We start from the raw sequence: 115343 nt of genomic DNA on the forward strand, positions 1-115343 counted from the left end.
CGTTTCTAAAAGATAGAGAACTGAAAGCATATGACTTCTGATCAAACGCTCAGCAGAATGTTGAGCATGGAGTAATTTTGCAGATTCTTCGATTAAGTCTTTTTAGTCAGAGTATGACCATCGCTTGGTGCGATGGTCATACTGAAATCTGCTTTATTTTTTCCTTTAGTAATATCCATAATAACTCTTCCCATTATTTATTCTTATTAATATTAACTTAGATAGCGCCGGATCAGTTCTTCTCCATCGGCATCATTACTAAATTAATAGAATCACCAATATGGAAATAGAGGAATAAACCCTGGTAAATGGAAATTGTTGATGAACCGCTTTTTTATGAAATCAAAAACATTAATGTCAATTGTCTTCCTATTTGCTGGGATATGGGGTGGTTGCGATCAGCATAAGAACCTTATAGCTGATCAGCGAGAAAAAGAAGTTAGTGGTTTAATAAGATATTACGTCAATCATGAATTAAAAAGGGACTCAATTTTTCTATTTGATAAATCGACTAACTTATTAACCGAGATATGTATTGATAATATCTTGGCTGAAAATAAAGATATAAACCTCAAAAAAGAGGATATTTTGAATATGTCTCAAAAAGATACGCTAACATGGTCTAATAAACTTGTTCCTATTGCAAGGATAATTAGTAATAACGCTCTTCCAATAATAAATAGTTTACCGGATAAGATACGCGATAAAGAAGGTCAGCTTTTTTATCTGGCAAATCCGATTTTCTCAAAAGATTTCAGCTATGCAATATTACAGTCAAGCTTTGTTTGTGGCTCCAGGTGTGGGGAAAGATCTATATTGCTGTTTAAAAAAGAAAAAGACAGCTGGACTCTGCTTAAAACTTACTGCAAAATTGAATATTAAAGTGTAACCTAGGTGGAGGCTGACCTCCTCCAACTAGGAAGAAGCGGTGCTGACACAGATCACTTTACACTCCCGAATGATTCGTTGATTCTGTAAATTTTCACTTTTCTTTGCCGTATAAACTCCACCAGACTCAATATTTCGACGATCAGATTTTGCAGGTATTTTCCACAGCACTTCCATCTCATCCTCCAAATAAATAAATGACACCATACCGCGATCAGATATAGTTGCAGGGATCAACCAAAATTTACAGATATTTAAATCAAGATTAATACAAATAATCTGGGCTCCTACTTGATTAAAACAAAATTGTGGCCCTTTTCCACGATCCAGATCGTATTTTGAAACATAATCTAATAACTGTTTCCATTCATAACGGTTTATTCTTTTAAGTATACAATGCTTATTATCTCTAACAATTTCCAAATCACCAATTTCCAGAAAATCTAGAAACAGCCTATATTGTTTATCATATTCAGATAGGAAATCTTCAAAAGCTGCTCTAAGTTGTAAAAATGCCTTCGTGGAAAGATGTATCGAGGAATTATATATAGTAACAAAGAATTTATCATCCATAGATGGGATTTCTGGCAATAAATATTCGATCCCTCTTTTCCTAAAATCAGACACCATCTCCATTATGTTTTTATGATTAATAGTAGTCATAACCGATTCATTTCTAAGTTCTATCAAACAACTACCAAACTCCTGATAACAACACGTAGAAAAGCATTAAATCTTAACTCCGTATTGGACATAAAATAATGATTTGGATCATGGGGATATTCGCTTATAGTAAGATTACGGTATACTTCAAATTCCTCTTCAAATCTAAAATCATTTCCACTTTTAGTTTCAATTAGCCATTTACGTTTTTGCAGTTGTTGCGCTTTTATTTTAGCTAAATTAGCCTTAACCCGCTCCACTTTTCGACTAACAATTTCCAGATAATAAGTTTCTCTGTGGAGAGGAAATGGCTCTTTCCCTTTTTTTGCGTTAGCTAACCTTGTACTGGGTGCTAAATTCGTCAGTGAGGTTTTAACGTTAAAATCACTACCTAAGTTATGTATGCGTATTTTTTCTGCCAAAATATCAGCTGGAGTAGATTCTGGAATAATATGATCAATTTCCAGTGCCTTGAAATCTTCTAAATACTCACCTGTATATAAACATCTACGATCATGTGCCTGCCAAATAGCATATCTTAAATTATCATCCATCTTTTTAACTTAAATAATTACCCAAGTTTCGCACATTAATTTTAGCAATCATAAGGAACTTGAGTTAATAAAAAAGGTGTAAGGTAAAAGGTTAAAAAACCTGATTCCTTACACCTTTAAAATTTATATAAGCTGGTATTTTATTTCTCGTTAATTATTGATTTTTTAAACAGTCTTTCCCAACCTGATTTTCCAATAATCAGTGATTTGTAAGCGTGAGTATCACCGTCTATATAAAAATCAAATGCTAAATTTTTTGTACCCAATATTTTGCCCATTTTTAATGGAACGATACGTGTTTTCCCTATCGAAAATTCATTATTTTTGAAATCATCAAAAAGCCCTAGTACATAATTATAAAAATCTTTTTCATCCTTAACAGAAGCAAATGCTACTTTGCGGGTTCCATTTATATCATCAGTAAATGTCAAAATTTCAGCTGTCTTTCCTAAGCGATATAACTGAAATGTTGGTGTTATAACATTGTTCGATCCAATTAATTGGGGCGTTATGTTTTTTTTGTCGTCATTAATTTGTTCTTTAGTTCTTCCCACTTTTAGCTGGGCAGAAACATCATTTCCTAGACAAACTAAGGATAAAAGGCAAATTGAGATTAATAGTTTTTTCATACTGATAGTTACTAAGTTTATACACTGTAATGCAAATTAAACAATAATGCAATTTAAAATATTATTAATTAGAAATTTATTAAAACCTATTGATTGCAATTTCAAGAATACAAAATCACCGCTTCGCTAATACTTGCGCTGAATATCCCCCTTCAAACTTAACATCCCCGTAACACTAGACCCGTACCTTTGCCTCGCGATGAAAACCCATAACTACAACGTTTTTTCGGACGAAGAACTCCTTGCCTTGCTCCACCAGGACGACACTCTCTCCTTGCAAACTATCTTTTCCCGTTACTACACCCCATTAACCCAGTTCTCCACCATATTCACTAAAGACATCACCAGCAGTGAAGTCCTGATCTCAGACCTGTTCATTAACCTTTGGGACAACCGCAAGCAACTGCAAATCCGCTTACTAAAACCCTACCTGTTCCAAGCCGCTAAAAACCTATCCTTAAACCATCTAAAAAAACACAAACCCTTGCTCGAACCCCTTGAAAACCATGAAACACTCCTTTCCGAGCACCTTACCCCATTTGAAATCCTGACCAACCGCGAATCGCAACAACGCATCCTGTCCCTCATTAACCTGCTCCCTGAAAGACAGCGTGAAGTTCTTTTAATGAGCCGTATCGAGCAAATCGATAAAACCAATATTGCCCCGCTCCTGGGTATTACTGTCCGCACCGTAGAAACTACCCTTTACCAGGCCATAAAATCACTACGCACCCTGCTGTCCACTTCAGAAAAGAAAAAATAGTTAACACACTCATAACATAAGCTTAACCTTTTCCGCTACGTAAACTACCCTGTCAATCTTGTCTTACAGATAAGAACGAAATGGAAGAACTATACTATCAGCTGATTACTGAATACTATCATCAAACGATCACAGAAAGAGATCTGACTATCCTGCAAGAATGGGTAGCGAGCAATCCTGCACACGAAACAGAGTTCAGAGAAGTTATCCTGATCCTGGATGCTTCAAAACTGTATTACAAAATTCCAGTCAATCAGGAAAATAACTGGGCTAAAATCACCGCTTACATCAACCAGAACAAACAACCGGTCAAGCGTAAATTTCCATTCGCCAAACTGGCTATGGCAGCCTCGCTGATACTCATCATTGGTTTTGGACTCAATCACTACAAAACCCATAAATCCAACCCTCAAAACCAGCTTACCGAAATTACCAACCCATACGGCCAGCAAAGCAGTTTCATCCTGCCTGACAGCTCTATCGTCTACCTTAACGCAGGCAGTAAATTGAAATACCCGAAACACTTTGCTGCGCACAAAAGACTGGTAATCCTGGAAGGAGAAGCCTTTTTCGATGTTAAACACAAAACTACCCAGCCTTTCATTATCCAAACTGGAAAAGTAAGTACAACTGTTCTTGGCACATCCTTCAATGTCAAAGCCTTCCCTAAAGAAAGCCACATAGCAGTAACCGTAAAAACAGGAAAAGTAGGTGTCGTATTCAAAGAAAAGAACCACGCTGCTGTTACCAGCTTCCTTTTGCCCGATCAGCAACTCCAGATAGATACCAAAACAGGGAAAACAAATAAAAACGAGATCAATGCAGAAGCTATTTGCGATTGGAGAAACTACAGAATGGTTTTCTACAATGCCTCACTCAAAGAAATTACCTCTACCATAGCAAGAACTTATAAACTTGACATAGAACTGGAAGACCCTGCAATGGCGGCCATCAAAGTAACTACGTCATTCAATAAAACACCCATAGATCAGATGCTCAAAACACTGGCTATCCTAACCGGGTCACATTACACCAAATCAAACAACACCATTATATTTTATAAATGAGAAAGGAAAACACGATGAACTAAAATTTACGCTCCCATAAAAAACAAAGAAGCCGGAAAACGCTGTAACGTTCCCGGCCCTTAAATGATGTTTTAAACTCCCGATTAAAAAAGTACAAAACTTAGTAAAGATATGAATAATACTATTCGATGGCTCGGCTGTATAGCAATTTTATTGTGGTTAAGCCTGTTTATCAGTACAGCAAACGCACAAACAAGCCAGATGATTACCTTTGGCGCAACGGGTATCACCTTTAAAAAAGCCTTTAACGAGCTCGAAAAGCTGAGTGGCATGACCATCAGCTATAACAACAGCCAGTTAGACGATCAGCAAAAGGTCAACCTGCCAAAAGCGGAAAGAACAGTAGCAGAAACATTGCGCCTGTTACTTCGCAACCAATCCTTAACCATTAAACAAACAGATGCTAAAAACATCCTGCTCGTCAACAGTGTAAAAGGGAAACTGACAGGAAAAGTAACCGATCAAAATGCTGAACCAGTTCCCGGTGTATCCATCAAAATACTCGAAACTGCACAAACTATCCAGTCCAATAATGACGGAAACTACAGTATTAACCTTGATCCGGGAACTTATACCATCATCACCAAATACATCTCTTTTGAGGATACCCGTACCGAAAAGGTAAAGGTCACAGCTAACCATAACACCTTATTAAACCTTCATTTGCAGGAATCTACCAACGCCTTAAATGAAGTCGTAGTCACAGCGCTCGGCATCAAAAGAGAAGAAAAAGCGCTTGGTTATTCCACCAAAGTCTTAAAAACCGAACAGCTGACCGATGCCATGTCCAACAACTGGACAGACGCGTTGTCCGGTAAAGTTGCCGGTTTAAACCTGATCAGGTCAAACGGTGGCCCTGCGGGCTCAAACAAGATCATCCTGCGTGGAGAAAGTAACCTGACCGGAGAAAACGATGCCTTAATTGTAGTGGACGGTGTGGTGATCAACCATGGCAGCGGCAGGACTACAGGAAGTGGCAGCTCTGCCTATTTACAGGGCGAGTCCCCTATTGACTTTGGCAGTGGTTTAAACGATATCAACCCAGACGATATAGAAAATGTAACCGTATTAAAAGGTCCGGGAGCCGCTGCTTTATACGGACAGCGCGGTGCAAATGGTGCGATCATCATTACCACTAAATCTGGTAAAAAAAGAAACGGGATCGGGGTAACAGTCAACTCGAATACCGCTATGGAAACTATTTCCCGCTGGCCAGATTATCAGTACGAATACGGACAGGGAAACGATGGCGCCAACTTTTACTCCTTCGGTGCAACAGAAGATGGCCCAAGTACCAGAAGTACAAGTTCTGCCTGGGGGCCTAAGTTTAACGGACAATCCTTTTTCCAGTATGACCCGATCACTAAAACTGCAGGAAAAGAGAGAACGCCATGGCTTCCCTATAAAAATTCAAGAAAAGATTTCTTTCAGAGCGGCCGTACTTTCACGAACAGCGTAACCCTGGATGGTGGAAATGACCAGACCACTTTTCGCCTTTCGCTAACCAATGTAGACAACAAATGGATCATTCCCAATACAGGTTACGGCCGAAACACCGTCGCCCTGTCTGCTACCCATAAAGTAAACGAGAAACTTCAGGTCGCAACCAAAGTTAACTATACGAACAAGTTTAGCGATAACCTCCCTTCTACTGGTTACAACAATCAGTCTATCATGTACTGGAACATGTTCTGGTTACCTAGCGCAGATGCCGGATGGTTAAAAGATTATTGGGCTCCCGGAAAAGAAAATGTAGCACAGAGCTATCCTTTTAGCAGTTATCCTGACAATCCTTATCTGATTGCCCATGAAATGCTCAACAAATCTAACCGGAATGCACTAACCGGAAATGTACAGGCCACTTATAATTTCTCTAAGAATTTAAGCCTGATGATTCGCAGTGCGATGGATTTCTCTTATGATGCCCGTTCTCAGCAACGTCCATTTGATACCGAGAAGTTCAAAAAAGGAATGTTCAGGACACAAAACATCTTCTCTCAGGAGATTTCCAATGACTTTTTAATCCACTACAACAAAGACCTGAACAAGGATCTTAAGATCTCGGTTTCTGCCGGGGGCAGCATGTTAAAAAACACTTATAACAAAGACGAACTGCGTGCAGATTCGCTTACCTATCCCGGTATTTATAGCCTGGCGAACAGTGCAGGTGTGTTAACGCCAAAACCTTACCGTGGTAAATATGGGATCAACAGTTTTTATGGCGTCGCAACAGCAAGTTATAAAGATTACCTATTTATAGATGTTACAGGCCGTAATGACTGGAACAGTGTACTGGCAACGGCAAAATCTACGGATAATGTTTCCTTTTTCTATCCTTCGGTAAACCTGAGTGGCATCTTGTCTGAAATATTTAAACTGCCAAAATTCATCTCCTATGCTAAATTAAGGGCTTCGGTAGCAGGTGTGGGCAGTGGCCAGCAAACCCCTTATATCACTTCTTTCACTTATGATGTAGCCGATAATTTTCCCGGTGGACTCCAAAATCCAACCGTATTAACCAATACCAATCTGAAACCTTTATATACCACAAGTTACGAAGTAGGTACTGATTTGAGGTTCTTAAACAACCGCCTGGGCATCAACATTGCCTTGTATAAAAGTGACACCAAGGATCAGATTCTGAAAACCACTGTAGACCGTTCTTCGGGCGTAAGCTATGCTTATGTAAACGCCGGAAAAGTGCGTAACAAAGGGATAGAAGTTGAATTGAATGGTACACCGATAGATCAGAAAGATGGGTTCAAATGGACAGTCTTCGGAACTTTTACCGCTAACAGAAACAAGATTATCGCTTTAACTGATAGTCTGGATAACTTGATTTTACAATCCGGGCCAGCCAGCCGCGGTGCAATTGTAGCTAAAATTGGCGGCAGCATGGGTGATTTGTATGGCCGTGGTTACAAACGGTCGCCAGATGGGCAGATTGTCTATAACAATGGTTACCCGGTCATCCCTGATGATCAGCTTTATATTGGCAATACCAACCCTAAATGGAAAGCGAGTTTAGGCAACCAGTTCCGTTATAAGAATTTCGGAATGAGTTTCCTGGTGGATGCACAATATGGTGCAGTAGGTTATTCACTCACCGCAGCCGTTTTAGCTGAACAAGGAAAGACAACAAATACGCTTCCGGGACGATACAACGGAATTATTGGTAAAGGTGTAGTGCAAAATCCAGATGGCAGTTATAGCCCGAACACGGTAATCGCACAAGATATGACTACTTATTATACTACGCATTATGGTCGGGATAATATTGAGGGAGCTACCTATTCTACTGATTTTATCAAACTCCGCGAAGCCAGATTTGACTACACTTTTAAACCAAAAACACTGAGAAGATTCGGTTTACAAAGGGCTACAATTGGTATTTATGGCCGTGATTTGATGACCATCACGAAATGGCCGGGCTTTGATCCTGAGTTTGGGACACTAAACGACGGTACCATTAACCAGGGTTTTGAGCTGGGTCAGTTCCCTGCTACCCGAACTTTTGGAATCAATTTAAACATAGGTATTTAATGAATATGAGACTCAAAAATTATACAATCTGTTTGATTTTATGTTTAGCGGTGACTTCTTGTAAAAAAGGTTTTCAGGAGCTGAATGTGAATCCTAATACGAGTGAAAAGGCTTTACCGCAGGCTTTGCTTGCCCCTGCTATTACAAGTATTGTACAAGCAAATATGAGCCGCAGCCAAAGGCTCACTAACGAACTGATGCAGGTAACGGTAGATATGGGTGATACAGACGGGAAAGTTTTCCGTTACGACATCCGTAAATCTGAGGGTGATTATCTTTGGAACAGCTGGTATCTGGAACTTTCCAATTTCAATGATATCTACAAAGGTGGCGAACAGTTGGGCAGCAATAGTTTCAAAGGGATCTCGCTGATCTGCCAGACTTATGTGTTTTCATTACTGACTGATACTTATGGTGACATCCCCTATTTCAATGCGACTAAAGCTAAGGAAGGTGTTTTTATGCCTGAGTTTGATCGTCAGGAAGTCATCTATCCGGAGCTTTTTAAAAAGCTGGAAATGGCTAATGAGCTGTTAAAAACGGGTACCAATATTCCTTCTGCAAGTGATCCGCTATATGCAGGAAATGCAGCTAACTGGCGCAAGTTTGGCAATACGCTTTATTTGAGATTGTTGATGCGGGTTTCGGCTAAATCACCAGCTTTAGCAGTAGCAAAAATTAAGGACATTGTAGATGTCAACAGTGCTAATTACCCGATTATAAGCAGTAATGCAGAGTCGGCAGCTTTGAGATGGTCAGGTACTGCGCCTTATGTTTCGCCTTTTGCCACCTGGCGGCCTGCCGATTGGTATACGCCCAAATTAGCTGATTTTTTTGTCAACAATTTAAAGGAATGGGGCGATCCGCGAATTGCGAAATGGGCTACGATTTACAATGGAAAATATGAAGGCATTCCAAGTGGCTATCCGGTAGGGCAAGCTCCCGAAGGGAAATCTACTTTACCCGTTGCCTTACAGTCTGAGCCTTTGCTGGGTAATATCCTGAACTACGCGGAGCTTCAGTTCCTGTTGGCCGAAGCGGCTTCAAAAGGCTGGATTACTACCGGAACGGCTAAAGGTTATTATGAAAACGGGGTAACCAGCGGGATTACTTACTGGGGCTATGCGGTTCCTGAAAACTACTTGCAGGGTGCAGATGTGAAGTGGACTGACAATTTAGCTTTGGAGGATAAACTCGAGCTGATCCATTTGCAGAAATATTATAGCCTGTTTATGACTGATCTGGAGCAATGGTTTGAATATCGCCGCACAGGTCATCCTCAGTTACCAAAAGGTGCTGGGTTGCCAAATGGTGGCCAGATGCCTTCCCGCTTAAATTATCCTGTCTATCTGCAATCTACCAATAGTGCAAATTATTCTGCGGCTATAGCCATACAGGGTGCAGATGATTTATACACTAAAGTATGGTGGCAAAAACCTTAATCGCTCAATAATCATGAACAAATATATATTTCAATTTTTTAGTTGCTGGTTGCTGTTAACCGGCTTAGCAGGATGTAAAAAGCATGATGCTGCTTTGGGCGATCCAAGTCCGATTATCGCCATAGAAGATTTGCGCGCAATTTATCAGGGTACAGCGGTAAGCTTGAATACAGGTAATTTAGCTGGTGCACACCAGCTTATCGGAATCGTGGTTTCTGATGTCCAGTCTGGGAATATGCCTGCCGGAACTGTAGCCATGCAGAATAACAGAAGGAATAAAACCAGGGGAATTTTACTGGCGGTAGAAAACGCGGCAGCTTTGAAAACGGGAGATTCTATTGTCGTAGACCTGAACGGTACAACGCTTACAAAAGTGAATGGAAGTTTACAGGTGACCGGTTTAAATGCAGCTTCAGTGAACAAGGTTTCGAGTGGAAATACAAGAAACCCGATTACCGTAACTACGGCTTTATTTAAGGCTAAACCAGATGATTATGAAGGTTGTCTGGTCAGATTATTTTCTGGAAGCATCACTCCTGTTCCTGTTGCCGGTGAGTTATATGCGGGCGATAAAAGTTTAGCAGACAATGGCGGAACAATGGTTTTGCATACCGAAAAGGGTGCTTCTTTTGCGGGTAAGGGTTTACCAGCGAGCGCTACTTTTACAGGTATTCCACTAATGTATCAGGTTGAAGGGAAAGGTGATGCTGTACCTAGTTTATGGCCACGCAATTTACTCGATATGCTGGATGCAAGCGGACCTGTTTATACGGGTTTCCCTGAAACTTTTGAGTTCCCGGATCAGAGTTTAAAGGCTTCTTATGCAGCGGCAGTTGTTGGTTTAAAAACAGGAAAATGGTTGTTGGATCAAGCGATTTTAGCGAATACTTCTGGTCGTGACCGTTTTAATCCAACTGGTTTACAGTGTATCCGGATGCAGCAAAATCTGGCTGTTCCAGGTTATGTGCAAATGAACTTTAATGTGCCTGACGGGGCATCAAAAGTATCTTTCTTGTATGGTGCTTACTACAATGATGCGACCAGTTCTTTTGTACTGGAATATTCTAAGGATGACGGTTTAACATGGCTCCAAACCGGAAAGGTGATTAATAATGCATCGGCTGTTGCCAAAACAGCAACTTTCCCGTTGGACATTACCGGGCCTGTACGGTTCAGAGTTAAAAAATTAGGCTTGGGAACAACCAATAATACAACTATTAATAACGGAAGGCTGAGTATTGAAGACTTTGCTATTTACGCGAACTAAGCGTTTTTGCCATTTACATGAACTAAGCTCTCCGGTTCATGAGCTAAAGGTTTACGATTTAAAAATTAAAATTCACCACACAAAACATTTAAGCGGGTTAAAAACCCGCTCTATAAAATAATATACTCATGTTAAACAGAAGACATTTTTTAAGAAACTTAGGATTATCAGGTACGCTGATTGTGGCCCCTACAGCTTTGATTGAGGCGGCAACGTTGCCACTCCCGGTAAAACCAACTGACCTGACTACGGTTACTTTAAAAGGGAATATCAGCGCTGGCGGCAACCCGATTGCAGGTGTTGCGGTAACGGATGGAATTAATATCACCCTGACTGATAAACGTGGTAATTACGAACTGCTGAGTAACCACACTGCCGACTATGTTTATATCAGTTCTCCGGCTGGTTACCAGTTTAATCAAAAGAGAGGAATTGCCTCTTTTTATAAGGCTATCCCAAAAGACAGTACTAGTTTCAAAGCTGATTTTGTATTGGAAAAACTGAATGTATCTGATCAGAAACATAATTTTTTAGTCTGGGCCGATCCGCAGATTATCTCTAAAAAGGACGCAGCTTTGCTAAAAGCCCAGACTGTTCCTGATGTTCAGGAGTTAGTAAAATCTTACCCTCAGGGAACGTTGTTTCATGGAATTGGCTGTGGTGATTTAGTTTGGGATCATTTTGAACTGATTGCAGATTATAAAGATGCAGTAGCAGAAACGGGTATCCCTTTTTTCAATCTGCCGGGTAACCATGATATGGATTTGGATGCAAGATCTGATGAATTGTCAACCCGTACTTTTAAAGATGAATTTGGCCCTACTTATTATTCTTATAACCGGGGTGAGATTCATTATATATCATTAGATAATGTGTTCTTTTTGGGAGTTGCTAAAAAGTATATCGGTTATTTAACAGAAACTCAGTTACAATGGGTTGAACAAGATTTAAAGACGGTAAAACCAGGAAGCACAGTGGTAGTTTCTGTACATATCCCGACCAATACAGGTAATTCCAGAAGGAATAATCTGAAAGATGATGAACTGGGTGGCGTATTATCAAACAGAGAGCGTTTATACAAATTACTGGAAGGTTATCAGGTTCATATCCTATCGGGACACACGCATATGAACGAGAAGTGGGAAGACCGCAACATGATTGAACATGTGCATGGTACGGTATGTGGCGCATGGTGGACTGGCCCGGTTTGTAGTGATGGCTGCCCTAATGGTTACGGAGTTTACGAAGTAAACGGCAGTGAAATTAAATGGTATTACAAGGCTACCGGAAAAGCCAAAGATCATCAGCTCAGGATTTATCCTAAGGGTTCTTTCTCAGAAATCGCTTCAATGACTCCTTCTGGTAATCTACAAGAAACCATCCCAGCCACGTCACCAGAAATCGGTGTAAACATCTGGAACTGGGATCCAAAATGGAAAGTAGAGTACTTTGAAGACGGCGTAAATAAAGGAGCAATGAAACAGCGAACAGCAATGGACCCGATCGCTTACAAACTATATGGTGGGCCTTTAGTTCCTAAAAAACATAAATGGGTGGAACCGACCTTAACAGATCATCTGTTTTTCGCTACCCCTGCTCCGGGAACCCGTCAGTTTAAAGTTGTAGCTACTGACCGTTTCGGCTCAATTTACACGAAAGAGATTACAATTTCATAATTAAAAATATAGGGCTAAGAACTAGAGTAATGTCAGAGATACTAAATATACCAGTTGCAGAATAAAGGGTAGCCTGGTAAATTTGGCTATCAGCTCCAAAATGACATTAAGCAAATCAATACTAGTGTTTAAACACTAGTATTGATTTGCTCCTGGTAAAATTATTTATGTATATTATAAAACTGCTACAGAAATAATACCTATAAAATAATAATAATATTAAATATCAGAAAGATTCATAATCAATATCTGGATAGAATTCTGACAACTTTACTCCAGGGAAAATCATGTCATCAGGAATGTTTTTTATGAGATGATACTCAGAAACAAGATGATTTTCTTTTTCTATTGAATTCCCAGTTTTCTTATCTTCCACTTCCCAAATGCGCCCTAACTGAGAAATACTATTTAAAAAAAATAATATTTGCTCATAACTAGAAAACTGCCCTCTTATCAGTTTTATGTAATCATACTTCTCGTCCTTATTCAAACCGCTTTGCTTATGAATAAAATTAACAGATTGATATAAGTGACGAAAATAGTGGCCCAATCTAAATTGATGCCCGCCGTAGTATTTTACATATTTATTTCCATGATCAGGATTTAGCGTATACAGCTTATTAGAATTTACAATGAATTTGCTATCACTTGCAATTGAAGTAACGAGAAGATGCCTCTGTTTTCGAGTTTGCATAAATGCTTTCTTTTTTTTGGCAATTGATGCGTGATAAGTTAACCATTCATCAGCTTCAACTTTTGGCTTAAAAGCTGAATAATATAAAATATCAGCAACAAATTCAGCTTTGTATCTATCATTAGTAATATTTTTAATTGTCGCGAATCCTTCTGTGCTTACACCAAAAAAAATAACAAGATAAATCAGATCAATCTGAGCATAAATTATTAAATTAATATTCCGATCTTGAATGGTTTTATTAATTTTAACCTTTTTTAAATATTCATCGGTATAAATAGAATTTTCTGACGCATCTTCAAAAATAAAATCTAACTCACTCCATGCCTCTTTAAATTGATTGACTATTGTTTTGAATACTTTTCGATGACGAGCAGTCTGCATTATAGCTTTATTCATTAATCCATCCTTATTGTCATTTCTAAAATAAGAACTGAATGATAACTCATTAACATTATCACGATGCAGTGTTATTAATACAAATAGTCTGCTTTCAATTTTATCATATTGGAAATTTTTAATTTGAGTATTATGTGATTCTGCCTGCTTATTAAATGAGAGATAAAGTAATAGAAATCCAGCTAAAGAAAATAAAGAGCCGGTAACACCTCCAGTCCAATCCCCCATTGTCCCATGACGAGTCCAATAAGATGTACTATCCTCTACTTCCTTTGCATTGGAATTTTCTTCTCTATTATTCTCAATTTTATGGGTTGGAGCAGCAACATAGCCATAAATACCAAGAGAAATACCTACAAAAACAAATACAATAGCTGAGATCCTCTGAAACCATTCCCAAAATTCAGATGTTCCATTCAATTTTTTTCTATTCATAATGTTTATAAAAAAAATAATCAATTTGACATTAATTAATACAAAAAGACATATCATACTAAAAATTCTATAAGAGACTGCATTAAACAACAGCGTATTACAATGATAATCTTACAACCTGATCCTATGATAAATCTCTCCAGTATCAGAAGCATGTCTTCTCTTCTGAAAAATCAATTCACTTAAACTAATTCTGCCTTCCAACACCAACATTAAATCCTGGCCATCCATTAATATCATTGATTTAAGAATAGGACTTCCAGTATCTGTACAATCTTTCGCAAAACCATCCAGAGAAATAAATAATCCCAGCGTATTTTTCAGCCTACCCGAAATCTTACCTCCAAAAACATACAGATCCGCAGCATTGACCAGTTTTTTCTGCCATTTAGCCTCCAAAATAAAATCCTGGCTTTCAAAAGTAAAGGAACCGTCAATCTGCTCACCCAGTGTCTTAAAAGGGCCCTTTGCTTTTAATTCGAATAAATTAAACAACTCATTCAGAATCTTTTCAAAATCATACCCTCTTTTCTGTGGATTTTGTTCTATAGCGATTTCAAAAAACTTCTTTCTCAACCCTTCCAGTTTTTCAGAAAAATCAGTCGTTTTCTTCAATTTCTCCAGGTTATTGAGTCTGTTTTCCTCCCCTTTTGCTAAGTCCTCCAATGCCTCAAAATAACCTTTTGTTTGATTACGGAGTTTAGCAACAGCTTCTACTGCCCTTTTTGTGAGATCACCACTTTCATCCCAATACTTAAGATGACTGAAATCATTAAAATCTGATGTTTCTTTTAATAATTTCAATAAATCAGTCAGATATATATCTTTTCTGGCCACCATCCTGTCTATCAATTCTGAGACGCTCTCAGCCTTTTGATTATCCTTCCAGTTTATCGTTGAGACAATACTTGAATTGGCGATAGTCAGCTCTATAAACTGCTTTAATTCTGTTTTTTTCCAATAGACTTTAGATAATGCATCTTTTAAAGCAATAAGGGCTTGGGAGGATATATTTTGAGTTTTCATAATCTCGGTATACTTCTTTTTATAATCAGATTCCAATTAAGAGAACATGATATTTATTGACTACTTGAATCTTGTCTTTTATCATTAACACGTAAGGTATCTACGATCCTTAAACCTTCAATTGAATTTGGACGTTTCAGAAGAACAAGACTATCATGATCACTTTCTTTGGCCTGATCGGCTTCAGGGATATTTTGATCAGCGGGAATGTTCTGATCAACTGCGTGTTTTTTACGTTTCTTTCTACTCTTTTTATGCTTTTTTACTTTAACTACACTGTGCTCAGCGACTATCTTTTCTGGTTTCTCTGGAGTCCTGGAAATCACCAGAAATATTAAACCGAATAATAATATAACAACAAAAACCAATGTACTTCTTACCTTATTCCAGAAGCGAACGCGGTTATTTATTTCAAAAGATTTTCTTTGTCTTTCCCAATTTTGTGCATTTTCCTGGGCCCTTTTCTCCTCATAATATTTAGCCCTCTTCCTGTCAGAGTAGTCATCAAATTTCACCTTTGTATATTCAGGTTCTTCTTCTTGATATCCATATTCGTTTCCCCCCCAACCCTTACCTTTCTTTTTCCCCTGAGATTTGGATTCCTTTTTCTTAACTGGAATAATATTGGGAAGTGACAAATCGTATTCAGCACGCTTAACTGCATCACCTAATATTTCATAAGCATTATTAATCTCTTTAAACTTTTCAGTATAAAAATCATTACCCCCATTTTTATCCGGATGAAATTCAAGACAAAGCTTTTTATATGCTTTTCTAATCTCTTCAGACGTCGCATTTCGGGAGACACCTAATGTATCATAGTGATTACTCATAGTATACCTATTAAAATAAGACTTAAAAAGAGGGCTATAAGGAAGAGAACCCAGCAACTGGATTTCGTTTTTCTGATTTTAATATTTGCATCGCATTGTTCGCACAACAACTTCGTTGCATAATAGGTCCTGGTATTAGTTCCTGAAGAATGCCTGCTGCGCCAGTTGTCCTTAGAAGTGCCCGTAACAACCTCCCTGGGATATATTGCATCTGGTTGTCCACAATAAAAACATGAAGCCATTGAATCAATGATAAGATTAAAAATAGTAAAAAATACAGATAAGATTACAAATACTAAAGCAGTATATTTATTTTAGATTAAAAACAGTCACAATTAATCATTAAAAATACACATTTTTACATATTTATAATCAATAATGATAAAAAATGATTTTAATCGTTTTAGTAGCATGTATTCGCATGATTTCAGTTAAATAAGAACCTTAAAATAGCTATGTAATCTTCCCTAAAAACAGCTACAGAAATAAGTGTAGTATTTTATAAATTTAGGGTAATGAAAAAAAGCAATTTTAGTGATCCACAAATCATCAAGATTTTGTCTTCACAGGAATCAGGAAAATCAGTTTCAGATATCTGCAGAGAGCATGGTATCAGCCAAGGGACTTTTTATAAATGGAAAAGCAAATATTCCGGGATGGAGGTTTCCCAGGTCAAACAGTTGAAAGATCTGGAAAAGGAGCTGGTACAGTACAAAAAGATAGTTGCAGAGCTGACTCTTCAAAATGTTGTGTTAAAAGATGTGATTGAAAAAAAGCTTTAGGGCCTGTCGAAAAGCGTGAGCTTGTTGGATATGCCCGAGAGACATTCCAGATGAGCCTTCGGCAGGCCTGCATACTTTTTTGTATCAGCACCTCAGTTTTTTATTATCATGCCAAGCGAAAAGATGATCAGGAGATCATTGATCAGTTATCCGCTCTTGCGGAATCCCATCGTACCTGGGGTTTCTGGATGATGTATCACCGCCTGCGTAAACTTCAGCATATTTGGAACCATAAACGTGTTTACCGCGTTTACACTTTGATGCGGCTGAATCTACGCAACAAAAGAAAGAAACGTCTTCCTGCACGCGTAAAAGAGCCGCTGTTGCGTCCAATCTATCCAAATGTAACCTGGAGTTTGGATTTTATGCATGATACTTTAGCCAGTGGTAAGACAATCAGAACGTTAAATGTAATTGATGATTTTAATCGTGAAGTGCTTTCTATAACTGTCGACACTAGTTTGCCCTCACAGCGGGTTATAAGGGAGTTGGAAACATTGCTCGACTGGAGAGGAAAACCTGATGCAATTCGATCTGACAACGGTCCTGAATTTATAGCTGCAGCCCTGTCAGATTGGTGCGAAATCAATGGTATAAGCTGGATTCAGATACAACCTGGCAAGCCCACACAGAACAGTCTGATCGAGCGTTTGTAAGCTAACACTACGGTGCATATTGACATGAGCTTCCGCGGATTATAAATTTGGCTTCATAAAAATATTATTATGGAGCAACAAAAAATCAAAACCCGCAGAGCGATATGCATTCGCGGTAAGCAGCTGATTATTCAATTGCTGGAAAAATACGAATCCTCAAAAGCACAGATCAGTCTGGTTCAATTTTGTAAAGATCATGATGTACCGACAGGTACATTCTATACCTGGCTCAGGTATCAGCGTGAGGGTAAATATAAAGTCAATGGTAGATTTATCGCCCTATCTCCTGAACCCGTATCATTACCGGAACCAGCGATGTCACTTCCTGTATTTGCCAGTATAAATTCAGGAGAGTTAACTGTCCAGCTGCATCAATATGTTGCGCCAGAATATATTCAATCGCTACTGGACAAACGCAGAGGGTTATGATACCGACCAATAAAAATTATTTTGTATACCCCGATTGTATTGATGGCCGCAAAAGTTTTAACGGGCTTACAGGGATTATCCGTAGCGAACTGCAACGCGATCCTGCAGGTGGCGATGTGTATATTTTTGTGAGCCGCTCGCGGCAAAGCATCAAATTATTATTCTGGGAACATGGCGGCTTTGTGATTTACTATAAGAAGATGGACAATGGGAGTTTTGAAGTTCCGCCACTTCGTGCTGATGGCCAAGGCCGGCATATCAGCGAAATCCAGTTGCTGCAGGTAATCCGGGGTATTGAATTTCAGAAAGAAAAGCAGCGAGGCAACGTGCGGAAAACTACACTAGCTTTGGAGCAATAATTGCAAGGAATATTCATCAAAAATTTGCAGAAAAAAGTATGATTGCTTATTTTTATGACTATCAAATAGCCCTTAATGCAGTCATCAGACACGATTGATTATAAAGAATTGTATGAATATTCCCGGAAGGAAAACATCCTTCTACGGGAAGAATTCAAGCAATTGCGTTTGGTAAATGAGCAACTACTTCACCGTTTGGAACAATTGCTCAAACTGAGCTTTGGCAGCAAAAGTGAACGCTATGTGGGCAAGGAACAAAGTCCTGGTCAGCTTCGTTTGGGGCTGACCGAAGAAGTTACCGTTGAAGTAAGCGTACCTGCATCTGTTGCAACTGAAAAAGCAAAACAGGTGCAGCCAGCACAGGAAAAGAAGAAGCACTTCGTGATTCCTGAAAGTATCGTGGACGAGATCCAGGAGATCCATCCTGATGTGATTCCTGAAGGCAGCAAATGCACCGGAAGTGAAATCTCTTATCGCCTAAAATGCAGTCCTGCCCGTTTGACAGCCAAAAAGATCATCCGTTATAAATACCTGTTACCTACACCTGCCGGTGATCCGGGCCTGACCAGCAAGATTATTATTGCACCTCTTCCTGATGAAGTGATCAGAAACTGTATGGCTGATGCCTCGCTGCTGGCGACGCTGATCATTGAAAAGTATTGCGACCACCTACCGGTGTACCGCCAGATGACCCGTTTTGATCGTACAGGAATCAAACTTGCACATTCTACACTGCTGGACTGGATTGCAAAGACCTGCACACTGTTAAATCCATTGTATGAAAAACTTAAACAGGAAGTCCTGCAAAGTAACTACCTGATGATGGATGAAACCACGATGAGGGTGATGGATAAAAGTAAAAAAGGAACTACCCACCGGGGGTATTTCTGGGCAGCACAGGCTCCGCCAGCTCAACTGGTATTCTTTGAATATCAGCCTGGGCGCAATCAGGAAGTGCCACAGGCACTGCTATCCGATTACAAAGGCTACCTCCAAAGTGACGGGTACAGCTGTTATGAGACTCTTGCAGTAAACAAGGATATCAAATTGTTATGTTGCATGGCGCATGCCAGGCGCTATTTCCTGGAATCAGAGAAAAATGACCCAAAAAGGGCTGCATATGCACTGAATGTCTTTGGGCAGCTTTATGATATTGAACGTGAAATCAAGGATAAAACTACCAGTGAGCGCAAGGAAGCCAGACAGGAACTTTCCAAACCTTTATGGATTCTCTTTGGGCAATGGCTTGAAGAAAATGCAGGAATGCTGAACGAGAAAAGTGCTATTCACAAAGCCTTTGCCTATACCATGAAACGATATAAACGGCTATCGGTATATATGGAAAACGGCACCTTAAACATCGATAACAACCCAATTGAGGGTAGTATAAGAGGGATTGCGCTCGGAAGAAAGAACTTTCTGTTCTGCGGTTCCCATGATGGAGCGCAAAGAAGTGCCATGTTATATTCTTTCATGGGAACATGCAAATTACAAGGCATTAATCCCATAGTCTGGATGGTAGATGTATTGAAAAAAATCAATATACAACCCGCTGACCAAATCCAAAATCTTTTACCGCACCGATGGAAAGAGCTGAAGGAAATCGAGCCTGTGCTGTAGTGTTAGCTTACGAGCGTTTTAACAGAACTTTCAGACAGGACGTGCTGGATAGTTATATGTTCGATAATCTGGCTGAGTTAAGAAAATATGCACTGGCCTGGGCATGGATGTACAACAATGAAAGACCGCATGCAGCGCTGGGCTATAGAACCCCAGTAGAGTTCTTATTGAAATATGGAAAACTTTCAGCGCTGAAACAGCGCCAGTTTCCCACATTACAACAAGATAATAATAGCAATAGTAATTGGAATTCTTTAGTTTTGAACGTAGCTAGTTAGGGGAAGATTACAATAATGCATACTAGTCTGACGACTTCCGTCTCTCCCCATATTTTTTGTAGCCAGAGATGTTGTAAATATTGTATCTTTATATAACTCATCACTAGGGACAATACTATGAGTATAGTGAGGAATATCTAAATTTATCTCCTTACTATCAGTCATATAATCAACAATGTATTTATCTGCATTATTTTTGTTTATAAAAAAATAGTTATACCCAATTAATAGTAATGGTAATAGTATTACAGCTCCAATAATATAGCCAAGAAATCCACCCATATTTTTAAACCAACTCACTTCCCTTTCTCAAATCGTTTTTTAAATTCCTCTTTAGACATTACGTATGTAAGATACATCTGAACATTGTATTTATATTGTTCAATAGGAGTATTATAATTTAAACTACATCTGATAGTATCTAAAGCTGGTAAGGGAGCATCTACTCCTCTGACGCTTAAAACTTGGATAGGCTGTTCTTTCGTTCCGTAAGATGGATCATCAATATCTTTTTTATTTATTGTTATTAAAACATCTTTATTGCTAATAGAGTAAAAGAAACCCCAACTAGGACATTCAACCCCCTGTCCAACATATTGAATATCAAACATTGTTATCTGATAATATCTTTTGCTTTTCTGATCAAAAAATATCCTGTACTGCATCTCACTCCGATCACTTCCGTCTCTACCCATATTTTTTGATTTGACAGATCGGGTAATTCTTTTTATCTCATTTAACTTATTATGAGGAGGTTCTTCTTTATGATAATCGGGCACAAAAATTTTCATCTCGATAGAGCTCTCAATATAATTATTCATAAACCTCTGCCCGTCATTTTTGTTAATTAAAAAATGATTATATGCTAGTAATAATAACGGCAAAATAAATACAGCCCCAATAATGTAACCTATGTACCCACCCATGTTCTTTAACAAACTCATATTAACCTTTTAATGCTGTTATATCAATTCCATTTTTTTGCAAAGTATTCGAAATGGAAATATCTCTTAGATTTCCTCTTACATTATCAAAGCTTTCATCTTCAGCCTTATTCGCACTATATTCTATTGCGAAATTCCCAACTGCCCCCGCAATACCGATACCGAATCCAACAAAAAAACTTTTATTAAATAAAGTTGGAGGAGAGCGTCTGGCTACACTTGCTGCAAACCTGGAATTAGCTGCCCTGCGAGCAACATTAGCAGCTTGCTCATCAGCTCCGTTAGCGGCTAACCTGGCAGCTCTCGCTTCTTGTTCCGCCGCCTGCCGTTCAAAATGAGCAGCTTGCCTTAACTGGCTTTGAGAGGTAGCACTACTGCGCTGAATTTTAACTTTTGTCGCCTCAGCTCCAAAGCCTGTTGCTTGATTAATAGCTTCTTGTTTTCCTGAAGAAGCCAGATCTCCACCCAATGTTCTTGGCTCTGTAACCTCGTCATTGAGCATTTTGCGCTGATTATCCTGAGAATCATTTTCTCCAAGAGCATAAAAAGTTGTACCCAAGCTCATCCCAATAATAGCCCCAAGCGGATTTCCCAAAAAAGTAAATCCGGTAATTAAACCTTGAAACAATTGTGACTGAACATGCCTGTTAACCTCCTTATTATTATTTTCAGCATAATTTGTCGCATACTGTTGTGCCAATACAGGATCAGGAACAATGGAAACGATCCCCCCCTGGCTACACGATAATACTGAGGTTTGTAATAAAGCTTTTTGCTTATCAATATAAACAGTCTCATGTACCAATTTCCAGGTACCAGATTTAGTCACATCACAATTATGTGATTTAACTTCACCTGCAATTACGCATCCTACCCCTCCAACAAATGCTGCACTTGCCAATATTGCTATTGGACCTAAAGCCAGACCTCCTGTACCAACTACAAGTGCCACAGCTAAAGCACCAACTAAAATACCAATTGCTACCCCGACCAACATCATACCAAGTCCTTTCCAGAACTTCGCAGGGTTCTTACAGACAAACGTGTCAGTTATTTTTCGGTCGTTAATATTTAATAATTGTCTTTCTTCACTTTTATAAAACGTCGTACTCCCATGTTCATGCGCTAACTTAAGTGGTTTTGCTACCGTCATGTTAGTACAAACTACACAGGTATCCTTGGGTATAAATGACTTACTCATAGGTCTACTAATTTTAGCTCATAATTAACAGTGATCTGTACATTATTTTTAACCTCTTCAATGATAACGACATTAGCATTCTGTAATACATTTCCAGCAGTATTCAAGGTATAGCTATTACTATATTTGTAATCATACTCAGTGTAGCTATAACCAATATAGGGTTTAAATTTATCGTTATACATTTCAATAAGATTATCCTTATTGATATCTTTTTTATTTAAAGTGCCTTGCTGATTTATTGTGATAGATTCGGGAGATTCCTGAACTACAGATTGGTTTATATCTAATAATAACAGTTTGTGATCAAATAAATTAGATAAGTAGTACTTAGTAAAAGGTTCAAAATCTTCTTTCGAAACCAGGTACTTATCGAATATAAGATCAAAAAACATCTTGGCTTCATAATCAGCAAGCAACAAATTATCAGTGTGAATCTGCTCCTCTACCATATCCATAAAAGTATTGATGTTATTCCACTCCTCATCAGATTTTAAAAAACTGAACTTATTCACCACATCCTTCTTATATTGCTCCCAAGCTACGATTACTCTGCTTTTATCCTCAATTCTGCTCATTTTCCCACTCTGCAAATTCGGAGTAATGGAAACATTACATTTCACTTTATCAACGTCACACAGTAAATCAATTGCAGTTTCTAATTGTGGTGGTTCAAACCTCACAACATTTTCGATCAACTCTAAACCAATATTATTTATAAGACCATTCATTGAATTTTTAGTCACTAAATACTCTTGCTTCGTGTTACCATGACTAATAATTTGTCCATTAAATTTTGTAATGATAATTTGTTCTACCCTATACCTGTATTTTTCTGATGAAATATCCTGACGATCCGCCGGTTGTTCAATTATTTCAGGTTGAGATGCTACAATATTTGTATTTTTCTCTTCTTCAAAAAAAGTAAATCTGCTCATGTTTAATTTATATTTACGGGTCCACCTTCTATTTTTTGTTCACCTTTCGCACTGCTGGTAATTTTACCGCTTGCCTTCGTTTCTTTGCTACTCGCATTAATAGCTATAGTAGTATTTTCTAAAGATCCAATATTTACCTTAGCCCCTTTCAACGGATCAGCATTCGCATTAATAGCATCCTTACCCTGAATATTGATAACCTTACCGATTAAATCAATTGTACCATTAGAATTGAGAGTAATACTACTTTCCCCAGATCTTATAATAACCTTTGTTCCAGCCACTAATTCAACAGTATCATTCCCATTAGTAATATTAATAAAATTACATTCATCAGTTCCCAAATGAAGCGCATGATTCAAATCGTCAAAAGTCAACCTGCTCCCCATCCTCGAACTCAACCCTTTCACATTACTATTCTTGAACCCTTTACTATCGCCATTTTTGCCATGATAAACACTTCCTAACACTACTGGCCTCGCAATATTCCCTTCCTCAAAAGCAATCATTACCTGATCACCTTTTTCAGGAATTACATGAAAACCACGATTCGACCCCGTATCTCCACTCCCTGCATTTGGACTCATCACCCTTAACCATTCACTCGGATCATTAGTCTGGCAGGCCCACTTAAACTTCACCTTCACTCTACCTTGTCCTTGCGGATCATCATTATCCAAAACATCAGCAAGCTGCATATCCGGATCAGGTCTTTTATAATTTTTAACCACCAAACGCTCTGTGGTAGAAACTAATCCTTCGAAAGTATTCACATAATGTCCTCTATCATCAATCGTATGACTTACTGAGGTGATTAGAAATTTACCCAGACTTTCTGTTATAAAGGACAGTTCTTGCCTGAGACTCATGGTGATATCTACAATTGACCCTAACGCAACCTCTGGATTATCACCACTGGCGCTTATCTTCAACAGCTGGCTGATATTCGCTTTTTCCTCATTATCCACCAGATTTTTAATATCGCTGCCATTATCTACACGAATTAAAGAAGGCTGATTAAAAGTCTTGCTATAAGTCGTATTTGAAGCATTTATCGCATGAACCAGATCCAGCCTGCCCTCAGCTTTACCAGAACTTTCGCTTTGCAGCATCTCGTCCTGCTTTGGATTATACGCAAACCTTTTATTCTTTATCGGAGCAACTTCCATTGCATATTGTAAGCTATTCACATCCCTCCCATAAAACAAACTCACTTCCTTCTGCGTATCTGGTTTACCGAAATTAAGGCTCATACCATCGTAGAAAAACCACTCATGATACTCGCCACTCAGCCGGTTCAAAAACTCAAAATCGCTCTCACGATATTGAATCACATAATCTATAGGGGTTTTTCTGGTCGCATTGGTAACTATCCGCAAATCATTAGCAGGAGTATCATGTGTAGCCAGTTTTACAATGGTGCCTAAATCCTTATCCAGATAGGAACCCAAATCAGGCCCCCTGTCAATCAGTATGGTCGGGCTATACCCGCTCACAACCAATACACCATGATATCCATTACTTTGTGTCAGCTCAACTTTGGTGACTAAACCAGCAAAAATCTGCTGTTTGCCAAGCACATAGCCAAATGATGCGCTTAATGTTTTACCTACAAAGTCACGGCTATTGTCCAGATTGATTAACCCTGGTGCGCCCATTTCATCATGATTAAACCTAAGTTCAAAATAATGGTGCGCATTAAAATGTTGTTGAAGAGTGAAAGAGCTAAAATGAGAAATAGTCTTATCCCCTATACTGATCTCCTTGATTAAATTATTTTCCATGTTTTGAGCGTTGCCTCTCAGCAGATTAAAATATTTGGTAATCTACACGAACCAAATACCGTTCCAAAACAGAAATAAATTACAATATTAATTAACCATTCATTAATACATGATTAAAACAATTGATATGAAAATCAATAAAAAAATTACAACGAAGGCCGCAACGTCAAATAAAACGGAGCTTCCTGATCCTGCCTGTTCTGACTCTTAATAATCTCTGCAGCAATAGTTCCCATCATTTTAAAATCGGTGGAAATTGTTGTAATTCCATTCAATAGAAACTTCTTCAGCGGGGTTTCATTGTAAGAAATTACCCCTACATCTTTTCCCATCTGCAAATCCATGGATAAGATCCTTTCAATTAAAACCACCAGATCATCCTCCATCAAATTGATATAAGCTTCACCAGCTTGAATAACCTCATTTTCCACATCACTAACAACCAAATGATTAAAAGCATACTGCTGACAGAACCTTCTGAACCCGTCTATAATTTCATTCGGAAAATAACTCTTTTGAGGAAAGATTAACTTTAAAGTGTGGTACTTCTCTAGCTGTTCCTTAGCCTGGATCAGAGCCCTGTAAATATCCTTTTCAAAATTTTCATAAACCGCAGAATAATTACCAACCACACCTGGCACTTTTTTATCCAGAAGAATCAACTTTTCAGTAGGGATCGTATTGATAATCTGATGGGCATCTTCCCCTCCCTCTACAAAATGCGGAATGATTACATAATGAGAATATTCAGTTCTCTTATTCAGGATCAGCTTTTTAAAGATCGAAAAATCATTGTTATAAATATAAAAATCAATCAAAGCATCATCACCAAGTGCGGCTACAAAAGAATCATAAATAATCTTTTTATGCACAGACAGCTTATTAAACAATAAGAATATTTTTATCTTTTTCTTGAACTCCGTATTGTCAATATAAAAGCCCTTTCCAGGAACAGATAAGATCACTCCCTGTTTCTTCAAATACTTATATCCTTTCTCTGCGGTATCCCGTGATATCTCCAGTACGCTACTTAGCTCATTGATAGAAGGAAGGATATCATTTTTATTCAAAATACCATCCTCTATCGCTTCAATAATAGAATCACTAAGCTGTAAATACTTAGGCGTTGCAGAATACTCATCTACATGTATAAACTTAAAAAAATCGGCTGTCTTCATGGTTGCAATGAATAAATATAAAACCTTTTAGTAGAGTTAGTACAAAATAATTCCCAGCCCTGTAAAGACTGGGAATTATTTCTATAAAACTACTTTACCGCGTATTCAAATTGATAAGTCCCTGAACCTGCATTGAACTCCAGGTCATTTCCCTGGTTAGAAACCTTAACAATCCCCTTTACATCTTTCAACGCAGTCCCGCTTTCCGTAACTGCAGCATCAGCAGCCCCCGGCAACCTGATCAAAGCAGTCGTATTTGGCGGAATAACTACCTTTAATTTGAATTGTCCACCTTCTATTTTCCAATCACTCACTGTCAAACCGTACAAAGTCTCCAGCTTTGCAGCTGCCTGCGTGATCTTTCCACCAGGTTGCGGAGCGATAATTATCTTTTTATAACCAGGCTCAGATTCGTCGGTATCCAAACCAGCCATTACTCTGTACATCCAATCTCCAATGGCACCATAAGCATAATGGTTAAATGAATTCATCCCTGTAGTTTGAAAACTACCGTCAGGTTTAATTCCATCCCAACGCTCCCAGATGGTAGTTGCCCCCATTTTTACCGGATATAACCAGGAAGGGTAAGTTTCTTGCAAAAGCAGCTTGTAAGCCACATCTGTACGACCAAAGCGTGTCAATACATGGCAAAGGTAAGGCGTTCCTAAAAACCCTGTTGTTAAGTGATTACCATAACTCTCAATATTTTTCACCAGAAAATCTACTGCTTGCTGCCTTAAATTATCCGGCAGCATATCAAAATTTAAAGCAAGTACATAAGCCGTCTGAGATCCGGAAACTAACCGGCCACTTGGCGTAATATATTCTTTAACAAATGCCTTTTTGATACGGTCCAGTAACTCCGTATATTTCTCTTCTTCATCTTTCTTACCCAACACTTTTGCCGTATTGACCAGCAATTGTGTAGAATGTGCATAAAAAGCCTGTGCAATTAAATATTTATCAGTAATCGCAGAACGGCCATCATTGTCATCTTCCGGGCGATAAAATAACCAGTCGCCAAAGTGAGACCCTGTGTTCCAAAGGTCGTTTTTACTCTTGTTTGTCATAAAATCTACCCATGCTTTCATACTTGGGTACTGCGTTGCTAAAACCTGTTTATCACCATAAGCGACATACATATTCCATGGTATAATCGTAGCCACATCACCCCAGCCTGTTGAACCGGCATCATTTTGAGTTAACACATTAGGCACCACGTAAGGGATACTTCCATTAGCCAGCTGATCTGAAGCCACATCTTTCATCCATTTCGTGAAAAATCCAGCTACATCCATGTTAAAAGCCGCTGTACGGAAAAATACCTGCGCATCTCCCGTCCAGCCTAAACGCTCATCACGTTGTGGGCAATCCGTAGGCACATCCATAAAATTACCTTTCTGCCCCCACTGTATATTATGCTGCAATTGATTTAAAAGCGGATTTGAACTTGTAAAAGTCCCTGTAGGATCCATATCCGAATAAACAGCTATCGCTTTAAAAGCGGAAGGATCAATATGTGCCGTATTTCCTGTTAATTTCACATAGCGGAAACCTTGATAGGTAAAATGAGGCTCGTAACTCTCCACACCGTTGCCTTTAAAAATATACTTCACGTGCTGTTTAGCCCTCCTTAAATTAGCATCATAAAAATTGCCTGCTTTATCCAATACTTCTCCATGTTCAAGTTTGATAAATGACCCTGCTTTTCCGCTCAATTTAAAAGAAACCCAACCCACTACATTCTGGCCAAAGTCAAGTACAGTTTCACCCTTTGGTGTTTTAATCACTTTAACTACACTAAACTGCTCATGTTTACTTGCAAGTGGACTAATACTACTTTCTAACACCTCTTTACCAGGCGCAATAATTTGCGCATTTTTCCAGCCTGTATCCTTATAATTCACAGTTGCCCATCCGGGTTTTTCAAACTTGGCGTCATAAATCTCGCCATTATACAAATCAGAAAAACGAACAGGCCCGGTGCTGTATTTCCAGCTGCCATCACTGTTGATGACTTTTTTCGTGCCATCAGTATACTCCACTACCAGCTGTACTAAGCCGCTTAAATGTTTGCCATAAAACGAACGCTTACCATCAAAAGCAAGATACCCGCGGTACCAACCATCTCCTAATGTAAAACCAATTGCGTTCTGCCCATCCTTCAGCAAATTCGTCACTTCATAACTTTGATATAACAAACGCTTATGATAGCTTGTCCAGCCAGGCGCCAGATGATCCTGACTCACCCGTTTCCCATTGATTTGTGCCTCATATAAACCATGCGCAGAAATATAAAGTATAGCTGATTTTACCTTGCCAGCTGTAGCAAATACTTTTCTGAAGATAGGACTTGGCCCTTCAACTGTATCCGCAAGCGAACTGGTGATCCACTGTGCAGACCAGTCATCCGGATTCAGCAAACCTGTATGCCAGGAGCTAATGGCGCTCCATCCCGATTCATTGCCCTGGTTATCCTTAATTTTAACCTGCCAATAATAACGCGTGTCAGATTTTAACTGTTTCCCCGCATACCGCAAAAACACAGAAGCATCACTTTTTTGAGTTCCACTATCCCATACCGAGGATTGACCAGTTAATAAGCCAGCAGAATCTGTCCCTACTCTAATTTGATAAGCACTCTGCATCACATTGCGCTGTGCAGAATTCATTTTCCAGCTTAAACGCGGTGCTGCCGCTTCAATTCCCATTGGATTTTTCAGATATTCCGTTCTTAAATCGGTCACACCTAATTTTTGGGCAGCTGCCGGTAAATCAAGCAGACAGCAACCTATTGCAATTCCTATATAATAATTTTTCATAGCTGATTATTGAGGGTTTTGGGTTAGATTATCCAGATTCACCTCTCTTTGAGGGATCGGTAACAAGAGTTTATTCGCATTTAAAATATAAGAGCCTGAAGGGATATTAGGTTTATGCGCAATTTCATACTGCCCATGCGCTGCCATTACTTCCACTGCTTTTCCCGAACGTACCAGGTCATACCACCGCTGATTCTCAAAAGCCAGTTCGACTCTTCTTTCTTGTAGAATAGCAGTTCTGAAAGCCTGCTGACTATCCACGCTTAAAGCCGCAATAGCATTTCCAGTAGTCTTTGCGGGCAATCCAGCCCTGGTACGGATTTGATTTAATAAAGTAAACTGTTCTCCACCCGCCGCAAATCCTTGTTCATTTAAACATTCGGCAATCATCAGCAATACATCTGCATACCTGATTACCGGGAAATTATCATTCGTACGTCCCCTGTCAATAATCCCATGATTGTATTTTTTAACGTAAGGAATATTCACAAACTTTCCTCCTGCATCTGTAAAACCTACTGCTAAAGAAGCATCCTTGCGTAAATCACCAGTTTCATAGGCATCGATCATATCCTGGGTTGGAATATTCCAGCCACTACTCCCATTCAATGAAGTCGCCGGATCTCCGGTAATCACACTGCCAGAATTCCAGGGTGCAAACTGATACATAAAATCACTCGACAACCCTGGCTGTGCGCCAAGATACTGAATCTCAAAAACAGATTCACTGTTGTTTTTATTTGCAGGCAGAAAAATATCCTTGTACACAGGGACAAGACTATAGCCCAATTGCTGTACTTTTCTCAAAGGGACCAATGCCTCTGCAAATTTCTTTTGGGTCATGTATAATTTGGCCAATAAAGCTAGAGCTGCGCCCTGTGTGGCTCTTCCAGCCTCAATGCTTGTATATTTAACGGGCAACTTACCAGCCGCAGCAGTCAAATCCGTAACAATTTGTGTATACACCTCCTCAATAGCAGCCCGCCCTTTAGAACGTGCATCTGCCGGAGACTGACTAGGTACCAGCCTTAAAGGCACTCCACCAAACTGTCTCACCAAATTGAAATAATGGAAAGCTCTTAAAAACAAAGCCTCTCCGGTAAATTGATTCTTTATTTCTGCAGACATCGTTACCCCGTCTATTCTGGCCAGGATTTCATTGCAACGTAAAATACCTGTATAATTTTGCTGCCAGTAAACTTGCAAAGGTTCAGCCGTTGCCCCGATCAGAAACTGATCCATAAATTCACGCTGTTCAGAACCCCGGTCTGCCGGATTATATTGATAAGTTGTATTATCAGATCTCATTTCACCAAACAGCCAATAATTTACTCTTCCCATATCACTTATAGAAGAATAAGCTCCACTAACGGCCTGTTTAAAATCTGCCTCTGTTTTGTAAAAATTAACGCCCGGTAAAGAAGCTTCCGGCGTTTGATCCAAAAAAGCCTTTTTACAACCCGATACCGATAAACTGATCAGCAGCACCCCGGCTATGATATATTTTGTATAATTTCTCATGATTGACAAAAGATTAAAATGTTAAGTTCAGCCCCAGTGTGAAAGTCCTTGGTAGCGGATAATTCGTAAAATCCTCTCCCGGAACCAATGCACTGCTCACCGCATTTCCTGAAATCGTGTTCCGGCTAACTTCTGGGTTCGCACCGCTATACTTGGTGAAAGTTGCCAGATTCTGAATGCTTGAATAAATTCTTGCGGCTTTAATGACCTTTGAAGCACGCAGCAACCTTTCACCAAAACGATAACCGAAAGTTATATTCTGAATACGCATATAACTCGCGCTCTCTACCCACGAAGAATTCACATCGCGATAAATCACCCTTGATCCATTTGTAGTTGGCGTAATTCCATCACCCGGATTTTCTGGTGAACGATACCTGTTCAACACTTTTCTGTCTACATTGAAAATACCGTCAATATTCAGCAAATACTGATTCGCTGTTTTTAAAATCTGTCCCCCTTGAGAACCTACTAATAAAATATTCAAGTCAAAACCTTTGTAACCAAATGTATTGGTCAAACCCCAGGTAAAATTAGGTTGAGGTGATCCGATCACTGCGAAATCTTTCACAGGCTCAATAATTCCATTGCCATCTACATCTTTATATTTTACAGCGCCCACTACAGAAGTCACATGTTTAGGTGAGTTGTTTAAATCTGCCTGATCTTTGTAAATGCCTTCCAGGATATATCCGTAAAATTCACCTACAGGATGCCCTACCTGCGTAATATGCTGGTAAGAACCTTCCCCACTTCTGCCGCTGTAAATCGGGTCATTATTTTCATTTAAGGCCAATACCTTATTTCTGTTAAATGCGATGTTAGCACTGGTACTCCAGGTGAATGTACCTTCCAGGTTTTTAGAAGTTAATCCAAATTCAAATCCTTGATTCTGAATTTTACCAGAATTAATAATCGCATTTGAATAACCAGATGATAAAGGGATCTCACTGTTATATAACATCCCTTTAGTTATCCTTTTATAGTAATCCAGGTTAAATGATAAACGGTTTTTTAAGATCCCTAAATCAATACCCGCATCCAGCTGTGAAGACTCTTCCCAGGTCAGGTTTGGATTATTTAAAGAGGTAGGAACACGACCACTGGAAAGCTGACCACCAAACACGTAGTTCGATGAACCTATATTCGTGATGTAAGTATAATTTCCAATGTTGTAATTACCAGACAAACCATAAGTTGCTCTCAATTTCAAATCGCTGATCCAAGTTGATTTCTTCAGGAATTCCTCTTCTGATGCTCTCCATGCAAAAGCAGCCGAAGGGAATGTTCCATATCTCTTATTGCTGCCAAAACGTGACGAGCCATCTGTACGCACTGTAGCCGTAAACAGGTACTTATCTTTATAAGAATAATTAGCACGCGCCAGATAAGAAATGATAGACCACTTTTGTATATCAGCATTATAGCTGCTGATCATAGAAGCCGCATTGATTGTCTGTATTTTATCATCCGGATAGTTATCAGCGAACAAATACAAACTTTCTGCACGCTCTTTTTGCGCACTATAACCGACCACGACATTCAGGCGATGATCCTTACCGAAGGATTTATCATAAGTCAATACTGCTTCAGATAACCAGTTAAAACTTGTTGATTTATTGGTCGAAGAATTTGGCACTGTTGGTGGTGGAGAATTTACGCCACCACCAAAAGAAGGGTTAAAAACAAAGGAAGAGCTATTTGTATAATCTACGTTAAAACTATATCTCAATTTCAGACCATCCAGAATTTGATATTCAGCGAATGCAGTTCCAAGCCCCCTGAAATCTTTCGATCTCGTGCCTCCATATTCCAAACTATTCAATGGATTAGGGCCAGCGTACATACCCGGAGAGCTCACATAAGGTGTCCGGTTACCATTCGCATCTGTTAAAGGAACCAATGGGCTTAACCACAGACTTCTGCTTAACACATCTACAAATTCATTTTCAAAATTATTCAGGTCCCGCACACTATTAGTGGGTGCCAGGTTAAGTCCTATTTTTAATTTCTTACCCAACTTAGTTTCTGTATTTAACCGGATTGCATAGCGTTGAAATCCAGTATAACGTATCGTTCCTTCCTGATTCAGATAACCTAGAGAGAAGTTATATTTTGTGTTTTCAGAACCTCCGCTAATACTTGCATCCAGATTGTGCATTGGCGCATTATGGATAATTTCATTGTACCAGTTTGTACCGGCACCGTACTGTGAAGGATTACGAAAAGCTTCAGGAATATCTGCATCTGTAGCGACCAAACCTCTGGAGGCGAAATCATCTACAATTATATCTTTTCTGAATTGGGCAAATTCAGTTCCGTTCAGCATTTGCGGCCTCCCTTTCTGAGGAACTTGCTGAATACCCGTATAAGCGCTTATATTGACGACCGGGGTTCCTTTTAAACCTTGTTTAGTCGTAATCACAATTACCCCATTAGAGCCCCTTGATCCATAAATAGCAGTGGAAGAAGCATCTTTCAATACAGTAATTGATTCAATATCATTCGGATTAATCACATTCAAAGGGTTAGAAACCTGTCCGGAAGTATTTGAAATCGGATAACCGTCTACTACAAACAAAGGGTTATCTCCCGCACCGATAGAACCCGATCCCCTGATTTTAATAGACGTACCTCCTCCTGGAGTTCCCGTGGTTGTACTGATCTGTACTCCGGGAATCTGCCCTTTCAATTTCTGATCTACAGAACTTACAGGCAAATCTTTAATTTGTGCTGCCGAAACTGTAGCTACAGCACCGGTAGCATCTTTTTTAGTCGTTGTTCCATAGCCAATCACCACTACTTCATCTAATTTCTGATTGTTAGAAACAAGCTGTGCATTCAGGTTTGGATTACCTGTAAAAGTTAGCCTGGCTTCTGTATAACCTATATAGCTAAAAACAAGTACTGCATTTTCCGCAGCTTTTAAAGCATATTCTCCATTTGAATTGGTAGTGGTTCCGGCAGCCGAACCTAACACCTTGATCGTTACTCCCGGCAACGGGCTGCCATCACTTTGATCGGTGACTTTACCGGTCACAGTTTTCTGCTGAGAAAAGACTTTTGTACTATTGTAAAGCGTAAACAACAGTACACAAATCAGCGCAGAAAAGAACTTTTGTAAATTTCTCTCCATTGTCATATGTGTTTTATATTTGGTTGTTCTAAAGTAAATCAACCCCTGCTGATCGGCAACCTGCTCTATCCTGTAAATCGGCTTTTATTTACATTTAAAAGGTTTTAATTAAAAAGGGGGAAGCCAATTTAATGACTTCCCCCTTTTACTGATTTTGAAATTATTGAATGAGTTCTGAATCTGCTAAACCGGATTCAGAACTTGGGTTACCGGATTTCGAACTGATATTTACCAGATCCGGTTTCATAAACTTGGCTGATCTTTTTGCCATTATAATAAACAGCCTTATTTCCTGCTATTGGAAAAGAAATCGTTGAAGTGCTATTTGCAGGAATGGTCACGTCATATATAACTGCTTCCCCTTTTCTTTTCCACGAAGAAATGATTTTCCCATACGGTCCATCATGGCTCGCTTCAAAATGCGTTAACCCTGTAACAAAATTTGGCGCCAGAATTACATTTTTAAATCCAGGCTGTTTCTCATCAACTTTAATTCCTCCCAATCCTTTGAAAAACCAGCCACCGATCTCTCCAAACATCATATGGTTCAAAGAAATATCACGTTCTGCTTTAATATTCCAATTCTCATAAAGTGTCGTTGCCCCATTTACAATCCACCAACCCCAGGAAGGATAAGTATCCTGAGCCGCCAGTTTATAAGCAGTTTCTGCCTGCCCATGATCACTTAATGCATTCAAAATTGCTTTAGCTCCTAAGACCCCAACATCCAGGTGCATCCCATCTGCTGCTACTCTTTTTGCCAGATTGGAAGCCACTTTATCCTGAAGCGCTGCAGGAACGATGCCCCACTGTAATGCAACACTTAATTCTGTTTGCAAACCACTACCATAAATCCCAGTCGATTGGTTCAGATATTTGTCATTGATTGCTTTCTTAATTTTATCAGCCAGCGCACTATAAAACTGAGCATCCTCGGTTTTGCCAAACAACTTTGCTGTTTTAGCCAGAATAGTCGCATCTACATAATAATAAACTGAAGAAGTATATTCTAGTGGCGAAGAAGACTTGACAGGAACCCAGTCCCCTCTGCCATAACTCGTTAATCCAGAAGGACTGATCTGAGTAACATAATTTACATAGCTCTTGATATTGTCATAACAAGCTGCTAATAATTTAGAATCTCCGTAAAACTGGTAAATATCCCACGGAATAATAGCAATTGTACTCGTCCAGTCCGTTCCGTTTGCAGTACCATAACCCCAGCCACCAGTAGGAATGATATCAGGCAATACCCCATTGGGCTGCTGCTCATCCCGGTGGTCAGCAAGCCATTTTTCATAAACAGTGATCCCGTCAAAATTATACAAACCTGTTTCTACAGCGAAATGTCCATCCCCGGTCCAGCCATTCTTTTCCCGCTGCGGACAATCCGTAGGGTAACCATATAAATTTGATAAGTATGAATTATTTGTTGCCCACCATAATTTATCAATCAAAGGATTAGAAGAACTGATCTGACCAGCTACCGGAACATCACTATGCATAAAATATCCGGTAATACTTTCTTTAGTTAACGTTACAGGCTTACTGCTCACGACCTCCACGTATTGAAATCCTTTGTAGTTAAACCTGGCCATAAACTCCTCCTCCCCTTTTCCATTCAATATCAAAATATCTGTTTGAAAAGGATCTTTTTTATCTGCCGGGCGATGATAAACATCAATATTGGAGAGATCAAGGCGACCATCCGGATACAGTCTTTCCCCATGTTTGATTTGTATGACTGTCCCGCTTTGCCCTTTTACTTTAATCTTGCTGACCCCTGCAATATTTCTGCCCAGGTCAAAAACATAAGTTGTATCGTTAAATTTCTTTACCGATATCGCCGGAATAGTTTCAATACTGCGGATAGGGTGCATAGCCTGGCTGACTATATTCTTTGATGGTGCTGCACGCAAGGTAACCTCTCCCCATTTACTGGCGTCAAAATCTACCTTATTCCATCCGGGTTGTTCCAGACGCGCATCATAATGTTCAGCAGTATAAATGCTGTTAAAAACCAGCGGCCCGCTATGTGTTTTCCAGCTGCCATCAGAAGTAACCGTTTCTTCAGACCCATCCTGATAAGTAATCCGTAAATCCAGGCAAAATGCTGGCCTTGCCCGCCAAGGTGCTTTATCAAAATTCCACACCGCTAAAGACTGGTGATTATACCATCCATTTCCAAGTAAAACACCAATTGCATTTTTACCGGCCTGCAAATTGGCGGTTACATCGTAACTTACATATAAATTCCTTCTGTCAAAACGGGTATACATTGGGTCAAGACGATGATTACCAACTTTTTTACCGTTCAGATAAAGTTCATATAAACCCGCTGCTGCGATATAAGCTCTGGCAGATTTTATCTTTTTCGGGCTTTCAAATACCTTTCTGAAATATGGCGCAGGTAAGGTATTCACCTCATTCCGGTCACTGATCCAGGTACCTTTCCAATTGGACATTTTTACCATTCCAGTTTCAAAACTGGCAATCCTGGCGGTTCCTGGTTTTCCATCTTTATCCCAAACTTCTACCTGCCAGAAATATTTGGTAAATGGTTTTAACACATCCCCATTATAAAGAAGTAAAGCGGCAGAAGAATTAACCTTTCCTGTGTTCCATACAATCTTTTTCTGCTGAAGTAAAGCCGATGAATCTGTCCCGACCATAACCCGGTAAGCAGTTTGCCTGGCTCCCTGGCACGTATCAGAAAGCAACCAGGAAAGCCTTGGTTTTGGTGCATCAATGCCCATCGGATTTACCAAATGTTCACATTGTAAGCCACCGGGCGATACAATTTCAGGAGTAAAAGGAGCCACAAAACTACCTGCAATGAATTTGGCACTTCCAAAAGCAAGAGGACTAAAACCAAAAATCAAAAACAGGGAAGAGCTAATACTTATTTTCTGGTAAAACTTCATAATTCGTGGTTCGTATGTGTTGTATAATATTTTAATTCAATTAAATCATTCGGAATCGGTTTTCTATTCCAGCATTGATGTACCGCCAGCGCTGTTCCAATGGCTGTAGCCTGTGCCATAGAGGCAGCGAAAACTTCTACATCAGGAAACAATAGCGCTAACATATTCATATAGATTGTATTCTTGCTAAAACCACCATCAACAAAAATCCTTCTTACTTTTTTCGCATCCATCACTAAGCTGGAGGATGCCCTTTGTTGCAAAGCAAGATCCAGAATAAACTGGTGGTAAGCAACGGTATCAGTTGGGAAAGAAGAGAGGTCACGTGTAGAAAACGCAGACTCTTTGCTTAGCGGAACTTCCAGCTCTTTCCTTTCTTTCATCCCCTTCAGCAACTGATCAGTAATATTTGCCTCATATTTCATATGCCGGTAACGGCCAATATTTTGTTTAAAATGGGCCGCAATCCGTTTCACCTGCTGTTCATGCTCATAACCTGCAAAAATTCGGGAAGCTTTGACAGGTTTACCTTTATATTGCAAATAACAAAGACAATCCTGTGCCAGCTCTGCAGGTTTAAGTACCGAGTCGTTAAATGGATTCATTGTAATACACCAGGTTCCGGTAGAAATCAGGACAAACGGTTCATGAAAATTAATCAGATAGGGAATTAATGCCGCAGAACTATCATGCAACCCAATTCCTACCTGATATTGGTTACCTGGAAATTCTGAAGGAAATACTTGGTCAGCCGAAACTACAGGCGCCAGTTTCTGATCCAGCCCCTCTTTCTTCACCCAATCATGGTAGTCATTCCGTTTAAAATCCCAAAGCAGTGTGTGACAGCCGATACTCGTCAGGTCTGAATATTCAACACCAGAAACCAAATAACTCAGGTATTGAGGAAGATGTAGCGCATACCTGATTTGCTGATATAGTTCTGGCTTTTCTTTTTTAATACGATAGAACTGCATTCCTGAATTAAGACTTCCTAAAACAGGGGATGCAGTAGCTGCAGAAACAGTTTCCTGCCCACCATAAGTCTCATAAAAACCAGCTTCCAATTCTTTAGGATAAGCTTTCAGATAATTATACAATGGGGCAAGCGGTTTTCCATAGGCATCAATATATACAAAACTGGCTCCATAAGTAGAAAAGTTAATTGCCTTAATTTCAAATTCCTTGCGCTTTAATATTTCACGCAAAGAATCAAAAACAGAAAGTCTTAAACTTTCCAGGTTTTCACACGGATCACCATCCTCATCATACGTTTCTATAAAACGGGCCGAACGTTCAAATACTATTTTATAGTCTTCATCAAAGAGGAAAATCTTTTTATTAGTCTTTCCAACATCAAAAACGACAATGACCGGAATTGCACTCATTATAAACCTGTAGCTATGGTTTTCGCTCCCCTTGCTGCAATCAGCTTTTCTCTGACTTTTAAGGTGCGGTATAAGGCTAAAGGTTTAGCAGCGCCTCCGCTTCTTAACCTTGCTTCCTGTACAATCGCCCTGGCATCTGTCCGGAAAGCATATTGCAGAATTTCCTGGCACTTCACTGTATCATTTTCCTGCTGCGCAACAGCCAGTGCTTCCTTATCCACTAATAAAGCTTGTGTATAGGCCAGCATAATTGCTTCTACAGATTGCAGCAAATCTTCCAAAGGATCTTTCACATTGTGCGAAGCATCAATCATCCAGCCTAAGCCTGTTGCGTGATCTATTCCTTTTGCATCCATACCTTCTATCAGTTCATTAAAAATAAGAAATAGCTGGTAAGGTTTCATACTTCCGGCAGTTAAATCATCATCTCCATACTTTGAATCATTGAAATGAAAACCACCCAGTTTGCCTTCCATGAGTAAAAGAGAGACAATCTGTTCAATATTCGCATTCGGCAAGTGATGTCCCAAGTCGACTAGCGTATAAGCCTTAGGGCCTAATTTATTAGCGAATAAAAGAGACTGTCCCCAATCTCCAACTGTAGTCGAATAAAAGTTGGGTTCAAAAGCTTTATATTCTACAAATAACTTCCATTTTTCTGGTAAAGCCGCATAAATTTCTTCCAGGCTTTCCAGGGTATTCTGAAAGGCTTTTCTGAAATTCAACTGTCCGGGAAAACAAGAACCATCTGCCAGCCAGACCGTTAATGCATCCGACCCAAAGGCAACCCCTTGACGGATCACTTCAATATTGTGTGCAATAGCCTGTTTGCGTACTGCTTTATTGACATGTTGTAAGGAACCGAATTTATAACTATGTGCCTGTCCGGGCTGATCTTGAAAAGTATTAGAGTTCATGGCATCAAAACGAAGCCCGTGGTGGTTAGCCAATCTCTTAACTCCTTCGTAATCCTCTGTTTTATCCCATGGGATATGCAATGAAACTGCGCCACTTGATTGATTCAATTGATGAATCAGCCCGATATCTTCTATTTTCTCTTCCAGACTACGCGGTTCTCCACCACCAGAGAAGCGGCCAAAACGTGTTCCGCCAGTACCGAGTGCCCAGCTTGGAATCCCAATCTGGAATTGAATCAACTTAGAAATTATATTTTCAACTTGCGGATTTTCTGCTGCCGCAAAATCGAATCTGCGCTGATGTTCAGTTTCCAGCTCCTGGTTGTGCGCATCTATCTGATATTTTTCTATTTCCATTTTCTTCAATTTATCTGACGAAAGCCATAGCTACGCCACCATCTACATTTAATACATTCCCGGTAGATTTATTTAAAAGTCCACCTACAAAAACTAAACAGGCATTTGCAATATCTTCTGGAAGGATAATCTTATCCAGCAATGTTCTTTTTGCATAAAAAGCAGGCAGTTCTTCTACTTTAATACCATAGGCTTTCGCCCGGCCTGCAGCCCAGTCCCCTTCCCATATTTTACTGTCTGAAATTACCGCATCCGGATTCACTACGTTCACTCTGATTTGATCTTTTCCTAATTCCGCAGCGTTTAATCTGCTCAGGTGAAGTTGTGCGGCTTTAGCCGATCCATATCCCGCATTGTTAGGCCCGGAAACTAACGCATTTTTGCTGACAATATTTAAGATATCACCACCAATTGCCTGTTTGCGCATCATTATTACAGCTGTTTGTGTGATTTTGAACTGCCCTTTAACTAATACATCATATAACAAATCCCAATCTTTTTCGGTATGCTCTTCGATGGGTTTGGAAATAGATAACCCCGCACAATTAACTACAATATCTACTCCGCCAAAAGCCAGCGCTGCCGTATCAAATGCTTGTTGAATAGCTTCATTTTTAGTGACATCCAGCAATGCGGTGGTATAAGCATCTTTCCCGAATAAATGACTAAATTCCTGAGCTGCTTGCGCTAAACGGCTGCTATCATTGTCATTGATAATCACGACAGCCCCTTCTTCCACGAACTTTCTTGAAATTGCTTTGCCAATTCCTCCTGCACTGCCTGTAACCAGGGCAATTTTACCTGTTAATGCTTTGGGCTTTGGCATTCTTTGCAGCTTTGCTTCTTCAAGCAGCCAGTATTCGATATTAAATGCCTCCTGACGTGGCAATGAAGTATAAGCGGAAATTGCTTCCGCTCCTTTCATCACGTTAATCGCATTGATGTAAAACTCTGCTGCAACGCGTGCAGTCTGTTTATCTTTGGAGAAAGAGAACAATCCAATTCCCGGATAAAGAATAATAACAGGATTGGCATCACGCATCGCCGGACTATTTTCATGTTTACAAGTTTGGTAATAGTCGGCATACATTTCCCGGTAAGCTACAAAAGCCGGAGCAAGCAACGTTTTAAGCCCTTCGGCGTCCGAAAGATCCGCTTCTGCATCGAGGGTTAAAACCAGCGGACTGATTTTAGTCCGTAAAAAGTGATCCGGGCAGCTTGTGCCTAATGGAGCAAGCCTTGCCAGGTCATTCGAGTTAATAAATTCCAGAACTCTTACATCATCTGTAAAATGTCCGATCATATGACGATCAGCAGAACAGAATCCGCGTAAAATGGGTGCTAAAATTGCCGCCTGCTTTTCTCTTACTGATTGTTCAGGTGCAGCAATTTTCTGCCCCCCGAATGTTGGCCCCTTTTTCCCATAATTAGCTTCCAGATAATCTGCACAAATCTCTATGACTTCGAGTGTATTCAGGTAGCTTTCATAAGCCGTATCTCCCCAGGTGAATAACCCATGAGATCCTAGCATAATCCCCCGGATCCCCGGATTTTCATCCAGACATTGTTTCAATTGCAAGCCCAGGTCAAACCCTGGCTTCTGCCAGTCTACCCAGCCAATTTTGCCTTTAAACAAATCTTGTGTAAGCTGCTTTCCATCTTTAGCTGCGGCAATCGCAATTGCCGCATCCGGATGCAAATGATCAATATGTTTAAAAGGGAGAAATCCATGCAAAGGTGTATCTATTGAAGGTGCTTTGGAATTTAAATCATAAATGCAATGGTTAAAAAGCGCTACCATTTCATCCTCCTGAGCTAAACCTTTATAGATGTTTTTTAAAGCGCGCAGCCGGTCTACATATAATGCAGCCAAACCATTACGCTTTAAGGTACCAATATCTCCACCTGAACCTTTAATCCACATGATTTCTGTCGTCTGACCAGTTAGCGGATCAATTGCATTTGCTTTGCAGGAAGTATTACCGCCACCATAGTTGGTGAGCCGTAAATCTGCACCTAATAAATTTGAACGGTAAAGTAATAAGGCAACCTCATCTCCTGCTAACTTCGCAGCTTCTGTTTCATCCCATAAATAACTTACGTGTTTAAAACGGTCTCTTTCGTCGAACATAGTATAGAATATTTTTTACTGTTTAGAATTTTTTTATGACTATTTAATTGAATTTCCATATCCCACAATCAGGATAGAAGCGATAATAAATACAATACCAACCAGGACAGTCCTGAATGTTTTCCGCGATACAGCTTTCCATTCATTGAGTACTAATCCCCAAACATTGGCGACCAGGATAATAAAGGCCATATGCAGAATCCAGGAACTTGCGCCGTTGCCTAATTTACTTTCGCCCATTCCGTAAAAAAAGAATTGTAGAAACCAGGTAATTCCTGCCAGTGCAGAAAAAACATAGTTCTTCAGCAATGGCGTTTCTTTATTCGTATAATCTTTAAAGGTTTTATTCTTGGCGTTCAGCAGCATACACCAGATGAAATTGGTCGTTAATCCCCCCCATAAAATCACGATATACGTTACATTATTTTGAAAAAGGAATTCTCCCTGCCCCGGATGCAGCGTTTTCCATAAGTGATTTGCCTCATGGGCCATGTCCTTTCCTGCATCAATACCAAAGGCGAAACAGGAACTGAGTATTCCTGAAATCATGGCAACTGTTAAACCTAATCCTATTTTGAATTCTGCACTTTCTTTGGTTTGTTTTTGTGCGGTCAGGTCTTTTTCTTTCATCATCCCGGCTTTCCCGCAGATGACAATACCTACGATACAGACAATCAGCCCTATAATGACCAGCTGCCCCCATGGACTCGTTATAATTTCAGTAAAAGTATCTTTGCCGGCTTTCGGATAAAAATCATAATAAACTGAGGGCATCAATGCACCAAATACAGAGCTCATGCCCAGGATAATAGAACTACCTAAAGAGACGCCAAGATACCGTACACCGAGACCAAAAGTAAGGCCTCCTATTCCCCATAATATCCCAAAGAAATATGTTAAACCTATAATTGCAGCGCTGGTGTGTTTGATAATTTCAGCAAAATCAGGAATAGTTAAATAGGCTGCCAGAGGTGGCACAATCAGCCAGGAAAAGATCCCGCCAACTATCCAATAGCTTTCCCAGGCCCAGCCTTTAACTTTTTTATAGGGGATATAAAAGCTACCAGAGGCGAAGCCCCCGATAAAATGGAATATAACTCCAAAGATGATCTGCATAAATTTATATATCTGGTTAGAATAATTAAGCGATAATACTGCTTTAAAATCAGCTAACTGTTATTAACTGTCCTGCTCTACCCTAAATTTATGCAGAAATAACCAAGATTATAAGTTCATCAAATAATTACGTATCATTTCTTTCATCAACTGGATTTCCTGAGCCAGCACTGGTTTATGCGCGTCCTTTCCTAAATCATCCCATTTCCGCAGCTTAACATACAGGGGCAAAAGTGGATCTTTTTCAAATTCGGCAGCTTCTTCGGCAGTCATTTTTCCTCCTTGAAATTCCAGCGTGATCTTACTCACTTCTGACAGGTCCTCATAATAGGCAGGTTCTGCATAAACAAGATATTTCTTGGCAACCACATGACTCGACACTAAATCGGCTATTCTTTGCGGAAAACCCAGATCCAGCAGGAATTTACCTCCCAGTTCATCATGATGCTGAGTTCCATAATTATCCATCTTTTCATCACCTTCCAGAAAATGGCCTATATCATGTAAAAAAGCTGCAATGATTACTTCATCAGCTTCCCCTGTTTGTTGGGCGAGTTGCGCACATTGTATCATATGCATCGTCATAGTCACGCTTTCACCATATTCCTCCCCTCCAAGGGTTTCATATAAGCCAAATATACGCTCCACTGTATCCTCTACCTGCTGTTGTTCCATACTGATTCGCTTCTGAATGATAAAGCAGGCTAAAATTCAGCAATTCATATGAACAGAAATTAAATATTATGTTATCAATTAGCGCTATAAAAAAAGCCCGATGAAAATGAATTCATCAGGCTTTTGCAATCGTATTATTAAGCTTTTGTTAAATCATCCTCCACCCCAATAAATCCTGAATACAGCGCTTATCTTTGCACCGAAGTACAAGTGCTACTTTCAAACGCAGGGGGTTGAATTATGGCAGCACCAGAAGGTTCGATTCCTTCCTCTGCATCCAGCCTGAATTTTTCACGGGCATAAAAACGAAAAGATCAGCCTTATGGAGATAAGGCTGATTCTAAATCCAGTTAAAAACGGTTTTATAGCTCGTTTTCAGCCAACTCCTTAATCTTCTCATTCATTAATACAAACCCTCTTTTCGTATTGTTATTAAGCTGTCCTTTTAGAAACGGAACCAATATCCCTTTGAATTTTTCACTTTGTAAAAGTGTGGTTGTCCCATCACCATTATCCACCAGTTCAAATTGATGTTCGCCATCAAAGATCCCAGAGAATAAAAGCCGGCCAATCCACCTGAACTCTTTATTCTTCTCAAAAGCCAGAACTTTAGGTTTAAAAGTCATGCCATTTGCATCAGGCGGTGCAATTTGTACAGTAATTTGATTCCCAACCTTAACTTCTCCCCGGAGAGATTTGATAAAAGGGTTCCATTTCGGATAGTTATCAAAATCAATTAATATCTTCCAAACCTGTTGAGGCTTTGCGTGAATCAGAATTGCTGTTTTAATTTCTGTTGTTATCATCAGACCGTTATCTTATCGTATTATGAACTACTGATACAAAGGTCTTCAATAACTAACTAAGCCTACTTGATAAAAATCAAGAATTTACGAAAGTTGTTTTTTCCTGATCCTGCTAAATGTTTCAGGAGTCATCCCTAACATAGAAGCAATGTATTGTAAAGGAACCTGGTTAAACAATTCCTTATGCTGTTCAAAAAACAAACTATACCGCTGCTCTGCCGTCATAGAGAGATGTGCAAAAACCCGGTCTTCCAAAGTAGTAAAACATCGGGTGATGAATAACTTCTCCAACTCCCGCCATTTGGGTACGAGCTTCCCAATCCGGTTATAATCGTCTCTGCTGATCGTATACAAGACTACATCAGTCAATGCCTGGATATTCCAGCGGGCAGGGACATCAAAAATAAAACCTGCCAGATCCGTTAGAAAATAATTCTTTGTACAAATCCACTGCGTCACTTCTTTATCGGGTGTAACCGCAAAAACCCTTAACAAACCAGCTTGTACAAAACTTAACTTATCGGCAGGCTTACCGGCCGACATAAAGTATGCTCCTTTTTTCAGCACCGAGCGTTTAAATAAAGAACTGATGTTTTTTAAATCATCTCCCTCAACCTTGCCAAAATAAGTTGTAATATGTTTTTCAAGCGCTGTCATTTGCTATTCATCATGCTTTTCTGCCCCATTTATTGGTATTTGAAACCAAAACTCTGAGCCTTCATTTTCAACACTGTCGACACCGATCTGGCCTCCATGTCTGCTAATGATCTCTGCACAAATATAAAGTCCCAATCCTAAACCAGAAAACATAGCAGAGACTGCATCAACTCTAAAAAAGCGGTCAAATACATTTTCAATTTTGTCTTTAGGGATACCAATTCCAAAATCTTTAATTGTTAGTCTCAAATCATCCCCAATCAATTCAGTATATATCCTTGCAAGTCTGCGTTTTGGAGAATATTTAATGGCATTGGATAAGAAATTGTTCACCACTTGTTCTATTCTATGCCGGTCTCCATAAACCTGGATATCATCCAAATGATCAATGATAATTTCGTAATCTTCTGTTTGCCTGATATCATCAATACACTCCTCCATGATGCTCTTGATATTAAAATGCGCATAGTTAAACTGCATTTTCCCAGCCTGTATTTTGGTCACGTCCAGCAGATCATTAACCAGTGATGTTAAATTACCAATCTGTTTTTCTGCCTTTCCAATCAGTGTCAGCATTTGGTTATTTTGCTGCGTTTTCTCCGCAAATCTTAATGCCAACTGTAAAAACCCTTTAATACTGGTAATCGGAGTTTTTAATTCATGACTTGCAATACTCATGAATTCATCTTTTTTGTGCATGAGTTCTTTCGTAGTCTGTTGTGCTTTAAGCAAATCAGTCACATCAAAACCAAAAAAGGCTATCCCATCTACCTTACCATCTGCTGTATATACAGGAATAAAAGTAAAGTCAAACCAATGTTCAGCCACTCCATAACCTGGATGTTTATATTTGATATTAAAGGATTTGGCAATGTGCATCTCTCCGGTTTTTAACACCTGCTGTTCGATCTCAGCGATTGGTGAACCGATGTATTTAGGATGTGCGACAGCAGAAGCTTGCCCAATAAAATCATCAGTCCCTACAAACTCATTAAATTTATTGTTTGTAAATTCATAAACCAGATCTTTACCTCTGCGGATTGTAATTAATGCAGGTGCATTTTTGAAAATCCTGTAAAATTCTTCCTGCTGATCTTTAACCTGACGCTGAAGTTCTGCTCTTTTTTGCTCGGCAACTTTCTGCTCAGTAATATCAATAATATAAGTGACTGTTTCCGTACCCTTACCTAGCAATGCCGAACCAATCATCACAAAGATCCGGCTGCCATCTTTGCAGAGATATTCTTTTTCATAAGGTGGGCAAACCTCGTCAGTTCTCAGCCTCGACATGGCCTGTTCAGTAACTTGATAGTATTCCGGAGGTGTAATTTTAATCCAGTCCAACCCAGCATCCAGCTCTTCCTTACTGTAACCTATCATCCGTAAAAAGACATCGTTTGCATCTGCAATTAACCCGGTATCAAGATTTGAAAACATCATTCCAATCATATTGGAATGGAACACTTTTTCAAACTTTTCTTCACTTGAAGTCAGCTTTGCTTCAGTCTCAATCAGCCTGGTCACATCAACCATTGAGCCAACCATCCGGTATGGTGTATCAAAATCATCGTGCATAATTGATCCACGATCCAGGATCACAGCATAAGTTCCATCAAGCTTCTTTACCCGATATTGTGCTGACCATTGTTTCTTATTCGTATTAATCGCTTCATAAACGCTATCCTGTACAACTTTTCTGTCTTCAGGATGTATTTTCTCAAACCAGAACCCAATGTTACTATTCTCTCCGGCAGACTCATAACCGAACATGGAATTGAAATTATCGCTTCTCCACATGGTGTTGTCAACAAGGCTCCAATCCCATATGGTATCATTGGTTGCTCTGGAAACCTGACCAAACCGTTCTTCGCTTTCAGAAAGTTCCTGAGTACGTTCTGCAACCTTAATTTCCAGCTCTGTATTCAAGCTTTTTAAACTCTCTCTGGCAATAATCAGCTCATTATAATTCTTCTTTAACCTGTCTTCAGCAGCTTTCTGATTGGTGATATCAGACAAAGTAGCGACAAAGCCGTCCGACATTTTTACCGCGACAATCTTATACCAGCTTCCAGCAGCATCCTGGAACTCAGTCTCAATATTCCTACCCTTTTCTACCAGGTTTACATACTTTGTAAATAAGCTTCCTTGAATTAACTCAGGAAGCTGTTTAACTAACAGTGCATTTTCGAGTTCAGTTTTATCTTTCTGAAGTAGATTTAAAGCAGACTCATTGAAAGATGTACATTTAAAATCAACAATAATCCCTTCCTTATTACGAATGGTGGCAAAAGCAAGAATACCATTTAAACTCGCATTAAAAACACCGGAAATAATATTATTCAGCTCTGTAATATGTGTAATATCTACAAATGTAATCACCGCACCATCCCTCTTTTTATCCTTACGGATATATGGCATGATCCGCATCAAATTCCTTTTGCCGTTCTTAAGTGTCACTTCTTTTTCAATAACCGCCCCACCTGATAAAACTGAACTTACGTCCGTAATCAGATTTTCAGCGATCAGGTTAGTCGAGATCTGAACAAAAGAACGCCCAATGTCTGCTTCAATCATATTGATAATATGGATAGCAGCCGCATTAAATTTACGGATGTTAAGGTTTGAATCTAAAAATATCTGGCCAATATCTGTACTGCTGAAGTAATTATCCAGGTCATCATTCAATTCAACAAGCTCCTTAATTTTTACCTGGTGTTCAGTATTCAGCGTATAAAGTTCTTCATTCAAAGATTGCAGCTCCTCATTTCCTGACTGCAATTCTTCGTTCGCTGAGAGCAATTCTTCATTGGTTGACTGGAGCTCTTCATTGGTTGTCTCCATTTCTTCCATAGCCAGCTGAAGATTGCTCCTGCTCTCGTTTAACTCTGCTTCCAGTTCAAACACATACTCATCATACTGTACTGAAGATAATGGAGAATTATTGGCTTCCTCTTTATCATGGACAAAGTCAACCGGATGTGCAGTAAAAGCTAGCATTGTATATCCAGTCTCATCGGGTGGCTGAATAGCTATATTGAGCAATGATGGATTTTCATCCCGGTTGATTTTCAGCTTATTTAAATGTACCGGGATATTCTCTTTCCATACTTTTCTTAAAGCAGTATTCAGGACAACAGCGATTTCTTTAGGGACCATTTTCAGAATATTCAATTCAATTTTCTGATCTGGCAAGGACAAAAAGTTCTTATAATTTCCTATTGCTTCCTTAATAATATATCCCTTATCAATAAATACACCTGCATATCCAAGCTCTTCAATAATAAACTTGTTGAAACGCTTTTCTACTGGACTTTGAACTGGTTCAGGTATAGTTTTCCCGCTTTTATCATCTGAGATCAGTAATCTTCCAGAAGTATTATAAGTATTAAATGAAGAATAATTGATCGCCCCGGATTTCTGATAGATTTTCCATTTATCCGCAGTTTCCGAAATTCCTCCCTTTAAAACGTGCGCAGTCTCGCTGGAACCTAAAAACAAATATCCCCCCTTATTCAGTGAAAAATGCAAAGTAGAAAGCACTTTTTCCTGTAGGGCCTTGTTCATATAAATCAGCATGTTCCTGCAACTCACCAGGTCATTCTTTATAAAAGGAGGTGACTTGATCACGTCATGTTTCACAAAAACCAATTGTTTTCTGATTGCAGGGCTCACACTATAAAAATCGCCTTCCTGAGTGAAGTATTTTTTAAATAGTGCAGGTGGTATTTCTTTTTTAATATTTTCCGGGTACTGATTTTTAGAAGCTATTTCTATTGCTTTATCATCAATGTCTGTAGCAAAAATCTTTACTTCCAGTGACTTACCTGCCTTTTCCAGGCATTCATTGATCAGAATAGCCATCGTATAGGCTTCCTGACCTGTACTGCAAGCACAAATCCATACTTTCAGGATCTCCCTTTCTTTCTTGTTACTGATAATATCCGGAAGGATCGTTTTTTCCAGGAATTCAAAATGGTCTTTATCTCTGAAAAACTTAGTGACACCTATTAAAAAATCTTGTCCAAGTATCTTTACTTCTGTAATATTATCTTTTAAAAACCCGATATAATCTTCCAGCGTATCGAAACCATTTTCGTTCATCCGCCGCCCAATACGCCTGATAATTGTTGGTGTTTTATACAGATTAAAATTATTACCGCTTTGCTCATGTACCATTTTAAAAATGGTATCCAGCATGCTTCCATCTATGTGGTTATGATCCAGTACTGCTAACGGATCTTCATTGACATGGTTCAGCAATTCCTGGAACATTTTAGCGGGAGACAGAATATAATCCGCTTCTCCCAATGCAATGGCGCTATTAGGCATTCCATCAAACTTAGCAGTGGACGGATCCTGAACCAGTACCATTCCACCCTCCTCTTTAATACTCTGAATCCCTTTAGTCCCATCAGTGCCGGTACCGGAAAGAATAATGGCAATAGCCTTTTCTTTTTTGTCTTTGGCGAGTGTATGCAGAAATACATCCACAGCCATATTAGGGGCTTTAATTTTAGATTTATCAGCGAGTTTTAAACGGCCTTTACTCACCGTCATTAATTTGTTATTGGGAATAATGTAGACAAATCCTTGCTGTATCGGCATGTGATGAGCTGCCTCAATGACCTGCATTTGTGTATGCTTGGAGACTAATTCTACCAATAAACTCTTATGGTCTGAAGAGAGATGCTGAATGACAACAAATGCAAAATCAGAACTTTGAGGCATGTGATCAAAAAACTCGTGAATAGCCTCCAGGCCACCAGCAGAGGCACCTATAGCGACAATGTATTGTGCATCTTCTTTTGAATAACTATTCTCCTGCTGATCCCGCATATCGGTCTTTATTTGTAATTTTTGCTTTTTTATTGTTGTGCTTGTTTAATTGTAAATTCGAAAAGGAAGCTTCTTAGTGATTCTGCAACTTCCAGTTCATTTTTCGTCCAGGGCAGCGCTTGTTGTTCAACCGTTTGTTTCCATAATTCAAATGAAGTTCTTGGATGATATTTTTTTCCATCAGCAGTGAAGTTGATCGCCTGGTTAGGATCACCTCCCCAATCAATACTTTGAATAGCCTCTGGTCTGAAACACACCAGAAAATCACCGGGTGTTTGATTGATCGGTATAAATAACACACCACTTGCTATGGCCGGATAACCGGCGGCGTCCTCATATAGCGCAGACAATGCGTTCGTTGAATATACGTTGTCTAAATTTTTACTTTCCAGCCATTGCATTAAATTATATAAATCAGTTTTGTAAGGGACATCCCCTTTTGTTTCTAATTTGCCATTCACTCTGATTAAAACACCTGAAGCATTAAATAACTGCAGGATATCTACAGTATCATCTTTTAAAAGCCCCATAGCTATATCATCATGTGCATAAACCAAATCCGCTAATGCAACACGTTTCTCCTGAATTTGTTTAATAATTTTATAATCCTGCTTATTGATAATCAATGAAATTTTAGTAGAAATTACTTCCGACAGCCATTCAAATATAGAGCATAATTCGTAACTCAGGTACTTTGGTTCCAGGTGATGACAAGAAATAAGCCCCCATAATGTCTCATTATAAAGCACCCGGATTGACATGGAGGCTTTTACCTTCATATTTTTCATATACTCCAGATGTACTTTCGCAACTCCTCTCAAATTACAATCAGAAAGATCAATAAAAGCATTGGTGACAGGATTGATTACAGGATACAATCTGATTGCTTCATAATCGCGGTTAGAGATCAATCGGTAAGGATTTTTTAAATACATCTGTCTGGCCTGCTTAGGTACATCCGAAGCTGGAAAAGTTTGTCCTATATACTGATCAAGTCGCTCATCCTTTTCTTCTGCAATGACAGTACCATTCCAGTCACGGTCAAACTGATACATTAGTATCCCGTCAAATCCTGATAATTTACGCAATTCATGAATAGCGATAGTACAAACTTCCTGCACGCTCTCCGCCTGATCAATAGCCGAACTGATATATTTTATCTCCTGATAGACATCAGCAAAACTTCTGTTTTGCGCTTCTTCTTGTTTTTCAAGTTCTATGATGATATAGTCTGCTCCAACATGTAATAAGGCCAGAAATAAATTTGCCCCCTCTTGTTCGTTAAATTGAAGATAAAGCGGTATTCTTTTGGCGATACCTGTTTGTATCAATCCTTCCATTTTCAGGAGATCTTCTTCCCGGATAAAATCAGCCAGTGGACTATTGATCAGTTCTTCAAGTTTTTTACCCGTCAACTGCGTTACATTCTCACTTAACTGTATAATATTCAGATTGTTGTCAACAATTAATAAATAACCGTAGTCTTGTATGGAGTTGATATGATGTAAGGGCAAACTTCCGCAGAAGTCAGAATCATAATTTTTTTTATCAGTCATGTTGAATTAAAAATCAGAGGTTAATTACACGCCAAGCTAGGTAAAGTATTTTATGGGTGTTTTTTTTCTTCACCAAATAATATACCAATTCCGATTTTTCATTTAGAATTTTTAAAGTTTCAATTGTAAGTGGTCCATATAAAATTCACTATTTTAGCCGCCATACAAAGACCATTATGATCAGTTCAATAATTAAAGAGGCTACCATGCCTGCACATCAAAAACTGGAAAAAGAAGTTATTTTAAAGCTTAAAGCAATCCGTAGAGACGAAGATTATACAGCACTTCTCAAAAATTTCAATGACTATTTTAGTGCACTTGAAAATGCTATAACACCTTATATTACACCAGAAATACTTTCAGATTTCCCACAAAGAAGGAATTCTGCTTATATCAAAAAAGATATTACCGAGCTGGGTGGAGATGCTGCTGCTGCAACAGGAATTGAGGTCCCTGAAATCAAAAATGCGTTGGACGCAATGGCTGCCTTATATGTGATGGAAGGTTCTATTATGGGCGGAAAAATCATTGTGCAAATGCTGGCTAAAGGTGGTGTTACCAAAGGGGTATCTTTCTTTTCGGGTTACGGTGAAGAGACTGGCAAGATGTGGGGAACATTTGTACAGGCTTTAGATCATACGGGCAAAAATGCAGCCGATGAAAACAGAGCGGTAGAAGTAGCCAATGAAACTTTCAATTGCTTCGCAAAAGTATTTTAACCTCTTTTAGTTAAATAACCAGATGTGTTATCAACTACAACCTTTTATATTCCTGCTTTCTTAGCAATAATTTTTTAGCCTGAGAAGCAGGAATAGGCTTGATTATTGAAGGGAGAGAATAAATTTAACCAATCAATAATTTAATGACAAACATTTTTAAACATTCCGCTGCCAAATTAGCCATAGCCGCTACCTCTATTTTACTATTGCAATCCTGCGCCGAAACTGCCGACAAATTCTTTGATGTTGCGGTGTTAAACACGAATTTTGTATCCAGGTTTGCAACTCCTTCAATGGCGAAACAAATTGATGGAGCAACCCTTGAATTTCCAGATATCCCTTCTTCTAAGAAAAAAGGTGATGAGGCTGTTAATTCCATTAAAAATGATATTCTTTATATAGAAAAATCCCTGAAGGATGTCAAAGCTTTAAGTGCTAGCGGTGAACGCAAAGTCATCCAGGACCAGGCTGTAGATCTTTATGAGTATGTACTGCCCGTTTATAAAAATGAATATACTGCTTATGCCAAATTATGTGATGCAAAGGCTCCGCAAGAACAAAAAGATAAGCTCATCAAATCTATTGAAGAAAAATACAATACCGGATTTGAGAAGAAATACTCCATTTTATTAGAAAATGGTAAAGCATTCGCAGAAGAAAATAACCTGAACGTGAAATGGTAGTAGAATTTTTCAGAAACAGAAAGAAATCAATTAATTTATTATTGATATTATCAGGCATACTGTTAGTTATGCTGCTGATCCTGCTTTATAGCAGTGGAATCATTTCGGGTGGTATAATTATTGCTAAAGGCATCGCATTTTCTGCTATAGGAATTGTAATATTGGCTATCATCATCATCAAAACGATGATTTCCTTAAAAGATAAGTCCCCTTTAATTGTACTGAGCCCAGAAGGGATTACAGCAAAGGTTACTGCTGTGAGTAAAGCCGCTGGTTTAATTTTATGGGAAGATATTTCTGATATACAGCTTCACAAGGTTGGAGGAGATACATTGATTACTTTGATCATTAATAATCCTGAGCCTTATTCAGCGAAAATCCGCAAAAAACTGACTTCAATTGCTTTGGAAAAAGATCAGGATTTGCAAATTTATATGACTGCTTCAGTACTTGATATCAATGCAGGAGAACTTTTTGATCAGGTGACTGCCTATAGGGCTCAGCTAAATCCAGGAGTTGCTTCAATTTAAAAAGATGGTAATTCTTGAATAATGATATTTCTTGAATAGTTATTCCTGAATAACATACCAGTCCTTAATTACAAAGGGGCATTCCTTTAGTGAACTGCCCCTTTGTGAATAAAAAACAGCACCATAATCCTGGAGAGCATGGCTATTATAATCTGATCAATCACGCACCGCATTAATTATCAAAAAAAAAGAAAAAAAATGATTAACGAATAGCATTAAATCACCTTAATATTTAACTTCTTTTAACTTATTGTTATATAATATTATAAGAATAATATACCCACCTTAGTGATAAGTTATTATATATATGAAGAAACTATTATTTTCCTTAGTGTTCCTGCTTGGCGCAAACCTGGTTTTTGGGCAACAATTTATCCTTAAAGGCGTTACCTCCGACAAGCAAAACAACACGCTTCCTTTTACCAGTATTTATATCCAGGGCACAACTAAAGGCACTTCTGCCAATACCAATGGAGAATATCAGCTTAAATTGGAAAAAGGTCATTACACTTTAGTCTTTAAAGCAGTTGGTTATAACCAGCTGATCAAACCAATAGATATCAGCGCAGATATGAACCTCCCGATTATCATGGACGCTGAAGTATACCAGCTTAAAGATGTAGTGATCAAAGCGAATTCAGAAGATCCTGCCTATGAAATTATCAGAAATGCAATTAAAAAAAGGAAGCAGCATCTCACTGAAGTCCAAGCTTTTTCCTGTGATACTTATATCAAAGGCGTAACCAAGCTTAGAAATGCGCCTAAGAAATTTATGGGCAGAAATGTACAGGAAGACCTTAAAAACAGAGGACTGGACTCAGGCAAAAGAGGGATACTCTATCTTTCTGAATCAGTTTCTAAATTCAACTTTCAGCAGCCAGGTAAAATAAATGAAGAAATGATTTCTTCAAAAGTGAGTGGGAACAGCAATGGATTCAGCTTTAACCAGGCTACAGATTTTTTAATTAGTTTTTATAAAAACACTGTTGATATCAAAGAATTAAGCAACGTGGGTTTTGTCTCGCCTATAGCTGATAACGCTATGCTATTTTACCGCTATAAATTTATAGGAACATTTAGAGAAGGTAACGACTGGATCAACAAAATCCAGGTTATATCCCGCCGTAAGTATGATCAGGTATTTAATGGATATATTTATATCATTGACGATAGCTGGCGCATTCATAGCACAGACCTCGCTATCACCAATAATTCAATTATTGAAGGTATAGATACATTGCATATTAAACAACAATTTATACCTGTTCATCAAGATAAATGGATGCTGGCCAGTCAGCGTTACGATTATACAGGCGGTCTGCTGGGCTTCAAATTTATGGGCACCTATACAGGCGTATTCAACAACTATAATATTGAGCCTAATTTCCCACCCAGGTTTTTCACCAACAGGATCATGAAAGTGAATGCCGATGCGAATAAAAAAGATTCCACGTACTGGGCAGGCGTGCGCCCAATGTTGCTGACCCCGGATGAGCGCCGGGATTATGTAAAAAAAGACAGTATCAAACTGGTGCGGAATTCTGATAAATACAGGGATTCAATTGATAGAAAAGAGAATAAATTTAAACCTCTAAAAGCGCTCTTTTTAGGCTATAATCACCAAAATACGAGGGAAAAGGAACACTGGGGAATAAGCGGCCCAATTTTCAATATTAATTATAATACGGTAGAAGGCTGGATCTATAACCCTAAAATAACCTATAGAAAAACGCTGAAAGACAGTACTTCGCTGGTGACACAACTAATTCCACGTTATGGCTTTGAGAATAAGAAACTAACGGCAAATGCTAATCTGACTTACAGATATGATCCCAAACACAATGCTTATGCTGGAATTCGCGGAGGAACAAGCTATGCAGATTTTAACACGAACTACGATGCAATCCCTGCCCTATTTAATACAGTCAGCACCTTATTTGATAAAAACAATATCTTAAAGTTATACAAAAAAGATTTTGTGAATATCAATTCGGGCAGAGAACTGAGTAATGGATTATATCTTTCGGGTAGCCTGGAATATGCCAGCAGAACTCCTTTGCTGAACACCTCTTTCAGAACAATTAAAAACTTTCCTGATAAAGAGTTCACCGCGAATAATCCATACCCTATTTCGGGTAACGATTACGCGTTTGTGGCGAACAAAGCACTTACCCTCGGTTTAACCCTGAATATTACCTTTGCTCAAAGCTATATTGAACGGCCTGATTTTAAGATCAAGCAGGGTTCTATTTATCCGAAGCTACAACTCGATTACCGTAAAGGGATAAAAGGCCTGTTGAATTCAGACATAGACTATGATTATGCAGGTGCCCGTGTGTTTGATACCAATAAGAGATTAGGCATGATTGGTACTTTCAAATACAGCGTAGCAGCAGGTAAATTCCTCAATAGGGACAAAATGTATTATATGGATTTCAAGCATTTTGCGGGTAGTAATATCGTAGTCTATACGCAATTTACCGATGGCTTCATGCTGCTTAGTCCTTATGAATTCAGTACTGGGAAAGAATTCCTGGAAGGACATTTCGAACACAATTTTGGCGGTCTTTTCCTGAGTAAAGTCCCATTATTTAAACAATTGAAATTACAGGAAGTTGCCGGTGTAAATTACCTGACTTCTGACGTGATCAAAAATTATACAGAAGTTTATATAGGTGTGCAGCGGTTCGGATTAAGACTGAACTTTGTTAAAGCTTTTAATTATGATAACGTAAGTGCTTCAAAAGAGAATCAAAGTACAACAGGATTCAGAATATCGGCAGGGTTCTAAGCTGAGAAGAGATCAGCTATACCAAAACTGATCTCCTAAAAAAGAGGCCCTATTGAGACGCGCTATCTCCCAAATAGTGTCTAACTGTCAGGAGATTACGTTTTCTCAATAAAGCCTCTTCTTTATTTAAATGCTAAAGGATCGGGCCTGTTTTTTCGCATTCTGAAATCAGCAAACATATGCTTTTCATCAATCATGAAATACAGGTTGTTAGACATCAGAAAATCCAGTTCTTTGCCCGAAGTTATCCCAAAAGAATGTCCGGGCCAGATCATTGTATTTCCGGGAAAATAATTCTTAAAAAACTGAACTGAATTATAAAGCGTATCAACATCATCAATACCGCACTCCCCTACACCTTCGATGAAAACAGTATCACCAGTAAAACAATGTAAACCAATCTGATAACAGGTACTTCCTGAAGTATGTCCTGGTGTAACTACCGGAATAATCGTTAAATTAGCGATAACAAGCTCTTCCAAATGATATACCGGCTGCAAATTCGGACAACTAAAATTATAATCCCTGATTTCGGTTGCGGACATATAAACCGGAACCTCATGCCTCACTGCAAAAGTTGAAGCCAGATTTACATGATCCTTGTGCGCATGTGTTAAAAGCACTCCCTTTAATACAATCTGATGTGCTGACAAAAAATCATTAATTACCTGATAATCCCATGCCGGATCAACCAATACGCCTGTTTTGCCCTCATGAATCAAATAACATTGATTTTTCATCTTCCCTTCAGCTACGCGGAAAAGTTTTACTTCCATAACATCCTTTATTTAGTTCGTAAACTGAATTTCACTCAGGTTTCTGTACAGCCCGCCACTCACGTCAATCAGTTCATGGTGTGTGCCTTCCTCTACAATTTGTCCCTGGTGAAGCACTATAATTTTATCGGCTTGCCTTACCGTGGCCAGACGATGGGCAATCACAATAGAAGTACGTCCTTCCATTAATTTATCCAGTGCATCCTGCACCAATCTTTCGGATTCAGAATCCAGTGCCGAGGTTGCTTCATCAAGTATTAAAATACGCGGGGCTTTGAGTACTGCACGCGCAATCGCAATTCGCTGACGCTGTCCGCCAGAAAGCTGTATCCCACGCTCCCCTACAATGGTATCCAGGCCCAGGGGAAATCTTTGAATAAATTCCCAGGCATTTGCTTTTTCTGCAGCAGCGATAATTTCTTCCTGGGAAGCACCTTTTCTGCCATAGCCAATGTTATCTCCAATGGTACCGCCAAAAAGGAAAACATCTTGCGGAACAACCGCAATTTGCGCTCTCAATTCGGATAAAGGAATATGCGTACCATCCCTTCCATCAAAGAATATCCCCCCTTTTGAAGGATTATATAATCTTAGTAATAAAGATACAATCGTGCTTTTACCAGCTCCACTTGAACCTACAATGGCAATTTTCTGATTCGCTGAAGCCTCAAAAGATACCCCCTGCAATACATTAATGTCTTCCCTTGTAGGGTAATGAAAGTGAATATCACGGAAAGCAATTGTTCCATGAAGCTGATTTTCAGGAGCAATACTCTTGAAATCGGTCAGCTCCTCCACCGGTTCTTCCAATAAATCAAAAAGATGAGTAGTGGCCCCAATGCTTTTCTGCAACGAAGTATACACCTCCGCCAAACCCGAAATAGAGGTAGCAATGAATATTGAATACAATAAGAAAGAAATAAGTTCACCTGAAGCAACTCCTGTAGTTACCCCGCGCCAGATTACAGCGACCAGTGTTCCGAATACCCCGATGATGACAAAAGAACTAAATAAACCTTTATACTTACCACCTTTCATTCCTAGTCTGGCCATTTCGTTAGTATGTGCACGGTACCGGCCAATTTCAAAAAATTCACTGACAAAAGCTTTTACACTGAAGATCCCCTGTAAGGTTTCCTCGACAACAGTATTGGATAGTGCGACTTTATCCTGTACTTGCATGGCATATTTATTCAGAAATTGTCCGAATAATTCACCAATAACCATCATCACCGGTAACAGCAGCAGCATGAAAATAGTCAGTTCAAACGAGGTGAGCATCAGTAAAACCAATCCGCCGATAATAATAACTGATTGCCTCACCAGCTCTGCTAATGTAGTGTTGAATATTTCTTGCAACAACGTAATGTCGGCTGAAATTCTGCTGCTCAGTTCTCCGACCCTTTTATGCAGAAAAACACGCATTGGCATTTTAATCAAATGACTATATACAGTCTGACGTAATGCAGCCAGTGTTTTTTCAGTAACATTTACAAATAAGACCACCCTAAAAAAAGAGAAGATTGCCTGTAAAACAAGAATAATGATCAACAACCAGCCAATATAAGTAGTCTTGCCCGACACGATCCCCTGCTTCCCGCCATCAATCAGTTGTCCGAGTAATTTCGGCAACGCCAGGCCGGATACACTGGCAACCATCAGCAGAAAAAGCCCCAAACTAAATTCCAGCCAGTAAGGTTTTACATAATGAAATAACTGCAATAATGATTTAAGAGAATTACTCCTGGCACTTTTAACTTTAACAATTGTCGGATTTTGCATTTAGAGAGCTTTGGATTTAAATTACATAGTTAGAGCCCGAATTCCGGCGGGCTCTAAAATAAAATTCGTAAACGATTGGTGATTAGTCCGGTAATGCGAAACCCATGTTCTTATGCAAGGCTTCCCGGTAGTAATACCCTCCTACGGCAATATCAAAAATGGCCATCCCCATTGGATTGAACATGACAACATCAGTTGCCTCCCTTTTATCCAAAATACCTTTGTTCACGATTTCTGCAATCGAATAGGTATGTTCTTCTAAAAGCCCTTTTTCTTTGTGCATATTTTCTATATCGGTATTCTGTCTGCAGACCTCTTCCCAGTTATCCACGATAATGATATCCATAAAGTCTTTCATCTCCACCGTATAATCCCTTAGAGACACATTAAGCTGTAAAGAACCTTCTTTTGGAGAAAGGTTAATATAAGGCGTATCAGACACGGTGCAGGTAATAAATATATCTGCATCCTGGTAACATTCTTCCCAGCTTGACACGATAAATGTTTGTGCTGCAATTTCATCGTCAATATAATTGACATCAACCGGGTTCAGGTCGTGGATCAGTACCTTATCAATATCAGCCCCCAGAATAGCAGTAATCATTCTGAGGTGCATCTGGCCAATCGGCCCAAAACCATTGATCCCAACAATTAATTTACGATCGCTATTGCGGCTATTAATGAATTCTTTTACGACTAACCCAGATACAGCAGCTGTTCTGATTGCACTGATTGTTGCCGTGTTAATGATACAGCGTGGAATCCCCGAATCATGTTCATTTAAAATGGTAACGGAATTTGCCCTTAATTTATCCTTGTAAATATTATCAGGAAAACTTGCAATCCATTTGATGCCTGCCCATGGATTTTCTCCGCCAATATAAGCGGGCATAGCAATAATCCTGTTTTTAGGATCTCCGAATCTTAAATAAGGTTTAATTGGCTGTGAATAATCGTTGGCATGAAGCTGCACTACTGCGTCTTTGATTACTGAGGTTAATTGTTCCCAATTAAAACCGATCTCTTTAATGTTATTGGCATTCAGATATAGCATGATTTTTATTTTATAGCTTAAAAATTAATGGAAAGAACTTCTTCGTTTAACTTGGCAGCCAGTTGTGTACCCCACTCCTGGTTATAAATTGTATCTAAATAAGTATGGCCTTTATCCGGGAAAATTAATAGAGAAGTGGCCTTGGTATCGCTGTCATTGAATCTGAAGTAGTTTTTAGCAGCCAGATAAACAGCTCCTGAAGAAGCACCTGCAAAAATTGCCTGCTCATTCAGCAGTTCACTACAACCTCTGATAATACTCATTTGAGAAACGATAACTACATCATCAATAATTGCATTTTCCATGATTGGGGGCACCTGACTTGCGCCTATTCCTGAGATATAACGTTTAACAGGTTTGTCACTGAAAATAACTGAACCTTCTACATCTACCCCTACAATTTTCACCTCTGGTCTTTTCTTTTTGATAAAATCAGAAATCCCGGTAATTGCTCCACTGGAGCTTACCGCAACGAAAATATAGTCCAGACGATCAAAAGAAGAAAGAATTTCTTCTCCCAGGCCATAGTATCCCTTATAGTTATTAGGATCACTATATTGATCGGCGATAAAAGAATCCGGTGTTCTTTCATGCAATTCATTCACAACATTGATCCTGGTCAGCAAATACCCTCCGGTATGATCTCTTTCGGTAACTTTTACGACCTGATGAGACATCAGGTTTAATAAAGTCTCATAAGAAGAATTAATATTTGGATCGATTACCGGGATAAATCTTAACCTGAGCCTTTTGCAGATAGAAGCAACCGCTATCGCAAGATTACCAGAACTGGACGCAATAATAGTTGTATGTTCCGTTATCTTTCCTGATTTAATTCCGTTATAAATGATGTTGAATGCAGCACGGTCTTTTGAAGACCCGGAGAAATTATTGTATTCTAATTTGGCAAAGAGATTGGCTTCTTTATTTTTGAGTTCAATGAGAGGTGTATTGCCTATAAAGGCAGCGAGTTTTCCTAGTTCGTTTAACATGGGTAGGTGAGCTAAAGATGAGAGATAGAATATTAATTATTTTTCTCAATAGAGTATTAAACCGTGCCTTTTCACTACTGAAATTGAAAAAAATAAAACAAATAAGCTCATTGTTCTCTGGAGAGCAGCAGGTAAACTTCCTGCTCTTTGGTGATAGCCGATTTGATTTTATCAACCGCTTTATAGAGGACATTGTAAACCGTATGGATAGAAACTTTGTTGCGCATTGCTATTTCCTTATAAGATAAACCAAGGTAATATTTCTGATAAACCATGCGGCGTTGCTTTACCGCCAGTTGACCAATGTGATCTTTGACAATTTGCTTTACAGCACCGCCCACACCGTTCTGAATATATCCTTCTTCTAATGAAGGAGATAAGCGTTCATCTTGTACATCCTGAATAGTGTACAATTCGTTAGGACTGATCAGCCTTTTTCCGTATAGCTTTCTTAAAAAGCAAGTAATAATATAACTATGGAAGTCACTGACCTTTTCCAAAGACGATTTGTTCTCCCATAAATACAGGAATATATCGTTAATAGAATCTTTTACCACATCTGCTGAAAAGTATCTTTTATACCCTATATAACTAAGATAATGGTGATAATAAGAATATATAGTATAAAAATCATCTTTATCTTTTGATGCGATAAAAGATTTCCAGTTATATTTTAAGTCATGTTCCTTTAATCCTGCCATAGTATTAAACAATTGAATCTATTAATATATTTTATAAAGTAAAGCAATTCAAATTAACACATTGTTAATTAAACAACTTATTGTCATTAACGATTTACGGGATAATTATTTTTTTCATAAACACCCGGAAAATACGTATTAACTGTAATTACTAAGAGATTCCTTAAAATTAAATTATAAAATTTTAAATCTATTTATTATTACACCAAACAGCGATTGCCTTAGGTGAATGGCACAGGATTATTTTTTGCAGAAAATTGAATAGGAGTTGCTGTCTACAGCAACTCCTCAAGGCTATAAGCATTTCCTGCAGCTACAGACAAACTGATCGTTTTATCTCTATATTTAATTTTACAGTCCCCCGTTTTTTTGGCTTTTAGCTGTGCCGAGATGAGTTTACCATTTTCCCATTGCATATCAATACGATACCCACCTCTGGCAATCAAGCCCTTAACCTGGCCCATTTTCCATTCTACAGGAACAGCTGGCAAAAGTTCAATATACCCCTGGTGACTTTGCAATAGCATTTCTGCAATTCCCGCTCCCCCACCAAAGTTTCCATCAATCTGGAATGGCGGATGTGCACAGAACAGGTTTGCATAAGTACCACCACCATTCATCTTCACTTCTGCCCCATTACCGACAAAACGCAATAACTTCTTTAATGCATCATAAGCCCGCTCGCCATTTTGCATTCTTGCCCATAAATTGATTCTCCAGGTGATTGCCCATCCAGTCCCCTCATTGGTACGGATAGTCAAAGATTTCCTGACTGCATCAGACAACTCCGGATTTGCCGAGGAGGTAATAGAATACCCAGGATAAGCCCCGAAAAGATGTGATACATGCCTGTGGTGAGGGTCCTCATCCTTCCAATCATAATACCACTCCTGTAAATTCCCCGCTTTACCGATCTGATAAGGCAGCATCTTCTTTAAAGCAGTCTTAACCTGATTACGCACATCAGGATCTGCATTTAATAATTCACTTGCTTTCACATAATCATTGAATAACTCTCTGATAATAGCCAGATCGGCCGTACCACCATATAACAATGCGCCAACATATCCGGATGGCGTGATATAATTATTTTCTGGCGAAGTAGACGGCGCTGTCAACAGGTGCCCTTTTTTATCTGCGACTAAAAAGTCCAGACAAAATTGCACCGCACCTTTCATCAGCGGATAAGCTTGCTCTTTTAAGTAAGCTGCATCTTGTGTAAAAGCATAATGCTCCCAGAGATGCGTAGCCATCCAGTTACCGCCCATTGGCCAGTTTGCCCAGGCCGGAGAACCTTTCCCAAAATCGCCAACCGGATTAGTCATCGCCCAGATATCACTATTATGGTGTAAAACCCAACCACCGGCCCCGTAATAATTCCTGGCGGTCACCACTCCATTTTTAGCCAGACGGCCAATAAAATCAAGCAAAGGCTGATGCAGCTCTGGCAAGTTTGCAGTTTCTACCCCCCAATAATTCATTTCTGCATTGATATTAGTTGTATAATTACTACTCCATGGCGGTTGAACTTTCTCGTTCCAGATTCCCTGTAAATTAGCAGGTAGTCCACCTGGCCTTGATGAACTTATCAATAGATATCTGCTATATTGATAATATAAAGCAACCAGTGCGTTATCATTTTTACCAGCAGCAAATGCATTTAACCGATCTGTAGTATTGAACTCCGCACGGTCTTCATCACCCAAAGTAAGTTGTACACGGTCATAATATTTTCTAAAATCCTGGGTATGCTTTTTTAACAGTTTAGCATAAGGAGCTGCTTTTTGTAAGTAACCCGCAGCTATCTTCAACTCATTTTTCCCATGGGTACCCGGATTGACATCAAATCCATTATAACTCGTTGCCATAGAAAGTACAATAACCGCCTCACGCGCCCCCGAAATATGCAGGGTACTATCTTTCGCATTAAATTTACCGTCTGTTTTGAGCACTTTAACTTGCGCTGTAAAGCGCATTGCATTCACATCGTCCCAGATCACCTCATTCTTATAATAACTTGGAGAAGCATGTATAGGTGAATGCCCGTTCATTGACAGGACTTTCCCATTTGAAGATACTTTATGGTGTAACAGACTGTTTAAACGACAGGTGAAATCAAGTTTATCTTTTCCGCTTGCTGTAAACCTGACTACAACCAGCTGAGCTGGATGAGAAATAAATGTTTCTCTGGTATAAGCTGTTCCATTGAGCGTATAGCTCACTTTACTCATTGCATTTTGTATATCAAGCTCTCTTTTATACTGCGTGGGCTGTCCTTGCTGTTTAAAATCAAAAAACAAATTTCCAAGTGGCGCATAAGATTCTGAGAATTTACCCTGCATAAAATGCACCAGTGAATCTGCTTTTTTATAGTTCTCGGAGAATAAAGCTTCTCTTACAGGCTTAAGATAAGTCTTTGCCTGAGGATTCATATCCGGATTAACAGGGCCGCCTGCCCATAATGTGGCCTCATTTAAAGAAAATCGTTCTGATTGTACACCGCCGTAAACCATAACTCCTAACCTGCCGTTTCCTAATGGCAATGCTTCTTCAAACTGGGTGGCAGGTTTATTATAAATAAGTTTATGGTTATTTTGCTGTGCAGAGGTTTGAATTATAGTCAACAGAAGGCCGGCAAAAAAAAGGAAATTTTTCTTCATTTGATATATAGCTTTATTTGGTCACGATAAAATAATAAAATAATAGGACATTCAGGTTTTACTTTATTATCCAATGATTAAACTATATAGGCTATAAAAAAATTACAGCTAAACTGTTCCTTACCAGGTTTAGCATTTTAAATTCAAGCTTAAGTTTTATTGCTTTGAGTTAAAAACACATCTAGTGATATTAATTAAGCGATATACCCCTGAAAAGCTAGTTATGAATCAATTACAATTAAGATGAGCTGGATTAGAAAAGCCGGGCACGCTATCCGAATTTTACCATAGCCCTCAAAACCTATAAAATTAACTTGACCATTATATTTATACAGCTCAATCTAAAAAAATCAATTCGCCGGGTTCAGAAATTAATAAAGAGAAATATCATTTGATAATTATCTTTATTCGAAGCATTATAGGTGCTGAATACCTAACTAAAATACGACCAGCATTTTCTAAACTTATAGAATTCTTCAGGAAATTATCCAAAAGTTTTATTTTGCCTGGCGGCAGTCTGGTTATGGATGCGTTAATTTTACAGTATTCAATTTTCCAGAAAAACACGATTTATGTTAACAAAACAACATATATATGTAATAACACTACAAACTTGTTAATTTCCGACTATTAAATTAAAAATCTTAAGGCAGATTGCTTCTCCTTCGCTATTTTTAAATCAGCCTATTGTAAAGCAATTTAAATAAGTATAAATGAAGACAATCCTCAAAACGGCTGTCATTTCAACGTTAATCTTTTTCCTTTCTTCTGTTTCCCTATATGCTGCCCACAGTTTACAGGATAAAATACAGCTAGCTGTAAAATCTTCTCCTTCTGCTGCTGAAAAACAGGTTGAAAAGCTAATTAAGTCTTATATATGGTTAGCGAAGGAAGAAAACCTTAGCAATAACAGAGAAATATTATTAGCCGTAATTACAAAAAGCAATCTTCCAGATAAAAAAGCATTCCTATATGAAATAGAAGCTTTATATGCGAAAAGGCTTTTAAAGTTCGATAAGGCGAAACTTTACATCCTGAATGCGCTGGATGAAACTCCGCAAGAAAATCCACGGTTTATCAGGCTGCTGAGAATACTGGCTTTTATTGATACTGACCTGGAGAATTACATGCGGGCTATGGAAAGTTACCTCATTATAGAAAAACAATTACAAAGCCAGCAGGACACCAGTAAACTTATTCTGAATTACGCCAATATTGCAGACCTGTATATCAAAAGCAGTCTTTACCAAGAAGCTATTGAGGCGCTGGATACTGCACATCACTTGGCTGTCCAACAAGGAAGAGAACAGATTCAGCTTTTAGTTTATGAAAATAAAGCCACGGCATACTTCTATTTAAACAACCTGGACTCTTTAAACTATTATGCAGCAAAAGTAAGCCATATCAGGTTTGCGAATGCCAGCCATTTGCACCGCATGAAATATATGATCTTATTGTTAAAAAAAGATAAAAGATCAATTGATGAAATCAAGGCACTGGTAGATGATGCAAATGATTCTGAAAAACTATATACCTATCTTCATTTTGCAAGGGCTTATCTGCTATTTGATCAAACAGAGAAAGCCAGGGCAATAGCCTTTAAACTATTGTCTTCTGCCGATTTGAAGAACCTGGGTTATATGAGAGGTAAACTATTCAATATTGTAGGTGACGCCTATGCAAAAGAAAAGAAGTTTGCCTCAGCGGCACAATACTATAAAAAAGCAACTGACCAGGCTACAGCGAATACCGTAAAAACGATGAAAACCGGTAGTATTCTGAATTATTTGAAATATGATGAGATCAAAAAGAAATATGTGGTTGCTCAGGAAAACTTACAGGTAAGACAAAACTACTTTATGCTCTGTATGGTAGTAGCGGGTATGATTATATTAACTTTCATTTTCCTGTACCGATCACTGAAAATGAAGAAAAAATATGATGAATTGATGTTTAATAAATTAAACAATGAGATTTCATTTATCAATTCTCATGAGATACGCGGTTACCTGAGCAATATACTGGGTATCATTATGGTGATCAAAATGAGCGAAGACAAGAAAGAAACCTACCTGGAGTTTGAACAGGCACTTTTTGATTCTGCCGAAAATCTGGATAGCTCTATTCAGAATATTGCAAAAAAACTAAATGACAAAGCTGAATCCTGTTAGCAAGATTCAGCTTTGTCATTTGATTTTTTTCAGACTAAGACTTCCGATTCAGTTTCTTTTTCAATTGCAGCTTCTTTAAGTCTCAATTGTTCATTGAGCTCCTGAAACTGAATTCTGGCTGTTGGGTGTAAAGCCAGGATACCATTCACCTGATCTGCTCTTCCGTCTGCAATTCTCGCATTCAGCGCTATTACATCCTGCTCAGAGAAGCTGCCGTTTTCAAATTTGGCTGTCCAGTGCTGAATGAATTTAGCCACATCCTGAGTTTCCATTTCCCTGATGATCGGAGATAAACTTAACTTCAGCTGATCAGCTTCGTGCATTTCCTTTGTATAAAAAGGATTTAGTGCCTTAAACAGAGGGATACTATAATTTTGCACCTTTCTGATGACATGGACCAGGTAAGGGATCGCAAGTATAACAACCAATAAAATTGCTATTGTAGTCGCATTTAAGTTCATAGTTTTTATGCTGGGTCGAATTTTAACTCATCTTTAATTTCTTCTGGATATCGTTTACATATCCTTTGAATTTTTTATCACTGTCAATCAAGTCTTCTACTGTTTGACAAGCATAAATTACTGTAGAGTGATCTCTGCCTCCGTAAAATGCGCCAATACTCTTCAAAGAAGATTTAGTCAGGCTTTTAGACAAGTACATAGAGATTTGTCTGGCTTGTACGACCTCACGTTTACGGGTTGGTGACTTCACCAGGTCTACAGCAACTTCAAAATACTCACAAACTAATTTCTGGATATATTCCATTGAAATTTCTTTAGATGTATTTTTAATGAAATTCTTCAACATTGACTTGGCAAGGGCCAGGTCGATCTCTTTTTTATTTAAAGTTGCCTGTGCAAGTAAGGAAACCATTGCGCCTTCCAGTTCACGGACATTGTTATCAATATTGTGTGCAACATATTCAACAACTTCTGCTGGTAAGTCGATTCCGTCACTTGCCATTTTCTTTCTCAGGATTGCAATCCTTGTTTCTAAATCAGGAATTTGCAAATCTGCTGATAAGCCCCATTTGAAACGGCTGAGTAAACGTTCTTCTAAACCAGACAAGTCTTTTGGAGCTTTATCTGAAGTAATGATGATTTGTTTACCGGATTGGTGTAAATGATTAAAAATATGGAAAAAGATATCTTGTGTTTTCTCTTTTCCTGCAAAGTTGTGAATATCATCCATGATGATCACATCCATAGCTTGATAGAAGTTTACGAAGTCATTGATCGTGTTATTTTTCAAAGACTCAACAAACTGCTGACAAAATTTTTCGCAGGATACAAAGATGACTAATTTGTCTGGGTAAGTACGTTTGATCTCGTTACCGATGGCTTGGGCCAAATGCGTTTTACCCAATCCTACTGCACCATAAATCATTAATGGATTGAATGATGTTGCTCCAGGTTTAGCGGCAACAGCGAAGCCCGCAGAGCGTGCCAGACGGTTACAATCTCCCTCGATGTAATTATCTAAAGTATAATTAGAATTCAATTGTGGATCAACGTTCAGTTTCTTCAAACCCGGGATCACAAAAGGATTTCTTAAGTCCTTGCTGATCGGCGCTGGTGCAGGCAATGTTTTCGAAGCAATGTTATTGGTGTTTGCTGGTGAGCTTGCAGCAATATACGGTGTATTGCTTTTTGATGGTTTATTGTCTACAACAATGTTGTATTCTAAACGGCCGTCATCTCCTAGTTCCTGCTTTACTGTTTTGCGTAAAAGGCCAACGTAATGCTCTTCTAACCACTCATAGAAGAACAAACTTGGTACTTGTACAGTTAAAACGTTACCCTCTAATTTTAAGGCCGAGATCGGTTCGAACCAAGTCTTATAGCTTTGATTCGGGATGTTAGCTTTAATAGTTTGAAGCGAGTTATTCCACACTGTTGTACAAGTATTCTGCATAGTTTTTTTATTGTTATTGGTAATGTTAATGGCCCTGAAAAAAGCTTCCTTCCTTTTTGGGATTGCGAAGATCCAGAAAATTACCAACAAAAAAACATAAACTTATACCCAGCACTAAGCGACTAAAAAGCAATTATTTAGCTCTTTTTTTTTGGCCATAATGTTGATAAGTATGGGTTACCAACAGGTGTTGTTAACTAAAGACGTGTTAATAACTTCACCAGGTTATTAACCACTGGATGTAGCGCGATAAAAACTAATAACTATCAACCAGTTAGGGTAAGATTTGAAGCGAAAACCAGCCTTGTTAATAAAATTAAAAATCCAGTTTTTTGAATTTGTTGCTTTGGTTTTTGAATAATGGGTCAAAAAAGCACATAATTTCCGGGGTGGAGAATCAGGGTTATACACATTATAGAAAAAGCGTTAAAAAGAGGGAGAGTAAGCAAAGGGTTACCCTCCCCTGTTCAAAGTTTATTCTTTGATTTTTGTTGCCGGAATGGTTTCTGCATATGCACCAGCCAAAATCATGCTTTTGGGGAGCAGCAGGATTAATTTCTGTTGCGCAGGATCTTTACCCACAAAAATAAACTCATGCAGGTTTTCATCAAAAGCGAGTTCATTTCTAAAAACAGATCATCCGGAGCAGCTTTTATTTTAACCTTGTTCAGATTTACCCTCTTAGTGTTAAGCAAAGTTACACTTTGTTAAAGTTTGTAAAATAAAATCCGGCATACACAGTTGTTTTCCTGCGCAGGAAACTCCCCTTTTTCCATGTATATTTTTCGTTATACGCATTGCTAAAAGTCAATTCAGCAATTATCCCGGATTTAATCAATAAATTGGAGCTTATTTATTAATTGATCAAGCTATGTATCTATCAGGAGACTATTTTTTAATTATGCTATCAGGCGCAGTTGCGGTTGCAGTACTGCTTTTAGGGTTGCTGCTTTCTATCGTTGTTTTCTATTCTAAAAAGACTGTACCAGAAATCATTGCCTGGATTTGTGGCGGATTATCTCTTGTGATCTACCTGGCCTCTGCACATTTTGGCGTTTCCAGAGAGTTTGGATGGTTTGATGCCTATCTTTTAAGTATACTGCTGATTTTTTTCCTACTCCTGCAATACCGCTCAAAACTGGCACAGGGAAACAAACTGAAGCTGGTTTTAATCTTTAGAACGGTAATTATCCTGATGGTTTTTTCTACACTTTGTAAAAGAGCCATCAATTATCTGATTACTTCTCAAGTAATCGATTACAAGTCGGGCGTGCTTAAAACACTCTATACAGGTCAAAGTGTAGTTTTCTGGTGCATTGTGACTTCTTCCTGTATCTGGTATTTATATCAGATAAAACCTCCTTTAGTAAAAAATGAAATCTTTAAAACTGCTGTATTGTTCAACTGGCCTGTCTTTTTCCTGACGGTTACTTTAGGTATGCTGTTCTTTTATATAGAATACGTCAGTTTAAACGATGGAGCAACAATCTCCATGCTCTTTAATCAAAAGTTTTTGTTCAATCAAATAGGATTTCTGGTAGTTGGCTGTACAATTTCAGCGATTATCTCAACTATAATTTATTTTTATTACCAAACTGCAAAGAATAAAACACTTACCAATTAAGAACGGGGTACTGACAAAATAAAAGCAATAACTTATTTATAAACTAATGCCTGATTATGGAAACTGCAAATCACACACCTATTACGGTGGAAACCACGGTTAATTTACCCATAGCTAAAGTATGGGAATCATGGAGCCAGCCTGCACATATTACCAAATGGAATAACGCATCGCCCGACTGGCATTCTCCTTATGCAGACAATGACCTGCGTAAGGATGGTAGGTTCAAAACTACGATGGCCGCTAAAGATGGCAGCGTTAGCTTTGATTTTGAAGGAGTATATACCGATGTAAAAGAGCATGAGCTTATCGAATATACCATGGGAGATGGAAGAAAAGTAAAAATCTCTTTTAGCTGCGATGGGGATCAAACTAAAGTCACTGAAACTTTTGATCCCGAAAGCACACATCCGGTTGACATGCAACGGGCTGGCTGGCAGGCTATTCTGGATAACTTTAAGACTTATACAGAAAAGAACTTTTAGCAGCCTGTTAGGATAAACAAATTCTTAACCAACGAGGAGAGGTTTATTAACTTTTGTTTCATATATTTAAACAAGAAAACCAACAAACCTCTTTTCATGAAATATCTCGTCCTTCTCATCCTGTTGTATTGTATTCCTGCCAGGGCTCAGAAAACGTGTATCCCTGTCCCTGACTCTCTTGGCAAAACTTTTGCAGCCGCATTTCTGAACAAAGAAGATATCAGCAAAACGCCCATATTTCCAAATTCACAGGAAATGGATGTGGTGAATAAAATGGAAATATCCAGTAATCCAACCGCAGTTACTGTAGGATCTGAAGAAGATAATGCCTCTTTTAATCAACTTAAAGCATCATGGCAAGAGTTATTGCAGTTGGCAAAAGTTAAAAACATTAATGCGGCCAATGCTAAATTTGTAAAGATTTATTTTATTGAACGAGCGCTTCCAGTGGAACAGGTAAAGACTCCGCATTATATTATATATATACTTCTGAAACAGGCTATTGGAAATATTGCATTGAAATTCGATGTATTGTGGCGCGATCAAAAATGGCTGCTGATTAATATAGACAATGATTTTTATAGCTATGTTGAAAAAGCAGGTGGAAAAAACCCTGGTGGAAAAAGTTCATTTCGTGCTAAAGGATGGAACACATTGACTAAAATCCCCAAAATCTCTTTTGCGCAGTCTTCTTCAGCAAAGGCAAATGGCTGGCAGAGTAGCGCAACATGTTTAGCAGATCCCAAACCATTCGTGAATAAAGTATTGGAAGATTTAGCGGCTAAACAACCTGCAGCAAAATTCTCCAACCTGATTTCTACTGCAGATTTTAAGCAAATTTACCAACCAGATTTAGAGGCTCTTGTTAATCAGGCTGCAAAAAATACTGGTTCTATGTCGGCATCAGACCGCAAAGAATTGAAGAAAATGCAGACCATAATAAAGGAAAATCCGGTGGCCTTGTATAAGGATTATGTGACTGGTCCTATGGAAAAATTAACAGAATATCTAGGTAGCATTGGTTTCACAACAAAAAAGATCCGGACAGTTGAGTATAGCATTACTAATTTTGATCATGAAATCTGGTCGGCGGGAAAAATCATTCTAAAAATTGATGCAGTTATAGACAGTGCCGATGGACAGCAGGCCATTCTATTTTATGCAGGATGGCACAATGATCACTGGCAAATCATTGCAATGCAGGCCACTACTTATGGTACTTCTGTTGCGGAATAGTAACTGAATTTTTTCTCTCCACTCTCATTTTAAAATAGCAAACTTATGGAAGCTGATATCTTATTTTTTGAAAGACAATATTTCAGACAAAAAGCTTTATGGTTAATCCTGGCAGGAGTTAATTTATACGTTATATACATTACTTTTCAGCAGGTATTCCAGGGAATTAATGTTAATGAGGATTCCATGAGCAATTCAAATCTTCTGATTAGTAATGTCATTTTACTAGTTGTCACCTTACTTTTCGCAATAATGCATCTGGATACAATTATCAAAGAGGATGGTATTTGTATACGTTTTTTCCCTTTTCAATTATCTTTAAAAAAATATCCCTTTAGTACAATCAGATCACTGGTGGTAACTAGTTACGATCCGATAACAGAATTTGGTGGCTGGGGTTACAGGTTTACATTTAGTGGAAAAAAGGCCATTAATATTTCTGGTAATCAAGGAATCAGAATTGAATTCAAGAATGGTAAAAACTTATTGATTGGAACTAATCAACCACAGGCTGTCATTGCCACCTTGCAAAAAACAGACCAACCATGGTACCTATAATAAAGATTCATAAGTAGTTACACTGATTTGTTCATCTTTCAGGTATAAATGCACTACCTGATCTCCTTTTTACGGCCACCAGTATTTTTCACTTTGACACTCACTTGTACATCTCCTTGAGCTGTCAGCTGATCTGGGATAACTGCTAAATCTGAGAATTCAAAAGTGGTATAACTCAGTCTTCCATGACCAGCACGATATAATGCGCCTGAGACGGTTGTTTTCCCATAACTATTTGGATCTTCTTTACTGCTTTGTCCTGCTTGTGAAGTTGGTTTTAAAGGGAAAGTTAAAAATGGTTAACAGGATTAATGAAAACCATGTTAACCATTCGCTATAATTCCTTTGTAGCAATAATTCTTATTTACAGCTGTAATTCCTATTTGATTGGGGTAATTATAATTTTTCTAAATTCAATCGGCCCATGGTCTCCCTGAAAATAAATTGGCCCTGGCTCCCCTTCTTTACTGTCAAGGGCACCGCCTGTAATTCCCGGAATTTCCTGGTTACTGATGATTGTTTTTCCGTTCGCGACCACAGTAACCATACGTCCGATTAGCGTGATATCATAAGTCTGCCACTGGTCTGGCCCTAACGCAGCAATTTGATTGGGTGGCAGAAAACCATAAACTCCACTAAACAACACGCTTGAAGGATGTGCATCTTTAGGACTATCTTCAATCTGCACTTCATAGCGTCCTCTTAAATACACGCCACTGTTACTGCCTTTTTGATACTTAAATTCTACGTGTAATTTAAAGTCTGTAAATTTCTGGTCCGAGATCAGATTTGCACCTGAGTGCGGACTGGTTAATACCCCATTTTTAACGACCCACTGGTTTTCGCCCATAGCTTTCCATCCGGTCAGATCTTTTCCGTTAAACAATGCAATAGGTTTAGCCCAGGTGACTGGAGCAGTTCTGTACAGGTAAGGGGCTTTCACACCTTTCCAATTGTATTTTTTACCTTCGCTGGTAACCAAAGTTCCATGAATTTCATCTCCTGTTAGTTCGCCTTCTATCACAAAGTCCTGATCTCCTTTTTCCCATTGTGGTGGAATAGTGAAACTGAATTTGCCTTCCTTAAAAGTGATTTTAGCGATTGGGCGGGCGCTTCCTGAAACACCAACAAAATAACCGGTCAGTGTGCTGTTGCCAGAAAGTTTAACTTCTAACCAGGATGGTACAGTTTTACCATTTTCATCCATATTGATATCCCAGCGCCCTATTAATTCTTTTGCTGTTGCTGCATTTTTCAGATGAATTGTTGGGGAATGGTCTGCTGCATACAAAGTATCAGCCGCCGCGAAGGTGAGCAGACTGCCTAAACTTAAAACAAGAAATTTTCGATACATATTCATAGCATTATAATGGTTACTGATTTGGTAGGATAAGATAGTATTTATTTAATTTCAAATAAACCTTATTTCCTATTATAATGTATTCTTTACGAAGTTGGTGCTGCTGGAAGGAGTGGAAATTGGGTTGCAGCGCGAAGAAAATTGCAGTATTAAATTGATGGATTAGTGTTGAAACAATGGTATGGTATTCAATGATGGACCCATGTTAAATTGATGGACTATGGTAGTAGTCCAAAAATACATATCAGTTCATCAGGGCAGACTATGGAAGATTTCTGAACTTATTAAGGTTTAACGTAATTAAAAACAACGCTGTCTTTAACCGCAAGCCCACTCATTCCTTCTCCATTATAGGTAATCGCATACTTTCCTGGTTTTTTAACTGCATAACCTTTAAGCAAGTCAACTTCGATTGAAAGACTATCTCCTGGGTTTACTTTTTGATAACTGCTGGCTGGTGGCGGCATCATTCTTTTAGCCATCGCACCCTGGTAATTTGCTTCTTCACCATTTGCTTCTTTAACATCAAGGTATTTACTGATTAAAGGTTCAAATGGAGTGTGCCATTTACAAAACTGCTGTACACTGTCTGTAGGGTTGTAAACAGTAAATTTCAGTTTCACGGAGTCACCAACTTTAATGGTATTTTTAATTTGCAGCACAGCATAAATACTTTTGCCAACTGGTCTTTTCCATGCTTTGTTGGTTGCCGCATCTTCTTTAACTTTCCTGGCTGAAGAGGTCGATGTCTGATGGCTACAGGATGAAAATGCAATAACTGCAGCAGATAATAAAGGAATAATTGATTTCATTTTATTTATTTATTTATTGTTTTTTTGTTAAATGGAGCCTTTGATGATTAACATAATTATTGCCCTGCGGTTTTAATAATTATTTTAATCAGGTCGGGTTCATTTTATAAAAGTAGAGCTTTTATCAAGCATAGCTGCATTTTTGACTATTTATTAGTTTAATATTTTATTGGTTTTATTCCGAATCATCATTTTCTGCCAATTTTAATATAAATATGGTTTTCAGGATAAAAAACATCCTTAAAGGCAAAAATCAACTGTGTTTCAAGCGTATTATTGATTATCTTTAAATATTAATTATTTAATTTTAATTAAATAATATTTTGTTTTATACAATTTATCGTGTTAGTTTTATGTTAAATCAATAACCTAAACCAACTATCATGAAAACAAAAAAACATTTAAGATTAATGCTAATGCCTGCATTGCTATTGTTATGCATGGCATCCTGTAAAAAGAAAGAGGCAGAGTCAGCAATTCCTGATAATCAGATGAATGCAAACAATACATCGGTTAATGCCGTTTCTGCAGCTAACTTTAAAGTAATTGGCTACGTACCCTCATGGGCCGGTGAAGTTAATCAAATCCAGTACAGCAAGTTAACGCATATCAATTATGCTTTTATTCTTCCTACCGCTTCGGGTGGGTTCCAACCTTTAGAAAACCCTTCCAAACTTCAAAGTCTGGTGGCTACAGCGCATGCTAACAATGTAAAAGTATTAGTCTCAGTTGGCGGGTGGAATAATGGGGATGACAGTGCGTTTGAGTCCTTTGCATCGAGCGCATCAGGCCGGACCACATTTACCAACAATGTAATCAATTTGGTGAATCAGTATAACCTGGATGGGATCGATATTGACTGGGAATATCCTGATGCAGGAAATTCAGGCAATAATTATACTGCTTTAATGCAGCAGTTAAGTACCGCAATGCACAACAAAGGAAAATTATTGACCGCAGCTGTAGTTTCTTACAATGGCCCTGGTGTTCAAAATGCAGTATTTGCTGCGGTAGATTTCTTAAATATCATGGCTTATGATGAAGGTGGGGCTAATCACTCTACATCTGCACTTGCTGTGCAATCTTTAAACTACTGGATAGGCAGAGGGCTTCCTGCAAGCAAAGCTAATTTAGGGCTTCCGTTTTATGGTCGTTCTGCGAATGAGTATGTGGATTACAAAACTATCTTATCAAGAGGCGGAAGTGCAAATTCAGATTCTTATGCAGGAATCGGATACAATGGTATCCCTACGATCAAGAGCAAAACCAATCTTGCCTTTGATAAAGCTGGCGGTGTGATGATCTGGGAGCTATCGCAGGATGCTACTGGTGCAAATTCACTATTATCAGCAATTAACCAGGTCGTAGTTTCCAGAGCAGGTAATCCAGGCGGGTCTATTCCAATCGGAAGTACAGTAACGTTAAAAGGGATCAATGGCCGTTATGTGAGTGGTGAAGAGGGCGCTACAGCAATGACTTGTAACCGCACTGCAGCATCACCTGTGGAGACTTTTACAGTAGTTGATGCCGGAGGTGGTAAAATCTCGTTAAGAAGTAAAGGCAAATATGTTTCTTCTGAAAATGGAACGCAGGCTATTACTTGCAGCCGCGCTACAGCTGGTGACTGGGAGAAATTTGACTGGGTAGCCAATGCAGATGGAACAGTATCTTTCAGAGGAAATAACGGAAAATACATTTCAAGCGAAAATGGTACGCAAGCAATGACTTGTAACCGTGAAACGATTTCAGGCTGGGAAGCTTTTGGTATCAATAAGTAAATTCCCGGTAGCATTAAATAAGCTTTAGCTATTAATGAAGTGACCTTTTGATATATTAAGTGATTTTAATAAAAGCAGGCTCTCCAACGGATACAGTCCCCCAAAAAGTTAGACATCTTCTGGGGGCAGTCCAGGACGGCCTGCTTTTTATAATCCCGATACCTTACCTGAACAGCGCTTTACGCGAACTTGTCGTATAAGCACTGAAAACACCCAGGGCATTGTTATCAAAGTTTGAAGGCGGGTTGGCTGGCGAAACAGGCTGGGTTTCGGATAAATTCTGACCCAGGCTAAAAAAGTACCTGTGGACTGCCTTATCGACACATTGAAACTCTACAGCAACAGTATCACCGGGAACCATATCCTTGCTGAGGTCATAAAAGATCACATCATTAACTTTATTGCCATTGTTGAAACGATCGTCTGTCGCGACATCGAATTTCACTTTTCCTTTGAACCGCACAATAGAGTGATACCAGTTGTCTACGCCAGGTGGATCATCATAAATAATGGCCACGTATTTCCTGGTTTTATCGACCACTGTAAACTCTTTAAAAGTTAACAGGTTCAGGATTACTTTTTGCGGCATGGTAGAGATTGCAGTATAGGTTTGTCCTTGTACATTGACAGTCAGCTTATAAGTAGTTCCAGGCTTTCCTTTGAATTTAGGACTGTTATAAATTCCGGTAGTTTTCTCCGTATAATTAACGATTGTACCATCGCTGCCGGTCAGTACAACTTTTGCGCCGGCAAGCCCGTTGAATTTATTTGCTTCGGTAAAAGAATAGGTAGTAGAAATCCTGACTACCTGAACTTCATTGAGGTCATTTACGCCGCCATCAATCACAATGACTGGCTTTACATTATCCAGGTTCAGGTCAATTGTTTTCTCGCAGCTTGTCAATATAGTCAACGATAATATCCCGATCAGGAACACTGCTCCGGGCTTAATTTTTCTGTAGTGGTTTGAATACGTCATGATACTAGAATTTAAAGTTCCAGGTTACGGAAGGGATAATTCCAAATAAGGTTGTGCTCACGGCCTGTGTTTTAGCAGCATTATCCGGATCATCCTTAAAATTTATTGCAAAAGCGTTCTGTCTATTGTATAGGTTATAAATACCAAATGTCCAGCTGGATTGATATTCTTTACCCGGTTTCCCCTCCAGTGTTGCTGAAACATCAAGACGGTGATAAGCTGGGGTACGGTAACCGTTTTTATCTGCATAATAGAAAGCTGTTCTACCGTTAACCTGATATTTACCGCTCGGATAAGTTACTGCATTTCCTGTATTATATACAAATACGGTAGAAAATGTCCAGCGGGGGCCCGCTTTGTAAATCCCAACTAAAGAAACATCGTGTGTCCGGTCTTGTTTGGCATTAAACCACCGGCCTTCGTTCAGCGCATCAAATTGTCTTTCGGTTTTAGAATAAGTATAGCCTATCCAGCCGTTGAATTTGCCAAATCTCTTCTTAAAAAACAGTTCTATACCATAGGCCCTGCCATCGCCATAAAGCAAATCAGCTTCTACATTATCTTTTTCACGCAAATCTGCACCACTCCGGTATTCGATTTGATGCTGCATTGATTTATAATAGATTTCTGCAGAGAATTCATATTGATTATCCTTGAAATTCCTGAAGTAACCTGTAGAAACCTGATCTGCAATTTCCGGCCGCACATTATTGCTGTTCATTATGTATAAATCTGTTGGAGAGGTCGACATCGAATTAGACATCAGATGGATGTTCTGCGTATTCCGGGTATAAGCAGCTTTAATGGAACTGTTACTGTTTAGTTTATAGCTGGCCGAAAACCGGGGTTCCAGGTTGAGATAGTTTTTCACAGACTGACCAGCACTATAGGTGTGGGTTTCTGTGAGATTACCATCGGCATCATAGGTTTTGAAATTCCCCGGCCCCATTACCGAGAAGCCACTTACCCGTAATCCATAGCTCATTTTAAACTTATCGCTCACACTCCATTCATCCGTCAGATAAGTGGCGAGTTCAAGTCCTTTACGGTTTTCGTAAGTAATGGGGTTAACGCTGGATGCGTTGGTGGCAGTCATCTTACCGGGGGCAATGGTATGGTGAATGGCATTAAGGCCAAATTTCAATTGGTGTTTATTGCTGATACTGTACTGGAAGTCTTGCTTTAAGTTGAAGTCTCTGATGAATGAATTGACTTCAAAATTGGCGTCTTCCATCAGGTTATTGATTTCATAGCTATAATGGCTGTAGATAAGGGAAGTATTGGAAAACAGTTTGGGGCTGTAAAGATGGTTCCAGCGCATAGTTACCGTTGCATTGCCCCAATCAAAGCCAAAGATATTGACAAGGTTCAGTTTATCTCTTCCAAAGTAACCAGAGAGGAAAAGGGTATTTTTTTCATCCAGTTTGTAATTGGCTTTCGCATTCAGATCGTAGAAGTACAGTGCATTTTTACTGATGGATTTATTGGGGGATAATTTAAAAAAAGCATCCAGATAGGTTCTCCTGCCACTGATCATGTAGGACCCTTTGTCTTTGACTATTGGCCCTTCTACTTTGAGCCGGGACGCAATGAGGCCGATACCTCCTTCTATGGTGGTTTCTTTACTATTGCCTTCGTTCATTTTGATATCTATAACCGAGGATAATCTTCCACCATATTGCGCGGGCATCCCTTCTTTGTAGACGGTAACGTCTTTGATGGCATCGGGGTTAAAGGTGGAGAAAAAGCCGAGCAGATGGGAAGCATTGTAAACAGGGGCTTCGTCAAGCAGGATCAGATTTTGATCGGTCGCCCCTCCTCTGACATAAAAACCGCTGTTCCCCTCACCTGCTAATTTAATACCTGGCAGCAGTTGCAGCGCCTTCATCACATCTCTTTCGCCAAGCAGCATTGGGAGGCTCCGTATTTCATTACTGCTCATTTTCTGCAGTCCCATTTGAGGGCTGGTAATGTTCTCATCAATAGCTGCACTGGAAATGACTACTTCATCCAACTGATTACCAGGTTCCAATATAAAATCCAGCCGTGTGTTTTGTGATAAACTGAGATGTTTTGTGATTGTTTTGTAGCCGATAAAGCTTACAGAAATATCATGCTCGCCCTGTAAAGTGCTAACAGCATAAAAGCCGTAGCCATTGGTCATGGCTACGGCGGTTGTGCCACCGGTTATTTTCACGCTGGCACCAATTAAGGTTTCTCCTGTTTTCCCGTCAGTTATATTTCCGGTAATGGTCTTTTTGACCTGGGCAAATGAAAACTGGAATTGAGTGAGGAGTAAAAGCAATAGTAAATTTCGATAGGTAGATCGCATAAATGTGCTTTAGGTTACACTCAATAAATAAACCCGGAAAATCCTTTCCGGGGCAAAGATTTGGTTAGCATAGTATTTAATAGGCGTTATCCTCGCCATGAATTACGTTGATAATAGTCATAAAGAGAATCTTCACATCCAGCATAGCCGTCCAGTTTTCCAGGTACCAGATATCGTGTTTGACACGTTTCTCCATAGAACCCGGCGCTTTGGTTTCTCCACGGAAGCCGTTGACCTGGGCCCATCCGGTAATTCCTGGTTTCATAAAATGGCGCACCATGAATTCACTGATAATTGCCCTGTATTCTTCTGTATGGCTTAACATATGTGGTCTTGGCCCTACAACAGTCATACTGCCGGCAAATACATTAAAGAATTGCGGGAGTTCATCCAGACTCGTTTTGCGCAGGAATTTACCAATCGGGGTAATGCGGTCATCGTTCTTGGTTGCTTGTTTTTTATCACTGGTACTGTTCATCCGCATACTTCTGAATTTCAGACACCAGAATGGTTCATCATTTCTACCACTGCGCAGTTGCTTAAACAGTACAGGCCCTTTACTTTGAATTTTGATCAGCAAAGCGATGATTGGATATAACCAACTCAGAATAAATAAGATAACCAGTCCGCTGAAGATAATATCAAAAGTCCGTTTCTTGAACCGGTTGCCCATCAATTCCAGTGGTTCGTTACGCAGGGTAATAATCGGAAATTCATCACCCATATAACTCATGGTATACGGTGCATCTAAAGATCCTGCGATATCAGGAATAAATTTCAGACGCAGACATTGTTTATCTGCCTCTCTAACCAGGGAATGCATTTTTGACATTCTCTCGGGTGGAACAGAGACGTATAAATCTTTGACCCCTCCGGCTGCAGCGGCTTTCATCTCAGCAATGGCAAAGTCAGAAATCAGCCCTGTTTTATCGCTGTAAAAGTCTTCATCGCGCTCTGCGATAATCCCATAAAAATCTACGTTATTTTGCTTGGTCAGATAGCTAGCCAGGCGGTTCCCAGTGGGATTCCCTCCCATTACAGCCACCTTTTTAGTGACATGGAATTTATTAATCAGCACAAATTGCAAAGATGTACCTACAAAACGATTTAGTATAAATGCACTGGAAAGCAGGAAATAAAAGACCGCAATGAAGGTTTTTGAAAAGTCTATATTCTTTTCCAATAACAGATAAGCCGAGAATAAAACAGCGTGCATCAATACACTTCTCCAGGTACTTCTGTAAATACGCTCCAGGCGCCTCGCCCCATATTCGGTATACATACCAAAAAACAAGGCATTAAACACCCAAATCAGATTACATACAATCACATAATGATGCAATAATTCATAGGAAACATTTTTTCCCATGTAAATACTTAAATCATAGGCAGTAAAGTAAACCAGATTAAGCATTAACAGGTCAGTGACGGGTAAAACATACCTTAAAAGGTATAAATAACGTGTTTGCATAGGGAGATTTATTTATAGATACACGAATATAGCAAATAAGCGTCAATCGCAAAGAGAATTATCAATTTTATTGTAATTTTTAACTTAAAAAGATTTTTTATAGAATAATATTTATTATTTAATCAAAATTTAACAATAATTGAATAAAATATAAGCGCTATACTCCTTATGGTTTTAAAAACTTTTTTTACATTTCATTTAAGAATAAAATAAGCTGATTAATACCTCCATACGGAAAAAAAAGAAAGAATCTGAAAACAATCCGCAAGATTTATAGGGATATTCAAAAAGAAAAATCCCCCGGATATCAATCCGGGGGATCCTTTCAGCAAAGCTTTTGCAACGCAGCTTTTGCAATAACTTTACAACAACTTTTGCAGCACAACTTTTCTAAACCGAAGCTGCTGCAAAACAAAAATTACTTTATAAGTTTCAGCAGATATTGTCCATAACCACTTTTGACTAATGGAGTAGCTATAGCTGTTAACTGCGCTTCATCTATAAAGCCCATCCGGTAAGCCACTTCTTCAATCGCCCCTATTTTCTGTCCCTGACGTTCTTCAATGACCTGAACAAACTGCCCTGCTTGCATCAGAGAATTAAAAGTACCTGTGTCCAACCAAGCTGTCCCCCTGCTAAGCACACCAACTTTCAATTTACCCTGCTCCAGGTAAACTTTGTTCACATCAGTGATTTCATATTCGCCACGCGGAGAAGGCTTGATATTTTTCGCAATTTCTACTACACTATTGTCATAAAAATACAAACCCGGAACTGCGTAATCAGACTTAGGCTGAACTGGCTTTTCTTCGATAGAAACCGCTTTTTTATCTTCATCAAATTCCACAACACCATAACGTTCCGGATCAGAAACCTGGTAAGCAAAAACAACACCCCCATCAGGATCCGCACTTGCCTGCAATAATTTGGACATCCCTTCTCCATGAAAAATATTATCACCCAAAACCAGCGCAACTTTATCTTTCCCAATAAAATCAGCGCCAATCACAAAGGCTTGCGCCAGTCCATTCGGCTCCGCTTGAACGGCATAAGAAAATTTACAGCCTAAACGGCTTCCGTCACCCAGCAATTTTTCAAAGTTCGGCAGATCGTGAGGTGTAGAGATAATCAGCACCTCTGTGATTCCAGCCAGCATTAAAGTGGACAATGGATAATAAATCATCGGTTTATCATAAACCGGCATCATTTGTTTACTCATTACAAGCGTGAGGGGATGCAAACGTGTCCCGCTTCCTCCTGCCAGGATTATTCCTTTCATATTTTAATTTTGAGGTACGTTAATTAATGCCAATTGATTGATACAAGCTAACAGACTATCTCTCCAGTAAGGGATTTCCAAATCAAAAGTCTCTTTGATTTTAGTTTTATCCATCACGGAAAATTTTGGCCTTACTGCTTTTGTCGGATACTTAGAAGTCGGAATAGGGAATAATCTCACTTTGGTATGGCTCAATTCGAAAATACCCTGCGCAAAATCGTACCAGGAAGTTACCCCCTCATTGCTGTAGTGATAAACCCCATAAGCCGTTTTCCCTGATTCAATGATGGCCAGAATTGCATTCGCCAGATCGATTGCATAAGTTGGCGTACCAATCTGGTCGGCTATAATGTTCAGCTCCTCTCTTTCTGCACCCAATTTCAGCATGGTTTTTACGAAATTATTTCCATACTCAGAGTATAACCAGCTGGTACGCAGAATATAATGAGCTGATAAAACAGCTGCGATATCTTTTTCACCTGCCAGCTTGGTAACGCCATAAATATTAATTGGCTCGGCAATATCTTCTTCTTTCAACAGGTTAACACTTTGACCACCAAAAACGAAATCTGTAGAAACATGAACCATTACTGCATGGTATGCCTGGCAAAGCAGCGCAATGTTTTTTGCACCATCTCTGTTAATTTGCCCGCAAAGTTCAACATCATCTTCTGCTTTATCTACAGCTGTATAAGCCGCACAGTTAATGACAAATTTTGGTTGTTCTGCAACAAATAATTTTTCAAGCGCTATATAGTCCAGTATATTTCCCGCTGTTTCATCAGGAAAAGAAATAGAAGCCAGTTGTTTTTGTGAAGCTACTTTTTTGATACAGCTACCCAGCTGACCAGATGCACCTAATACTAATATATCCATTTATCTTTCTGCGTATTGAGTTTCATAATAAGACTGATAATTTGATGAAGTCACATCATCCAGCCATTGTTCATTTTCAAGATACCAATCAACTGTTTTAGCCAGCCCCTCTTCAAACTGAAGACTCGGGACCCAGTCTAATTTCTCCTGAAGTTTTGACGAATCAATTGCATATCTTAAATCATGACCTGCGCGATCGGTTACATAAGTAATCAATTGTTCGGATGTACCGGATGAACGCCCAAGTTTCTGATCCATAATCTTGCAAAGCAATTTAATCAGGTCAATATTTTTCCACTCATTATGACCGCCGATATTGTAAGTTTCACCTGCTTTGGCTTGATGGAAAATAACGTCAATAGCACGGGCATGATCTTCTACCCAAAGCCAGTCTCTTACATTTTCACCTTTACCATATACAGGGACTGCCTTATTATTTTTAATATTATTAATCGCCAGCGGAATCAATTTTTCCGGAAAATGATGAGAACCATAGTTATTTGAACAGTTGGAAATCACGGCATCCAGACCATAAGTATCATGGTAAGCACGCACAAAATGATCAGAACTCGCTTTAGATGCAGAATACGGGCTATGCGGATCATAAGCAGTAGTTTCTGTAAACATCCCCGTTTCACCGAGCGCTCCATAAACTTCGTCTGTAGATACGTGGTAAAAACGCTTCTGCGCATAGTCACCTTTCCAATGCTCTTTTGCTGCATTCAAAAGATTAACCGTACCAATCACATTTGTCATTACAAATTCCATCGGATTAGCGATAGAGCGGTCAACATGTGATTCAGCAGCCAAATGAACAACGGCATCAAATTGCTCCGTACGGAATAGTTCAGTTATAAATGCAGCATCCACAATATCACCTTTTACAAACCTGTAATTTGGCGCATCCTCTACATCAGTCAGGTTTAAAAGATTCCCTGCATAAGTCAATTTATCAAGGTTTACAATCTGGTAATCAGGATAGTTCTTCACGAACCTGCGCACTACATGGGAACCGATAAACCCGGCACCACCGGTAATTAAAATTTTCTTAGTCATCATTATAAATTTAATGGTTGATTGTCGTGCTTGTTATTTCCACAAATCGGAAGGATAAGCTCCTGTTGCTGTTAATTCCAGCAATCGCTCTTTAACGATCTGCGCATCTTCTTTAAAAGTCACACCAAACCATTTAGCTTCGGTAGGGATCATTTTCACCACACCTTCACCTGCATTAATCAGCTGATCTGTAACTTCGGGGATCAAAAATTCAGCTTTCAGGTCATTCACGTGCTCTTGCAGGAATTTATGATAACCTGCTTCACTCCAATTTACAAATTCTGGCGTGAAACAAAAAAAGTTCATACTCACTTTAGTATCCATCGGCAATTCTATCAGCGTATCACCATCCTTCGCAAATGCTTTACCCTCTCTTTTAACCACTTCTTTACGCTCTGTGATCCCTGTAATATGTCCTGCTGCATCCACATTAATCTCCCCACGCGTCACTGAGCCATGATCACTTAAGCTATTTTTAAGTTCATATCCGATACAGGCATATTTTCCTGCCGCAGCCGTGGTAGTTAGAAAATCGCAGGCTTGTTTAAATGCGTCATAGCCATAAAAGTCATCTGCATTGATCACCGCGAAAGGCGCATCCAGCACCTCTTTAGTACAAAGCAGCGCATGCTGTGTACCAAACGGTTTTGAACGGTCTGCAGAAATTTCCTGACCACCACTAAACTTATCCAATGACTGATAAACATAATCCAGTTCAATCTTTCCGGCAAGCTTAGGTCCAATGGAAGCTTTGAAAGAAGCAGCAAATTCTTCGCGGATGATAAAAATCACCTTGCCAAACCCTGCTTTAATGGCATCAAAAATTGAATACTCCATAATGGTTTCCCCAGAAGGCCCAAAAGATTCAATTTGCTTGTTACCACCATAACGGCTCGCCATTCCGGCAGCCAAAATAACGAGTGAGGGTTTTAATTTAGTCATAAGTAGAAATGTTATACGCACAAATATAACACTCTTAGCGATTTTACCTCATTAACACAGCATTAAATTTTCACTTAAATACAATATATTAACATAATAAGCCTTTTATTAAACGTAAATAGCAATAGAAACATAATTATAATAACATAAAAATAAATACATTTGCAAGAAGAGGATAAGATTAAGGTTAAAAAATCATTAACTCCTGAATTCTATAACAGTTTACAGGGAATAATTCAATAATTTTAAGACCAACGGTAATAACTGCCATTAAAACCACACGCTATAAGCTATTGCACTCCATAAAATATCAAAAACGAAAGAAAAAAGAACCAAAATCACAAATAAACAGAAGATTTTCAATTATTTAAGAGCAACCACAATCAACCAGAAAAGATGAAAAACAACAACTTTGTATTGATAATGGCCGGCGGAGTCGGCAGCAGATTCTGGCCAAAAAGCCGTAATGCCTACCCTAAACAGTTTCTTGACATCCTTGGTATCGGCAAATCACTGCTACAATTAACATATGATCGTTTTTTGAAATTATGTCCACCAGAAAATATATACATTGTAACTAATAGTCAGTACAGTACTATTATTATAAATCAACTAAAAGGGATTAGCTTAGAACAACTTATCTGCGAACCAAGCCGGAACAATACAGCTCCATGTATAGCCTATGCTTCATTTAAGCTGCATAAAATCAACCCTGATGCAAATATTGTAGTTGCACCCTCAGACCATTTTATACTGCATGAAGGCATCTTCATTGAAAAAGTTAAAGAGGCATTAGCTTATACAGAAAAGCATGATGTGCTGGTCACTTTAGGAATCTCACCCACAAGACCAGACACTGGATATGGCTATATCAAATACGCAGCAGATCAGGATGCGGGCTTATACAAAGTAATTCAATTCACAGAAAAACCTTCACTGGAAAAAGCGAAAGAATTCCTTAAAACAGGAGATTACCTTTGGAATGCAGGTATCTTTATCTGGAAGGCAGGCTCTATTCTGAAAGGACTAAAAGAGCATGCAGAAACGATATATACGATGTTTGATAACGGAAAAGGGGTATATAATACTTCTGAAGAGCAAACATTTATCAATGAAACCTATCCAAAATCGCCAAACATATCTATTGATTACGCAATTATGGAACAGGCAGATAATGTATATACTATTCCATCAGATTTTGGCTGGTCGGATCTTGGTACGTGGGCCTCTTTATACGAATCGGCACCAAGAAATGAGGATAACAATGTAGTATCTGCCAGACAGCTGAATATCAAAGACACACAAAATAGTATCATCCATATCAATAACGATAAGCTGGCTATTATACGTGGCCTGGATAATTTTATTGTTGTAGACGAAGGGAATGCACTGCTGATTTACCCTAAAGACCAGGAGCAGGAGATTAAAGAAGTGGTTAAAGAAATGAGCATCGCTTTTGGAGAGACTTTCATCTAAATATAAAGCCGCACGCGCTAAATATAAATACGCTACCCTACCTTTTTTATCCTGATCCCGTTATGAGTGTCATCGAAAACATTAACAATAAATTAATATTAGTTCCCATAGCGCTCTTCGCACTGACCTGCCAGGTCAAAGCGCAAACCTTTAAAAATATAAAAGCCGAAGTGGAGACTCAGGCTATCGGGACAACCAGCGGTGTGGTCCCCTTTTGGATGCGGTCAAATCAATTCGGATCCACTCCTTCGCCGGGTGCATCAGCTAGTTTTATTGCAAGATTTCATCGCGATTATAGTATGCCATCTTCAATTGATAGCACATCTGGCAAGAAAAAACTGATAGATTGGGGATTTGGTTTTGAAGGCAGGGCAAATGCAGGAAAGGATTCCGAGCTTCAGTTAATTGAGGCTTATGCTAAGGTAAGAGCCGGAATTTTCCAACTGAAAGGTGGAAGGACAAAGGATGTAATGGGACTGAATGGAGATACAGCATTAAGTTCGGGTAATTTCTCCGTATCGGGAAATGCACTGGGCATCCCCAAAATAGAACTTTCGATCCCTGATTATTATACAGTCCCGGCCTTTAATGGCCTTTTTGCAATCAAAGGAAACTTTACACATGGCTGGGTTGGAAAAACAAGAATTCTGGATGTGATTACTGGTTCACAGTCCAGCAAACAGGTTTACCTGATCCAAAACACTCACCCTACTACTTATTTCCATCAAAAATCCATTTATGTTCGTTTGGGCAGGAAAGACTGGAAACTAAAGCTTTACGGTGGATTTAACCACCAGGTATACTGGGGCAATGAAAAGGAAGCTTACGGGCCTAATTTCAAACTTTCTCCGCTAAAATCATTCTTCTATGTAGCCACAGGTAAATCTTATGGTGCTGCTGGCGTACCCAATTCAAAAATCGGTAATCAGCTGGGTTCGGTTGACCTTGGCGCGGAATATGATTTCAACAGTGTAAAAGTAATGGTATACCGCCAGACTTTTTACGATGTCGGTGCGCTATCGAAACTGGCAAATATCAGGGATGGTTTAAATGGAGTAAGCATCGAGAATAAGAACTATGACCGTAAAAATCGCGGATTCGAGTGGAGGAAAGCATTATTCGAGTTCTTTTATTCTAAAGATCAGGCGGGTTATCCATGGTCTATACCTACCAAGTCTGGTGATGAGGATTATTACAATAATTTTTATTACATGGAAGGCTGGTCTTACAATGGTTTAGGGGTCGGAAACCCATTAATTACGACCAAAAATGACGCAAGAAAAGGACAGGCTTACCGTTATGCGGATAATTTCATCAATAACCGGATAGTTGCAGTACATTTCGGCTTGTCTGGAAGTGTACAGGATTGGGACTTTACGACAAAACTTACTTATTCCAAAAACTACGGTACTTTCGGAACAAGTATTTATGGTGGATCAACCGGATCGATCAGAAATCCGCAAACCACCAATATATTTGTCCCTGTTGATCAGTTTTCGTTCTACCTGGAAGGTATGAGGCCACTAAACAAAGGCTATAGTGTTGGTTTTGCTACAGCCCTTGATCAGGGCAAATTACTTTATAATTCTTATGGTTTGCTTTTAAAGCTGAGAAAGAGCTGGTAAGGGATAGCTTACTGGTTAAGCTAATCTTAACTAGTAAGCTAATCTTAACCGGTTAAGTTACCCTTTACCGGTTAAGCTACCCTTTAACGGTTAAGTTGCCCTTTAACTGCTGCAAAGTGATTTGCGTATTGGTCAACAATCAGCTCCCAGTCATAGATCCTGGTAATTTTATCTCTGTTATTACTTAACATCGTCTGATAAATATCCTGGTCATAAACGACTTTTAACAAGTGCTTTTTAACGTCGGCAGCGTTCTGGAAATAAATAGCATCGTCTTCTAAAATATATTTGTTGAAAGGATTATCATTTGCACAAATCAAACTGCTTGATGCCATTGCTTCCAGCAGGGATGGATTGGTACCACCAACGGTATGGCCGTGAAAATAAATCTTTGAGTAATGTCTGAGGCTATTTAAGATCCCAATATTATATATCCCGCCAATAAACTGAATCTGAGAATGGGCCGCAAATTTTTCTTTCAGGTAGTTCCCGAAAGTGGTTTCATGTTTACCGACAACCAAAAATGGAATAGCAAGATTAGCCATAGCTACACCATCCAGAATAACCTCAATACTGTTTTCAGGCTCCAATCTGGCAATCAGCATATTGTATGCATAAGGAGCTAATTTATACTCCTGAAGTATCTTAACATCGGGCTGTTCAAATAAGGTAGCACCATAAGCAATGAAAGTAGAATCTTTCTTGTATTTATCTTTCAGATAATCCTGGATCCCTATAGAGTCTGAGATCAAATGATCACTATATTTCACACCAAGGCTTTCTGCATATCTTAAGAATTTCTTAACCTTTTCTGAATACTTGGTCCGTTTCCACTCCAGCCCATCCATATTGGTCGTAACCACTACGTTTTTAGGTAGCAACCAGCCCCAGACTGAGCTGCTGGTATAACCTAATTGCAGGATAATATCACAGTTTTGTTTACGCACATCAAGAATACAGTTCAGGTCATAAATAAACTGACCCGCAGTCCCGATTTTATCTTCAGGGTCATAACAGTGCACAAGCTTAACCCCATTCCACTCTTTTTCCTGATAGGGATGATGATGAGAGTTATAAACGATAACTTCAAACCCTCTTTTCACTAACCCAAGCGCAAGGTACTCTGCACATTGTTCAAAACCACCATAATAGTTTGGTATACCTCTTGTCCCGATTATCGCTATGCGCATATATGATCTTTGCTAATTATATTATAAAATTTATCTGCTATTACTTCCCAGTTATATTTACTGGTTATTTCCTGTTTGATTTGTTCAAAAGGATATGCTTTGTCATCCAGTACTGCGCGTAACATGGATTCAAATCCGGGTTGATCTGCCGGATCAAACAAGTATTTGAAAAAGCCAAATTCAGACATTGCGGTCTGGTTGGAACAAATCACCTTACAGCCATTCATCGCAGCTTCTATAGGTGGAATACCAAAGCCTTCTGCTAAGGATGGGAAAGCAAAGGTTTCTGCCTGCTGATAAAAGGCATTCAGGTCCGGCCAGCTTATCCCTTCCAGGAAATGGATATATTTCCGGTTATCTTCATGAATCAGGTTTTGTAATTCATCAAAAGCGTCTTGCTCAATTTTCTCCTTTTTACTCCCTATAAAGACCAGGTTATAGCCTTGTTCATAGAGTTTTAAATTCAGAAAGGCTTTGAGCAGGCCATTGTGATTTTTTCTTGGCTCAAAGCGGCTGACAAATAAAATATACTTTTCAATGCCAAACTTCTCTTTGATATTAATCTCAGCTTCTACTTTTCTGGGGCTTACCGTAACCGCATTAGGGGTTACATGGATCTGCGTTTTATTGATCTGGAACTTTTTGGCCACATCAATTCTTGAATACTCTGACACAGTTAATACGATGTCCGATCTTTTAGCAGAAGCTAAAAAAAGCACCTTTCTGCTGATGCGGTACGACCAGGGAAAATATTGTTTAAATTCTAAGAAAAGCAGGTCGTGAACGGTATTGATAAACTTGCAGTTTTTAACAAAAGGGACAATATACTGAAAGTGGGCATAGTCATATTTCCCCTCTTTAATTAACCTGGGATATTCGGTCAGCAACCGCTTCATGCTGGAGTGTGCATTCAATTGTACAAATTGAAATCTTGGGTCAGGAAAAAGTGTTTTTAAATGCAGAAGGTCATTTGCGCATAGAAAGATTTCGAGCCCTTCAAATTCTACCAATGCAGAATATAATCCATGCATGTAAGTGGCTGTGCCCTGAAAAGAATGATCAAAAATATGTGCGTCGAGCAGAATCCTTATCTTTTTTTGTATCAAACTCATTATTGTTTAGTTAAAGCTTTTTGTAATCCTCTGAGGAAGTTTGGCCCTTTTGCAGAGGGAGTCAGATAAGCACCTTCTCCATTTTCATTCCACGCATAAAGCAATGCAATGTTTTCTTTAGTGGTGTGTGCTGTATTTTTATGCATCCAGGTCAGCATGCCCGTCACTGAGTTGTAAACTGATTTCTCAGAATAACCCACAAAGTAAGGGGCAGTATCATAAGCATTATTTGGTGCTGACCAGGGTCTTGGGTCCCAATTGAGGGTAGACACAGGAATATATGGCAAGTCACTGATTTTAGCGACCTTGTTCCATAATCTTTTCTCTGCAGTCCGCATACTGTCAATAGGAATCTGTGTAGTTTTCGCTGTAAACCCTGCACTATGCTGGTTGTACCCTGTCAGCACATCAAAACCACAGTCTTCTGCTTGTTTGATACTTTGCGGATCTCCGGAAATACAGGCAGCCATGGTTACCCCATTTAATCCGCTGGCAGTTGCAGCAGCTTTTAAATCCTGAAAAGCACTTTTTACCGCATCTGCTGATCCCAGGTCTTTAACCAGGTTGGCTACAGAAAACATAATCAACAAAGGTTTACCGTTTACTTTCAAATAGTTTGGTGTCTTAAATTGCCTGACCCATTCTGCCTGAACGGTACTCCAATCTGCTGTACCTATTTCAAAGCCTTTATGGTTGGCAACCATCAGACAATATTCCATTTTACTGCTCAGGGCAGATTTCTGAAAATACTTCAATGCGTTATTTAAAGGCTCTGTTTTATATTTGTCTTTCCCGCTATAATACCAGCAGAAACTAAAGAAAGACAGACCTGCATTGGAGGCCGCTGTAATTTGTTGGTCAACTACATTTTGTGAACTCGTAATCCACCCCCACTTTGGCTTCCTGTTGGCGAAGGAATTCATTAGCTTAGGACTGATATGCTGTGCATATTTACCAGTCCAGCCGTCAAAATAGTAAGCTCCTAATTTGATATCAGCAGCAGGTTTTTCTTTTAGGCTGCCTGGAAAGCCGCCAGTAAACGGAATGACTGCAATCGCCAGGATTGCGAGATTCATTTTGAGGGGAAGAAACGATGTCCAATTCATAAGCTATTGAAAAACAGTATATTCATCACTAAAATACTTTCTTAACTGCGCGTAGATATAAGTAAATTTCTTTTTTTCTTTACGGGCTAAAAGGTCAATCATTGCGGGGGTCAACAGAGAAATCCCTTTAACGCCGAAAAATTGGTGGGCATAAATAATGGTATTAGAATAAACACCTACCACTTCTTTAAATTTCCCGTTGAGCAGCATTGATTCGGCTGGAATGCCATAGTCTTCAAAAAATTCAACCTGACTGGAGGTGAGCTTACTTAAAGCCTCAATTTTTTCCGGACAGGACCGCGGATGAGGTTTAATAATCACCGTCAACTTTAAATCGTTACAGCGTTGAATAAATTTCTCATACAGCTTCAACTCTTCGTGCAGTGGAATGACCTTGTCTTCGGAAAGGGATTGACACAACAACAGCACATCTTTGCCTTTAAAGGTATCAGCTCCTTCAGTAATCTGGTAGGCTGTTTTCAAAACGCTCAACAACTCTTGTCTAAGAATAGTCAACGGGACATAACGCTCTTCACTAACGGCTTCAACCCTACTAAACATGATCACCTGGCTAAAAACAGGATAGTAGTTTTTATAGATGTAATATTTAACTTTTGACCGGATAAAAAGATATCCGGCAATTTGTTTAAGCAGGCTATGGTGTTTGAGCCCCGGCAGATAATCAAGTATCCCGTCTTCTGATTTGATATAAGTTTTGCTTGCTCCAAACAGATTGTAAATGATTTTAAAAAGCACAGTTTGCTCAGAAAAAACCAGGATCGTTTCTACCGTTTTAAAGTAATCTTGTTTCAGGGTCTGAATGATCGCATCTATATAGTCAGAAGCGATGTTAGCCTTCGCTTTGGAAAGCACAGAGAGCTTTGACCATTCAATAATCATACGGATTGAGTTTTCATCAGCATCGAGTATTTTTATAATCTCTGCGAATGATTTCGGGGATGATTTTTCAATGAGATATTGCGGGTCAGTTATATTTTCCTTAAGAATATAACTTTTAGCCAAAAGAGCTTGCCACGGACTGCCTACTATGATCAACATATATTTTCTTTTCGTTATTTAACGCTTCAATTGTGATAAGGATTAACAGGGATAATTCTACGTAATAGATTAGTGGCAACAGGAAGGACACAGCCAGGTAAACCAGGATAATCACAGTAGACAAGGAGCCCTTTTTATAATGGACCATCGGGAAGGACAGGTATACAAAAATGGCTGTCATTAAACCGAGCTCAATGATCACAGATAAATACCCTGATTCGATAACCAGTGCATTGTCAAAAAATGCGGCAGTATGTGCACCTACTTTACCTAAGCCAATCCCATTTCCAATGTTTTCCCATGCAATTTTATAACCCCGGTCCAGACTTTCAAAGTGTCCGGCAGAACTGGTATCTTCCAGAGAAGTACTGTTGCTCCAGAAAGTATCAATGGTACCGAGTTCCATCTCCTGAATAGAAGCGGGAACAATGAAAAACTGGATGACCACAATAAATACCAGAACGAGCAGATATTTCACTGTTTTTGGGGTAAAGAAATTCAGGTAAGGGATTACAAAGAAAAACAGATAGGTGGCAATGGTAGAACGGGTAAAAGTCAGCACCAGGCTAATCGTTAAAACCATATTCAGGGTTTTGGCAAATTTAGCACTAAACAGCTCTTTGTATTTGAACAGCAAGACCAGCGCCAGGATTAAATATACGCTGTAAGGGATGGGTGCAATAAACCCTCCTGCCCCTCTTTGCAGCAATCCATAGCCGATATAAAAGGTGAAGTTGAGTTTTTCATCGCTAAAGGTGTTCACTGGATAACCTGCATTCAGGTAAATACTTTCCCCTAAAAATAATTGCTGGATAATCGTAAATACCGCCATCACAAATGCACCGGTAACAAACCATTTAGCGATTCTTTCCCAATCAATAAGGTCTGCTAATTTATAGAGCGAAATGGTCATTAATATAGGCAGCAGGTAGATGCGGTAACTGTAGGCGGCCAGCAAGCCGACACTGTTAAAGAACAGGTGCGCAGTTAACAGAAAAATAGTACTGAGCAATATAATCAGCTTCATACCACTTATTTTTGGGCCCTTGTGTGTAATCGCCAGAATAAACAAGGCAATAACTGCCAATTCCTTCCAAAGTACGATCAGTGAGAAATACTTTCTCAGGTAACCGTTCACAACGAGTGAATGCCATGGAAGCAACAGGACAAGGCTTAAAAATAATCTATTTACTAATGCCTTCATTATTTGTCTTTTTAAAAATGTAGTAGTAAGAATAAAGCGCAATTAAAAATTCGGCAGCCAGTAATGAAGCAATCGAACTGTACTTCAGATAACCCAGGAAATAGCCCAGCAGGTTCAGTACCAGTACAATCACCAGCCCATAAATTGTCAGCCTGTTAAAGATCCCTCCGCCTTCAAAGGCCTGTAAAAAAGTAATGGTAAAGAAGGACATGCAGACTACACCGATCAGCGCTACACCTACATTAAAATTGAAACGGACCACCTCAGAAATAGCGGTCGTTTTCGGCACGATAATGTGGATAATTTCAGCTGAATAATTCAGGTAAACGATCAGAAATAAAACAAAGCATAGTGTTGCGCCCAGGTTTAGAAACATGGATAGTTTCAGCGCTTTTTTCCTTTCGAGTTTGCAGAAATACGGGTATACAGAAGTGATTAATATCGCCCTGCCCATACTAAAGATATTGTAAAAGGTAAAGGCATAAGAGATCATCCCCAATGTAGTTTTATCAAGCAGGAAACCCACCAAAATCAATCCTATTGAATTGTAGGCCCTGGCACAGAAACTACCCGTGGTAAAAAGCATAGTCTCATTAAACTGGCTTTTTGGCCATGTTTTTTTGATCCCCACCAGCACCAGGTTGGATTTAGTAAACCATTTCAAAAAGAATCCTGAGATTATAGCTGCGGCGAGTAATGGCCCGATCTTGGCTAGACTAATGATATAACTATTAGTCAGGTCAGTTTTTTTCCAGATCAGCAGATAGAGCACCAGTAAAGCGGCCCCGTTTGTAGTCAGATTGATTAAAGCCTGACTGGATATTTTACCCACTCCTTTTAAAATCCAGTCGCAGTAATAGAGATAAATTACCCCCCATATAATTAAAAGGGTGGCGAAGGTAAGCGAGTCTTCTATGAAAAAGGAATAGACAATGGAGAACAACACCCAGACTATAAACCCTATAAAACGGAAAGTACTCACCGTAGTCACCATTTTTTTGAGGTCTGTAATTTCCTTCAGTTTAATCAGTTCTTTGACGCCAAAATTCTGTGAGCCGAAGTCAATGACAGTCTGCCCGATAGAGGTAATCGTTATAAATAAAGAAAAGTACCCATAAGTACTGACAGAAAAATTCCTGGAAACCAGCAGTACGATAATCAAAGTACAAAGCCTGTTCAGGGATTCAAAGAAAACCGTCTTAAGGATACTTAATTTCATTGTGGAACGATTAGCTTGAATTGCGTAATATAATTTTCGGAAAGCTGTTTCAGTTCAGGGTTATTATAGCCTGTAAAGGAGATATTATTGACTATTGCAGCGTCATAGTCATTGATAGAATCACCAATCAGGATGACTTCATTTCTATCGTACTGATTCGCTGTCAATACATTTTCAACCAATTGCTTTTTGGGCGTTGGAGAGCCGTTGATCGTTTTAAAATAAGCGGAAAGACCCAATTCATCATTGATTATTTTTAGTTCTTTCCCATCAGATCCGGAAACAATATGCATCTGGAATTTTTGCCAGTTTGCTTTGATAAATTCAACGCTGTCCGCAATCAACAGTTTCTCATCGAGCAACAGGGAAAGCATAATTTCAGAAAACCGGGCTGCCAGCTCCAAAACCTGTGCTTCGGTGATCGTTTCTTTTCTGATCTGCTCAAAGAAATATCTGAATTTCACATACCTGGAAAGCCCCCCATTCAGTTCATGATAAGCTATCAGTTCGTCCACTTGTTCTTTAGGGTATTGTGCTAATACCAGTTCAAACCCTTTTGATCTTATGGGCATGGAGTCCATAATGACCCCATCGAAATCCCATAATATTACTTTATACTTTGATAGCATCTTCTTTCAGTTTGGCTAATACTTCTGTTAGGTCTTCCGGGTTGTCTACTGCAATAGATTCACTGGACAACTCAATCATTCTCACTTCGTAATTCAGTTCCAGAAACCTCAAAATCTCGATATCCTCTTCTGCTTCCAGCACCGTCTTATTTTTAGTTTCAGCAAAAGCTTTTAAAGCCAGGAAAGGAAATGCGTACACGCAAACCTGTCTCCATGCTTTCACAAAATCCAGACTTTTATTGCCGGGAATAGGGCTTCTTGACATATATAAGAGCCTGCCATCTGGCCTGAACACAACTTTAGGTACAGATTTGCTTCTGTACTGTCTTTCATCAGAGACCGGACAATATCCATTGAGCACCTCTCCCGGATAAGTATCCAGATGGGAGATTATTTTGGTGATATCATTGGGGTTAAATAAAGGCTCATCACCCTGAACATTGATGTAGTAGTCTGCTTTCACAAGCGCTGCTACTTCAGCTATCCGGTCTGTACCAGTTAAGCAGTTATCTGTGGTTAATAAGACTTGAATACCGAAGGACTCGCAATGTGCTACAATGCGCTGATCTTCAGTAGCCACGTATACTAAACTTTTATCTACGGCCTGAATACATTGTTCATAGGTCCGCAATAACATGCTTTTACCGTTAATATCGATTAATGGTTTTCCTGGAAACCTGGTCGATTGATACCGTGCGGGAATAACTACAATAAAATTCATTAGCATACCAAACTATAGACTGAACCGGACAGTAACGTTTTATACCTTGTAGGTGTTAAAGAGACGATATCTTTCGCGTAAGTTTCCTGGAAAATCTGAAATAAAAATTCGTTTTCTTCCACCAGGCTTCTTTCCAGCTGAGAAATTGAGGCTTCCTGATAGCCGTCAAAGCCTGCGATATAAACATCTTCTGCTTTTAATTCCAATGCGGTTTGCAAGGCCAGAATACTATGCGATTCTTTGAACTTATCTGTAAAAGAGATCTGTTCAAATTCGAAACAAGAGTCATGAATCTGAGCAGGAATATAAGTCCCCATTTTACGCGGGAACGGAGGGAAAACACAAGTCCCTTTAAAGTCGCCAAGATCACTGAATACTTTTTCTAAACGATGGCCTTCATTTCCTACCAGACAGTAGAACTGATCTGCCTGAACGTCTTTATAATACGAGGCATTTTTCGAACTTGAATGTACAACAGCAATATTTTCAGTCTGATTGATAAATTCAATGATAGCTTTGGAATGTTCCACAGAATTTGATCCTCCTCCTAAAATAAGCACTGTACTATAGGATTTTGCAGGTTTAAAAACCGGCAGCTGTGCATTGTCTTTAATATTGTTCTTTTGATTCTGCAAGGCTCTAACCATACTGTTCAGGGAGTAGACACGTGTAGTATACCAGTCCATGACATCTTTTTGAGGCAATGAATTTGATCCTGAAATCATATAAGGCACATTCGTTCCCCATTCGTATTTTTTCAGGAGTTGATCAAAACCTTCCACCACATTTCCGATCGCATTAAAGTCGATGTCCATGTTATATTTGGTATTTAAAACTGACAAGAGCAGTTCGGTTTTTAAATTCCCGGCCCCGCGGCCCATCCCCAAAATAGTAGAGTCTACAATATCAGCACCGTAATCAATAGCTGTTAATGAATTGATCAATGCCAATTCCAGGTTGTTATGGCCGTGAAAACCAATTTTACAATCTGTTTTTGAACGGATCAGGTCCATGGTCTGTTTCACATCGTCAGGAAATACACCTCCGTAACTATCGACCATGTAAAAGTAATCAGCCAGACCGTCGAGGCCGCTCAGCTCTTCTACGAAATTCCCATATTGCTTCCATTTGGACATGTACATCACATTGAAACCGACTTCGAAGCCAAATCTTTTAATCTCTGCTGCTAATTTCAATGCACGTCCGAGTTGCTGTGGGTCCAGTGCAATACGTACCATATCAACAATACCGATGATCGGCTCCAGCAGGTCTGCTACGTGCTCAACTCTGATATCTTTTTCATTAAAAATGATAACCAGTTTTTTATTGGTCAGACTTTTTAATTCCTGCAGTTCATATACGGGAGAATAAAAATATTTACCATAATATTCTTTGATAGGGATACTTCTGTAGCCAACTTCTATATAATCAACCGGCAGGTTGTTTAGAGATGACAGGTAAGTATGGACTAAACTTTTATCAAAGTCCCAGTTCGTGTAGTAACCTCCGTCCCTTAAGGTACAATCAAGTATTTTAAACATAATTAATTAAGATTTGAATATTTTTTTAAACCACTTTTTATTTTTATCGTCTGGCGCATCGTAAGAACCATAGCCGTAACCATAGCCGTAACCATAGCCATAGCCGTAACCGTGACCATCAATGTCATTGACAACAATCCCAACGTTTTTCATCATTTCGTTCCTGCTCAGATCTTCCACAATATTCAATTGTTTTTTAGCAGTGAAGTTTTGTCTCACTAAGTATATACAAGCATCTGCATGGGCAGACATCAGCTGCGCATCAGCAACGATCCCTATAGGAGGGGCATCTATAATGATATAATCAAACTGTAATTTAAGTTCTTCAATCAATTCTTTAGTCCGGTCATCCAATAACATCTCTGCCGGATTTGGTGGCACAGGGCCTGAACTTACGATCGATAAATTTTTATGGATACTTAAAGGTTTTACTATATCCTTAACAGTTAAATTGGTATCAATAATGTAATTGGTGAACCCTGAATCGTTTGGGATATCCAGTTTGGCTGACAGGCCGGGCTTACGCAAATCAAGTTCCATTAAAAGAACTTTTTTATTGGAAAGCGCCAGTACATTCGCCAGGTTAATCGCCACAAAAGACTTTCCTTCTCCTGCCATACTTGAAGTGATCAGCATAACCTTTGCATCTGCAGCTTTCATGTAAAAGTAGAGGTTGGTCCTTAAGGCCCTGAATTGTTCAGAGACCGCAGACCTGGAACTATTGGCCACAACAAGGTTAGTACCTTCTTCGTTATGACTGATTTCTCCGATCACAGGAACTCCTGTTACCCGGCTGATATCTTCTTTGGTCTGGACCTTATCATTTAAGATATCTTTCAGATAAATAACTGAGATCGGAATAAACAAGCCAAGGAAAAGACCAACGATATAGATCATTGCTTTTTTAGGACTGAATGGTTTCACCTCTGATTTTGGCGGGTCAATGGTTCTGGAGTTCGAGATGTTTGAGGTTTTAGAAATCGCAGTTTCTTCACTTTTCTGCATCAAAAAGAGGTAAAGCTCTTGTTTGATTTGCTGCTGACGTGCTAAATTCAAATAATTACGTTCAATTTCCGGCACTCCGCGGACCTGAGTTTCAGCCTTTTTCATTTGACTGCTTAACTTATCCCTGGTAATGGTAAAAGCGTCCAGTGTGGTTACCAGATTGGCTTCAATGTCGGCCCTTGCATTTGCAATCTCCTTATCCAGTATAATAATCGCCGGATTGGCTTCAGTGATGCCGATTAATCTTTTTGCTCTTTCAAGGGTAAGGGTATTGAATTTTTCTACAGCCCCGCTGAATACTAAATCTGCCGGTACTAAAGAACTTGGTAAAACGCGTTTGTTTTTCGTCCCGTCTTTTAAGTATTCCTGCAAACTTTTAAGAATGCTGATCTGTGTTTCCATTTTACTCAGATCACTTACATATTGTCCTGTAGTCTGCACTAAAAGTTTAGACTGCTCAGTCATATCTGCCAGGTTATTCTTTTGTTTAAAGCCCTGAATATTGCCTTCAAGGTCACCTAGCTCTCTGCCTATAAAATTCAGGCGGTTCTGAATAAATTTAACCGTACTGTCTGCGATTTCATTCTTGTCTTTCACATTTTCCTGAACATAGCTTTCAATCAGCTTATTCAGAATATCCTCTCCTTTTTTTGGTATGGGGTGGTTCAAAGAGACATCGACAATAGTAATCAGCTTATTCTTAACCTCAACAGTAAGGTCTTCCATCATATCTGCTACTTTCGTATCGACAGAATTTATGTTTACATTATAGTTACCGTATAAATCTGCAACTTCAGTATTCCTGGTCACCAGGATCGTTCCTACCCTGGGCATTTTAAAGGGCTTACCAAGAGTAACCAGTGTATCTAGTTTTTTGGAACTGATGGCGATCTGATTATTTTTCAAAAGCTCAATCCCTACATTGGTTTCTTTAATGGTATCTTCTGCAGAGATGATCCTCACCTGAACTGGTGATTTATAAAGCTCGGTATTTTTGACTCTTCCTTTTCTGTAATAGGTAATATTAAGGTCCATGTCTTCTACAACACGCTCCATTAAATACCGGGTCTTTAAAATTTCAGCTTCATTATCAACCGTGCTTTTTGCACCTAATAATCCACCCAGGTCTCCCAGCAGGTCACTTCCTGCCATTAGTCCGCTACCCTTTTTTTCATCATTTACCAGCACTCTCGCAGATATTTTATAGCTCGGTGTCTTATACCTGGCATACAACACAGCTAAAGTAACACAAATTAATAAAGAGAATAAAATCCAATACCAATTGTATAATAAGCGTGATATAATTTGCTTTATATCTAAAGCATCATCTTTTTGTGATATCCTGTTTTCAACTATCTTGTTCATTGATTTATACTAAAAGGTGAGCGACTAAAGTCTTGAAAACAAGACTATTAAAACTGAGAGCGCAGTCCCGATAATTGCATAAGTCTGGGTCCTCGCCTGGTTTAAAGAAGCAGCTTTTCCTTTGTTAGGCTCTACGTAAATGACATCGTTTTGTTTAAGGTAGTAAAAAGGGCTGTTAAATAACTCAGAAGAATTTAAATTAAGACGCGCGAATTCCTTTTTGCCATTATTATCCCTGATAAGCAAAACATTTTCACGTCTGCCGAATATGGTCAGATCCCCGGCTAAACCTAAGGCATCCAACACGCTAACTCTCTCATTTGGCAATACATACGAAGCAGGTCTTCCAACCTCACCTAACACGGTGACCTTAAAATTAGCATAACGCACCTGCACATTCGGGTCTTTGTAGACAATTGCAGCTTTTTCTTTAATCAGGTCCCTGGCTTGAAAAGTAGTCAGACCACCGATCTTTACTTTGCCAACTATAGACAGGTCAATCTCCCCGTTTTTATCGACCAGGAACCCCGAAGCAGGTGGTGTTGCGACAATTCCTCCGGCTGGCCCGGGAATAGTGCTCAACGCCTGGGTACCTACCTGATTGACAACCATAGAAGTGGCCGGATCAATAGTGAATATCGAAATGGAAAGAATATCATCAGGCTGAATGGCTGGCTCTGTGAAAACTGCTGTATTCGCTAATACAGATTTTTCTGAGGACGTGATGTCCTGGAAGTAAGGTACATTTTTTGTACTTGCACATGATGTAAAAAGCAAAGCCAAAAACAGGATTGCACTGTTTCTGATTCTACCATTTTTAAAACTTCTTCTCATAGGTGGATAAGGCGTTTTTAACGGGTTATAATTTATAGGAGTTTATTTGGGCTATCATTGGAACTATATATTCTATACGCCCTGTATGAATATATAAACGTTTTATCTTCCTTTCAGGAGAAAATATCCTTGTTTTTAAACTCATAGTTACCTAGTTTTTTATACAAAGCACCACTGGTAATTGCAGCTGAAAGGACACGTAAATGCTTGTCATGATGCAAGTCTGTTGCAGCAAAATCATAAAGTTTATTTTCCAGCAGATATTCGGATACGCGTTTTACTTCATTCCCATAATATCCACAAACAGCTAATAAATTTAACTGGAACATCACCCCCATTTCTTTATATCTGTTAAATCTGGCCAGATGTTTATGATTAAAGGAATAGCGCTCGGGATGCGCAAGAATAACATGATAGCCAAGGATCTTCAAATCAAAGATGACCTGATCAATTCCAGGTGTTTCTGAGAGATAAGACATCTCAATCAAAATATAATTTCCCGGCAAACAAAGCAACCCTTCTTTAGCTTGAAAATTTTCATCTATCATATATTCTGCTGCCGCACTAATATCTATCTCTAAACCAGCTTTTTCCAAACAAATTTTCACCTCCCCCAAAGCAGAAGAAATAGTATTCGCATCATTTGGATATAATTCCTCAAAAATATGAGGCGTGCAAAGGAATTTACTAAATCCCAAATCACTTAACTGCTTAATTAAATTCAAAGATTGCTGAGCATCAGGAGATCCGTCATCAATTCCTGGCAATAAATGGGAATGGATGTCAACACCCAACCATTCTATATCCTCAACTCTATTTTTTTTCTTAAAAAAGGTAAACATACTTTATAATATAGTATTTCGTAAGGGAATAAGAATGTAGTTTCACTAACATCAGATTAATACCTTATGTTTTTTAACGAAAGTACAAATTTATTCATACATAAAATGATTTAGACGTTAAATTATTGTGTTTTTTTTATCAACTAAAGGTACAACGGTTAAAAAACAAGCACTTAAAGTCGATATAAAATTATATTCAGTTACAAAACATGATGCTAAAAAAAAAGAAGGACTAAATAGCGGCATTAAACGTAGAATAAGACAAAAACTTATAAAAAACACATTTTAAACACTTTAAACAATATAAAAATCAATTATTGACTCCTGAACATCGCGCCAGCAAATTCTCAGCCTGGCAGGAAACGGCTTCTTTAAAGACCAGGCCCGAATTCCCCGCACAACTTAAAGGAATACCCACTCAGGAGCATGGATAAGCCATAAAAATCAAACAGAGAGCCAAAACCGGATTTCAACAAACACCTTTAGTTAATTTATTTCAATTATAATATATTTAAATATGAATATTTTATTTTTTATTGAAATTATATAAACATATAATATAAAAATAATTTAATTAATTAAAATCATTCCCCTCAAACAATTGAATAAGAAGAAGATCAGCGTGGATGAAGGATGTTTATAAGCTGCAACGCAAACTTAAAATTTCACCTTTCAACTGTTTTCTAAATGCTTTTTAATTAATTCATAACTGCTTTTTAATTACTTTCCAACTGCTTTCTAACAAATAAATAGTTAAAGCATCAAACATTATAATGATTTAAGGGTTTAACATTTACAGTAAGTACTCCTAACGCCATTATAAATTGGAATTCAGACATACAGCAAATCAAATAGAAAAATACAATTATAACCGGATAAAATTCTCTATACTATCCAGATTATTTTTATCTGCCGGATTTATAACCTTAAGCAGCCTTGCTTATAGTCAGCAAATAAAGCCTGCTGATTCCTTGAAAAAGGATTCTTTAGCTGCTGCAGTAAAACCAACAGACTCCACCTATAAGCAATATGACATAGCTGACTTATTCAGAAAGGTGTTACACCCCAATAGAAAGGTAAACCCGCTGCGTAAAAAATCAGGAATCACGCCAATACCTAATGTTGCTTATAATCCAAGTATTGGAGCGCAAATAGGTATTAAGGCTGTGGCTGGCAGAGTATTAGGAAGCGAGCCGAATACATTGATGTCTGTAGCGGCCACTTCGGCTTCTATCACAACTAAAGGCATTATTTATTTTTATATTAATCATAATATTTATACTCCCGGGAATAAATGGAATTTTCAGGGGAGCCTGGTTGCCGCAAAAACTGTAACACCCGATTTCGGATTAGGTATAGGAAATAATCAACCTGGAAGTGTAGAAGATGAGGCTCTGTTAAATCCAGATCGCAAGGGCTATGTATTGCATGCCCAGTATTATAGTTTCAAAGAGAAAGTATATAAACAAGTGGAAGAAAACTTATTCGTGGGCGCTGGTGTATCATTTGATATTAGAAGAAAGATCGAAGACAGGACGACAGAAAGCGAGTTAACACCCTATAATATTTACAGTGACCGTCATGGATTTGACCGTGATCACTATAGTTCAAATGGGCTGCTTTTCAATGTTCAGTATACGACACGTGACAATCAGAACAGGGCCTACAAAGGGATTTATGCAGATGCCGGCATCAGAGTAAACCAGAGCTGGATAGGCAGTACAAAAAATGCCGTACAATTCACAACCGATTTTAGAAAATACTGGAGTCTTTCTGCACGTAATCCCGAACATGTAATTGCGTTCTGGAACTGGGGATCGTACCTTGCAAGTGGAGCAATACCCTATTTGGAATTACCAGGAACGGGTAAAGATCCGGCTTTCCGCAGTGGAAGAGGATACACCATAGGCTATTTTAAAGGTACTAATTATAACTATTCAGAATTAGAATACAGGTTCCCGATTACCAGGAATAAGTTTTTGAGTGGCGTTACCTTCTTTAATGTACAAACGACCAATGATGAGCTGGGAACAAAAATATTTGACAAGTGGCAACCTGGGGGCGGTGCGGGTTTACGTGTGTTATTTAATAAAGCGACAAGAACAAACCTATGCCTTGATTACGCCTTCGGAAATTATGGTTCAAGGGGATTCTTTTTGGGATTAAATGAGGCGTTTTAGGCATTCAAAGAAATAAAGTTTTAGGCATTCAGATAAATAAAGTTTTAAGCATTCTAATAAATAAAAAGAAAAACAAATAGCTGAAATTTATTTATTTTCACAAACTACAGCTATAAACCTATGAAATTATTCTTATACACTATTGGTCTGTCGGCATTAATTGCCGGCTGTCATTCCACAGAGAAAAAGACACCTGCTGCTGATACCACTGCTCAGGAAGCAGTATCCCGCCGGATAGCAGTCCAGGAGCATCTTCCGAAAAGCTTTTACAAAAGATTCCAGGGGATTATTGGAGAACGGAATGTAGTGATCAACTTAAGCCGCACTGGAAACAATTTTACAGGTACTTATGATTACAATGGTACTCAGGTGAATTTGATAACTGATACTGTTATTAATCAGGACAGTATCATTCTGACTGAGCGTGGTCTTGGAGATTGGTATTCAGACGAAACTCCTGCCGGACCAAAATTACACTTAAAATGGACAGGGACAGTTTTAAGCGGCTTGAGAGTACAGAGTAAAGAAAAATCAAGTATCCGTCTGGAGGAAAAGTATCCTGAAGGAAGTTATAGTTTTAACATTGCCAGTTATCAGGATTCTATCAAAGCGCTTCCGAAATTAAAAGATTCACCTCAGGCAGTGATCAGTTATGAATATTTAATGCCAGCAGGAAAAACGCCAGAGGTATTGTGGCTGGACAAACAGTTCAGGAATATCATAAAAATACTAAATGCACCCTCTTGGGACGCGGGTATAAAAGCTGAGGCAAAGAGTTATCTGAATGCCTACAGAACTGAAATACCCGATATGAAGGATGAAAAAGGCAAACTGGGCGCTTCCGCAAATTATTCCAGAGCTCAGCAACTCTTTATGCAGTATAATGGTGGAGGCTTCGCCATTGTTAAACATCTGGTTGACGATTATTCGGGCGGTGCACATAATAACTATGGAACTACATTGTATTGTTTTGATGTGAAAAATCAAAAACATTTAGTGCTGGCTGATCTCGTCAATATTGATTCTGTGTCTTTACAAAAATTAGTAGAAAAGAATTTCAGGATACAATACAAAGTAAAACCAAACCAGGCATTGACAACGCAATTATTCGATGATCACCTGGCTGCCAACAAGAACTTCTTTTTTGATACCAGCGGCATTGCATTTTTATACAATCCTTATGAAGTGGCTAGTTTTGCGCAAGGACAAATTGTAGTTTCTGTTCCTTATAAGGATTTGAAGAAATATCTTAATCCTTCTTTTGTTAAAAGAATGGAGCTCAATTTATAACCATATCTTATAATTAAATACAATGATTGAGAAAGATAAATACAATGACTGAGAAAGAGCCTGTAAAGATGGATTATAAAAGATTATTTAATGAAGCCCGGGAATTTGCAGTAAAAGCACATGGTGATCAGAAATATGGTGTATCTCCTTATGAAATACACCTTGGAAATGTAATTAGCGTACTGATGCGCTTTAATGTTGAGCTGGGTAATCCATATCATCTGAATCTGTTAATTGCGGCCTGGCTGCACGATGTACTGGAAGACACCGCAGTGACCAAAGCTGAGCTGGAAGAGAAATTCGGGGCAGTAGTTACTGCTATTGTCTATACGCTGAGTGATGATCAGGGAGCCAGCAGAGCAGAAAGAAAAGTCAACTTCTATAAAAAGATAGCTAAAAACGAAGATGCCATTATTGTAAAACTTGCGGATAGAATTTCAAACGTTGAATTTAGTATTATCCATGGCAATGAGCGGAAATTTGAAATTTATAAAGTTGAACAGCTGAAATTAGAAGAAGTATTAATTCCGGTATTAAAATCACCCTTAGGGCTTGAGCTGTTAACCTACCTCAGAAAATTATTAAAATAGCATACTGATCTATTTTATTTCAATTGTTTGAATTTGAAGCAGGTTTATAACCCGATCGTCTACATGAGCAAGTACTTTTACCTGAGCTCCCGGGTTTTTATCAAAAGTATACCATTCCTAAAAAACAGTCTCACATCGGGTAACCATCAAATTCCCCTGGTATCAGGTTAAAAAAGATTACCCTTAGTACTCAATTCTTCCAGATCGAGCCTTCTTTCTTCTTCCCTGATAATGTCATCATCGTAATTCCTGTCATTTTTCAAAAGATGTAATTCATCCCGTTGAATATGAATCAGATCCAGCATAATTTCACGATAGACTTTCAATTCCTGTTTATCAATTTTACCCGTCCGGAAAGCTTCCAGGTTATTTCTTTTACCAGTCAGTGAGTTTTCCAGTTCAGTCTTAAAACTCGCCATCAGCTCGTTATGAATACATTGAAATTGGTAGGTTTTTTGTAACCTGATCAGTGACTTATCAATTAACCGCAGTTTGATTTGTGCACTTTGCTCCTGCTCTGGTATTTTATAAGTATTGACAGGTATTTTTAATATTTTGATCACATAAGGTAAAGATAATCCCTGAATAACCAAGGTAACCAGGATGACAACAAAAGTGATAAACAGGATTAAGTTCCGCAGTGGAAATGGTGTTTGACTATTGAGCATCAATGGTATAGAAAGTGCAGCTGCCAGGGAGACCACACCACGCATGCCTGCCCAGACGATAACAACCGAAGAATGCCAGGTCATGCCCTGGTAACGGATCCTTGTTTTCTTATTCACTAACCGGGTAAACCTGCTGGTTGAAAATAGCCAGAAAAACCTGACAAATAAAGCGAGTATACTGATTCCGACTCCATAAAATATTGCTGTTTTCAGTGGATATTCTGAACCCAGGCCTGCAACAATATCCGGTAAGGCCAGACCGATTAAAATAAACACCACTCCATTCATCATAAAAGTGATTGCAGACCAGACAGAGTTGACTTTAAGTCTGGAATTCGGTGTTAGAATCACATGTGACTGGCTGCATAAAAATAATCCTCCGGATACAACTGCCATCACACCAGAAACTTTGAAATGCTCGGCTACGATATACATGAAATAGGGAGTAAGTAAGGTCAAAGCAGTATCGATGTTTTCGTTGGTTGGCAGCCAGCGGTGAAGTGCATAAAATATACAGCCTATGGCCAGGCCGGTTAAAATTCCAAACCCGGCAACGACAACAAAGTTCAATGCCGCATCCTGAAGTACAAAATTTCCAGTAACTACTGCAGCAAGTGCAAATTTGAAGACAATTAAACTGGATGCATCATTGACCAGGCTCTCGCCCTCTAATAAAGAATTGATGGTTTTAGGAATTTTAATCCCCTTTAAAACAGAGGAAGCTGCTATAGCATCTGGTGGTGAGATTATTCCGCCCAGTAAAAAACCAAGCGCCAAAGTGAAACCCGGAATAAAAGCGACAGCAGCATAAGCAACTGCGACAGAGGTAATCAGCACCAAGCCTACGGCCATTAAGAAGATTGCACCCCGATATTCCCGGAAATCTTTCCAGGAAGTAGTCCAAGCAGCTTCATATAACAAGGGAGGCAGAAAAAGTAAAAAGATGATATCCGGATCAACTGTAAGATGTGGGATTCCAGGAATAAATCCTATAATTAAACCAGCCAGGACTAAAAATATAGGATAAGAGATTTTCAATTTATGACCAACCATTACCAGAATGGTTACCCCTAAAAGCAAAACAAGGATTAAAATAAGGTTTTCATGAAGCATCGTATCCCAGATTATATCTAAATATATATTATTCTGAGATAATCCTTATCAAAAAATGCGCGGTATCAAGGCTTCAGGTTTATAGTCCGTTGATATCAGTTGTCAATATTTCACTCATGTAATCAAAAAATGGACGCATATTTTTGAAAGTCTGTCCAGCCAGTTGTAAAAAATCTTCACTCAGCACCTCTTCATCCGAAAACTTCCGGATCAGCAAAAATTGTTTGTAGCGTAAAAGGTCAATGGCCTCATCATTGGCATCAAAACCTTTGGGTGTCGTTTTGAGCCGCTCACCTTTTAAGGTTTCAAAGGTTGAGGTAAAGGATTGACTGCTTAAGATTTTCCTGAGCGGAGCAGCATCAAAAGAAATCTCTTGTCTGATTCGTTTCAGGTCTTCTGTGGATGGCCCGAAGAAACCACCGGCAATATAACTGTTCCCTGATTCAAGATGGAAATGATATCCTCCTCTGCGGAATTTTCCTGCACGGCTGAAACTGCCGCTCCAATGTGTTTTATAAGGAGTTTTATCTTTGGAGAAGCGGGTATCTCTGTAAATACGGTATAAACTTTTTTTTCCGGAAGCGGTTTCAATAACATCGTGCGTATTGAGTTCTTGTAATAACGCATCTGCAAAATCTTCTAGCTGCGCCTGCTCTTTTTGAAATTCATCTTTATGTAAACTGAACCATTCTCTATCATTATTTTGCCCTAACTTCTTTAAAAAATCAAAGTTTGAAGGATAAAGTTTTGGTTGTTTTAACGTAAGTTTTTCCATTGGTATTGATTTCAATCTGAATAAACGGCTTATAAGCTGAGCAACTGGCTGGTACAAATATAAGCGGTGTCAGAAACTTAAACTCCATAATTAAGTAAATTTTACACCTCACCCCATAGCTGGATCCAGTATTTTTTTTAGGTTTACGCCATGGGTCAATGGAATACCCATTACCCCATTATTATATATACACACCGCTCACACAAAACACATTATGAACAACCCTATTTTTCACCATTTTTCGGATATAGAAACTAAAGAGCTATCACCTGGTTATTTATCAAAAATTATCCATACGGATAACAATACAATTAATTTTCTGGAGGTAAAAGCAGGAAGTGTTTCAGCAATGCACCAGCATATTAATCATCAATGCGTGTTCGTTATTGAAGGGCAGTTTGAATTGACTGTTAATGGGGTATCAAAAGTATTGGATACGGGTACTTTCGCTATTGTCCCACCAAATGTTATTCATGGAGGCAAGGCGATTACCGATTGTAAACTGATAGATATCTTTGATCCGGTACGGGAAGATTTTAAATTGTTATAATCCGTTTTGGTTGTAACAGCTGAAAACAGGTACCTGGCTAATATCCCTGAGGATCAAAATAGGCTGCTATAGTTAATTCATCAGCCTGGAAAGCTTCAGCTTTTTTAAACCATAAATGAGCATCTGCCCTGGTCTGAGCTGAAATATTCAGCATTGCGATCGCTATATTCAGGTATAAATTGCGATCAGCCGAGCCAATCGATTCAGCCTTTTTCAAAAAGGTCATGGCTTCTTTATATTTTCCCTGGTCAACTTGTAAAGCACCCATATTGATCAGCACCGAAGTATTTTCAGGAAAATCTGCTATTAAAGTAGCTAAAACATCCCCGGCCTGTTTCAACTGTACCTTTTCATTTGGCCAGCCCCAAAGGTTACCGTTCAATTTCTTGATCAGCTTTAATCTTTCAACCAGAGAGTCAGCGGTATTTTCCATGCAAAGTAAGTTTATAAAATCCGGTTGCAGAAAAAGCCACAACCGGATTATTGCAATATAACTGTTCCTTTGAGTTTAGCCAAAAGGACAGCAGCGTCTTTTACATATCAGTATAACAAATGATATGCGTTTTTAAACAAGCAGCTAACGCCAAGGCCTCTTTATTTTTCACCAGATTAAAATGATTTCCCGGAGCGGTATAAACAACCGTATTTGCGGCATGCTTTTCCCAGCCTAAACCGGATTCATAACCTGTCCAATCTTCCTGTTCAGCTTTGACAACGACTGTTAAAGCTTTCACGTCACCATTGACCAGGTAATCCAATTGTACATTGGTAAATTGTAAATCGAGCAATCTCAAAATAAAAGCGACATCTTCATTTTTAAGTCCAGACTTATCAGTCAGGAAATCAGCTACAAATCCTTTCAGTTCCTGTTCAGGAATTCCCGCCACAGCAGTTAAAAATTCAGCTGTCCACGCTGGATAAGGGGCCTTTATCAAATGATAATAACTGAGGATCTCCAATAACGCATTTCCCTGATCTTCAACAGGCTGAAGGTTTCGTTTTAAGACAGCTGCTGCATCTAAAATAGCCAGCAGATCTACTTGCTCTCCTTTACGTTCCAGTTGGAGCGCCATTTCATAAACTACCTGTCCACCAAAAGAATGTCCGATGAACCGGTAAGGCCCTTCTGGTTGTACTGACTTGATCCATTCTATGTTCATTGCCGCAATTGCTTCTATACTTTCCAAAGGCTTTTCACCTTTAAACAGCCCCATCATTTGCAAACCGTAAACCGCACCACTATCCGCTAATCCTTTAGCCAGTTCATCGTAACCATCGCAGATTCCATCTGAGCCCGGTATTATAAAAACAGGTTCATCCAAACGGCCGGAATTCAATAAGACAAGATGTTCGTTCCCTGTTTGATAAAACTGTCTTTGCAACATGCGGGATAGCGTATTGATGGTCGTATTGACCAGCAAGTCTTGCATTTGCACCTGATATCCTAACTTTCTGATTGGGTTCATTACCCGCATAGCCAATAAAGAATGGCCACCCAAATCAAAGAAATTATCATGGACACCTACAGGGGATACCTGAAGCAATTCTTCCCAGATAGCCACCAAATTAGCTTCCAGCTCATTTCTGGCAGGGACATAACGCTGACTTTGACGCATTAAGGCACCCGCCGATGGTAATGCTTTTTTATCCAGCTTGCCATGTGAGGTCAATGGCATTGCTTCCATTTCTACAAATACACGTGGCACCATATATTCAGGTAACTGGGTTTCCAGATAGGACACCAGATGATCCTTCGCAAAAGAACCTGCTGGAACTACATAACAAACCAGCTGATTACTGCCCGACTCATCGGCACGGGTAAGCACCACAGATTGACTGACAAAATCGCTCTGTTGAACAGCATTCTCAATCTCCCCAAGTTCAATCCGGTACCCCCTTACTTTAACCTGATCGTCCATACGTCCGATAAACTCAATATTTCCATCAGGAAGCCACCTGCCGATATCACCTGTTTTATACAAGCGGCCACCAGCTTTATTTCCAAAAGGATCAGCGACAAAACGTGCTGAAGTTAACTCCTGCTGGTTCAGATAGCCTCTGGCTACACAAGAACCACCAATACAGATTTCTCCCGGTACGCCTGCGGGCAATAAATTCCCTGCAACATCCAGCAAATAAATCTGTACATTCTCCACTGGTTTGCCGATGGGCAGGTAATCTGCTTCATTCCAACCTTTCTCAAATTTATAAGTAGTCGCAAATACCGTACACTCCGTTGGTCCGTAGGCGTTGTAAAAATCGAGCGAAGCATATTCCGTCCAGCTTTGTGCCAATGGAATTCCAGAGCGCTCTCCCCCGGCAGTAATATGCCTTAAACTTGATGGAACCTGATCTGCGGGTATATTCCTTAAAAATCCCGGTGTAGCCAGCATATAAGTAACCTTTTCTGCATTCATGACCGCTATAACAGCATCAGCATCCAGCTGTACCTCTTTTGAGATTAAAACCAGCCCGGCGCCATTCAGCAAGGCCATAAACAGCTGTTCAACAGCAGCATCAAAGGTGTAATTTGAAAACAACAAGACCCGGTCATTATTGGTAAGCGTCAGTTTTTTCTGCCAGCCGAAGACCATATTGTGAACACTTCTATGTTCTATCAGCACACCTTTTGGCTTTCCGGTGGAGCCCGAAGTATAGATGACATAGCATAAATGATCAGACTGAAGCGCAGTTGAAACCGGTGCTGAAGATTCCTGATTGATTGTTCTCCAGTCCTGGTCCATAGCAACAATACATATATCTTCATGGAATAAAGCACGGTGATGGGAACTGCTGACTACTAGCTGCGCCCCGGTATCGGCCAGCAAATAATTGATGCGTTCCTGAGGATATTCCGGATCTACCGGCACATAAGCACCTCCTGCTTTCAAAATCCCCAGTATACCGATAATCATGTCCAGAGAACGCTCTATACAGATGGGCACCAGCATATCTTCCTTTACGCCCATCGAACGTAAATAATGTCCGAGTTGATTACTTTGCAGGTCAAGCGCGCTGTAAGTTAATTGCTGATCCTCATAAATCAGCGCAACCGCATCCGGGTGATGAGCCACCTGTAAGGCAAATAAATCTACTAAAGTCTGCTCAGTTGGATAAGCCACCTCCCCGGAATTGAAAGCTGATAACAAAGCTAGTTCCTTTGCCGGCAACACCTGAAAATCCGCAATACGCTGGCTATCATGATCAAGGTAAGCAGCGAGTACAGCATCAAAATAAACATGAATATCAGCTAGTGTTTTACCGCACTTAAGTTCTTTGCCCAACCGGTAATTTACAGCCATCACATTACCTGTAGTACTCACTGTACAGTCCAGATGTGTATTGGTGACTTCCGAACTTTCCAATTGCACAGAATCTGCTTCGGCCTGCAGATAATCCTGTTGCACAAACAAGCCTTCCAGACCATCCATCTGATCAAATACATGGAAATTAATATAGTTGAAAATCGTATCAAAGAAAGGATTACCGCTGGAAGCTTGCTCCCCAATCAATCTCGCAATTTCTGACAAAGGCACACGATCTCTTTCTTTCAATGAAATCAACTGTTGATCTATACGTTCAAAATAAGCCTTCCAGGTGACTTGCTGACCGTCTCCAATGAAACGGAAAGGGATTGTATTTAAAAAACAACCTAACACTTTATCTCCATCTTCGGTAATTGGACGGCCATTGGTCACCACCCCTACTGTAACTTCCTGCTCCACAGTCAGCATACTCAGCATATACTGGTAAGCGCCAAGAAACACACCCTTTAAACTCAGTCCATCTGCTTGGGTTTTAGCTTTTAGCCGATCCAGGTAAGTCACGTCGTAAACTTTTAAAAAGTTACCATCAATCACTGTATCCGTAAAAATATCCAGGCGTTTATAATCGGATAAGGACTGTACCCAGAATTCGCGGTTCTCTTCATTGCGCTTCTCTGCTATACTTTCTATGACAAAATCACGATAACTTGCTTTCAACAACGGCAAATCTACCTCCACGCTGCTTTCCATTTGTGCTCCATAGAGGTTATTCAATTCTGTCGCAAAAGAAGCCACACTCCAGCCATCCAGCATCGCATGATGGAACTGAAACAGCAGAATATGTTCTTTCAAAGTTTGGAACACATCCATCCGCCATAAGTTTCCCTGATGGACTTCAAAAGGGAGCTTCCGTTCTTCCGCTAAATAAGTGCCCAGGTAAGTACCAGGAGCTGCCTCTTCCAATACCCGGAGATCATGATATGCCACATGGATATCACCTTGTTTATAAACCACTTGTATACCTTGTGTATGGAGATGAAGGTCAAACCTGGTCCGCAGGATCGAATGTTTGGAAATCAGTCTTTTCAAGGCTTGTTCAAAAACATCCCGGTCTAACTCCTTTGGTAATTTAAACGTGATCTGATCATGATATATAGCCAGTTCAGGATTTAACTGAGAGGTGTAGACCATGCCGCTTTGAATATCACTCATCGGATAAATATCTTCAACTTCCAGTTCAGTATGCTGTTCAGTAAGCAGCTTTTCCAGTTGCGGAAGCAAATGTGAACGCAGGGCTTCCAGTTCGGCAATAACTGCCGCATGAACCGGCTCTGCCTTTGGACTGTCAGCATGAACGGTATTCCCCAAATCAATTAAAGCAGCTAAACTGCTGACCGTTGAACATTCGTACAGATCATATAAACGAATCGTATCATTGAATGCTTTACGCAATCTGCTGATGACCCCAATGGCAATGATAGAATCACCACCAAGCTTAAAGAAATCTTCATGAATACCCAGCTCTTCAATACCCAGTGATAATGCCCAGATCTCTTTTACTGTTTGCTCAGTTTCAGTTAGCGGCTTATCAATTGCTTGCGCGGCTTCGGTTCTGATGAGCTGAACGCTATTTGCGTCTGGCAATGCTTTTTTATCCAGTTTACCATTAGCCGTTAGCGGGAAAGCTTCTAATTCCAGAAATAGATGCGGTACCATATAATCCGGCAAACGTAATTCCAGCTCAGCGACCAGTGCATCCCGGTCAAAACTTTGTCCATTAGCTGTAATATAACTAACCAGACGTTTTTGGCCTGATTCATCGGCGGGTGCCAGTACTATACACTGGCTCACCAGCCCACTTTGCTGAATGGTATTTTCAATCTCTCCAAGTTCGATACGGTAACCACGGATTTTCACCTGATCGTCCCTGCGGCCAATAAATTCAATATTTCCATCAGCAAGCCATCTTCCAAGATCACCTGTCCGATACAAACGGCCACAACTTATCTTTCCAAAAACATCCGGAATAAACCGTTCTGAAGTTAGCATTTCCTGATTCAGGTAACCCCGGGCAACGCCTGCCCCGCCTGCATAGATCTCTCCGGCCACACCAATTGGCACTGGCTGTCCATAATTATCCAGCACATAAGCCTGCCGGTTTCTCAGCGGCCTGCCAATAGGGATATTACCTTCGTATTGACGGCCTGTTAATTGATAGGTCAGGGAAAAAGTTGTATTTTCAGTAGGCCCATATCCATTGATTAAAATCTTATCCGGATAAAACTGGCGGAAACGGTTAACATGTGCGACCGATAGTTTTTCCCCGCCAACCATAATCGAGGATAGTCCTTCAAACAAATCTATATCTACATCAACCAACTGGTTAAACCAGCCCGAAGTAAACCACATCACTGTGACCTTGTTGACTTGCAGTACCGTTTTCAATAAATTATTGTCCAGTAAGCTGCTGGCCGGACATAAGACCAGTCGTCCTCCGTTAAGCCACATCCCCCAATATTCAAATGTTGTGGCATCAAAAGAAGGTGAGCCTGCAGATAATAGCGCATCGCGGGAACTCAGTTTGATATAATTCGCACCAGAAATCAAGCTGACCACATTGCGATGTTCAACCAAAACACCCTTAGGTTGCCCGGTCGAGCCAGAAGTATACATGACATAACATAAATGATCCGGACGAATAGCTGCAGGTACAGCAGAAACCGGTTCCTGAGCAATGATCTCCCGCTCTCCGTCCAGAGAAATGATGCAGATCTCTTCATAACTATGCAACAATAAGCTGTTAGCCTCATTACTCAAAACGATGTCGGCTTTGGTATCTGACAAAATATAGCTGATTCTTTCTTGCGGATATTCTGAATCAATGGGTACATAAGCGCCACCAGCTTTCAGAATACCGAGTATGCCGATCATCATATCTACAGAACGCGGAATACAGATTGGAACTAGTGTATCTTCCCTGACCCCTGCGCTACGCAGGTAATGTCCAAGTTGATTACTCCGTTCATCGACCTCTTTGTAGGTTAACCGCTGATCCAGGTAAACCAGTGCAATCGCATCTGGAGTCTGACTCGCCTGTGCGGTAAATAAATCTACCAAAGTCTGGTCCTGGGGATAAGCTGATACTCTGGCATTGAAAGTATTTAAAAGCTCCTCTTCTTCTGATTTATGCAGTATCGGCAGCTGATCTATCCTTTGTGAGGGGGTAAATACAATAGCTTGAAGTAAGACCAGATAATTGCGGAACATGCGTTCTATTGTTGCTGCTTTAAACAAATCAGTACAATATTCCACCGCAACTTCAATTCCTGCCGGCCCCTCTACTGCAGAAATATTCAAATCAAACTGGCTTGTGGTATGGCCTGTTTTCTGTTCTTTTAACACCGCTTCTCCTAACCGGAACACCGGTACTTCAGGAATATTCTGCACGGTAAAAATCACCTGGTACAAAGGATTACGGCTCTTATCCCTTTCCTGCCCAACGGCCTCAACAACA

87 protein-coding genes (1 of these 87 running past the window's edge) are annotated in these 115343 nt (G+C 39.2%); 29 read left to right on the plus strand and 58 right to left on the minus strand.

Annotated features, from left to right (window positions below; translation table 11 throughout):
• The first annotated feature begins 336 nt into the window (after window positions 1-336).
• Window positions 337-882: a hypothetical protein gene (locus AY601_RS10180; protein ID WP_068400165.1), complete on the plus strand. Its 546-nt coding sequence runs from the start codon at window positions 337-339 to the stop codon at window positions 880-882.
• Between the two features lie 33 nt (window positions 883-915).
• Here the strand turns inward: AY601_RS10180 and AY601_RS10185 are convergent, their stop codons facing one another.
• The 3 genes from AY601_RS10185 to AY601_RS10195 form a co-directional block, all read right to left on the minus strand.
• On the minus strand, window positions 916-1551 hold the full coding sequence (locus tag AY601_RS10185; RefSeq protein ID WP_068400169.1) for a hypothetical protein: 636 nt from the start codon (window positions 1549-1551) through the stop codon (window positions 916-918).
• Between the two features lie 23 nt (window positions 1552-1574).
• Window positions 1575-2105 (minus strand): HNH endonuclease domain-containing protein, encoded by a 531-nt coding sequence (locus AY601_RS10190; protein ID WP_068400172.1) that lies wholly within the window; start codon window positions 2103-2105, stop codon window positions 1575-1577.
• 140 nt (window positions 2106-2245) lie between these two features.
• Window positions 2246-2734, minus strand: coding sequence for a hypothetical protein (locus AY601_RS10195; RefSeq protein WP_068400176.1), 489 nt, complete (start codon window positions 2732-2734; stop codon window positions 2246-2248).
• Between the two features lie 199 nt (window positions 2735-2933).
• Here AY601_RS10195 and AY601_RS10200 point away from each other — a divergent pair, with 199 nt between their 5' ends.
• From AY601_RS10200 to AY601_RS10225, 6 genes are all read left to right on the plus strand, one after another.
• Entirely contained in the window at window positions 2934-3497 is a 564-nt protein-coding gene (locus AY601_RS10200; RefSeq protein ID WP_068400178.1) for an RNA polymerase sigma factor, read from the plus strand.
• An 80-nt stretch (window positions 3498-3577) separates the two neighbouring features.
• The gene (locus AY601_RS10205; protein WP_068400182.1) at window positions 3578-4564 is read left to right on the plus strand and encodes a FecR family protein; all 987 of its coding nucleotides are present in this window, start codon (window positions 3578-3580) and stop codon (window positions 4562-4564) included.
• 132 nt (window positions 4565-4696) lie between these two features.
• The gene (locus tag AY601_RS10210; RefSeq protein WP_068400186.1) at window positions 4697-8128 is read left to right on the plus strand and encodes a SusC/RagA family TonB-linked outer membrane protein; all 3432 of its coding nucleotides are present in this window, start codon (window positions 4697-4699) and stop codon (window positions 8126-8128) included.
• Entirely contained in the window at window positions 8128-9570 is a 1443-nt protein-coding gene (locus AY601_RS10215; RefSeq protein ID WP_068400189.1) for a SusD/RagB family nutrient-binding outer membrane lipoprotein, read from the plus strand. The genes AY601_RS10210 and AY601_RS10215 overlap by 1 nt, the downstream gene beginning before the upstream one ends.
• A gap of 13 nt (window positions 9571-9583) precedes the next feature.
• The gene (locus tag AY601_RS10220) at window positions 9584-10837 is read left to right on the plus strand and encodes a DUF5689 domain-containing protein (RefSeq protein ID WP_157287848.1); all 1254 of its coding nucleotides are present in this window, start codon (window positions 9584-9586) and stop codon (window positions 10835-10837) included.
• Window positions 10838-10965: 128 nt separating this feature from the next.
• Window positions 10966-12513, plus strand: a complete 1548-nt coding sequence (locus AY601_RS10225; RefSeq protein WP_068400196.1) for a calcineurin-like phosphoesterase C-terminal domain-containing protein — start codon at window positions 10966-10968, stop codon at window positions 12511-12513.
• 226 nt (window positions 12514-12739) lie between these two features.
• Here the strand turns inward: AY601_RS10225 and AY601_RS10230 are convergent, their stop codons facing one another.
• From AY601_RS10230 to AY601_RS10240, 3 genes are all read right to left on the minus strand, one after another.
• Window positions 12740-14041 carry a putative phage abortive infection protein gene (locus AY601_RS10230; protein WP_198163665.1) on the minus strand — a complete coding sequence of 434 codons (1302 nt, stop codon included), beginning with the start codon at window positions 14039-14041 and terminating at the stop codon, window positions 12740-12742.
• A gap of 111 nt (window positions 14042-14152) precedes the next feature.
• Window positions 14153-15067, minus strand: coding sequence for a restriction endonuclease (locus tag AY601_RS10235; RefSeq protein WP_068400202.1), 915 nt, complete (start codon window positions 15065-15067; stop codon window positions 14153-14155).
• A gap of 53 nt (window positions 15068-15120) precedes the next feature.
• The gene (locus AY601_RS10240) at window positions 15121-15900 is read right to left on the minus strand and encodes a J domain-containing protein (RefSeq protein WP_068400205.1); all 780 of its coding nucleotides are present in this window, start codon (window positions 15898-15900) and stop codon (window positions 15121-15123) included.
• Between the two features lie 515 nt (window positions 15901-16415).
• On the opposite strand from AY601_RS10240, the gene tnpA reads away from it, so the two are divergent.
• The 6 genes from tnpA to AY601_RS10270 all read left to right on the plus strand — a co-directional run bounded on the left by tnpA (window position 16416) and on the right by AY601_RS10270 (window position 20024).
• Window positions 16416-16682: an IS66 family insertion sequence element accessory protein TnpA gene (gene tnpA, locus AY601_RS10245; protein ID WP_068400208.1), complete on the plus strand. Its 267-nt coding sequence runs from the start codon at window positions 16416-16418 to the stop codon at window positions 16680-16682.
• A 50-nt stretch (window positions 16683-16732) separates the two neighbouring features.
• The gene (locus AY601_RS10250) at window positions 16733-17338 is read left to right on the plus strand and encodes a DDE-type integrase/transposase/recombinase (protein ID WP_084359194.1); all 606 of its coding nucleotides are present in this window, start codon (window positions 16733-16735) and stop codon (window positions 17336-17338) included.
• A gap of 69 nt (window positions 17339-17407) precedes the next feature.
• Window positions 17408-17767, plus strand: coding sequence for a hypothetical protein (locus tag AY601_RS10255; protein WP_068398226.1), 360 nt, complete (start codon window positions 17408-17410; stop codon window positions 17765-17767).
• Complete coding sequence (tnpB, locus tag AY601_RS10260; RefSeq protein ID WP_068398223.1) at window positions 17764-18126, plus strand: IS66 family insertion sequence element accessory protein TnpB; 363 nt, start codon at window positions 17764-17766, stop codon at window positions 18124-18126. The genes AY601_RS10255 and tnpB overlap by 4 nt, the downstream gene beginning before the upstream one ends.
• 75 nt (window positions 18127-18201) lie before the next feature.
• Window positions 18202-19746, plus strand: coding sequence for an IS66 family transposase (gene tnpC, locus AY601_RS10265; protein ID WP_068398220.1), 1545 nt, complete (start codon window positions 18202-18204; stop codon window positions 19744-19746).
• A complete protein-coding gene (locus tag AY601_RS10270) occupies window positions 19710-20024 on the plus strand; it encodes an integrase core domain-containing protein (RefSeq protein WP_068400211.1) in 315 nt (104 codons plus the stop codon). The genes tnpC and AY601_RS10270 overlap by 37 nt, the downstream gene beginning before the upstream one ends.
• Here AY601_RS10270 and AY601_RS10275 read toward each other — a convergent pair.
• From AY601_RS10275 to AY601_RS10365, 19 genes are all read right to left on the minus strand, one after another.
• Window positions 20001-20306: a hypothetical protein gene (locus AY601_RS10275; RefSeq protein WP_068400214.1), complete on the minus strand. Its 306-nt coding sequence runs from the start codon at window positions 20304-20306 to the stop codon at window positions 20001-20003. The two genes, AY601_RS10270 and AY601_RS10275, sit on opposite strands and share 24 nt — an antisense overlap.
• Window positions 20307-20320: 14 nt before the next feature.
• Window positions 20321-20968 carry a hypothetical protein gene (locus AY601_RS10280; protein WP_068400218.1) on the minus strand — a complete coding sequence of 216 codons (648 nt, stop codon included), beginning with the start codon at window positions 20966-20968 and terminating at the stop codon, window positions 20321-20323.
• 1 nt (window position 20969) lies between these two features.
• Window positions 20970-22169, minus strand: coding sequence for a PAAR-like protein (locus AY601_RS10285; RefSeq protein WP_084359196.1), 1200 nt, complete (start codon window positions 22167-22169; stop codon window positions 20970-20972).
• Window positions 22166-23107 (minus strand): hypothetical protein, encoded by a 942-nt coding sequence (locus AY601_RS10290; RefSeq protein ID WP_068400224.1) that lies wholly within the window; start codon window positions 23105-23107, stop codon window positions 22166-22168. Before AY601_RS10290 ends, AY601_RS10285 begins: the two co-directional genes overlap by 4 nt.
• 2 nt (window positions 23108-23109) lie before the next feature.
• The gene (locus AY601_RS10295; RefSeq protein WP_068400226.1) at window positions 23110-24891 is read right to left on the minus strand and encodes a type VI secretion system Vgr family protein; all 1782 of its coding nucleotides are present in this window, start codon (window positions 24889-24891) and stop codon (window positions 23110-23112) included.
• 146 nt (window positions 24892-25037) lie between these two features.
• Window positions 25038-26069: a GntR family transcriptional regulator gene (locus tag AY601_RS10300; RefSeq protein ID WP_068400229.1), complete on the minus strand. Its 1032-nt coding sequence runs from the start codon at window positions 26067-26069 to the stop codon at window positions 25038-25040.
• Between the two features lie 89 nt (window positions 26070-26158).
• Window positions 26159-28891: a glycoside hydrolase family 78 protein gene (locus tag AY601_RS10305; protein ID WP_068400232.1), complete on the minus strand. Its 2733-nt coding sequence runs from the start codon at window positions 28889-28891 to the stop codon at window positions 26159-26161.
• A gap of 6 nt (window positions 28892-28897) precedes the next feature.
• Window positions 28898-30412 carry a RagB/SusD family nutrient uptake outer membrane protein gene (locus AY601_RS10310; protein WP_068400235.1) on the minus strand — a complete coding sequence of 505 codons (1515 nt, stop codon included), beginning with the start codon at window positions 30410-30412 and terminating at the stop codon, window positions 28898-28900.
• A gap of 13 nt (window positions 30413-30425) precedes the next feature.
• The gene (locus tag AY601_RS10315) at window positions 30426-33548 is read right to left on the minus strand and encodes a SusC/RagA family TonB-linked outer membrane protein (RefSeq protein WP_068400238.1); all 3123 of its coding nucleotides are present in this window, start codon (window positions 33546-33548) and stop codon (window positions 30426-30428) included.
• A gap of 206 nt (window positions 33549-33754) precedes the next feature.
• Window positions 33755-36472, minus strand: a complete 2718-nt coding sequence (locus AY601_RS10320; RefSeq protein ID WP_084359200.1) for an alpha-L-rhamnosidase — start codon at window positions 36470-36472, stop codon at window positions 33755-33757.
• The gene (locus tag AY601_RS10325; protein WP_068400243.1) at window positions 36469-37857 is read right to left on the minus strand and encodes an FGGY-family carbohydrate kinase; all 1389 of its coding nucleotides are present in this window, start codon (window positions 37855-37857) and stop codon (window positions 36469-36471) included. Before AY601_RS10325 ends, AY601_RS10320 begins: the two co-directional genes overlap by 4 nt.
• Window positions 37857-39131, minus strand: a complete 1275-nt coding sequence (locus tag AY601_RS10330) for a TIM barrel protein (RefSeq protein ID WP_068400246.1) — start codon at window positions 39129-39131, stop codon at window positions 37857-37859. Before AY601_RS10330 ends, AY601_RS10325 begins: the two co-directional genes overlap by 1 nt.
• 10 nt (window positions 39132-39141) lie before the next feature.
• Window positions 39142-41262 (minus strand): bifunctional aldolase/short-chain dehydrogenase, encoded by a 2121-nt coding sequence (locus AY601_RS10335; protein ID WP_068400249.1) that lies wholly within the window; start codon window positions 41260-41262, stop codon window positions 39142-39144.
• Between the two features lie 39 nt (window positions 41263-41301).
• The gene (rhaT, locus tag AY601_RS10340; RefSeq protein WP_068400252.1) at window positions 41302-42378 is read right to left on the minus strand and encodes an L-rhamnose/proton symporter RhaT; all 1077 of its coding nucleotides are present in this window, start codon (window positions 42376-42378) and stop codon (window positions 41302-41304) included.
• Between the two features lie 108 nt (window positions 42379-42486).
• A complete protein-coding gene (locus AY601_RS10345) occupies window positions 42487-43053 on the minus strand; it encodes an HD domain-containing protein (RefSeq protein ID WP_084359202.1) in 567 nt (188 codons plus the stop codon).
• Between the two features lie 362 nt (window positions 43054-43415).
• Window positions 43416-43859: an SRPBCC domain-containing protein gene (locus AY601_RS10350; RefSeq protein WP_068400259.1), complete on the minus strand. Its 444-nt coding sequence runs from the start codon at window positions 43857-43859 to the stop codon at window positions 43416-43418.
• Between the two features lie 84 nt (window positions 43860-43943).
• Window positions 43944-44516, minus strand: a complete 573-nt coding sequence (locus tag AY601_RS10355) for a Crp/Fnr family transcriptional regulator (protein ID WP_084359204.1) — start codon at window positions 44514-44516, stop codon at window positions 43944-43946.
• A gap of 3 nt (window positions 44517-44519) precedes the next feature.
• Window positions 44520-49352 (minus strand): chemotaxis protein CheB, encoded by a 4833-nt coding sequence (locus AY601_RS10360; RefSeq protein ID WP_068400262.1) that lies wholly within the window; start codon window positions 49350-49352, stop codon window positions 44520-44522.
• A gap of 29 nt (window positions 49353-49381) precedes the next feature.
• Window positions 49382-50908 carry a GAF domain-containing protein gene (locus AY601_RS10365; RefSeq protein ID WP_068400265.1) on the minus strand — a complete coding sequence of 509 codons (1527 nt, stop codon included), beginning with the start codon at window positions 50906-50908 and terminating at the stop codon, window positions 49382-49384.
• 176 nt (window positions 50909-51084) lie between these two features.
• Between AY601_RS10365 and AY601_RS10370 the strand changes: the two genes are divergently transcribed.
• The 4 genes from AY601_RS10370 to AY601_RS10385 all read left to right on the plus strand — a co-directional run bounded on the left by AY601_RS10370 (window position 51085) and on the right by AY601_RS10385 (window position 55631).
• Entirely contained in the window at window positions 51085-51627 is a 543-nt protein-coding gene (locus AY601_RS10370) for a biliverdin-producing heme oxygenase (RefSeq protein WP_068400268.1), read from the plus strand.
• A 143-nt stretch (window positions 51628-51770) separates the two neighbouring features.
• The gene (locus tag AY601_RS10375; RefSeq protein ID WP_068400272.1) at window positions 51771-52310 is read left to right on the plus strand and encodes a hypothetical protein; all 540 of its coding nucleotides are present in this window, start codon (window positions 51771-51773) and stop codon (window positions 52308-52310) included.
• Window positions 52304-52840, plus strand: a complete 537-nt coding sequence (locus AY601_RS10380) for an STM3941 family protein (RefSeq protein WP_068400275.1) — start codon at window positions 52304-52306, stop codon at window positions 52838-52840. Before AY601_RS10375 ends, AY601_RS10380 begins: the two co-directional genes overlap by 7 nt.
• Before the next feature lie 307 nt (window positions 52841-53147).
• Window positions 53148-55631: a DUF5686 and carboxypeptidase regulatory-like domain-containing protein gene (locus AY601_RS10385; RefSeq protein ID WP_068400278.1), complete on the plus strand. Its 2484-nt coding sequence runs from the start codon at window positions 53148-53150 to the stop codon at window positions 55629-55631.
• Window positions 55632-55753: 122 nt separating this feature from the next.
• On the opposite strand, the gene AY601_RS10390 is transcribed toward AY601_RS10385, so the two are convergent.
• From AY601_RS10390 to AY601_RS10415, 6 genes are all read right to left on the minus strand, one after another.
• The gene (locus AY601_RS10390) at window positions 55754-56407 is read right to left on the minus strand and encodes an MBL fold metallo-hydrolase (protein WP_068400281.1); all 654 of its coding nucleotides are present in this window, start codon (window positions 56405-56407) and stop codon (window positions 55754-55756) included.
• A 12-nt stretch (window positions 56408-56419) separates the two neighbouring features.
• Window positions 56420-58189, minus strand: a complete 1770-nt coding sequence (locus tag AY601_RS10395) for an ABC transporter ATP-binding protein (RefSeq protein WP_068400285.1) — start codon at window positions 58187-58189, stop codon at window positions 56420-56422.
• 82 nt (window positions 58190-58271) lie between these two features.
• On the minus strand, window positions 58272-59243 hold the full coding sequence (locus tag AY601_RS10400) for a 2,3-diaminopropionate biosynthesis protein SbnB (RefSeq protein ID WP_068400288.1): 972 nt from the start codon (window positions 59241-59243) through the stop codon (window positions 58272-58274).
• A gap of 17 nt (window positions 59244-59260) precedes the next feature.
• Window positions 59261-60235, minus strand: coding sequence for a 2,3-diaminopropionate biosynthesis protein SbnA (gene sbnA, locus AY601_RS10405; RefSeq protein ID WP_068400292.1), 975 nt, complete (start codon window positions 60233-60235; stop codon window positions 59261-59263).
• A gap of 107 nt (window positions 60236-60342) precedes the next feature.
• A complete protein-coding gene (locus AY601_RS10410; RefSeq protein WP_068400295.1) occupies window positions 60343-60936 on the minus strand; it encodes an RNA polymerase sigma factor in 594 nt (197 codons plus the stop codon).
• A gap of 275 nt (window positions 60937-61211) precedes the next feature.
• Window positions 61212-63596, minus strand: coding sequence for a glycosyl hydrolase family 95 catalytic domain-containing protein (locus AY601_RS10415; RefSeq protein ID WP_068400298.1), 2385 nt, complete (start codon window positions 63594-63596; stop codon window positions 61212-61214).
• 713 nt (window positions 63597-64309) lie between these two features.
• On the opposite strand from AY601_RS10415, the gene AY601_RS10420 reads away from it, so the two are divergent.
• A complete protein-coding gene (locus tag AY601_RS10420) occupies window positions 64310-65767 on the plus strand; it encodes a hypothetical protein (RefSeq protein ID WP_068400301.1) in 1458 nt (485 codons plus the stop codon).
• A gap of 29 nt (window positions 65768-65796) precedes the next feature.
• On the opposite strand, the gene AY601_RS10425 is transcribed toward AY601_RS10420, so the two are convergent.
• Together AY601_RS10425 and dnaA are read right to left on the minus strand one after the other, a co-directional pair.
• On the minus strand, window positions 65797-66228 hold the full coding sequence (locus AY601_RS10425; RefSeq protein WP_068400304.1) for a hypothetical protein: 432 nt from the start codon (window positions 66226-66228) through the stop codon (window positions 65797-65799).
• A 22-nt stretch (window positions 66229-66250) separates the two neighbouring features.
• Entirely contained in the window at window positions 66251-67681 is a 1431-nt protein-coding gene (gene dnaA, locus AY601_RS10430; RefSeq protein ID WP_068407398.1) for a chromosomal replication initiator protein DnaA, read from the minus strand.
• Window positions 67682-68552: 871 nt separating this feature from the next.
• Here dnaA and AY601_RS10435 point away from each other — a divergent pair.
• The 4 genes from AY601_RS10435 (at window position 68553) to AY601_RS10450 (ending at window position 71584) form a co-directional block, all read left to right on the plus strand.
• Complete coding sequence (locus AY601_RS10435) at window positions 68553-69305, plus strand: hypothetical protein (RefSeq protein WP_157287850.1); 753 nt, start codon at window positions 68553-68555, stop codon at window positions 69303-69305.
• Window positions 69306-69361: 56 nt separating this feature from the next.
• Window positions 69362-69790: an SRPBCC family protein gene (locus tag AY601_RS10440; protein WP_068400310.1), complete on the plus strand. Its 429-nt coding sequence runs from the start codon at window positions 69362-69364 to the stop codon at window positions 69788-69790.
• Window positions 69791-69886: 96 nt separating this feature from the next.
• Window positions 69887-71026 carry a hypothetical protein gene (locus AY601_RS10445; protein ID WP_068400313.1) on the plus strand — a complete coding sequence of 380 codons (1140 nt, stop codon included), beginning with the start codon at window positions 69887-69889 and terminating at the stop codon, window positions 71024-71026.
• 45 nt (window positions 71027-71071) lie between these two features.
• Complete coding sequence (locus AY601_RS10450) at window positions 71072-71584, plus strand: hypothetical protein (protein WP_068400316.1); 513 nt, start codon at window positions 71072-71074, stop codon at window positions 71582-71584.
• A 379-nt stretch (window positions 71585-71963) separates the two neighbouring features.
• Here the strand turns inward: AY601_RS10450 and AY601_RS10455 are convergent, their stop codons facing one another.
• Together AY601_RS10455 and AY601_RS10460 are read right to left on the minus strand one after the other, a co-directional pair.
• Window positions 71964-72938 (minus strand): 3-keto-disaccharide hydrolase, encoded by a 975-nt coding sequence (locus tag AY601_RS10455; RefSeq protein ID WP_068400319.1) that lies wholly within the window; start codon window positions 72936-72938, stop codon window positions 71964-71966.
• Between the two features lie 290 nt (window positions 72939-73228).
• Entirely contained in the window at window positions 73229-73756 is a 528-nt protein-coding gene (locus AY601_RS10460) for a protease (protein ID WP_068400323.1), read from the minus strand.
• Between the two features lie 383 nt (window positions 73757-74139).
• Here AY601_RS10460 and AY601_RS10465 point away from each other — a divergent pair, with 383 nt between their 5' ends.
• Window positions 74140-75534 (plus strand): glycosyl hydrolase family 18 protein, encoded by a 1395-nt coding sequence (locus AY601_RS10465; RefSeq protein ID WP_198163666.1) that lies wholly within the window; start codon window positions 74140-74142, stop codon window positions 75532-75534.
• 163 nt (window positions 75535-75697) lie between these two features.
• On the opposite strand, the gene AY601_RS10470 is transcribed toward AY601_RS10465, so the two are convergent.
• The 7 genes from AY601_RS10470 to AY601_RS10500 form a co-directional block, all read right to left on the minus strand.
• Complete coding sequence (locus tag AY601_RS10470; RefSeq protein ID WP_232324730.1) at window positions 75698-76513, minus strand: DUF4249 family protein; 816 nt, start codon at window positions 76511-76513, stop codon at window positions 75698-75700.
• A gap of 4 nt (window positions 76514-76517) precedes the next feature.
• Window positions 76518-78845 (minus strand): TonB-dependent receptor, encoded by a 2328-nt coding sequence (locus AY601_RS10475; RefSeq protein WP_068400327.1) that lies wholly within the window; start codon window positions 78843-78845, stop codon window positions 76518-76520.
• Window positions 78846-78921: 76 nt separating this feature from the next.
• A complete protein-coding gene (locus AY601_RS10480) occupies window positions 78922-80316 on the minus strand; it encodes an undecaprenyl-phosphate glucose phosphotransferase (protein ID WP_068400330.1) in 1395 nt (464 codons plus the stop codon).
• A gap of 418 nt (window positions 80317-80734) precedes the next feature.
• Window positions 80735-81595, minus strand: coding sequence for a glucose-1-phosphate thymidylyltransferase RfbA (gene rfbA, locus AY601_RS10485; RefSeq protein ID WP_068400333.1), 861 nt, complete (start codon window positions 81593-81595; stop codon window positions 80735-80737).
• Window positions 81596-81598: 3 nt separating this feature from the next.
• Window positions 81599-82471, minus strand: coding sequence for a dTDP-4-dehydrorhamnose reductase (gene rfbD / locus AY601_RS10490; protein ID WP_068400335.1), 873 nt, complete (start codon window positions 82469-82471; stop codon window positions 81599-81601).
• Window positions 82472-83527 (minus strand): dTDP-glucose 4,6-dehydratase, encoded by a 1056-nt coding sequence (rfbB, locus tag AY601_RS10495; protein WP_068400338.1) that lies wholly within the window; start codon window positions 83525-83527, stop codon window positions 82472-82474.
• A gap of 33 nt (window positions 83528-83560) precedes the next feature.
• A complete protein-coding gene (locus AY601_RS10500) occupies window positions 83561-84469 on the minus strand; it encodes a nucleotidyltransferase family protein (RefSeq protein WP_068400342.1) in 909 nt (302 codons plus the stop codon).
• A gap of 396 nt (window positions 84470-84865) precedes the next feature.
• Between AY601_RS10500 and AY601_RS10505 the strand changes: the two genes are divergently transcribed.
• Complete coding sequence (locus tag AY601_RS10505; protein WP_068400345.1) at window positions 84866-85945, plus strand: mannose-1-phosphate guanylyltransferase; 1080 nt, start codon at window positions 84866-84868, stop codon at window positions 85943-85945.
• A 62-nt stretch (window positions 85946-86007) separates the two neighbouring features.
• The gene (locus AY601_RS10510) at window positions 86008-87570 is read left to right on the plus strand and encodes a capsule assembly Wzi family protein (RefSeq protein WP_068400348.1); all 1563 of its coding nucleotides are present in this window, start codon (window positions 86008-86010) and stop codon (window positions 87568-87570) included.
• An 83-nt stretch (window positions 87571-87653) separates the two neighbouring features.
• Here AY601_RS10510 and AY601_RS10515 read toward each other — a convergent pair whose 3' ends face one another.
• The 12 genes from AY601_RS10515 to AY601_RS10570 form a co-directional block, all read right to left on the minus strand.
• Window positions 87654-88760 (minus strand): DUF1972 domain-containing protein, encoded by a 1107-nt coding sequence (locus AY601_RS10515; RefSeq protein WP_068400351.1) that lies wholly within the window; start codon window positions 88758-88760, stop codon window positions 87654-87656.
• Window positions 88751-89872: a glycosyltransferase family 4 protein gene (locus tag AY601_RS10520; protein WP_068400355.1), complete on the minus strand. Its 1122-nt coding sequence runs from the start codon at window positions 89870-89872 to the stop codon at window positions 88751-88753. Before AY601_RS10520 ends, AY601_RS10515 begins: the two co-directional genes overlap by 10 nt.
• On the minus strand, window positions 89872-90948 hold the full coding sequence (locus tag AY601_RS10525; protein WP_068400358.1) for a glycoside hydrolase family 99-like domain-containing protein: 1077 nt from the start codon (window positions 90946-90948) through the stop codon (window positions 89872-89874). The genes AY601_RS10520 and AY601_RS10525 overlap by 1 nt, the downstream gene beginning before the upstream one ends.
• A gap of 33 nt (window positions 90949-90981) precedes the next feature.
• Window positions 90982-92037, minus strand: coding sequence for an alpha-2,8-polysialyltransferase family protein (locus AY601_RS10530; protein ID WP_068400361.1), 1056 nt, complete (start codon window positions 92035-92037; stop codon window positions 90982-90984).
• Window positions 91994-93241 (minus strand): hypothetical protein, encoded by a 1248-nt coding sequence (locus tag AY601_RS10535; protein WP_068400365.1) that lies wholly within the window; start codon window positions 93239-93241, stop codon window positions 91994-91996. Before AY601_RS10535 ends, AY601_RS10530 begins: the two co-directional genes overlap by 44 nt.
• Entirely contained in the window at window positions 93222-94460 is a 1239-nt protein-coding gene (locus AY601_RS10540) for a hypothetical protein (protein ID WP_068400368.1), read from the minus strand. The genes AY601_RS10535 and AY601_RS10540 overlap by 20 nt, the downstream gene beginning before the upstream one ends.
• Window positions 94457-95089, minus strand: a complete 633-nt coding sequence (locus tag AY601_RS10545) for an HAD family hydrolase (protein ID WP_068400371.1) — start codon at window positions 95087-95089, stop codon at window positions 94457-94459. Before AY601_RS10545 ends, AY601_RS10540 begins: the two co-directional genes overlap by 4 nt.
• Window positions 95073-95810, minus strand: coding sequence for a 3-deoxy-manno-octulosonate cytidylyltransferase (locus AY601_RS10550; RefSeq protein WP_068400374.1), 738 nt, complete (start codon window positions 95808-95810; stop codon window positions 95073-95075). The genes AY601_RS10545 and AY601_RS10550 overlap by 17 nt, the downstream gene beginning before the upstream one ends.
• The gene (locus AY601_RS10555) at window positions 95810-97351 is read right to left on the minus strand and encodes an aldolase catalytic domain-containing protein (protein ID WP_068400377.1); all 1542 of its coding nucleotides are present in this window, start codon (window positions 97349-97351) and stop codon (window positions 95810-95812) included. Before AY601_RS10555 ends, AY601_RS10550 begins: the two co-directional genes overlap by 1 nt.
• A gap of 6 nt (window positions 97352-97357) precedes the next feature.
• Entirely contained in the window at window positions 97358-99721 is a 2364-nt protein-coding gene (locus tag AY601_RS10560; RefSeq protein ID WP_068400380.1) for a GumC family protein, read from the minus strand.
• Between the two features lie 24 nt (window positions 99722-99745).
• Complete coding sequence (locus AY601_RS10565; RefSeq protein ID WP_068400383.1) at window positions 99746-100555, minus strand: polysaccharide biosynthesis/export family protein; 810 nt, start codon at window positions 100553-100555, stop codon at window positions 99746-99748.
• 113 nt (window positions 100556-100668) lie between these two features.
• The gene (locus AY601_RS10570; RefSeq protein ID WP_068400386.1) at window positions 100669-101397 is read right to left on the minus strand and encodes a tyrosine-protein phosphatase; all 729 of its coding nucleotides are present in this window, start codon (window positions 101395-101397) and stop codon (window positions 100669-100671) included.
• 824 nt (window positions 101398-102221) lie between these two features.
• Between AY601_RS10570 and AY601_RS10575 the strand changes: the two genes are divergently transcribed.
• The 3 genes from AY601_RS10575 (at window position 102222) to AY601_RS10585 (ending at window position 105457) form a co-directional block, all read left to right on the plus strand.
• Entirely contained in the window at window positions 102222-103577 is a 1356-nt protein-coding gene (locus AY601_RS10575; protein WP_232324731.1) for a BamA/TamA family outer membrane protein, read from the plus strand.
• A 120-nt stretch (window positions 103578-103697) separates the two neighbouring features.
• Entirely contained in the window at window positions 103698-104867 is a 1170-nt protein-coding gene (locus tag AY601_RS10580; RefSeq protein ID WP_068400389.1) for an RsiV family protein, read from the plus strand.
• A gap of 26 nt (window positions 104868-104893) precedes the next feature.
• Window positions 104894-105457, plus strand: coding sequence for an HD domain-containing protein (locus AY601_RS10585; RefSeq protein WP_157287852.1), 564 nt, complete (start codon window positions 104894-104896; stop codon window positions 105455-105457).
• A gap of 167 nt (window positions 105458-105624) precedes the next feature.
• Here the strand turns inward: AY601_RS10585 and AY601_RS10590 are convergent, their stop codons facing one another.
• Window positions 105625-107238, minus strand: a complete 1614-nt coding sequence (locus AY601_RS10590) for a Na+/H+ antiporter (protein ID WP_068400395.1) — start codon at window positions 107236-107238, stop codon at window positions 105625-105627.
• 79 nt (window positions 107239-107317) lie between these two features.
• The gene (locus AY601_RS10595) at window positions 107318-108013 is read right to left on the minus strand and encodes a DUF2461 domain-containing protein (protein ID WP_068400398.1); all 696 of its coding nucleotides are present in this window, start codon (window positions 108011-108013) and stop codon (window positions 107318-107320) included.
• A gap of 214 nt (window positions 108014-108227) precedes the next feature.
• Here AY601_RS10595 and AY601_RS10600 point away from each other — a divergent pair, with 214 nt between their 5' ends.
• Window positions 108228-108563 (plus strand): cupin domain-containing protein, encoded by a 336-nt coding sequence (locus AY601_RS10600; RefSeq protein ID WP_068400401.1) that lies wholly within the window; start codon window positions 108228-108230, stop codon window positions 108561-108563.
• A 37-nt stretch (window positions 108564-108600) separates the two neighbouring features.
• Here the strand turns inward: AY601_RS10600 and AY601_RS10605 are convergent, their stop codons facing one another.
• A complete protein-coding gene (locus AY601_RS10605) occupies window positions 108601-108996 on the minus strand; it encodes a tetratricopeptide repeat protein (RefSeq protein ID WP_068400404.1) in 396 nt (131 codons plus the stop codon).
• A gap of 100 nt (window positions 108997-109096) precedes the next feature.
• On the minus strand, window positions 109097-115343 hold the 3' portion of the coding sequence (locus AY601_RS10610; protein WP_068400407.1) for a non-ribosomal peptide synthetase. 1211 nt of this gene lie beyond the right edge of the window; only the last 6247 of its 7458 coding nucleotides appear in the window; its start codon lies off the right edge, out of view; its stop codon occupies window positions 109097-109099.

The organism is Pedobacter cryoconitis, from assembly GCF_001590605.1.
GTDB classification, from domain to species: Bacteria; Bacteroidota; Bacteroidia; order Sphingobacteriales; family Sphingobacteriaceae; genus Pedobacter; species Pedobacter cryoconitis_A.

Coding starts and splice junctions, on each gene's coding strand:
- AY601_RS10605 (WP_068400404.1), bottom strand. CDS start 108,996: ATGGAAAATACCGCTGACTCTCTGGTTGAAAGATTAAAGCTGATCAAG.
- AY601_RS10285 (WP_084359196.1), bottom strand. CDS start 22,169: ATGAGTAAGTCATTTATACCCAAGGATACCTGTGTAGTTTGTACTAAC.
- AY601_RS10530 (WP_068400361.1), bottom strand. CDS start 92,037: ATGTTGATCATAGTAGGCAGTCCGTGGCAAGCTCTTTTGGCTAAAAGT.
- tnpA (WP_068400208.1), top strand. CDS start 16,416: ATGAAAAAAAGCAATTTTAGTGATCCACAAATCATCAAGATTTTGTCT.
- AY601_RS10580 (WP_068400389.1), top strand. CDS start 103,698: ATGAAATTATTCTTATACACTATTGGTCTGTCGGCATTAATTGCCGGC.
- AY601_RS10380 (WP_068400275.1), top strand. CDS start 52,304: ATGGTAGTAGAATTTTTCAGAAACAGAAAGAAATCAATTAATTTATTA.
- AY601_RS10570 (WP_068400386.1), bottom strand. CDS start 101,397: ATGTTTACCTTTTTTAAGAAAAAAAATAGAGTTGAGGATATAGAATGG.
- AY601_RS10225 (WP_068400196.1), top strand. CDS start 10,966: ATGTTAAACAGAAGACATTTTTTAAGAAACTTAGGATTATCAGGTACG.
- AY601_RS10400 (WP_068400288.1), bottom strand. CDS start 59,243: ATGCTATATCTGAATGCCAATAACATTAAAGAGATCGGTTTTAATTGG.
- AY601_RS10410 (WP_068400295.1), bottom strand. CDS start 60,936: ATGGCAGGATTAAAGGAACATGACTTAAAATATAACTGGAAATCTTTT.
- rfbA (WP_068400333.1), bottom strand. CDS start 81,595: ATGAAAGGAATAATCCTGGCAGGAGGAAGCGGGACACGTTTGCATCCC.
- rfbB (WP_068400338.1), bottom strand. CDS start 83,527: ATGACTAAGAAAATTTTAATTACCGGTGGTGCCGGGTTTATCGGTTCC.
- AY601_RS10595 (WP_068400398.1), bottom strand. CDS start 108,013: ATGGAAAAACTTACGTTAAAACAACCAAAACTTTATCCTTCAAACTTT.
- AY601_RS10460 (WP_068400323.1), bottom strand. CDS start 73,756: ATGAAATCAATTATTCCTTTATTATCTGCTGCAGTTATTGCATTTTCA.
- AY601_RS10590 (WP_068400395.1), bottom strand. CDS start 107,238: ATGCTTCATGAAAACCTTATTTTAATCCTTGTTTTGCTTTTAGGGGTA.
- rhaT (WP_068400252.1), bottom strand. CDS start 42,378: ATGCAGATCATCTTTGGAGTTATATTCCATTTTATCGGGGGCTTCGCC.
- AY601_RS10370 (WP_068400268.1), top strand. CDS start 51,085: ATGATCAGTTCAATAATTAAAGAGGCTACCATGCCTGCACATCAAAAA.
- AY601_RS10420 (WP_068400301.1), top strand. CDS start 64,310: ATGAAGACAATCCTCAAAACGGCTGTCATTTCAACGTTAATCTTTTTC.
- AY601_RS10425 (WP_068400304.1), bottom strand. CDS start 66,228: ATGAACTTAAATGCGACTACAATAGCAATTTTATTGGTTGTTATACTT.
- AY601_RS10345 (WP_084359202.1), bottom strand. CDS start 43,053: ATGGAACAACAGCAGGTAGAGGATACAGTGGAGCGTATATTTGGCTTA.
- AY601_RS10195 (WP_068400176.1), bottom strand. CDS start 2,734: ATGAAAAAACTATTAATCTCAATTTGCCTTTTATCCTTAGTTTGTCTA.
- AY601_RS10305 (WP_068400232.1), bottom strand. CDS start 28,891: ATGAAAAATTATTATATAGGAATTGCAATAGGTTGCTGTCTGCTTGAT.
- AY601_RS10445 (WP_068400313.1), top strand. CDS start 69,887: ATGAAATATCTCGTCCTTCTCATCCTGTTGTATTGTATTCCTGCCAGG.
- AY601_RS10560 (WP_068400380.1), bottom strand. CDS start 99,721: ATGAACAAGATAGTTGAAAACAGGATATCACAAAAAGATGATGCTTTA.
- AY601_RS10555 (WP_068400377.1), bottom strand. CDS start 97,351: ATGTTTAAAATACTTGATTGTACCTTAAGGGACGGAGGTTACTACACG.
- AY601_RS10270 (WP_068400211.1), top strand. CDS start 19,710: ATGGAAAGAGCTGAAGGAAATCGAGCCTGTGCTGTAGTGTTAGCTTAC.
- AY601_RS10300 (WP_068400229.1), bottom strand. CDS start 26,069: ATGAAGACAGCCGATTTTTTTAAGTTTATACATGTAGATGAGTATTCT.
- sbnA (WP_068400292.1), bottom strand. CDS start 60,235: ATGTTAAACGAACTAGGAAAACTCGCTGCCTTTATAGGCAATACACCT.
- AY601_RS10180 (WP_068400165.1), top strand. CDS start 337: ATGAAATCAAAAACATTAATGTCAATTGTCTTCCTATTTGCTGGGATA.
- AY601_RS10550 (WP_068400374.1), bottom strand. CDS start 95,810: ATGAATTTTATTGTAGTTATTCCCGCACGGTATCAATCGACCAGGTTT.
- AY601_RS10375 (WP_068400272.1), top strand. CDS start 51,771: ATGACAAACATTTTTAAACATTCCGCTGCCAAATTAGCCATAGCCGCT.
- AY601_RS10190 (WP_068400172.1), bottom strand. CDS start 2,105: ATGGATGATAATTTAAGATATGCTATTTGGCAGGCACATGATCGTAGA.
- AY601_RS10500 (WP_068400342.1), bottom strand. CDS start 84,469: ATGACTAAATTAAAACCCTCACTCGTTATTTTGGCTGCCGGAATGGCG.
- AY601_RS10280 (WP_068400218.1), bottom strand. CDS start 20,968: ATGAGTTTGTTAAAGAACATGGGTGGGTACATAGGTTACATTATTGGG.
- AY601_RS10350 (WP_068400259.1), bottom strand. CDS start 43,859: ATGATAACAACAGAAATTAAAACAGCAATTCTGATTCACGCAAAGCCT.
- AY601_RS10545 (WP_068400371.1), bottom strand. CDS start 95,089: ATGCTATCAAAGTATAAAGTAATATTATGGGATTTCGATGGGGTCATT.
- AY601_RS10525 (WP_068400358.1), bottom strand. CDS start 90,948: ATGAATCTCGCAATCCTGGCGATTGCAGTCATTCCGTTTACTGGCGGC.
- AY601_RS10450 (WP_068400316.1), top strand. CDS start 71,072: ATGGAAGCTGATATCTTATTTTTTGAAAGACAATATTTCAGACAAAAA.
- AY601_RS10310 (WP_068400235.1), bottom strand. CDS start 30,412: ATGAGAAATTATACAAAATATATCATAGCCGGGGTGCTGCTGATCAGT.
- AY601_RS10250 (WP_084359194.1), top strand. CDS start 16,733: ATGAGCCTTCGGCAGGCCTGCATACTTTTTTGTATCAGCACCTCAGTT.
- AY601_RS10240 (WP_068400205.1), bottom strand. CDS start 15,900: ATGAGTAATCACTATGATACATTAGGTGTCTCCCGAAATGCGACGTCT.
- AY601_RS10535 (WP_068400365.1), bottom strand. CDS start 93,241: ATGAAGGCATTAGTAAATAGATTATTTTTAAGCCTTGTCCTGTTGCTT.
- AY601_RS10230 (WP_198163665.1), bottom strand. CDS start 14,041: ATGAATAGAAAAAAATTGAATGGAACATCTGAATTTTGGGAATGGTTT.
- AY601_RS10185 (WP_068400169.1), bottom strand. CDS start 1,551: ATGACTACTATTAATCATAAAAACATAATGGAGATGGTGTCTGATTTT.
- tnpB (WP_068398223.1), top strand. CDS start 17,764: ATGATACCGACCAATAAAAATTATTTTGTATACCCCGATTGTATTGAT.
- AY601_RS10440 (WP_068400310.1), top strand. CDS start 69,362: ATGGAAACTGCAAATCACACACCTATTACGGTGGAAACCACGGTTAAT.
- AY601_RS10540 (WP_068400368.1), bottom strand. CDS start 94,460: ATGAAATTAAGTATCCTTAAGACGGTTTTCTTTGAATCCCTGAACAGG.
- tnpC (WP_068398220.1), top strand. CDS start 18,202: ATGCAGTCATCAGACACGATTGATTATAAAGAATTGTATGAATATTCC.
- AY601_RS10315 (WP_068400238.1), bottom strand. CDS start 33,548: ATGGAGAGAAATTTACAAAAGTTCTTTTCTGCGCTGATTTGTGTACTG.
- AY601_RS10505 (WP_068400345.1), top strand. CDS start 84,866: ATGAAAAACAACAACTTTGTATTGATAATGGCCGGCGGAGTCGGCAGC.
- AY601_RS10335 (WP_068400249.1), bottom strand. CDS start 41,262: ATGTTCGACGAAAGAGACCGTTTTAAACACGTAAGTTATTTATGGGAT.
- AY601_RS10255 (WP_068398226.1), top strand. CDS start 17,408: ATGGAGCAACAAAAAATCAAAACCCGCAGAGCGATATGCATTCGCGGT.
- AY601_RS10465 (WP_198163666.1), top strand. CDS start 74,140: ATGAAAACAAAAAAACATTTAAGATTAATGCTAATGCCTGCATTGCTA.
- AY601_RS10520 (WP_068400355.1), bottom strand. CDS start 89,872: ATGAGTTTGATACAAAAAAAGATAAGGATTCTGCTCGACGCACATATT.
- AY601_RS10290 (WP_068400224.1), bottom strand. CDS start 23,107: ATGAGCAGATTTACTTTTTTTGAAGAAGAGAAAAATACAAATATTGTA.
- rfbD (WP_068400335.1), bottom strand. CDS start 82,471: ATGGATATATTAGTATTAGGTGCATCTGGTCAGCTGGGTAGCTGTATC.
- AY601_RS10275 (WP_068400214.1), bottom strand. CDS start 20,306: ATGGGTGGATTTCTTGGCTATATTATTGGAGCTGTAATACTATTACCA.
- AY601_RS10295 (WP_068400226.1), bottom strand. CDS start 24,891: ATGGAAAATAATTTAATCAAGGAGATCAGTATAGGGGATAAGACTATT.
- AY601_RS10600 (WP_068400401.1), top strand. CDS start 108,228: ATGAACAACCCTATTTTTCACCATTTTTCGGATATAGAAACTAAAGAG.
- AY601_RS10395 (WP_068400285.1), bottom strand. CDS start 58,189: ATGCAAAATCCGACAATTGTTAAAGTTAAAAGTGCCAGGAGTAATTCT.
- AY601_RS10385 (WP_068400278.1), top strand. CDS start 53,148: ATGAAGAAACTATTATTTTCCTTAGTGTTCCTGCTTGGCGCAAACCTG.
- AY601_RS10360 (WP_068400262.1), bottom strand. CDS start 49,352: ATGCGGGATCAGCAGGAGAATAGTTATTCAAAAGAAGATGCACAATAC.
- AY601_RS10470 (WP_232324730.1), bottom strand. CDS start 76,513: ATGACGTATTCAAACCACTACAGAAAAATTAAGCCCGGAGCAGTGTTC.
- AY601_RS10210 (WP_068400186.1), top strand. CDS start 4,697: ATGAATAATACTATTCGATGGCTCGGCTGTATAGCAATTTTATTGTGG.
- AY601_RS10475 (WP_068400327.1), bottom strand. CDS start 78,845: ATGCGATCTACCTATCGAAATTTACTATTGCTTTTACTCCTCACTCAA.
- AY601_RS10390 (WP_068400281.1), bottom strand. CDS start 56,407: ATGGAAGTAAAACTTTTCCGCGTAGCTGAAGGGAAGATGAAAAATCAA.
- AY601_RS10220 (WP_157287848.1), top strand. CDS start 9,584: ATGAACAAATATATATTTCAATTTTTTAGTTGCTGGTTGCTGTTAACC.
- AY601_RS10415 (WP_068400298.1), bottom strand. CDS start 63,596: ATGAAGAAAAATTTCCTTTTTTTTGCCGGCCTTCTGTTGACTATAATT.
- AY601_RS10320 (WP_084359200.1), bottom strand. CDS start 36,472: ATGAAGTTTTACCAGAAAATAAGTATTAGCTCTTCCCTGTTTTTGATT.
- AY601_RS10330 (WP_068400246.1), bottom strand. CDS start 39,131: ATGGAAATAGAAAAATATCAGATAGATGCGCACAACCAGGAGCTGGAA.
- AY601_RS10435 (WP_157287850.1), top strand. CDS start 68,553: ATGTATCTATCAGGAGACTATTTTTTAATTATGCTATCAGGCGCAGTT.
- AY601_RS10205 (WP_068400182.1), top strand. CDS start 3,578: ATGGAAGAACTATACTATCAGCTGATTACTGAATACTATCATCAAACG.
- AY601_RS10325 (WP_068400243.1), bottom strand. CDS start 37,857: ATGAGTGCAATTCCGGTCATTGTCGTTTTTGATGTTGGAAAGACTAAT.
- AY601_RS10200 (WP_068400178.1), top strand. CDS start 2,934: ATGAAAACCCATAACTACAACGTTTTTTCGGACGAAGAACTCCTTGCC.
- AY601_RS10455 (WP_068400319.1), bottom strand. CDS start 72,938: ATGTATCGAAAATTTCTTGTTTTAAGTTTAGGCAGTCTGCTCACCTTC.
- AY601_RS10235 (WP_068400202.1), bottom strand. CDS start 15,067: ATGAAAACTCAAAATATATCCTCCCAAGCCCTTATTGCTTTAAAAGAT.
- AY601_RS10355 (WP_084359204.1), bottom strand. CDS start 44,516: ATGACAGCGCTTGAAAAACATATTACAACTTATTTTGGCAAGGTTGAG.
- AY601_RS10215 (WP_068400189.1), top strand. CDS start 8,128: ATGAATATGAGACTCAAAAATTATACAATCTGTTTGATTTTATGTTTA.
- AY601_RS10480 (WP_068400330.1), bottom strand. CDS start 80,316: ATGCAAACACGTTATTTATACCTTTTAAGGTATGTTTTACCCGTCACT.
- AY601_RS10510 (WP_068400348.1), top strand. CDS start 86,008: ATGAGTGTCATCGAAAACATTAACAATAAATTAATATTAGTTCCCATA.
- AY601_RS10365 (WP_068400265.1), bottom strand. CDS start 50,908: ATGACTGATAAAAAAAATTATGATTCTGACTTCTGCGGAAGTTTGCCC.
- dnaA (WP_068407398.1), bottom strand. CDS start 67,681: ATGCAGAATACTTGTACAACAGTGTGGAATAACTCGCTTCAAACTATT.
- AY601_RS10515 (WP_068400351.1), bottom strand. CDS start 88,760: ATGCGCATAGCGATAATCGGGACAAGAGGTATACCAAACTATTATGGT.
- AY601_RS10565 (WP_068400383.1), bottom strand. CDS start 100,555: ATGAGAAGAAGTTTTAAAAATGGTAGAATCAGAAACAGTGCAATCCTG.